99 protein-coding genes, 1 tRNA gene and 1 pseudogene are annotated in these 105114 nt (G+C 39.0%); 48 read left to right on the top strand and 53 right to left on the bottom strand.

The annotated features are described in order from the left end of the window. A pseudogene (locus F3G75_RS09290) lies at positions 1-519 on the bottom strand (GGDEF-domain containing protein); the annotation flags it as partial. 131 nt (positions 520-650) lie between these two features. Here F3G75_RS09290 and F3G75_RS03520 point away from each other — a divergent pair. Next, positions 651-1190, top strand: coding sequence for a hypothetical protein (locus tag F3G75_RS03520; protein WP_149716571.1), 540 nt, complete (start codon positions 651-653; stop codon positions 1188-1190). On the opposite strand, the gene F3G75_RS03515 is transcribed toward F3G75_RS03520, so the two are convergent. Both F3G75_RS03515 and ciaB read right to left on the bottom strand, forming a co-directional pair. Next, positions 1183-2865: a putative bifunctional diguanylate cyclase/phosphodiesterase gene (locus tag F3G75_RS03515; RefSeq protein WP_223154381.1), complete on the bottom strand. Its 1683-nt coding sequence runs from the start codon at positions 2863-2865 to the stop codon at positions 1183-1185. The two genes, F3G75_RS03520 and F3G75_RS03515, sit on opposite strands and share 8 nt — an antisense overlap. A gap of 654 nt (positions 2866-3519) precedes the next feature. Further along, positions 3520-5361 carry an invasion protein CiaB gene (gene ciaB, locus F3G75_RS03510; protein WP_149716569.1) on the bottom strand — a complete coding sequence of 614 codons (1842 nt, stop codon included), beginning with the start codon at positions 5359-5361 and terminating at the stop codon, positions 3520-3522. Between the two features lie 90 nt (positions 5362-5451). Here ciaB and F3G75_RS03505 point away from each other — a divergent pair, with 90 nt between their 5' ends. Continuing rightward, entirely contained in the window at positions 5452-5865 is a 414-nt protein-coding gene (locus F3G75_RS03505; protein WP_021091795.1) for an acyl-CoA thioesterase, read from the top strand. A gap of 148 nt (positions 5866-6013) precedes the next feature. Continuing rightward, positions 6014-6652 (top strand): Crp/Fnr family transcriptional regulator, encoded by a 639-nt coding sequence (locus F3G75_RS03500; protein WP_107696032.1) that lies wholly within the window; start codon positions 6014-6016, stop codon positions 6650-6652. A 94-nt stretch (positions 6653-6746) separates the two neighbouring features. On the opposite strand, the gene F3G75_RS03495 is transcribed toward F3G75_RS03500, so the two are convergent. The 11 genes from F3G75_RS03495 to F3G75_RS03445 all read right to left on the bottom strand — a co-directional run bounded on the left by F3G75_RS03495 (position 6747) and on the right by F3G75_RS03445 (position 17252). After that, a complete protein-coding gene (locus F3G75_RS03495) occupies positions 6747-7613 on the bottom strand; it encodes a formate/nitrite transporter family protein (RefSeq protein WP_149716568.1) in 867 nt (288 codons plus the stop codon). Between the two features lie 163 nt (positions 7614-7776). After that, positions 7777-8223, bottom strand: a complete 447-nt coding sequence (locus F3G75_RS03490; protein WP_021091859.1) for a hydrogenase 3 maturation endopeptidase HyCI — start codon at positions 8221-8223, stop codon at positions 7777-7779. Further along, positions 8223-8567 (bottom strand): formate hydrogenlyase maturation HycH family protein, encoded by a 345-nt coding sequence (locus tag F3G75_RS03485; RefSeq protein WP_021091884.1) that lies wholly within the window; start codon positions 8565-8567, stop codon positions 8223-8225. Before F3G75_RS03485 ends, F3G75_RS03490 begins: the two co-directional genes overlap by 1 nt. Then, a complete protein-coding gene (locus tag F3G75_RS03480) occupies positions 8564-9388 on the bottom strand; it encodes an NADH-quinone oxidoreductase subunit B family protein (protein WP_021091627.1) in 825 nt (274 codons plus the stop codon). The genes F3G75_RS03485 and F3G75_RS03480 overlap by 4 nt, the downstream gene beginning before the upstream one ends. Further along, a complete protein-coding gene (locus F3G75_RS03475) occupies positions 9385-9924 on the bottom strand; it encodes a formate hydrogenlyase complex iron-sulfur subunit (protein ID WP_087586107.1) in 540 nt (179 codons plus the stop codon). Before F3G75_RS03475 ends, F3G75_RS03480 begins: the two co-directional genes overlap by 4 nt. After that, a complete protein-coding gene (locus F3G75_RS03470; protein WP_149716567.1) occupies positions 9921-11657 on the bottom strand; it encodes a hydrogenase large subunit in 1737 nt (578 codons plus the stop codon). The genes F3G75_RS03475 and F3G75_RS03470 overlap by 4 nt, the downstream gene beginning before the upstream one ends. Then, a complete protein-coding gene (locus tag F3G75_RS03465) occupies positions 11654-13135 on the bottom strand; it encodes a hydrogenase 4 subunit F (RefSeq protein ID WP_087577837.1) in 1482 nt (493 codons plus the stop codon). The genes F3G75_RS03470 and F3G75_RS03465 overlap by 4 nt, the downstream gene beginning before the upstream one ends. 2 nt (positions 13136-13137) lie before the next feature. Beyond that, positions 13138-13782, bottom strand: a complete 645-nt coding sequence (gene hyfE, locus F3G75_RS03460; protein ID WP_072594544.1) for a hydrogenase 4 membrane subunit — start codon at positions 13780-13782, stop codon at positions 13138-13140. Position 13783: 1 nt separating this feature from the next. After that, a complete protein-coding gene (locus tag F3G75_RS03455) occupies positions 13784-14704 on the bottom strand; it encodes a respiratory chain complex I subunit 1 family protein (RefSeq protein ID WP_084041928.1) in 921 nt (306 codons plus the stop codon). Positions 14705-14713: 9 nt separating this feature from the next. Beyond that, positions 14714-16681 carry a proton-conducting transporter transmembrane domain-containing protein gene (locus tag F3G75_RS03450; protein ID WP_087580376.1) on the bottom strand — a complete coding sequence of 656 codons (1968 nt, stop codon included), beginning with the start codon at positions 16679-16681 and terminating at the stop codon, positions 14714-14716. A 1-nt stretch (position 16682) separates the two neighbouring features. Further along, positions 16683-17252 carry a 4Fe-4S dicluster domain-containing protein gene (locus F3G75_RS03445; protein WP_149716566.1) on the bottom strand — a complete coding sequence of 190 codons (570 nt, stop codon included), beginning with the start codon at positions 17250-17252 and terminating at the stop codon, positions 16683-16685. A gap of 413 nt (positions 17253-17665) precedes the next feature. Here F3G75_RS03445 and F3G75_RS03440 point away from each other — a divergent pair, with 413 nt between their 5' ends. After that, positions 17666-18751 (top strand): MBL fold metallo-hydrolase, encoded by a 1086-nt coding sequence (locus tag F3G75_RS03440; RefSeq protein ID WP_149716565.1) that lies wholly within the window; start codon positions 17666-17668, stop codon positions 18749-18751. A gap of 44 nt (positions 18752-18795) precedes the next feature. Further along, a complete protein-coding gene (locus F3G75_RS03435) occupies positions 18796-19083 on the top strand; it encodes a hypothetical protein (RefSeq protein WP_084109667.1) in 288 nt (95 codons plus the stop codon). Positions 19084-19838: 755 nt separating this feature from the next. Here the strand turns inward: F3G75_RS03435 and F3G75_RS03430 are convergent. The 4 genes from F3G75_RS03430 to mnmG all read right to left on the bottom strand — a co-directional run bounded on the left by F3G75_RS03430 (position 19839) and on the right by mnmG (position 24683). Continuing rightward, positions 19839-20882 (bottom strand): c-type cytochrome, encoded by a 1044-nt coding sequence (locus tag F3G75_RS03430; RefSeq protein ID WP_149716564.1) that lies wholly within the window; start codon positions 20880-20882, stop codon positions 19839-19841. Positions 20883-20884: 2 nt separating this feature from the next. Beyond that, positions 20885-22129: a cytochrome b gene (locus tag F3G75_RS03425; protein WP_084041924.1), complete on the bottom strand. Its 1245-nt coding sequence runs from the start codon at positions 22127-22129 to the stop codon at positions 20885-20887. A gap of 10 nt (positions 22130-22139) precedes the next feature. After that, a complete protein-coding gene (gene petA / locus F3G75_RS03420; RefSeq protein WP_021091707.1) occupies positions 22140-22643 on the bottom strand; it encodes a ubiquinol-cytochrome c reductase iron-sulfur subunit in 504 nt (167 codons plus the stop codon). Between the two features lie 174 nt (positions 22644-22817). Beyond that, entirely contained in the window at positions 22818-24683 is a 1866-nt protein-coding gene (gene mnmG, locus F3G75_RS03415; RefSeq protein ID WP_149716563.1) for a tRNA uridine-5-carboxymethylaminomethyl(34) synthesis enzyme MnmG, read from the bottom strand. Between the two features lie 168 nt (positions 24684-24851). Here mnmG and F3G75_RS03410 point away from each other — a divergent pair, with 168 nt between their 5' ends. The 5 genes from F3G75_RS03410 to F3G75_RS03385 all read left to right on the top strand — a co-directional run bounded on the left by F3G75_RS03410 (position 24852) and on the right by F3G75_RS03385 (position 31612). After that, positions 24852-28304 carry an acyl-[ACP]--phospholipid O-acyltransferase gene (locus F3G75_RS03410; protein WP_149716562.1) on the top strand — a complete coding sequence of 1151 codons (3453 nt, stop codon included), beginning with the start codon at positions 24852-24854 and terminating at the stop codon, positions 28302-28304. A 364-nt stretch (positions 28305-28668) separates the two neighbouring features. Continuing rightward, positions 28669-29421, top strand: a complete 753-nt coding sequence (locus tag F3G75_RS03400) for an amino acid ABC transporter substrate-binding protein (RefSeq protein ID WP_149716561.1) — start codon at positions 28669-28671, stop codon at positions 29419-29421. 9 nt (positions 29422-29430) lie between these two features. After that, positions 29431-30183 carry an amino acid ABC transporter substrate-binding protein gene (locus F3G75_RS03395; protein ID WP_087584179.1) on the top strand — a complete coding sequence of 251 codons (753 nt, stop codon included), beginning with the start codon at positions 29431-29433 and terminating at the stop codon, positions 30181-30183. A 23-nt stretch (positions 30184-30206) separates the two neighbouring features. Then, positions 30207-30875, top strand: a complete 669-nt coding sequence (locus F3G75_RS03390) for an amino acid ABC transporter permease (protein WP_021089366.1) — start codon at positions 30207-30209, stop codon at positions 30873-30875. Continuing rightward, positions 30875-31612 carry an amino acid ABC transporter ATP-binding protein gene (locus F3G75_RS03385; RefSeq protein WP_149716560.1) on the top strand — a complete coding sequence of 246 codons (738 nt, stop codon included), beginning with the start codon at positions 30875-30877 and terminating at the stop codon, positions 31610-31612. Before F3G75_RS03390 ends, F3G75_RS03385 begins: the two co-directional genes overlap by 1 nt. 33 nt (positions 31613-31645) lie before the next feature. Here the strand turns inward: F3G75_RS03385 and fldA are convergent, their stop codons facing one another. The 4 genes from fldA to F3G75_RS03365 all read right to left on the bottom strand — a co-directional run bounded on the left by fldA (position 31646) and on the right by F3G75_RS03365 (position 34473). Beyond that, positions 31646-32137: a flavodoxin FldA gene (gene fldA, locus F3G75_RS03380; RefSeq protein WP_072595412.1), complete on the bottom strand. Its 492-nt coding sequence runs from the start codon at positions 32135-32137 to the stop codon at positions 31646-31648. A gap of 11 nt (positions 32138-32148) precedes the next feature. Beyond that, on the bottom strand, positions 32149-32862 hold the full coding sequence (locus F3G75_RS03375; RefSeq protein ID WP_149716559.1) for a UDP-N-acetylmuramate--alanine ligase: 714 nt from the start codon (positions 32860-32862) through the stop codon (positions 32149-32151). A gap of 3 nt (positions 32863-32865) precedes the next feature. Further along, positions 32866-33177 (bottom strand): DUF2325 domain-containing protein, encoded by a 312-nt coding sequence (locus F3G75_RS03370; protein WP_002939277.1) that lies wholly within the window; start codon positions 33175-33177, stop codon positions 32866-32868. 132 nt (positions 33178-33309) lie between these two features. Next, positions 33310-34473, bottom strand: a complete 1164-nt coding sequence (locus tag F3G75_RS03365; protein ID WP_149716558.1) for a sugar transporter — start codon at positions 34471-34473, stop codon at positions 33310-33312. Between the two features lie 168 nt (positions 34474-34641). Between F3G75_RS03365 and nifJ the strand changes: the two genes are divergently transcribed. The 5 genes from nifJ (at position 34642) to F3G75_RS03340 (ending at position 43592) form a co-directional block, all read left to right on the top strand. After that, a complete protein-coding gene (nifJ, locus tag F3G75_RS03360) occupies positions 34642-38244 on the top strand; it encodes a pyruvate:ferredoxin (flavodoxin) oxidoreductase (protein WP_149716557.1) in 3603 nt (1200 codons plus the stop codon). Positions 38245-38378: 134 nt separating this feature from the next. Further along, positions 38379-38885: a DNA-deoxyinosine glycosylase gene (locus F3G75_RS03355; RefSeq protein ID WP_149716556.1), complete on the top strand. Its 507-nt coding sequence runs from the start codon at positions 38379-38381 to the stop codon at positions 38883-38885. A gap of 105 nt (positions 38886-38990) precedes the next feature. After that, the gene (locus tag F3G75_RS03350; RefSeq protein ID WP_149716555.1) at positions 38991-40136 is read left to right on the top strand and encodes a toxin-antitoxin system YwqK family antitoxin; all 1146 of its coding nucleotides are present in this window, start codon (positions 38991-38993) and stop codon (positions 40134-40136) included. 324 nt (positions 40137-40460) lie between these two features. Then, positions 40461-41855, top strand: coding sequence for a C4-dicarboxylate transporter DcuC (gene dcuC, locus F3G75_RS03345; protein WP_149716554.1), 1395 nt, complete (start codon positions 40461-40463; stop codon positions 41853-41855). A 9-nt stretch (positions 41856-41864) separates the two neighbouring features. Next, positions 41865-43592 carry a gluzincin family metallopeptidase gene (locus F3G75_RS03340; protein WP_149716553.1) on the top strand — a complete coding sequence of 576 codons (1728 nt, stop codon included), beginning with the start codon at positions 41865-41867 and terminating at the stop codon, positions 43590-43592. Between the two features lie 9 nt (positions 43593-43601). On the opposite strand, the gene F3G75_RS03335 is transcribed toward F3G75_RS03340, so the two are convergent. The 9 genes from F3G75_RS03335 to F3G75_RS03295 all read right to left on the bottom strand — a co-directional run bounded on the left by F3G75_RS03335 (position 43602) and on the right by F3G75_RS03295 (position 50874). Continuing rightward, positions 43602-44024 carry a threonylcarbamoyl-AMP synthase gene (locus tag F3G75_RS03335; RefSeq protein WP_021091590.1) on the bottom strand — a complete coding sequence of 141 codons (423 nt, stop codon included), beginning with the start codon at positions 44022-44024 and terminating at the stop codon, positions 43602-43604. After that, entirely contained in the window at positions 44021-44908 is an 888-nt protein-coding gene (locus F3G75_RS03330) for a DMT family transporter (protein WP_149716552.1), read from the bottom strand. Before F3G75_RS03330 ends, F3G75_RS03335 begins: the two co-directional genes overlap by 4 nt. Positions 44909-44913: 5 nt before the next feature. Beyond that, on the bottom strand, positions 44914-45591 hold the full coding sequence (locus tag F3G75_RS03325; RefSeq protein WP_149716551.1) for a DUF799 domain-containing protein: 678 nt from the start codon (positions 45589-45591) through the stop codon (positions 44914-44916). Continuing rightward, positions 45581-45985, bottom strand: a complete 405-nt coding sequence (locus F3G75_RS03320) for a DUF4810 domain-containing protein (protein ID WP_149716550.1) — start codon at positions 45983-45985, stop codon at positions 45581-45583. Before F3G75_RS03320 ends, F3G75_RS03325 begins: the two co-directional genes overlap by 11 nt. Beyond that, positions 45970-46638, bottom strand: a complete 669-nt coding sequence (locus F3G75_RS03315) for a CsgG/HfaB family protein (protein ID WP_149716549.1) — start codon at positions 46636-46638, stop codon at positions 45970-45972. Before F3G75_RS03315 ends, F3G75_RS03320 begins: the two co-directional genes overlap by 16 nt. A 47-nt stretch (positions 46639-46685) precedes the next feature. Continuing rightward, positions 46686-48044 (bottom strand): MATE family efflux transporter, encoded by a 1359-nt coding sequence (locus tag F3G75_RS03310; protein ID WP_149716548.1) that lies wholly within the window; start codon positions 48042-48044, stop codon positions 46686-46688. A gap of 78 nt (positions 48045-48122) precedes the next feature. Continuing rightward, a complete protein-coding gene (locus tag F3G75_RS03305; RefSeq protein ID WP_103638087.1) occupies positions 48123-49454 on the bottom strand; it encodes an acetyl-CoA carboxylase biotin carboxylase subunit in 1332 nt (443 codons plus the stop codon). Next, positions 49454-49906 carry an acetyl-CoA carboxylase biotin carboxyl carrier protein gene (gene accB / locus F3G75_RS03300; RefSeq protein WP_149716547.1) on the bottom strand — a complete coding sequence of 151 codons (453 nt, stop codon included), beginning with the start codon at positions 49904-49906 and terminating at the stop codon, positions 49454-49456. The genes F3G75_RS03305 and accB overlap by 1 nt, the downstream gene beginning before the upstream one ends. A gap of 125 nt (positions 49907-50031) precedes the next feature. Beyond that, on the bottom strand, positions 50032-50874 hold the full coding sequence (locus F3G75_RS03295; protein ID WP_149716546.1) for a DUF3737 family protein: 843 nt from the start codon (positions 50872-50874) through the stop codon (positions 50032-50034). Between the two features lie 119 nt (positions 50875-50993). Between F3G75_RS03295 and dcd the strand changes: the two genes are divergently transcribed. The 8 genes from dcd to F3G75_RS03255 all read left to right on the top strand — a co-directional run bounded on the left by dcd (position 50994) and on the right by F3G75_RS03255 (position 58925). Then, positions 50994-51554, top strand: a complete 561-nt coding sequence (gene dcd, locus F3G75_RS03290) for a dCTP deaminase (RefSeq protein ID WP_021091674.1) — start codon at positions 50994-50996, stop codon at positions 51552-51554. 217 nt (positions 51555-51771) lie between these two features. Beyond that, a complete protein-coding gene (gene pseB, locus F3G75_RS03285) occupies positions 51772-52767 on the top strand; it encodes a UDP-N-acetylglucosamine 4,6-dehydratase (inverting) (RefSeq protein ID WP_149716545.1) in 996 nt (331 codons plus the stop codon). Next, on the top strand, positions 52764-53876 hold the full coding sequence (gene pseC / locus F3G75_RS03280; RefSeq protein ID WP_149716544.1) for a UDP-4-amino-4,6-dideoxy-N-acetyl-beta-L-altrosamine transaminase: 1113 nt from the start codon (positions 52764-52766) through the stop codon (positions 53874-53876). Before pseB ends, pseC begins: the two co-directional genes overlap by 4 nt. 2 nt (positions 53877-53878) lie before the next feature. Then, a complete protein-coding gene (pseF, locus tag F3G75_RS03275) occupies positions 53879-54556 on the top strand; it encodes a pseudaminic acid cytidylyltransferase (protein WP_149716543.1) in 678 nt (225 codons plus the stop codon). Then, complete coding sequence (pseG, locus tag F3G75_RS03270; protein WP_149716542.1) at positions 54557-55429, top strand: UDP-2,4-diacetamido-2,4,6-trideoxy-beta-L-altropyranose hydrolase; 873 nt, start codon at positions 54557-54559, stop codon at positions 55427-55429. Further along, positions 55414-55872, top strand: coding sequence for a UDP-4-amino-4,6-dideoxy-N-acetyl-beta-L-altrosamine N-acetyltransferase (pseH, locus tag F3G75_RS03265; RefSeq protein ID WP_149716541.1), 459 nt, complete (start codon positions 55414-55416; stop codon positions 55870-55872). Before pseG ends, pseH begins: the two co-directional genes overlap by 16 nt. 3 nt (positions 55873-55875) lie before the next feature. Beyond that, a complete protein-coding gene (gene pseI / locus F3G75_RS03260; protein WP_149716540.1) occupies positions 55876-56907 on the top strand; it encodes a pseudaminic acid synthase in 1032 nt (343 codons plus the stop codon). Next, complete coding sequence (locus F3G75_RS03255; protein ID WP_149716539.1) at positions 56904-58925, top strand: motility associated factor glycosyltransferase family protein; 2022 nt, start codon at positions 56904-56906, stop codon at positions 58923-58925. Before pseI ends, F3G75_RS03255 begins: the two co-directional genes overlap by 4 nt. A gap of 292 nt (positions 58926-59217) precedes the next feature. Here the strand turns inward: F3G75_RS03255 and F3G75_RS03250 are convergent, their stop codons facing one another. Continuing rightward, positions 59218-60723 carry a flagellin B gene (locus F3G75_RS03250; protein ID WP_149716538.1) on the bottom strand — a complete coding sequence of 502 codons (1506 nt, stop codon included), beginning with the start codon at positions 60721-60723 and terminating at the stop codon, positions 59218-59220. 189 nt (positions 60724-60912) lie between these two features. Here F3G75_RS03250 and topA point away from each other — a divergent pair, with 189 nt between their 5' ends. The 3 genes from topA to crcB all read left to right on the top strand — a co-directional run bounded on the left by topA (position 60913) and on the right by crcB (position 64806). Further along, the gene (topA, locus tag F3G75_RS03245) at positions 60913-63030 is read left to right on the top strand and encodes a type I DNA topoisomerase (RefSeq protein ID WP_188115387.1); all 2118 of its coding nucleotides are present in this window, start codon (positions 60913-60915) and stop codon (positions 63028-63030) included. A gap of 583 nt (positions 63031-63613) precedes the next feature. Continuing rightward, on the top strand, positions 63614-64453 hold the full coding sequence (locus F3G75_RS03235) for a biotin synthase (protein ID WP_149716536.1): 840 nt from the start codon (positions 63614-63616) through the stop codon (positions 64451-64453). Further along, positions 64453-64806, top strand: a complete 354-nt coding sequence (gene crcB, locus F3G75_RS03230; protein ID WP_149716535.1) for a fluoride efflux transporter CrcB — start codon at positions 64453-64455, stop codon at positions 64804-64806. The genes F3G75_RS03235 and crcB overlap by 1 nt, the downstream gene beginning before the upstream one ends. A gap of 395 nt (positions 64807-65201) precedes the next feature. Here crcB and F3G75_RS03225 read toward each other — a convergent pair whose 3' ends face one another. After that, complete coding sequence (locus F3G75_RS03225; RefSeq protein ID WP_188115380.1) at positions 65202-65750, bottom strand: hypothetical protein; 549 nt, start codon at positions 65748-65750, stop codon at positions 65202-65204. 51 nt (positions 65751-65801) lie between these two features. Here F3G75_RS03225 and F3G75_RS03220 point away from each other — a divergent pair, with 51 nt between their 5' ends. From F3G75_RS03220 to F3G75_RS03210, 3 genes are read left to right on the top strand one after another with little or no spacing between them, the layout of a single operon-like run. Then, positions 65802-66965: a cation:proton antiporter gene (locus F3G75_RS03220; RefSeq protein ID WP_072595383.1), complete on the top strand. Its 1164-nt coding sequence runs from the start codon at positions 65802-65804 to the stop codon at positions 66963-66965. 2 nt (positions 66966-66967) lie between these two features. Further along, on the top strand, positions 66968-68245 hold the full coding sequence (locus tag F3G75_RS03215) for a citrate synthase (protein ID WP_084109619.1): 1278 nt from the start codon (positions 66968-66970) through the stop codon (positions 68243-68245). Further along, the gene (locus F3G75_RS03210) at positions 68242-69048 is read left to right on the top strand and encodes a 3'(2'),5'-bisphosphate nucleotidase CysQ family protein (RefSeq protein WP_149716534.1); all 807 of its coding nucleotides are present in this window, start codon (positions 68242-68244) and stop codon (positions 69046-69048) included. The genes F3G75_RS03215 and F3G75_RS03210 overlap by 4 nt, the downstream gene beginning before the upstream one ends. Positions 69049-69051: 3 nt before the next feature. Here F3G75_RS03210 and F3G75_RS03205 read toward each other — a convergent pair whose 3' ends face one another. Genes F3G75_RS03205 through F3G75_RS03175 form a run of 7 tightly spaced genes read right to left on the bottom strand, consistent with a single transcriptional unit; the run spans position 69052 to position 74620 of the window. Beyond that, positions 69052-70608, bottom strand: a complete 1557-nt coding sequence (locus tag F3G75_RS03205; RefSeq protein WP_149716533.1) for a class I SAM-dependent methyltransferase — start codon at positions 70606-70608, stop codon at positions 69052-69054. An 8-nt stretch (positions 70609-70616) separates the two neighbouring features. Continuing rightward, a complete protein-coding gene (locus F3G75_RS03200) occupies positions 70617-71114 on the bottom strand; it encodes a redoxin family protein (RefSeq protein ID WP_149716532.1) in 498 nt (165 codons plus the stop codon). A 47-nt stretch (positions 71115-71161) separates the two neighbouring features. Then, positions 71162-71839: a molybdate ABC transporter permease subunit gene (gene modB, locus F3G75_RS03195; protein WP_149707204.1), complete on the bottom strand. Its 678-nt coding sequence runs from the start codon at positions 71837-71839 to the stop codon at positions 71162-71164. Then, positions 71836-72693 carry a sulfate/molybdate ABC transporter ATP-binding protein gene (locus F3G75_RS03190; protein WP_149716531.1) on the bottom strand — a complete coding sequence of 286 codons (858 nt, stop codon included), beginning with the start codon at positions 72691-72693 and terminating at the stop codon, positions 71836-71838. The genes modB and F3G75_RS03190 overlap by 4 nt, the downstream gene beginning before the upstream one ends. Further along, a complete protein-coding gene (locus F3G75_RS03185) occupies positions 72690-73085 on the bottom strand; it encodes a TOBE domain-containing protein (RefSeq protein ID WP_149716530.1) in 396 nt (131 codons plus the stop codon). Before F3G75_RS03185 ends, F3G75_RS03190 begins: the two co-directional genes overlap by 4 nt. Beyond that, positions 73082-73837, bottom strand: coding sequence for a molybdate ABC transporter substrate-binding protein (gene modA, locus F3G75_RS03180; protein ID WP_149716529.1), 756 nt, complete (start codon positions 73835-73837; stop codon positions 73082-73084). The genes F3G75_RS03185 and modA overlap by 4 nt, the downstream gene beginning before the upstream one ends. Continuing rightward, the gene (locus tag F3G75_RS03175) at positions 73838-74620 is read right to left on the bottom strand and encodes a TOBE domain-containing protein (RefSeq protein WP_149716528.1); all 783 of its coding nucleotides are present in this window, start codon (positions 74618-74620) and stop codon (positions 73838-73840) included. Positions 74621-74784: 164 nt separating this feature from the next. Between F3G75_RS03175 and F3G75_RS03170 the strand changes: the two genes are divergently transcribed. The 3 genes from F3G75_RS03170 to F3G75_RS03160 are packed head-to-tail and all read left to right on the top strand — an operon-like array spanning position 74785 to position 78541. After that, a complete protein-coding gene (locus F3G75_RS03170; RefSeq protein ID WP_107696076.1) occupies positions 74785-75495 on the top strand; it encodes an MlaA family lipoprotein in 711 nt (236 codons plus the stop codon). A 2-nt stretch (positions 75496-75497) separates the two neighbouring features. Then, positions 75498-76100, top strand: a complete 603-nt coding sequence (locus F3G75_RS03165) for a Tgt2/MlaC family protein (RefSeq protein ID WP_149716527.1) — start codon at positions 75498-75500, stop codon at positions 76098-76100. Further along, positions 76100-78541 carry an efflux RND transporter permease subunit gene (locus F3G75_RS03160; RefSeq protein WP_149716526.1) on the top strand — a complete coding sequence of 814 codons (2442 nt, stop codon included), beginning with the start codon at positions 76100-76102 and terminating at the stop codon, positions 78539-78541. Before F3G75_RS03165 ends, F3G75_RS03160 begins: the two co-directional genes overlap by 1 nt. Before the next feature lie 5 nt (positions 78542-78546). Here the strand turns inward: F3G75_RS03160 and F3G75_RS03155 are convergent, their stop codons facing one another. Next, positions 78547-79122, bottom strand: a complete 576-nt coding sequence (locus tag F3G75_RS03155; protein WP_149716525.1) for a BON domain-containing protein — start codon at positions 79120-79122, stop codon at positions 78547-78549. 76 nt (positions 79123-79198) lie between these two features. On the opposite strand from F3G75_RS03155, the gene F3G75_RS03150 reads away from it, so the two are divergent. Further along, positions 79199-79296 (top strand) — tRNA-Sec (locus tag F3G75_RS03150). Positions 79297-79302: 6 nt separating this feature from the next. On the opposite strand, the gene F3G75_RS03145 is transcribed toward F3G75_RS03150, so the two are convergent. Together F3G75_RS03145 and F3G75_RS03140 are read right to left on the bottom strand one after the other, a co-directional pair. Continuing rightward, positions 79303-79962, bottom strand: a complete 660-nt coding sequence (locus tag F3G75_RS03145) for a molybdate ABC transporter permease subunit (RefSeq protein ID WP_149716524.1) — start codon at positions 79960-79962, stop codon at positions 79303-79305. Between the two features lie 64 nt (positions 79963-80026). Next, positions 80027-80668, bottom strand: a complete 642-nt coding sequence (locus F3G75_RS03140) for a molybdate ABC transporter substrate-binding protein (protein WP_223154380.1) — start codon at positions 80666-80668, stop codon at positions 80027-80029. A gap of 126 nt (positions 80669-80794) precedes the next feature. Here F3G75_RS03140 and F3G75_RS03135 point away from each other — a divergent pair, with 126 nt between their 5' ends. The 11 genes from F3G75_RS03135 (at position 80795) to F3G75_RS03085 (ending at position 89575) form a co-directional block, all read left to right on the top strand. Further along, positions 80795-81883, top strand: a complete 1089-nt coding sequence (locus F3G75_RS03135; protein WP_149716523.1) for a nicotinate phosphoribosyltransferase — start codon at positions 80795-80797, stop codon at positions 81881-81883. A gap of 29 nt (positions 81884-81912) precedes the next feature. Continuing rightward, positions 81913-82389 carry a hypothetical protein gene (locus F3G75_RS03130; RefSeq protein WP_223154428.1) on the top strand — a complete coding sequence of 159 codons (477 nt, stop codon included), beginning with the start codon at positions 81913-81915 and terminating at the stop codon, positions 82387-82389. Positions 82390-82501: 112 nt separating this feature from the next. Then, positions 82502-83317 carry a menaquinone biosynthesis family protein gene (locus tag F3G75_RS03125; RefSeq protein ID WP_410470369.1) on the top strand — a complete coding sequence of 272 codons (816 nt, stop codon included), beginning with the start codon at positions 82502-82504 and terminating at the stop codon, positions 83315-83317. Further along, positions 83314-83583, top strand: coding sequence for a flagellar biosynthesis protein FliQ (gene fliQ, locus F3G75_RS03120; RefSeq protein ID WP_223154231.1), 270 nt, complete (start codon positions 83314-83316; stop codon positions 83581-83583). The genes F3G75_RS03125 and fliQ overlap by 4 nt, the downstream gene beginning before the upstream one ends. After that, on the top strand, positions 83580-84377 hold the full coding sequence (locus F3G75_RS03115) for a UDP-N-acetylmuramate dehydrogenase (protein WP_149716520.1): 798 nt from the start codon (positions 83580-83582) through the stop codon (positions 84375-84377). The genes fliQ and F3G75_RS03115 overlap by 4 nt, the downstream gene beginning before the upstream one ends. Before the next feature lie 8 nt (positions 84378-84385). Further along, on the top strand, positions 84386-84874 hold the full coding sequence (locus F3G75_RS03110) for an addiction module antitoxin (RefSeq protein ID WP_149716519.1): 489 nt from the start codon (positions 84386-84388) through the stop codon (positions 84872-84874). A gap of 62 nt (positions 84875-84936) precedes the next feature. Further along, complete coding sequence (gene recA, locus F3G75_RS03105; RefSeq protein ID WP_107696086.1) at positions 84937-86034, top strand: recombinase RecA; 1098 nt, start codon at positions 84937-84939, stop codon at positions 86032-86034. Beyond that, positions 86034-87284: a phosphopyruvate hydratase gene (gene eno, locus F3G75_RS03100; protein ID WP_149716518.1), complete on the top strand. Its 1251-nt coding sequence runs from the start codon at positions 86034-86036 to the stop codon at positions 87282-87284. The genes recA and eno overlap by 1 nt, the downstream gene beginning before the upstream one ends. Next, positions 87281-87571 (top strand): septum formation initiator, encoded by a 291-nt coding sequence (locus tag F3G75_RS09405; protein WP_149716517.1) that lies wholly within the window; start codon positions 87281-87283, stop codon positions 87569-87571. Before eno ends, F3G75_RS09405 begins: the two co-directional genes overlap by 4 nt. 5 nt (positions 87572-87576) lie before the next feature. Further along, a complete protein-coding gene (locus F3G75_RS03090) occupies positions 87577-88437 on the top strand; it encodes an AMIN domain-containing protein (protein ID WP_149716516.1) in 861 nt (286 codons plus the stop codon). A 76-nt stretch (positions 88438-88513) separates the two neighbouring features. Beyond that, a complete protein-coding gene (locus F3G75_RS03085) occupies positions 88514-89575 on the top strand; it encodes a tyrosine-type recombinase/integrase (RefSeq protein WP_149716515.1) in 1062 nt (353 codons plus the stop codon). A 222-nt stretch (positions 89576-89797) separates the two neighbouring features. On the opposite strand, the gene F3G75_RS03080 is transcribed toward F3G75_RS03085, so the two are convergent. From F3G75_RS03080 to F3G75_RS03050, 7 genes are all read right to left on the bottom strand, one after another. Further along, the gene (locus F3G75_RS03080) at positions 89798-92788 is read right to left on the bottom strand and encodes a molybdopterin dinucleotide binding domain-containing protein (RefSeq protein WP_149716514.1); all 2991 of its coding nucleotides are present in this window, start codon (positions 92786-92788) and stop codon (positions 89798-89800) included. Positions 92789-92801: 13 nt separating this feature from the next. After that, positions 92802-93539 carry a 4Fe-4S dicluster domain-containing protein gene (locus tag F3G75_RS03075; RefSeq protein ID WP_149716513.1) on the bottom strand — a complete coding sequence of 246 codons (738 nt, stop codon included), beginning with the start codon at positions 93537-93539 and terminating at the stop codon, positions 92802-92804. Between the two features lie 186 nt (positions 93540-93725). After that, entirely contained in the window at positions 93726-94859 is a 1134-nt protein-coding gene (locus tag F3G75_RS03070; RefSeq protein WP_149716512.1) for a glycerate kinase family protein, read from the bottom strand. After that, positions 94856-96250: a GntP family permease gene (locus F3G75_RS03065; protein WP_149716511.1), complete on the bottom strand. Its 1395-nt coding sequence runs from the start codon at positions 96248-96250 to the stop codon at positions 94856-94858. The genes F3G75_RS03070 and F3G75_RS03065 overlap by 4 nt, the downstream gene beginning before the upstream one ends. Positions 96251-96416: 166 nt before the next feature. Next, entirely contained in the window at positions 96417-97382 is a 966-nt protein-coding gene (locus tag F3G75_RS03060) for a phospholipase A (RefSeq protein WP_149716641.1), read from the bottom strand. Next, on the bottom strand, positions 97375-97950 hold the full coding sequence (locus tag F3G75_RS03055; protein WP_149716510.1) for a molybdenum cofactor guanylyltransferase: 576 nt from the start codon (positions 97948-97950) through the stop codon (positions 97375-97377). Before F3G75_RS03055 ends, F3G75_RS03060 begins: the two co-directional genes overlap by 8 nt. A gap of 105 nt (positions 97951-98055) precedes the next feature. Beyond that, positions 98056-98544: a DUF7832 domain-containing protein gene (locus F3G75_RS03050; RefSeq protein ID WP_149716509.1), complete on the bottom strand. Its 489-nt coding sequence runs from the start codon at positions 98542-98544 to the stop codon at positions 98056-98058. A gap of 127 nt (positions 98545-98671) precedes the next feature. Here F3G75_RS03050 and F3G75_RS03045 point away from each other — a divergent pair, with 127 nt between their 5' ends. Next, positions 98672-98929, top strand: coding sequence for a SemiSWEET family transporter (locus F3G75_RS03045; RefSeq protein ID WP_021091682.1), 258 nt, complete (start codon positions 98672-98674; stop codon positions 98927-98929). Positions 98930-98994: 65 nt separating this feature from the next. On the opposite strand, the gene F3G75_RS03040 is transcribed toward F3G75_RS03045, so the two are convergent. The 3 genes from F3G75_RS03040 to F3G75_RS03030 form a co-directional block, all read right to left on the bottom strand. Further along, positions 98995-99462 (bottom strand): hypothetical protein, encoded by a 468-nt coding sequence (locus tag F3G75_RS03040; RefSeq protein WP_084109648.1) that lies wholly within the window; start codon positions 99460-99462, stop codon positions 98995-98997. 8 nt (positions 99463-99470) lie between these two features. After that, positions 99471-100736: a 3-isopropylmalate dehydratase large subunit gene (gene leuC, locus F3G75_RS03035; protein ID WP_149716508.1), complete on the bottom strand. Its 1266-nt coding sequence runs from the start codon at positions 100734-100736 to the stop codon at positions 99471-99473. Between the two features lie 83 nt (positions 100737-100819). Continuing rightward, on the bottom strand, positions 100820-102931 hold the full coding sequence (locus tag F3G75_RS03030) for a TonB-dependent siderophore receptor (RefSeq protein WP_149716507.1): 2112 nt from the start codon (positions 102929-102931) through the stop codon (positions 100820-100822). Between the two features lie 234 nt (positions 102932-103165). Here F3G75_RS03030 and F3G75_RS03025 point away from each other — a divergent pair, with 234 nt between their 5' ends. Genes F3G75_RS03025 through F3G75_RS09400 form a run of 3 tightly spaced genes read left to right on the top strand, consistent with a single transcriptional unit; the run spans position 103166 to position 105100 of the window. Then, a complete protein-coding gene (locus F3G75_RS03025) occupies positions 103166-104488 on the top strand; it encodes an NFACT RNA binding domain-containing protein (RefSeq protein ID WP_149716506.1) in 1323 nt (440 codons plus the stop codon). Positions 104489-104491: 3 nt separating this feature from the next. Then, a complete protein-coding gene (locus F3G75_RS03020; protein WP_087577910.1) occupies positions 104492-104836 on the top strand; it encodes a hypothetical protein in 345 nt (114 codons plus the stop codon). A 45-nt stretch (positions 104837-104881) separates the two neighbouring features. Beyond that, positions 104882-105100: an Rrf2 family transcriptional regulator gene (locus F3G75_RS09400; protein WP_223154385.1), complete on the top strand. Its 219-nt coding sequence runs from the start codon at positions 104882-104884 to the stop codon at positions 105098-105100. Positions 105101-105114: the final 14 nt, after the last annotated feature.

The following is a 105114-nucleotide window of genomic DNA, read 5'->3' as shown; positions in this document are numbered from 1 at the left end:
AGTAATAAAAAGTATAAGAAAATTTATGGCTACAATAGAGAGAAAAACAATATTTGATCTATTATTTATCATTGATGAAATATCTATTTCGTCAAAAATACCATATATTAAAATTACTATTAAAAAAAAGACACTTATGCTATCCATAATGATGGCCAATTTTTCTTGACTGGCTGCAAATTTTGAATACAAAAATATACTAACGCCAGCTAAAATAGATATCATCGGCAACATAAAAAACACATCAAGATATGCATAAGAACTATGAGCCCGCAATAGCACATCTTGATTTAACACCATTAATGCATCGCAAATAGACCATAAAAAAACACCAAAACATATTGCAAGCCAATGCGTTATTTTGGTTTTTACTTTATCCATTGAAGTATAAATGCCAAAAGTTATCATAAAGAAACCAAGCAAAATAGATATTTTTCCAATTAGATTATAGTCTAGTAAAGATGCTAATAGTGCAAATACGAATAGCGCTACAACTGCAACTAATATCCATTTTCGCATGCCAGTTATAGATGATTTTGATATTAAAAAAATAGTGTCCCTCTCCTAAGAAATAGTCCAAATTATACAAAAATTGACTTTGCTTTTGGTTATAATTTCCCAAAAAATTTTAAAATTCACAAAGGTATCTTATGAAGTGCAATATCGTCATAAATGGACAAAATTTAATAGATTATAAATCTTTTATCTTATTTTTCTCAAAGGCGGCAAGAAAGCAGTATTTTATAAACACTTTTATGATATTTACCGAAGCCATCATAGCTGGTTTTGTTGTAGATATGCTATTAAAAAGTAAAATTTTTACTGTTATCGGAGCTGTTTTTGCTATATTTTGGATCATTTTTTATCCTATTTTTTTAAAAAGAAGTCGCATAGCTGCATTAAAGAGAATTGAAATTTCAGATGTTCAAAAGCAAATGAATTTTGAAGTAAATGAGAATTTTCTGGCTTACTATGAAAACGAACCCAAAGAAAATGAAAAATTTGACCTAAATAAAGTTAGTGAAATTTATGAACTCAAAAATATCTTTATCATTTTTTTAGAAGAAAAAATTCATCTAATAATCCCAAAAGATGAAGCTAGCTCAAAAATGATAAATGAGCTGGCCAAACTTTGCCATAAAGATATTTTGAAATTTGAAAATTTTAGCGCAAAAAGCGTGCTTAAATAGCACTTATTATAAGCTTTTCAAAATCCTCTGCACTCATTGGCTTGCCCCAAAGATACCCTTGCACCTCATCGCATCCAAGCTCTCTTAAAATTTCAAGCTGGGTTTCATCTTCGACGCCTTCAGCAATAGTCTTTAGCTCCACATTTTTAGCCAAAGCTATAACGCTTTTTACCACGTCTTTATCTATATCATTTTTAGCAATATTGTCTATCAGCTCTTTAGCGATCTTTAGGCAACTCATAGGATATTTTTTGATATAACTCATCGATGAAAAGCCTGTGCCAAAATCATCTATTGAGATACAAATTCCTCTATTTGAAAGCTCAGATAACGCACTTTGCATCATCTCTTCGGCATTTACAAGGCTAGCCTCAGTGATCTCAACATCTACACAAGATGGATCGATGCCGTATCTATCTATATAGCTTAAAAATTTAGATGCAAAATTTATATTATCAATCTGTTTTGGTGAGATATTTATGCCTATTTTTAGGTTTGTATTATATTTCTCATTCCAAAAGGCCATTTGTTTTATAGCATTTTTTGCTACCCATTTTCCTATCGCATTGATAATAGAGCTTTGTTCGGCTATTGGGATAAATTTTGATTGATCTACCGGACCTTTTATAGGAGAGTTCCACCTAACAAGAGCCTCTGCTCCTACTATTTTTTTACCTTCTATTAGATACTGGGGCTGAAATTTTAGCTCAAATTCTTCATCAAAGCTTATGCTATTTAGCAATATTTCTATATAGTTTCTATCCTGAATCATGTTTTTTATATCACTATAAAAAACATACTTTTCAGATACATCTTTCTTTGCTGCTTCTAGTGCTGCTTCTGATTGCATGATAAAATCATCAGCCAAAATTTCACTAGTTTGTGTCGAGCTAATCCCTATTTTCGCATCAAGTACAATTTTATAATCATCTATAACGATTGGCTCTGAAATAGCTTTTAGTAGATAGCGTAAAAATTCCCTGCAATGTACATTTTCATTTTGCTTAAGAACAACGATAAAGTCATCTCCACCAGACCTTGCAAATAAGGAATCGTTTGGTGGCAATATTGACTCAATGTTTAAAGCAAACTTTGCTATTACATCATCACCGATATAGTGCCCATACGAGTCATTTATCGCTTTAAAATGGTTTATATCGATACTATAAATATCTATCTTCTCGCCAAGTGCCTTTGACTTTATCAACTCTTCAAGCTTTGCGATAAAATACTGGCGATTTAGAGCATTTGTCAAATAATCATATTTACTGATCCTTTGTAAGTGTCTATTTGTCTCTTCAAGCTCTTTTACTTTACTTTCTATCTGATTATTTAACACTTTTTTGATATGTATTTCACGTTTAATTAAAATGTCCATCTTTCTAACATTAGAAAATGTATAAGATAATGCTCCGTATGCAAGCAAAGTAACTAAAATAGAAAATAACCATGTCAAATTTATCTTCCAAGAGTACAAGATCATAATCGTCAAAAATACGGCGAAAACAAATAGCTTTTGTATTAAAATTTTATCAAAATCGTTTCTGAGTGCCCTAAATTTTAGATTTGCCTCGCCCTCTCTTAAATGAAGCGTAGCAACAAACAACATAAAAAATAAACTCTTAAATACAATGTCGTATCCAAAAAATGATATTTCATCTATCCAAAAATCCATTGTAGTGGTAAAAATATCATAAGTGCTTATTGCAATAAGCGCTATCAAGCATAAAAGTATAGATAGTCTTCTTTTTGAAAATTTAAGTGAAAAAAATGCAATAAATGAAGTACAAAACATAAACAAATCTATGGCGATGTAACTTAGATTAAAAAAATCTTTTTGGCTTAAAACTTGAGTTAAATTTCTATTAAAAATCATAAACCACATAAAGCTAAAATATATTGCAGAAATAGAAATTGAGTCCACAAATACTTGCATTAAAAATAAATTTTTCAAATTTTTGATCAAAATGTAAAAAGCGGAAAATGCAAACATAAAATATGAAACTACGTATGAGATTTGTATAAAATTGACTTTAGAAAGAAATTGTTTAAGAAAACCAACCTTATCATATAGCATCCACATAATGTCTGATGCTACCCAGCAAGTAAGGCCTAATAATATATATATCCAATATGTTTTTAAATTTCTTGTCTCTTTTAGCTTTAAAAAGATAAATAATGTGATCATAAAATCAAATAGGGTAGTAATTATGTCTTCATAAAAACCACTAGCAATAAAATAACTAACAACATATACACAAAAAAGTATCAACATAAATACAAAAGATACTTGATTTTCGTTGCTTATTTTACTTATCATGTTCCGTCTTTATATATCTTTCTCTGCCTTTTTGGCTAAACTTTGCCATCTTTGCCACTCGCCACTATCATCGACGTCGTTGCCGATAGCTTCGTATCTAGCGTAAAAATGCTCAACAAATTTCTTACACTCTTCATCTTTTGGCAAATAGCTTAGTTCATCTTTTTGGCAAAATTTCTCCAAAAATGTGCTCGCATCAACTTTTTTAGCGTATGTTTGCGCTAGATCGTAGTAGTTTTCTAAGCAAATTTCTTTAAATTTAGCGTAAGCTTGCTCGCTCATATCCACGCTTAGTTTGCCATCAAATTTAAGCACGCCAGCCCTAAAAAGCAAGCTAAGATGTATGAGTCCCTCGCAGTAATAAGCCCTCACCTCATCGACCTTTCGCCACGCGATAAGCCCAACAGCACGAGCTATTAGCTCATGAAAAACGGCCATTTTATACTCCGCCTCTTCGTGCAAGAAAAAATTTACTAACCCACCAGTCGTCGCCTTATACTCTTCTATAAATTTAAAGACGCCACTTTTATTCATCATCATCTCAGTATCAAGCCCGATAAAGAGGATGTGTCCAAACTCATGGCCGATCGTTGAAATTTCATAGACTTTTTTCCAAATTTTTGGCTTTAAAAATAAAATTTCCCTACCAAAATCTAAAAATTCTTTACTAAAAATTTCAGCCCCAAGCTTCATAAAAGGCTTTGCCTTTGCGCCCTCATAGACGTGATTTACAAAGGCAAAAATTTTCTTACCACATTTTGCGCTCACGCTCTCATCATTTGGCACGACCTGAGCGCTAAAAAGCCCGTTTAGCTCCGCGCCGTAATAGATCATCGGCACGCTTATATAAAGCTGCGTTCTAGCGATATTTTCGCTAACTGCCTTGTTTGTCTCGGCATTATCAAATTTGATCTTTTCGCAAACGCTTTTGTAAGTTTTTGTCACTTTTTCTTTAAATTTAAGCTCATCAATGCCCTCGCTATCAACCAGCCTGATATCCCACTCTAGCGCAACTGCGTGCGTGTAGGCATCCTCGTAGTACTCTAGTGGATGACCCGGCTGAAGCGCACCTTTTACATCCATCCACGCTATCTCAGCCTCTTGCCAAGCGTTTATCACCTTTGCATTATCTTCTTCACAAAAGGCATTTTGTAGCTTTTCAAGGTATTTTACGTAAGATTTTTGCTCGTCGTTTTTGGCTAAATTTCTTAAAATTTCAAGATTTTTAACAAAAACACTTTTAAGCTCTCTAACCTCATCTTTAAAAGCAAGTGCGTAAGGCAAAAAGCTAAATTTATCACCTTCCTTTACTACCGCGCCATACGTTCTATCAGCCCTTACGCCGTTACTATCACACTGAAATAAAGTATTTTTAGTGATAAACTCATTTGCATCGCTTAAATCTTTAAATTTAGCTTCAAACTCTTTATTTGTAGTGTCGATAATACGATCCTGCCATGAAATTTGCCACGAATTTAGGCTTAGACCAAGCTCATGCATCGCCTGCACAAAAGCTTGGTTAAACGGATCTAAAATTTTCTCTTCTTTGGCCTTTTCTAAAAGCTTGGCGTGCAGGTTTTCATATAAATTTCTAACGTAGCCATACATTAAATTTAGCACTCGTTTTTGCTCGTCTTCGCCTAAATTTAGCTTTTTTAGATCATTTTGAAGCGGATCAACTTTAAGATCTACTATCCTTCTTGCAAGGGCTAGTTTTTGGCTTGGTGTGCCAGCAAGACCACAAATTTTAACAGCCTCATTTATGATATCATCATCTAAATTTTTATAAATAGCATTTAGCTTGTTTTTTTGCTCTTTTGTAAGTTCATTTAATCTTTTAAAATCGTTCATTTTTTCATCCCCTGAAGTTGCAAGATTTTAGCATAAAGCCTTAAAATTTGCTACAATCAACCAAAAATTTTAACATCTAAAAGGCAAAAAATGGATATTTTAAAAGATTTTGGTGAGCCGCGCATAAAACAAGTTATGTTGCCAAAAGATACAAACTCAGCTGGAAATATTTTTGGTGGCTGGATAATGAGTCAGATCGACCTTGCAGGTGCACAAGCTGCAAGAGAAATTTCTCCTGAACGCGTTGTGACGATTTCTATGAAAGAGATCATTTTCAAGCAACCTGTCTTTGTTGGCGATGTGCTAAGCTGCTACGCTAAAATCATCTCTGTTGGTAAAACCTCAATAACAACGCAAATAGAAGTAACCGCCCTTAGGCTAAATCCGGGCGGATATAGAGAAACTATACACGTTACTAGCGCTACCGCAACTTACGTAAGCGTGACGAAAGATGGACTTAAAAAGCCAATCGATGAGAAGTTAAAACAACTTCATGGATTTTAAAAATTTGGTTGCGATTTATGCAACCAAATTAAAAAATTAATACTACTTTTAAAAATTATTGAAATTCATAAACTAAAAGCAATATTTTTCAACTTCTTTAAATGCTTTGTGAAGTAAAATCAGGCTCTAAACATTTTTTGGGAGAAAAATGAAAAAATCACGTTTAGGCCTTTTGCAAACACAAATTTTAGATATCCTAACTCAATCCGAGCTTGATAAATTTGAGTACAAAAACCTTCCAAAAACAAGCATCATCTACGCAGAAGAGATCAAAATCATCATTTTAAAAAGTGGCTGTGCAAAGCTTTCGTTTTTTGAAGATGGGGAAGAATTTATCCTTTACCGTTTGGAAGCAAACAACATTGCTGTTCTTGATGATAATTGTGCTTTTGAAATTTTAGAAGACGCAAAAATTTACTCCATAAACTTAAGCGAAATAAGTGAAATTTTATCAAATGTAAATGTTGTAGATGAAATTTTAAAAGCGGCATTAAACGCCATCATCGTACAACGCCAGATAATAAAATCTATACTTTTTGAAGATGCAAAGGGTAGGATTGCAAATTTTTTAATCGAACTTGCAAAGGAGCAGGATCTAAAGCAAAATGGATATCACTACATATTTTTACCATTTTCTCTAAAAGTACTCTCAAGCTTCGTAGGACTTAAAAGGCAAAGTGCTTCAACTGCATTTAATGAGCTTATAAAAAACGACATCATAAGAAAAATAACGCCACATGAATTTTTGATCATAGATTACGAAAAGCTTGAAAGTTACACAAACTAAAAATCAAAAATTTTTAATAGATACAGAGATGGCTACCTAGTAAAGGGTGGCTTTGAAGGATTAGTCTTTGCCAAGAAGCAAAGACTAAAAATTTTTAAGCTTTTTTCTTCATATCGAATTTATTAGCCATAAAGCCAACTAAACCAACAAAGAAAAGTCCGCCGCAGATATTACCAAGTGTAACTGGAACTAAGTTTTTACCGATGAAATTTCCCCAGTTTAAAACTTCTAGTTTTTCAGCCGTGATGCCATGTCCTAAAGCCGCAGCTGCAGCAGCGATATCTCCGCCGTTTGCCGCGATATAGTGAGCTTTTGAGATGATGGCTTCAGTGATTATGAACATATTTGCCACGCAGTGCTCCATTGAGCAAGCCACAAATGCGCCGATCATCCACATAATGGCAAAGAATTTACCAGATAGATTGCTCTCACTTGTCGCAGTCCAAATAGACATACAAACAAAGACGTTACAAAAAATTCCGCGGATAAATAGCTCATGAAATGGTGCTGTGATCTTGCCAATACCAGCTGGTATAAAGTGATGTAAGATGTAGCCATCATACTTTAGTGGCAAGCCTGAGTAGTAGTACATATAAGCGATCAATGCGCCACCAACGAAGTTAAATATCCAAACAATAGCCCAGTATCCGATAGTCTTACCTAGTTTTAGCTTGCCTTCATATGCGCTAACACCGCTTAAAACAGAGCTTGTAAAGAGGTGGCCGCCATAAAAGACAACCATCATAAGACCACAGCTAAATGTGATACCGCCGATAAAATTTGAAAGGCCAATAGACTGATTTTCAGCCATACCAACTGTTGAGTGAGCCCAGAAAATATCACCCATAGCAATAGCAGCTCCAGCCATGATGGCAAGAAAAATAATACTTGCAAGTGGCATATGAGCCTTATGCTCCATAGAGCTTGAGACCGCTTGAGCGGTTTCTGCCGGATTTAACATCACATTCTCCTTTTTATTTTCAATCTCGCAAATGAGCCAGGCTCATCTTGGCGATCAAAGTTTAACACTTTGCAAAATCACTAAAGTCAAATCACTGCTTGCGATTAAAAGCAAAATTTTGCCTTTAGCAACCAAAAAGACTAAATTTAGCTATTTGCTAAATTTAACCGACTAAATTTTTATCAATCTCTACAATTCTTAAAAAAGCTTTTCTTGCACTTTTTTTAGCCTGCTCGCTTAGTCCCTCTTCGAAATTTAAGACATTTTCGAGCAAGACGCTAATGCCAAGAAAAAGCGTCTTTGGACAAATTTTACGCAAATAGCTTAAAAGCACTGGCGTTGGGAGATTGTGAGTCGAGTAGATGTAGTCTCTATCGTCACTTAGGTCGAAAAACTCTATCTTATCCTCATCAAAGCCGCTCATCGCATCAACTACTATCAAGATATCAGGCGCAAATTCTCTAATGGCCGAGAATTCATTCTCAGGCACATCTTGCCCAAAAAAGACCTTCCACTCTTTTAGCTCGGCCTCTACGATGCGGCCTACTTCATTACCCACATCATCATCGCCACGCATAGGATTACCGATGCAAAGGATGGCCTTTTTCATCAAAAGTCCTTCCTAAGCACGATATATCCCTCTTTTAAATTTGCCAAAATTTCTTTAAGCTTACACTCACAAAGCTGCGGCAAGAGTTTAGCAATATGCTCGGCAAAAATTTCAACTTCAAAATATTTGCTTAAATTTCCGATCTTAAATTTCACGTATTCGCCTGAGTTTTTGATCATCTCGTCAAATTCCTCATCGCTTAGCTCTAAAATTTTCTCGCTAAAATCAATTGTGCCAACGCCATGTCCCACGCAAGTGGAGAAAATTTTTATCTCCTTTAGCTCGCGTGGAAGCTTGTCGTTGTCGTCCATATGCCTTTTTGTAAGCTTATAAACTTGTATCATCTCTTACTCCAAACCTCACTATCAACGTCTATCGCAAAGCTTTTATCAGCTTTTGCATATTTTAGATAGACATCATTATGCAAAAGCCCCATGCACTCAGCATATCTAGGATCTTCCTCTTTTTTGATAGCTGTAAGCACAGCCTCTCTTGAGATGCTTGGGTCATGGACATCTTTTGAACATTTGATAGCATTCATATATTTTTCAAAAAGGATTCTACCAAAGATATAGCTCATTAGCCTTCTGCTTTCAGCTTGCAAGTCGCGCTCAAATAAAATATCACCTATGACCGACTTCTCAACTGAAGGTGGCAATGTATTATCTTCTTCATAGCTTTTTTTATGAAGCTTTTGATCTATGATACCAAGAGCCATACCAAGGCCGTAAATAATGCTTGCTGGGTGTGGAGGACAGCCTGGGATATAGACATCAACTGGGATTATCTTATCGATGCCGCCCCAAACGCTATAAGCGTCGTGGAAAATTCCGCCACTGCTTCCGCATGCACCAAGAGCAACTACGATCTTAGGATCTGGGGTCGCCTCATAAGCACGAAGAAGTGGATAATACATCTGTCTTGTTACAGGACCAGTACAAAGCAAAATATCAGCGTGTCTTGGGTTTGCAACAAGTTTAAAACCAAAACGCTCAGGATCCCACATAGGTGTAATAGCTGCAAAAATTTCTATCTCACAGCCGTTACAGCTTCCGCAGTCGATCCTATAAACGCTAAAGCTTCTTTTGATATTTTTTAGATGCTCTAGCTTTGCAGTTAGATCATTTGCTGTTTTTATGTCCTCTGGGACTTGATATAGACTCATTTTATAGCCTCCTCAATGCCTTTTGTTAGCCTCTCAGCGGATTGATTTTTCTTGCACTCTGGGCAGATATAAAGGTAGTCTTTTGCTTCTTCAAGTCTGCCTGGGAGTAAATTTGCTGTGCCAAGCTTTTCAAGGGTGAAATTTATAAGCCTTTTTGGTGTAAATGGCTTGCCGCAGCATTTGCAAGTTTGCATCTCAAGCTCGCCTCTTTGTATAAGAGCACTCTTGTCAAATTTAACCGCAAGCTCAAAGCTATCGCTAAGTCTTACGGCTCCAGTTGGGCAAACCTCATCGCAGCGACCGCAAAATATGCAGCGCCCGCAGTCAAATTCCCAAACAAGCCTTGTTTGCTCATCGTTCATCTTAAGCTCTATCGCGTTACTAGGACAAGCGATACCGCAAGCTGCACAACCTATGCAAAGATCGTATGTATAGTTTGGCTGACCACGGAAATTTTCAGGAACAATATATGGCTCAAATGGATAGGCGTATGTCGCTTTTCCATATTTTTCTGTGATGTCAAATAACTTCATCATCTTAAATCCTTTTTACTAACCCCGCCATCTTGACAGAATTTTTTAAGGTCTTTCTCTGTTAAAATTTTGCTCTTTTTAGTCCTTACATCGACTAATGTAACACGCTCAGTGCATGAGTAGCAAGGGTCAAGTGAGCAAACGATAAGCGCAGCGTCACTTATGTTGTTTCCTCTGAATTGATATCTTAGGCTTGGCCAGTTGTTATAAGTAGCCGCTCTACATCTCCAGCGATATACTTTTTGAGCACTGCCTTGCATGATCCAGTGAACATTCTCGCCACGTGGTGCTTCATCATGACCAAGTGCAAAATTTTCAGGTTTGATCATAGTCACAGGATCGATCATGATCGGAGTTTGAGGCATTAGCTCAAAGCATTGGCGGATGATGTGGATAGAGCTTTTTAACTCTTTATATCTAACCATCTCACGAGCAAAAACGTCGCAACCATGCTCAACTGCTACTTCAAATTCTATCTGTTTAAAAAAGTCGTATGGGTGATCGTAGCGGTTATCGCGTTTAAAGCCAGAGCCTCTCATATTTGGACCAACTGGGCTAAAGTCACGTGCTATTTGGCGGTCTAAGATACCCACACCTTTCCAGCGTCCGATTTGGCGTTTATCCTCCATAACTGCGTCCCAAATTTCTGAAATTTGAACGTCAAGTTTATTTATGATCTCGATACCTTTTTTGATCTCTTGATTTGTCATGTCACGTCTTAAACCGCCCATAACGACGTTGCCATATGTTTTACGGCCGCCAGTTACTAATTGAGCTAGCTCCATAGAGTACTCACGAACCCTAAAGATGTGCATGAAAGCGTTGTAGTTACCAGTGACCTCACAAGCTAGACCGATATTTAAAAGGTGACTGTGAAGACGCTCGATCTCAAGACAGATGACGCGTATAGCTTGAGCTCTTAGTGGAATTTCAAGCTTGATAGCTTTTTCTGCTGCTTCGATACACGCAATGGCGTGAGCATAACCACAAATTCCACAAACACGCTCTGCAAGATAGCCCATTTGATCATAGTTCATTCTATTTTCAGCTAGCTTTTCCATACCGCGGTGTTGATAAAAGAGGCGGTAGTCAGCGTCGATGATCTCGTCGCCGTCACAGAAAAGTCTAAAGTGACCTGGCTCATCTGAAGTAATATGTAATGGTCCAAGTGGCACATCAACTACTGCATCACCTGTTGGGAACAAAAACTCAGAATCAGGCTCATCTCTATGATCAACTGGATCAGGGCGGTAGCGATAATCCATCGCATCTTTTCTAAGTGGGTGAAGTCCATCTGGCCAGTCATCACTTAAAACTAGACGCCTTTTATCAGGCAAACCTTCAGCTACAAGGCCAAACATATCATAAGCTTCTCTTTCATACCAAACACAAGCTGGCACTAGCGGAGTAACTGATGGAAATGTCGGATCGCTTCCTGGGATAAGGGTTTTAACAGTGATAAAGCACTTATCCTCAGCTGCAAAGTCGTCCACTTCAGTCATCTTGCTACCTTCCATTGAGATAGCGTAGTAAAGCGCATAGCTGCCATTTATCTGGCGCTCGTCATTTGGTATCATTGTGCTTATAAAGCCGCCGATATCATAGTAGAGCGTTTTAACAGCTAGTGGAAGATCGTTTCTATCAACCAAAACTGTGATCTGATCGTCTGCTTGACGAGTTACCTCTAAAATTTTTACCTTGGTTTTTAGGATTTCAACAAATTTATCGCCTCTCATTTTAAAGCTCCCATCATTATATTAACACCGTTATCTACTAGCGTATAAAAGCTATCTACATGCCATACGCCAAAGATTATGATAAGGGCACAAAGTGCTATAAGAGGTAAATTCTCTAACAAACTCATCTCTTTATTATGAACAACCACACCTTTTGGTTCGCCAAAGCTTGCCATGTTAAAGTGTGCAAAGTCAGCTATGAAAATAACTGCAAGTGCAATAGCAAATAGTGCAACTGCGATATATTGACCACTTGTGATAGCTCCTACAAAGACGTTATATTCGCTAACAAATATAGCAAACGCTGGAACACCAACAAGTGAGCAAACAGCCGCGCCAAACATTATAGTGGTGATCGGTGCGATCTTAACCATACCACCCATCTTGCTCATATCTTTGTGACCGTAAATTCTTGCGATATTGCCTGTTGAGCAAAATGCCAAAGCTTTCGTAAAGCTGTGAGCCAAGCAGTGAAATATCGCTGCAAATAGACCAAATTTACCGCCAACACCAAGTGCAAATGCGATAACACCCATGTGAACGATTGAGTGGTACGCAAACATTCTTTTTACGTTGTGTTGTCTGATTAGGAAAAATCCCGCTACAAAAAGAGTGATAGTTCCTGAAACGATCATTATGCCCTCAACAAAGCTAAAGCCAACAGCTTGAGCAGTGATAGCGTAGTATCTTAAAAGAGCTAGCATCGCACATTTTAAAAGTACACCTGAAAGCAATGCTGAGATAGGTGCTGGACCTTCAGCGTGAACATCTGGTAGCCAAGTGTGAGTTGGAGCAAGACCAGCTTTTGTACCAAAACCAATTAGAGCAAATACAAAGATAAGTTTTGCTGCGTCTGGGTTTAAATTTTTAGCATTTGCCATTATTCCAGAAAATAGCATAGAAGCTTCGCCATCTCCTAGAGTGCTAAATGTGGCTGAATATAAAAGAACAGTCGCATAAAGTGCAAATGCTAGGCCGATTGAGCAAAGAACGATGTATTTATAGCCACTTTCTGTTGATTTTTGATCTTTGTGGATAGCGACTAAGAATACTGAAGCAAGAGTTGTTGCCTCAATAGCTGCCCACATAAACGCAACGTTGTTGCAAATAACGCTTAAAGTCATTGTAAAGATAAATACATGGCTTAGTGCGTAGTATTTTTTAAGATCGCTTAAGTGGATGTGTCCGTCTTCAAGTTCCCATCTCATGTAGTGGATAGAGTAGAAATTTACTATAAATCCAGTTACAGCGATAAGCACCAAGAAAACACAGCCTAAGCTATCTAAAAACAAAAATTTATCAAAACTATAAAAAGTTCCGCTACTTAAGACTTTAAGAACATTGTTAAGTAAAGCCACCGATGTCGCAGCAGAAAACAAAACGTGAAGTCCGCTTAATACCGCATAATTTTTAGGACTCAAAAACAAGACCAAAGCACCAAGGAGCGGTAAGATAAGTATTAAAGCTAAACTATCCATCTCTAACCCCTTAAATTTGAAGCTTTAGAAGTATCTAAGCTATCATAAGCTTTATAAAATCTAATCGCTAAGACGCTCATGATGATAACGGCAAATATCGCATCTGTTAAAATTCCAAGCTCAACTAATTCATGTGAGTTATAAGCCATTAGAGCAAGGCTTAGGTGGATACCGTTTTCAAACAAGCAGTAAGCTAGAATTTGTTTTATAAATGAGTTTCTTAGCATGAAACCAAAAATTCCCATCATAAAGACCGTTCCAGCTGCGATTAGCATGATCTCTTCTTTGATAAGAGAGAATTTTAAAAATATAGGGTGGATGCTCATTGAAAGAGCTAGAGAAAATCCCATAGCAATAACAGGGCTTACAAAAAATCCACCAACTGGCTCATCTTCGCTAACTACACCAAGTTTTTTGATAAGCCAGAATAAAATTCCTGGCACAAGCAAAACTTTGGTAAAAAATGCAACGATTGCCCAAGTTTTGAGCTGCTCGGCGTTAAATTTCTCAGATAGCAAGAAAAATATACTAACTAAAAGTAGTGTTTCAATCGCATAAGCGATGATTGAGAGTTTTAAGCTTCTAAGACCAAAAACCGCAAGCGAAGTTACGATCATGCAAATGGCTAAAATATCAAGTGTTTGCATCTCACACTCCTACTACATAAAGTGTTAGTGCAACAAACGAGATAGCAAGTGCACCAAGCGCATTTTTGCGTAAAGATGAAGTCATTTTAAAGCGTGGACCAAAGTTGTCTATAAAGACAGCTGCCACGTAAAATACTCCAGTTTTTATCACAAAAACGATAATAGCTAAGAAAGGATTGCTAAAATTCCATGGCTCAAATATAGTTAGGAAAAGTCCGATCATAGCAAACTGTTTTAATATAAGTGATGCTTGAACTAAACCAAGGTCGCTACCTGCATACTCGCCAAGCAAGCCTTCTTGAAGCTCTTGCTCCGCTTCAGCTACGTCAAATGGTTTTCTGCCAGTCTCAACATACATGCACCATAAAAATGCGATAGAAGCTACGGCAAAGCTTGGGATTTGATATCCAATAACACCGGTTTTTACCATCTCTTGGATCTCAATTAAATTTGATGTTTTAGCTGCAAGCATAACTACGATTAGGCACATAATCATAACTGGCTCGACATATACGCCAAGCATTTGCTCCCTGCCGCCACCTGTTGCTGCAAATGGGTTGCCGCTATCCATTGAAGCTGCACCAAATACAAATCTAAGCAACGCGCCAAGATAAAGGATCACAAATATATCTGAATATGCTCCAAAAACAGTATCTTTGCTGTATGTTATAGGTATAGCAGCTAGAACTGCAGCTGAAGTTGCAAAAAGGAAAAATGGAGCCCATCTAAATACCCAGTGAGAGCACTCAGGGACGGTTCTTCCTCTTCTAAAGAGTTTTATAATATCACGATATGTTTGAAAGAAATCGCTACCTTGTTTTGATTGAAGTCTAGCTCTTAGTTTTCTTGCCATACCATCAAACAAAGGAGCTACCAAAACGATAACGACTACTTGAAATATCATTAAAAGTATAGTTTGCATTTTCGTCTCCTAAACTAAAAAGTAGCCCACAGCAAGTATGGCACAAAGATAAACTAGAATATAAAGTGTATATATGTTTGTATATCCGCTTTGAACGATGCCTAGTTTATCAGCAAATTTCATACACCATTTGATGACTGGCTCATAAAACATTCCCCACCAGATATCTTTTGGATGGTTGTGATACTCAACCGCATCAAAATAATTTCTAGTAACGATCTTTTTATCAGCTCTAAATAGCCATTGCATGATCTTTCTAAGATCGCCTGTAAATGGTCCACCTGTCATTTGCATACGTGAGCTATATTTAAAGCCACAAGCCCAAGGATCAGTCTCGCGTGGTTTATCTCTATTTGCTTTCATAACAGCAAGGATGATAAATGGCAAAATCATAGTCGCACATAAAACTAAAGCGATAAGTGGAGTTGAGATCATACTGCCTATAGGTGAAGTTACATTTATAGCACCAAGGCTAGCTTTATAGTCGCTTATAGCGATAGAATTTACAGCTTGCATGATGTAATCAACTATATAGTTTGCGCCAAGACCAAAGCCAACGCAGCCTATCATTAGGATGATCATACCAAGAACCATGCCTATTGGACTCTCTTTAGCATTTTCCCAAATTTTTTGATCTCTTGGAGTACCTGCAAAGATAACAGCGTAAAGTTTGAGGTGCATACCGACCAAAACGCCTGTTAGTGCAAGAGCTACGACACCAAGTGTAAATGCATATCTAACTAATGTTCCCTCGCCCATCGCACCTTGAAGCATACCTTGATATGTAAACCACTCTGAAACAAAGCCGTTTACTGGAGGCAAGGCTGCGATACCCATGATACCTATAAACATACCAAGGCTTGTCCATGGCATCTTTTTAGCAAGACCACCAAGGATGTCCATATTTTGTGTATGAGTAGCGTGGATAACTGAACCAGCGCAAAGGAAAAGCAGACCTTTAAATATAGCGTGATTGACTACGTGGTAGCAACCTGCTAGAAAACCTACTGCTGCAAGTGTTAAATTTCCAGCTGCAACGCCATAAATTCCTGTGCCAAGACCTAACAAGATGATGCCTATGTTCTCAACTGAGTGGTAAGCAAGCAAAGCTTTGAAGTCGTGTTGGCAAAGAGCGTATAAAACACCAAATAGTGAGCTAGCTGCACCAAGAGCGAGTATTGTAAGACCAAAGTATGTGCTAAGTGGTAGGTAAAGTGTAAATTTAACTAGTGTAAATAGAGCAACTTTAATCATAACGCCTGACATAAGGGCTGAAACGTTTGATGGTGCTGCTGGGTGAGCTTGCGGAAGCCAAACGTGAAATGGCCACATACCAGCTTTACTACCAAAGCCGACCAAAAATAGTGCAAATACAGCAGCAGAAGCGCCAAATGGCATCTTAACACCCATAAATGCGCTAAAGTCAAAGCTTCCTGCGTAGTAAGCTGTGATAAGCAAGCCACAGGTGATACAAAATGCACCGATTTGTGCGATGCCAAGATATACCATAACTGCTTTAAGTGTATTTTTACCATCATTGACGATGATAAGAAATGATGAGATAAGAGTCATAAGCTCCCATAAAACAACAAAGCAAAAAACATTATCAGCGCTAATTACTAGAAGCATTGAAAGGATGAATGTATTAAATAAACATGCAAACACGCCAACATTTGCTTTTTTGATGTACTCATCTGCATAGCTCATACCATAAACGCTGCTTGCAAATCCTATGAAAACAACTACGAAACTAAAGAAATTTCCAAGTGGATTTAGCGCAAATTTTGGCGAATACAAAAAGCCATCCATAAGAGCAAAGCTATCGCTTACTCCCATATTTGCAACAAAGTGGCACATCGCGTAAAAACAGCTTAAAGCACTTAGACCAAAACCAACCTTTACAGCGGCCTTTGGAGCACAATAAAGCAAGATGCTAACGACGGCACTTACAAGAAATAGCATATAAACCGTAGTCATCTTATGCTCCTTGTCCGTTTAAAATTTTAGTAGCAAATTTATTCGCTGCTTCATAATCTATCCTCTTGCCAAGTTTATGTTTACCCTCTTCTGGATCAATCATAACAAGAGCACTCGTTGGACAGACATCAACGCAAGCTGGTCCATTTTCACGACCAAAGCACATATCGCATTTAACAGCGATATTTTTTGCGCCTGATTGTGACTCTATCTCAAGGTTGTACTTTGGCTCGACAGAGTAATTTACTGAAGGCATAAGCTCTGCACTTGAGCTTATCGCACCGTAAGGACAAGCGATCGTGCACATCTTACAGCCTATACAAATTTCCTCGTGAAGCTCGATGCAATTATCATTAAATCGCAATGCTCCAGTTGGACACACATTCGCACAAGGACCATCGTCGCATTGTCTGCACTGAGTTGGCATAACGCCAGTAGCTTCTCTTAGCACACTTAGCCTTGCACGTGACAGCTTGCCGCGTTCATAAGCGCTCTTAAAACATGCAGCCATGCAGGTTGCACATCCTATACAGCGTTTATAATCGGCAATCACAAATTTATGTTTTTTCATAAATTCCTCCCATTAAACAAGGCTAAACTGCCCTGCTCACTTTTAAAGTGATGGTTAGTCACCAAAATAGAGATAGTTAAATTTTTATTTAACATCTCAAACGCTCCTTCCTAATTTTTGTAATAATTCTATAACTTACAATGAATAAATTCCGTCATCTATCTGACAAATTTTGTATTTTTAGAATTAAATTTTTATTTTATATATCTTTAAGATTATCTACTTAATATCGATTTTTAGGTATGTTTATTTGCTAAAGGATAATATTTATTAATAAAATTTTCCTATAAAGAGTAAAAATATCTTAATTAACTTTAAATTTATAAGTTAGTTATTTAAGCTCGGGTTAATTAAATAAAACTGAAATTTAAAAATCTAAAATATAATCCGACCTTTAAATTTAAAGGCTTTTTATGGAAATTTTTATAGTTATAGTTTTGCTTATTGTTGCAGTTTTTATTTTTATGAAATTTGTCCCTGTTTTTTGTGGCGCGCCAGATATTAAAAGCCAAAAGCTGATAAAGGCTTCGCCAAATTTTAATGGTAAAGTTTTTATAAATTTAGAGCCAACGATTGATATGGTAAAAAATAATCCGCAAGCATCTATGCTAAATTTTGTCCGCCAAGCACTTTTTCCACCAAAAGGTAAGCTACCAACTAAGCCTTTACCAAATTTAAAATTTGACGCAAATGCGCTCAAAAATGGCGAGTTTATCTGGCTTGGGCACGTTAGCCTCATATGCAAGCTTGATGACAAAACCATCATCACTGACCCAGTTTTGCACCGAGCATTTCCACTGCCAATTGGCGGTAAGCCCTTTATCTACGAGCATGCTATCACCGCTAGTGACTACCCAGATGTGATCGATATCGCCCTCATCTCGCACGATCACTACGATCATCTTGATCATAAAACGATCCTTGAGCTAAAGGATAGAATTTGCAAATTTCTAGTGCCACTTGGCGTAAAAGCTCACCTTGTAAAATGGGGCGTTGATGAGTCTAAAATTTATGAGTTTGACTGGTTTGGTGATCTAAAAATAGGAAATTTAAACTTCACATTTTGTCCTTCAAGGCACTTTAGTGGGCGCACATTTAAAAGAAATACGACGCTTTGGGGTGGCTGGGCGGTTAAAGAGGCTGGCTTTAGCTTTTATTTTAGCGGAGATGGCGGATATGGCAAGCACTTTAAGATGATAAATGAGAAATTTGGCGCCTTTGATCTAGTTTTTATAGAAAATGGCGCTTACGGCGATGGCTGGCCTTACGTGCATATGAAGCCAGAGGAGTCAGCGCAAGTACTAAAAGATCTTGGAGCTAAGCTTGGTATGCCGATGCACTGGGGCAAGTTTGATCTATCTTATCACGCTTGGGATGAGCCAATCAAGCGTTTTGAAAAGGCAGCGACAAAACTTGAGCTAAACTACGCGACGCCGATGATCGGAGAAGTTTTCACCGCACAAAATCTACCTAGAAAAAAGTGGTGGGAGAAAATTTAGGAATAAATTTTGCTCTAAATTTTAAAATCCAAAAGGAAATGCTGATGAAAATTTCTGAAAATTTAGCAAATCTAAAAAATGTCATCGATAAAGCTGCAAAAAATGACCTTGATATGAGCGCAACTGGAAACTTTTTACAAAATTTAGAAAAAGCAAATAAAGAAACTGAAAAAATTTATAAACAGCTAGAAAAAGAGTTAAAAAGCGATGCGCAAATGTTTAAACAATTTGACTTCATGCAGATGATAACAAAGCTTCAATACGGCAACCTAAAGCCAAATGAACGTGAAAAACTGCTCAATAAAATGAGCAAGATCGCCAAGGAAATTTAGTTTTAAATAGGCTTGATGCGGAGCTAAATTTTACTACTTCTGTGGAATTTGGTGGGTTTTGGTGAGTGATTTGCTTAAAATAAATTTATTTAAATAGCAACCGTTAAAACTCAGATATATTTCTATTTTATGCCGAAACGCTTATATATTCATAGCTCACATAGTAGCATAGACATACTACTGCTTTAGGTTTTTAGGCAAATTTTTAAAATTTCATAAACGAGTAATTTAGGCTCCGATTTTAGTGGCAAGCCTTGCTAAACCCAGATCAGTAGTCAATTCTTGCAAGTGAGTGAAAGTTTTAAAATTTGTAAAATAGTAAATTTCTATTTTTAAAAATATAGACTTTAAATTTAAAAACTTTATTCAAAAGGGAGACCAGGGAACACAAGTTACGAAGCCGTCCCCTTATCCCCTCTTTTTAAATCCCCTGTCTGCTTGCAGTTACGAGACGAAGTCGAAATAAAAACCCCCTCGCACGTTAGAGAGCATGCGATAGCGCTTTGCGCCGCATGCATTTTACATCAAGCAAGTGTCAGGTAAATTTTAAAATTTATGAGCGAGCATATCATGCTTCCAAATTCAGTGGCAAGTGATAACGAGACCTGAATTTGGTAAGTTGCTAATGAGAGTGAGTAAGATTTTAAAATTTGTAAGAGTATTTGATCAAATTTACAAAAACGAATTTAAAGAATACCTATTTATATATGTAAATTTACCAGAGAGGATTTAAGAGCCAAAGAGGCTCTTAAATTTTAGTGTAGTTCGCTCCAAACTTTGCGTTTCCAAAGCCAAGCAAAAATTCCTAATATAAAGAAGTAGATCATGACATAAAGCCCTGTGCTCTCGCGCTCAGCCTTCTTCTTGTCACCTACTTTTTGGATATAAGCTACTACATCGTCTTCAGCGGCTTTATTTAAACCAACTCTTGGCATTGCAGTACCTGGTAGCATCTTTTGAGTATCGTTTATAAATTTATGTAAATACTCATCACCTTTTGAACGAATCATCATCGATAGATCAGGTGGGTTTGAACCCATATAAGCAGCAAGGCTTACTTTATTGCTAAATGCATATTTTTTGTCATATTTTATATCATGACATCTTTGACATGCATCAGCGAAAACCTTTTCTTCAGTGATCTTATTATTTGCCTTTTCATAATCAGCAGATACCTTTTTCAAATAAGCTACTATATCGGCAGTCTCAGCATTTATATCACCACCAGCACCCATAAATGCGGTCATCGGAAATGGATGCTCGTCGTTAAATTTATGAGTTAGCTTTAAAGCCATATTTGGATTTTTAATGAGTGCAGCTAAGAATTTATCGTCATAAATTTTACCAGCAGTACTAAGATCTGGTGGCACTACACCAAAGCTTTGACTAGCTGTCTCAGCATCCATACCAGCTGGCATACCTGCTGCCTCTATACCGTGGCATCCTGTACATCCAGCTGCTACAAAAGTATCAGCACCCTTTGTAGCGTCACCTTTTGCAAGATCAATAGAGTTAATGTCATTCCAAAATGCTGTATAGTCATCAAGAATTTTTTGTGCTACTTCTACATCTTTTGTAGCCGCATCTATACTTGCCTTATTTCCACTAGCCTTAGCAGTCTCAAGTGCTGTCTTTTTTTGCTCTAAAAAGTGCTTTGCATAGTCAGTATCTTCTTTTGAAAAGTTATACTCAGCATTTGCAGTATGAGGGTGAAGCTTTGTGTGAGCATAAGGCTCGATACCCCAATATAAAACACCTGAAAGAATAACAACAATGGCAAAAATTTTAAGCTCTTTCATGATTAGCCCCTCTTTCTTTCAAGTATTGTTATAACTGGCAATGCAATTATAAATAAGAACAAGAATAGCAACGATGAGTAAAAACCTATCCAGTCATTATAACCACCTGTTGGGAGCTTGCCATATATAGATAAAACGATAAGATCGACAACTAAGACCCAAAACCATATAAAAAATAGTGGTCTTTTGTGAGCTGGAGCTACAAGGTCGCTTCTATCAAGAAGAGGTATAAGCATGAATGCAACACCCGCAAACGCAAACGCGATAAGACCAATGTTATAAGCAGAAATTCCGGCTATATCAAAGAAAAAGCCACGTAAAATTTCATATTGCCACAAGAAATACCACTCTGGATAGATGTGTGGTGGGGTTTTTAGTGGATTTGCTGGCTCAAAGTTGATAGGATCCATTGCAAAGTTGAAGTGATAGCAAACAAGATAGATGACAAATATCATAAAGAATGATACATACATAAAGTCTTTTGCCAAAAATCCTGGCCAAAATGGTATAACTTTAGATTTTGCTCTATCGCCGTGTAGATACTCTTGTGCCTCTACTTCAAAGTCGATATCTTCGCTTGTTAGGTTATTTACGTGCGGAACTCTTAAAGAGTAGAAGTGAATAACCAAAACAGCTATCGTTACAAGTGGCAATAAACAAACATGAAGCATAAAAAATCTAGTAAGTGTTGAGTCGCCAACTGCGTAATCACCTCTAATCCACTCAACTAAAGCATCGCCAATAACTGGCACACCACCAAAAAGCTGAGTGATAACAGTCGCTGCCCAGTAGCTCATCTGTCCCCATGGGAGCATATAACCACTAAATGCCTCTGCTGAAAAACAGATAAATAGCACCATACCACTTATCCAAATGACTTCTCTGCCTCTTTTGTATGAACCATAGTAAAGTCCAGTAAGTAGGTGAATATACATGATAAGAAATATTGTAGAAGCTGAAACTGCGTGAATGTGACGCCAAAGCCAGCCATACTCGACCTCTTGCATGATAGTATAATTTACACTATCAAATGCCAAATTTACATCTGGTTTGTAATACATTAGAAGTAAAAAACCAGTAACAATTAAGAGCATAAAAAGCGTTGTTAAAATAACGCCCATTGCCCAAAGGAAATTTATATTTTTTGGAATCCAGTATTCGCTAACTAGAACCTTCATAAGTTTTGTAAAAGCTAGGCGTTGATCAAGCCAGTCAATAACGCCAGTTGATTTATGAGCTAAAGACATTGCTATCCTCCTAAGCTTTTGCTACTAATTTTTCGTATTCTGGGCTTGTTTCGCCTAGAACTAGCTTGGTTCCATCAATCTTAAATGGTGGTATATCAAGTGGTCTTGGAGGAGGTCCGTATGTTTGCATTCCGTCGGCATTAAATTCGCCGCCATGACAGGCACATACAAACATTTGTTTACTTGCTTTATACTCAGGTATACAACCAAGATGCGTGCAAAGTCCGATAAGAACTACGTATCTAGCATCCCCTACGACAACATCTCTTTTGTCATTTTTAGCCATATCAGGACTTTTTTTGAGTATGAAAATAGGCTTTTTACGCCATTCAACCTGCCTCATTTCTCCATCTTTGATCGGACTTAGATCAACTGTTGTGAAACCAGCAGCTTTTACGCTTGGAAGCGGATCCCAAGTCTTTTTAACAGCCACTAGTGACATAGCGCCGCCGACAGCTGCCACAGCACCAAACGCAAGGCCGATAAAGCTACGTCTTTCTTGCTTTACTGACATTAAATTCCTTTCTATAAATAAATTCTTAACGATTATACTCTCAAAAAATTAAAAAAGTATAATTTCTAAATATAATCTGCAAAAATAATGTTAATTTTAGCTTAAACGTAAATCTTGATTTTAAGATAAAAATTTTAAGCTTTATGGCTTTTTGAACTAAATCTAAAATCAAAATTAGCTAAGCCTTTTCTCATTCATCTTTATATAAATATGTAAGATATCAATCGCAGCTGGCGTGATACCTGAAATTTCACTCGCAGCAAAGAGTGTCGGCGGAGCAAATTTCTCAAGCTTTTCGACCACTTCATTACTAAGACCACTCACACTTCTAAAGTCAAAATTTTCAGGAATTTTCACATCCATCATATCTTTCATTTTTTCTATTTGATTTTTTTGCTCATTTATGTAGTGCTGATATTTACACTCGGTTAAAATTTGATCCACACTCGCATCATCTAAATTTGAAAATTTCTGATCAAGCTTTCTTAGTTTCTCAGCCGTAAAGCTTTTGCGTGCGACAATCTTTTGAAGGCTCACATTTTGACTGATCGGCTCTTCATCAAGGCTAGCTAAAAGCTCTAAATTTTGCTTGCTTGGCGTAATTTGAGTATTGTTAAGGTAAGCAAGCCCATCTTTTAAATTTTGCCTGATAGCTTCAATTTCATTAAAAGTCTCATTATCAAGAAGTCCAAGCTCATGTCCATATCCGCCAAGCCTTAAAATGGCATTTTCCTCACGTAAAAGCAAGCGATACTCCGCCCTACTCGTAAACATCCTATATGGCTCTTTTGTCCCTTTTGTGACAAGATCATCGATCAAAACGCCGATATACGCCTCATCACGGCGCAAGACAAGTGGCTCTTTATTATCAAGTGAAAGCGCTGCATTTATACCAGCCATTAGCCCCTGAGCACCAGCCTCCTCGTATCCAGTCGTACCGTTTATCTGTCCAGCCAAGTATAGCCCTTTTACCTTTTTGGTCTCAAGGCTATGTTTTAGCTGTGTTGGCTCGACGTAATCGTACTCGATGGCGTATCCATGCCTTACGATTTTGGCATTTTCAAAACCCTTTACAGAGCGGAGCATCTGCACTTGCACTTCATAAGGCAGGCTCGTTGAAAAGCCATTCATGTAGTACTCTGTCGCTTCAAGGGTCTGAGGCTCGACAAAAAGGTGGTGTCTGTCTCGGTCGCCAAAGCGGTTTATCTTATCCTCGATACTTGGGCAGTATCTTGGTCCTATACCCTCGATCTGGCCTGTAAAAAGTGGTGCTTTGTCAAAATTTGAGCGGATTATCTCATGCGTGGTTTCATTTGTATAAGCGATGTAGCATGGCAGCTGTGTTGGAGAGAAATTTTTAGTTCTAAAGCTAAATGCAACTGGCTTTTCATCGCCATCTTGCTTTTCTAAAATTTCAAAATTTATCGTTTTTGCATCGATCCTTGGACATGTTCCAGTCTTTAGCCTGCCTAAATTTAGCCCAAGCTCCCTTAGACTGCCGCTTAGATCCTTTGCGCTTAGTTCACCAACACGGCCGGCTTCAAGTTTATTAAACCCAACGTGTATTAAGCCGTTTAAAAACGTGCCAGTGGTAATTATCACCTTTTTTGCGTTATATGTGTTATTTAGGTGGGTTTTAACGCCACTTACTTCGCCATTTTCGCTTAAAATTTCAGTAGCAATCTCTTGAGAAATTTCTAAATTTGGCGTATTTAAAAGCAAATTTCTCATATAAACGCGGTATCTATCCATATCGATCTGAGCACGGCTACCACGCACTGCTGGACCTTTACTCTCATTTAGCACGCGAAACTGGATACCAACAGCGTCAGTTGTAAGCCCCATTTGACCGCCAAGCGCGTCGATCTCTTTTACAAGATGTCCTTTTGCAAGACCTCCGATGGCTGGGTTACAGCTTGCAGCGCCTATTTGCTCGGCTAAGATCGTGATAAGTAAAGTTTGCTTGCCCATTCTAGCAGCCGCTAGACTTGCCTCAATGCCTGCATGTCCGCCGCCAACGACGATGATTTCATAGTTCATGATAAATTTTTCCTATTTTTTGATTGCGTGATTTTATCCAAAAGCATATAAAATTTAAATTTCTTAAAAAATTTATTATTGAATTTAAATATAGAGTTTTTTATTAATAATATTTTAAATATTTTGCTGTTAGATTTACAAAATTTTTAAAATCACAAAGGACTTTCTATGATGAGTTTATTAAAAGTTGCTGGCTTTTTGCCTTACCTTGCGATCGCATTTTTAAATGCAAGTGTCGATCTAGCACACAAAATAACCATACAAAACGTTCTTTTAAAAACATACGATGGCGATATACTTTTTATCCTAACAGCCGTCATAAACGCAATGATCTTGCTGCCATTTATATTTTTATTTTCGCCCTCAAGCTTTATAAATGATAAATTCTCAAAGACAAAAGTCATAAGAATTTGTGCTATTTTTGGCCTTGTCATTAGTGTCGCGGTACTTTTTAGCTATCTTGCAGGTGCTTTTGGCGTAGCCTTTGCTTTAACGCTCATACTAGCCGCTCAAAGTGCGATCTACTCACCGGCAAAATACGGCATCATCAAAGCTTTAGTTGGCCCTGAGCGCCTTGGCACAGCAAATGGCATCATCCAAGCGCTCACCATCGTTGCGATACTTTTTAGCTCATTTTTATTTTCATTTATATTTGAAAATTTATATATCCAAGGCGAAAATTCAGAAGAAATTTTAAAAAGCGTCTATCCTATCGGCATCTTTTTGGTTGTATTTAGCGCACTTGAAGCATTTTTTGCCTACAAGCTACCTTATATCAGCGAAACAAACGAACAAAGCGGAGAATTTGAGCTTAAAAAATACATCAGCCTTAGCTATTTAAGAGAAAATTTAAAAGAAGTAAGGTCAGATAAAAATATCTGGCTAAGCATCGCTGGACTTAGTATATTTTGGGGAATTTCTCAGATCATCATCGCAGCTTTTCCAGCTCATTACAAAGCCGTCTTTAACAACGATAGCTCACTAGCGGTGCAGGCGATCCTTGCAGCAAGCGCCATAGGCATCGCATTTGGCTCATACGTGGCTGGCTCTATGTCAAAGCTTCACATTGAACTTGGTATCGTGCCGATGGGTGCCATGGGCATATTTTTCTCGCTTTTATTTTTCGCATTTGGCTCAAGCATCGGCGTAGTGAGCCTTAGCTCATTCGCTTTTGGCTTTTTTGGAGGCGTATTTATAGTACCGCTAAATGCAATGATCCAGTACTTTGCCCCGCAAAAGACTACAGGCAAAATAATGGCGGCAAACAACTTCTTGCAAAACGTCTCAATGCTGCTATTTCTAGCCATTGGCATAGGATTAGTATATTTTGAAATTTCAACCACTGGGCTCTTTGTATTTACAGCGCTTGTTTGCTTAATCGGCAGTTTTTACGCCATTTTACAGCTTCCACACCTTTTTACAAGGCTACTTTTACTGCCATTTTTAAAGACAAAGTACCGCTTTTTTGTAGAAGGGCTTCAAAATTTACCACAAAGTGGTGGCGCGCTACTTCTTGGCAATCACATCAGCTGGATCGACTGGCTCGTGCTTCAAGCCGCAAGCCCAAGGGGCATAAGATTTGTCATGTATAGAACGATCTATAACAAATGGTATCTAAAACAAATTTTTAAATTTTTCAAAGTGATCCCAATAGGCGCAGGGGCAAGCAAAGAGTCGATCGAGCTTGTACGTGAGTGCCTAAAAAATGGCGAAGTGGTCGCACTTTTCCCAGAGGGCCACATCAGCTACAACGGCCAGATAAATGAGTTTCAAAAGGGCTTTGAGCTTATCATCAGAGATCTAGAAGAAATTTGCATCGTGCCATTTTATCTTCGTGGCCTTTGGGGCTCGAGCTTTTCAAGGGCTAGTAAATTTTACAAAGACCTCACTTCTAAAAACGGCAGACGTGACATCATCGTCGCTTTTGGCAAACCAATAACCACATTTATAAACGCTGCAAAAATGAAGCAAAAGGTGCTTGAGCTTAGCTTTTCATCGTGGGAGAGCTTTATCTCAAGGCAAAAACCACTAACCGAGGAGTGGCTAAGCAACGCAAAAGAAGAGAAATTTAAAGAGTGCGTAAGCGACAGCACTGGGCTAAATTTAAGCAACTTAAAATTTATAACAGCTGTTTTAGTCTTTATAAAAATTTTTAAACGCGAGCTAAAAGATGAGAAAAATATAGGCATATTACTGCCTAGCTCAAGCATCGCAGCAATAGTAAATATGGCTCTTCTTGCCATGGGCAAAGTGAGCGTAAATTTAAACTACACACTAAACCAGACCTCGCTAAATCACGCCCTAAGAAAGGCAAACATAAGCACAGTTATCACATCTAGCAAATTTCTTGAAAAGCTCGCACTTAAGGGATTTGATCTAAAAGATGCGATGAGTGACAAGGCTAAATTTGCAGAAGATCTCTCAGCTAGCGTCTCAAAAAAAGAGAAATTTTTAGCGCTTTTAACTGCATTTTTTGCCCCAACTTGGCTCATCAAACTTTGCTATTTTAAGCCAGTGAGCTTAGAAGATACGGCTACTATTTTATTTAGTAGTGGCAGCGAAGGTGAGCCAAAAGGCATCGAGCTAAGCCATAAAAATTTACTAGCTAACATTAAGCAAATAAGCGAACTTCTAAATTTCAAAAAAGATGACGTGATCTTAAACTCACTCCCTGTTTTTCACTCATTTGGACTAACGGTCACCACGCTCATGCCACTTTGCGAGGGCATAAAAATGGTAAGTGTGCCTGATCCAACAGATGGAGCGACTATCGGCAAAATGGCGGCAAGACACAGCGCTAGCATCATCTTTGGCACCTCGACCTTCTTTAGGCTCTACACCAGAAACAAAAAGCTTCATCCGCTAATGTTTCAAAGTGCCAGAATGGTCGTAGCTGGGGCTGAAAAGCTAAAACCTGAGATAAAAGATGAGTTTAGGCTCAAATTTGGCATAGAAATTTATGAAGGTTATGGCGCGACCGAAACAGCGCCGGTAGCTGCTGTAAATATGCCAAATATCCTAGAAAAAGAGAGCCTAAAAGAGCTTACATTTAATAGACCTGGCAGCGTTGGCATGCCTCTGCCTGGCACTATCATCAAGATAATCGACCCAGAGACGCTAGAAGAGCTAGAAACTGGCACCGACGGCCTCATCGTGATCGGCGGATCGCAGGTGATGAAGGGCTATCTAAACGACGAGGCCAAAACAAGCGATGTCATCACACACATTGACGGCGTAAGATACTATAAAACCGGCGATAAAGGTCACATAGACGAAAACGGCTTTGTTTTTATCGTAGACAGATACTCAAGATTTGCCAAGATAGGCGGCGAGATGATAAGCCTTGGAAGCGTAGAAGAAGAGCTTGCAAAGGTGCTCGGAAGCGACGTTGTCTTTAGTAGTGCAAACGTGCCAGATAGTAAAAAAGGTGAAGCGATCGCGCTTTTAGTAAAAAGTGGGACAGAGCCTGAAAATATCGAGCGAATTTTAAAAGAGAGCAACCTAGCTCCTATAATGATGCCAAGCTATATATTTATCGTTGATGATATCCCAACACTTGCAAGCGGCAAGGTTGATTTTAAGGGAGTAAAAGCTCTAGCGGTCTCACTTCTAGCGGAGTGAGGCACCGCCCTCTTTCTTTGTGAAAAAATAGCGCCAAAATATCACATAGGTCGTAGTTGCGACTGACATTTGCATAAATCTTAAAAATTTTCTACAAAGAGTTTTGTATAAAAATTTCTATTGCTTTTTAAATTTGGTGCAATTCGTGCGATTGTTTGCTAAATTCTACCTTTATAAAATTTTACTAGCAAGCATAAAAGATGATGCCATACAAATAGCGAATAAATGGGCTATAAAGTAAAAAAGTAACAAAGAGTTGCTAATTAAGATAAATTTTGCCCTAAATGAGCTTAACAAAGAAGGAGCTTTAAGTGAAATTTCGCTTAAATACTTCGGCAAAGATATTTTTAAATAAGGAGAATCAATGAATTTTAAGCCCATTTTTGGCTTGATCGCAGGTGCTTTTTTAGCTTTAAATTTAAATGCTTCAACTATCAAAAAAGGCGAACTTACCGTCGCGACTGAAGGCACTTACTCGCCTTACTCATTTTACGATGAAAAGGGCGAGCTAGTAGGATATGACATAGATATCGTAAGAGCAGTAGCGCAAAAGCTAAATTTAAAAGTTGAGTTTCTAACAGCTCCTTGGGATGCGATGCTTGCGGCTTTTGATGCTGGTAAGGCCGATGTTGTATTTAATCAAGTAAGTATAAACGAAGATAGAAAGAAAAAGTATGGTATGAGCATGCCTTACACTATGCCATATCCGGTAATTGTCGTGCATAAAGACAATAACGACATCAAAAGTTTTGCTGATCTAAAAGGCAAAAAGAGTGTGCACTCTGCGACTAGCAATTGGGCGGCGATAGCCGAGAAAAACGGTGCAACAGTGGTTGTGGCTGATGGCTTTAGCAAAGGCGTGGAGCTTATCATCTCAAAAAGAGCTGATGATACGATAAACGATAACGTCACTTTTTATGACTATATCAAACAACGCCCAAATGCGCCACTAAAAATCGCATACACAAGCAACGAGCCGATGCCAACAGCTGCAATAGTTAAAAAAGGCAACACTGAGCTACTAGAAGCGATAAACAAAGCACTTGATGAGTTAAAAGCTGAGGGCAAGATAAGCGAAATTTCGATGAAATATTTTGGAAAAGATATTTCAAAATAAAGGATCAAAATGAAATTTACAAATTTATTAAAAGTAGTAGCTGTGCTTGCAATGGCTCTAAATTTACAAGCAAAAACTATAAAAGATGGCGTGCTAACAGTAGCAACAGAAGGTACTTACGCGCCTTTTACATTTTATAATGACAAAAATGAGCTAGTAGGATACGATGTAGATATCGCAAGAGCAGTAGCACAAAAGTTAAATTTAAAAGTTGAGTTTCTAACAGCTCCTTGGGATGCGATGCTAGCAGCATTTGACGCTGGTAAAGCAGACGTTGTGTTTAACCAAGTAAGTATAACTGACGAGAGAAAGAAAAAGTATGCTTTTTCAGTGCCTTATACTGTGACATTTGGCGCTATCATCACCAGAAAAGATAATAACGACATAAAAAGTTTTGCTGATCTAAAAGGCAAAAGAAATGCTGACTCAGCTACGAGCAACTGGGCGAAAGTCGCCGTAAAATACGGCGCTGAACACGTCGTAACAGATAGTTTTGCTAAAAGTATGGAGCTTCTTATATCAAGGCGTGTAGATGCTGTCGTAAGAGACAACATCGTATTTTACGACTTCATAAAAGAGCGTCCAAACGCACCTGTAAAGATAGCTGCCTCACTTGATGAGAAAGACTACACAGCAGCAGCTGTTAAAAAAGACAACGCCGAACTTGCAGAGCAAATTTCAAATGCACTAAACGAACTTTCAAAAGAAGGAAAACTAGAAGCTATCTCAAAAAGCTACTTTGGCAAAGACGTCTCAAAATAAATTTATAAACCAACAAGGCAAAAATGGAAAATTTAGATAGAGTGATCGAGCTTGTTTCAAGCTCGACGCTACCGATGATCATTGCACTTTTAAAGGTGACGATCCCGCTTACATTGCTCTCGTTTTCGCTAGGGCTTGTCATCGCCATTATCACAGCAGTAGCGAGGCTTTCAAATATAAAAATTTTAAAATTTATATTTGCCACCTACGTTTGGATATTTCGCGGCACGCCACTTCTTGTGCAGCTTTTTATTGTATTTTACGGACTTCCTAGCATCGGTGTCACGCTTGATACTTGGAGTGCGGCGACTATCGCATTTAGCCTAAATGTTGGCGCTTATGCCTCTGAGTCTGTAAGGGCTGCCATTCTTTCTGTGCCAAAAGGTCAGTGGGAAGCTGCCACATCGCTTGGTATGACGCACTATCAAATTTTAAAGCGTATCATCGCACCTCAAGCAGTAAGGATCTCGCTGCCGCCACTTTCAAACACATTTATAGGCCTTGTTAAAGACACTTCACTAGCAGCTTCTATAACGATGGTTGATATGTTTATGGTCGCTCAAAGGATTGCAGCAAGGACCTTTGAGCCACTCATCCTCTACATTCTAGCAGCGCTCATCTATCTAGTGGTTTGCACACTCTTAACCTATCTTCAATCAAGGCTTGAAAAAGCTGTCTCAAGGTATGTCTAATGGCTATAAATTTTAAAAATATAAACAAATCTTACGGCGATCATTTGGTGCTAGATAGCATAAACACAAGCTTTAAAGAGGGGCAAACAACTGTGATAGTTGGCTCATCTGGTTGTGGCAAATCAACACTTCTTAGATGTATAAATTTACTTGAGATCCCACAAAGTGGCACTTTAGAGATAGATGATAGGAGTGTAAATTTTAAAGAGAAGCTTAGCTCAAAAGAGCTTTTAGAAATTCGCAAAAAAACAGGCATGGTCTTTCAAAGTTTCAACCTCTTCCCGCACCTAACAGCGCTTCAAAATGTCACTGAAGCTCCGATCTACGTTCAAAAAAAAGATAAAAACGAAGCGATAAAAGAGGCAAAAGAGCTTTTAACTAAAGTGGGGCTTAGTCACAAAGAAGATACCTATCCAAACAGGCTCTCTGGCGGTCAAGCACAGCGTGTAGCCATCGCTAGAGCCCTAGCTGTAAATCCATACTTTTTGCTACTTGACGAGCCTACAAGCGCGCTTGATCCAGAGCTTGAGGCTGAAGTTTTAAAAGTCATCTTATCTCTTGCAAAAGAGAAAAAGTCTATGATCATTGTCACACATAATATGAATTTTGCTAGAAAGATAGCTGATAGAATTTTATTTTTAGATAAAGGTGTGATCGCATTTGATGGCTTGGTAGATGAGTTTTTTAATAGCCAAAACGAAAGAATAAAAAGCTTCATCTCGGCTATGGATATATGAAAATTTTAGCTAGAAAATCTAGCTAAAATTACATTAAGCAAAGTGAGGCTTTATCTGCTCTATCCAAGCTGAAATTCTACCCTCAGTTTTGTCACTTTGGTTATCAGCATCAAGCGCTAGGCCTACAAATTTTCCATTTCTTACAGCATCAGAGCCATCAAATGTATAGCCATCAGTGCTAACCTCACCAACTACCTTTGCGCCAGCTTTTACGACCTCATCGTAAAGCTTTGCCATGCCGTTACAGTATTCATCAGAGTAGCTCTCGCTATCACCCATGCCAAAAACAGCGACTGTTTTTCCGCTTAGATTTAATGCTTTAAAGTCAAACGCGTCCCAGTCATCTTGAAGATCGCCACTACCCCAGGTTGATGTACCAAGGATGAGCTTATCAAAGCTATTTAGTTTTGCTGCGTCTACATCAGCAACGTTTAAAAGCTCATTTTCAAGGCCTAAACCCTCACTTATAAGTTTTGCTGCATCTTCGGTATTTCCCATGCTGCTTCCATAAACTATACCTATCATTTTTATCCTTTTTAAAAAATTTTACTAATAATCGTATAAGGCACAAGCTTGATCAAACCTCTCGCACAACAGTGCCTAACCTCAACGTGTCGCCTAAATTCCTCATTTCTAGGAAAAACGATATAAACCATCTCATACTCGTGACCAAGCACACCGACAGCTCTATCTATATCGTCGTTTAAATTTCTCATATCATCAAAGCTCACTTTTTTAAAGCTTGGCATGACGCTGAGCAAATTTTTACCATCTTTTTTGACCGAGATGACACCACCATTTAGCACGACCTCTTTGTCTTGATGGCGGAGGCGTATTTTATCATAAACAAATTGACAAAACATCTGTGCCGCATCGATACAAAACTCAAATTTCCCACTTACATAAAGCATTTTTATCATCTTTGCAGCTGCCATTTTTGGCTCTTTTGCTATAAATTTTATCTTTGAAAAGTCACCTTTTAAATAAGCATTTATGATGATATTTGATGAAATACAAAAGCGATCTGCTGGCTTAAAATTTAGACATTTCTCACGAAGTAGGAAATTTATCCTAGCATCAAAAATTTCTTTAAAATTTAGAAATTTAGCGTAAGAAAGCGGAATTTTTAGCTCACCTTCTACGCCTACATTATAAAGTGCGATGAAAATTTTTGCACGTGAAAGCTTGTCAAGCTTTGCAAAAATACTTGGAGTTATTTCGCCAATATCTGATAAAAGTCCGAATTTCATTGATTATTCTTTGCATCCAAATTCCTTATCTAGCCCAAAGACCTTGCAGTACTCGCAAAATACGCAACTAACGCTTCTTTTTGCACAAACAATTGGAATATTTCTCTTTTTTGCTTGAGTTTTAATAGTCTTCATCGTGTTGTGGTTTAAAAAACTAGTTAGCATCACCACACACTCGGTATCTTGAGGGATTGGCTTGCGATTTACGCGGTTTTCATTTCTAGCATCCCAGTGTTCTATCTTCTCAGCTCCCAAATCATGTAAAACTGCCTTGATAGGCGTTATCTCATCTGCACCGATAACTAAAACTGACATAATAAGCTCCTAAAATTTATTCATTTTCTGATAATGATTATAAGGAAGCTTAACTAAAATTTTTCTTAGTTATGATATTTATTATCACTTATATGTAGAAATTTGTAACGTTTTACTTAGATATTTAAATATCTAAACTCTTTTAATCTTAGATACTGCAAACAAAAATATAATAAGTCCGCTTGCGGCAAAAAAACTACCAATATTACCGATATTTTGCTCGCCTAAATAAACTATCGTCTGATGCCCTATTAATGCCCCTGCTCCGATGCCTATGTTATAAATAGCCGAAAATATCGCCATTGCAGCATCAGTTGCATTTGAGGCTAAATTTAGCACTTTTATTTGAAAGCTCATATTTACACCAGCTATGCCAAGCCCCCAAATAAAGGCCAAGACTAGCATTAAAACTTCATTTTTAGCAATAAAATTTAACACAAGCAAACAACATAAAATAAGCATAATAGAAATTGCAGAAAATGCATTTGGAATAAGCTTATAAAATTTAGAGAAAAGCAGGCTTGCGACTACACCAGCGACACCAAATATAAGCAAGAATATTGTGATAAATTTCCCATCAAAGCCACTGATATCTTTTGCAAATGGCTCAATGTAGCTATAGGTGCTAAAATGCGCGCTTATGATAATTGCAGTTAGTAAAAATACGACCATCAAAAGGCCATTTCTTGCAAGCTCTGGCAAGCTTTTAAGCGAGCCTGAGTTTTTACTTGGCAGAAGTGGCAAAATTTTATATAGCCAAACTCCAACACCAACAGCAAAAATTCCAATCAATCCAAAGGTCACACGCCAACCAAGTGCATCACCCAAAATTCTTCCAAGTGGCAGACCAAGTATCATCGCTAGTGATGTACCAAGAGCTAGCAATCCAAGAGCTTGCGAGCTTTTATTTATCGGAGCTAGCCTAACAGCAAGTGAAGCAGTGATAGCCCAAAAAATGGCATGAGCAATAGCTATCATCAACCGAGCAATAATTAAAATTTTAAAATTCCAAGCAAAGGCACAAAGAGTATGAGCTACAACAAATACGATAAAAACCTTTAAAAGAAGAGATCTTCGTTCTAAATTTGCAGTCAAAAGCATAAGCGGTAAAGAGAGTATAGTGACGCTCCACGCATAAATCGTGATGATAAGACCGGTATCAGCCGTGCTCATATCAAAGTCTTTTGCAATATCACTTAAAAGTGGCACTGGAACAAACTCAGTAGTGTTAAATATAAAAGCACAAAAAGCAAGAGCTATAACCCTTAAATAGGCTACCCTATGAACACTTATCAAATTTTATCCTTAATTTTTTCATTACGGTAATGGAATTTTGCTTAAAGTTAGTAATTCAAAAGACAAAATTCTCAGAATTTATTAATGACATAGATTAATAGTAGATTTTGGAAACTAGCTCTATAATAAAAGATTTTTAAAAAACATAAGAAAATTTAAGGCGGAAAAATGGCTAAAATAATGAAAACTATGGACGGAAACGAGGCTGCGGCGCACGCGGCTTATGCATTTACGGAGGTTGCGGGCATCTACCCGATCACTCCTAGCTCGCCGATGGCTGATTACACCGATATGTGGGCGGCTCAGGGCAAGAAAAATCTATTCGGCATGCCCGTTAAAGTCGTCGAAATGCAAAGCGAAGGCGGAGCTGCGGGCACCGTGCACGGCTCGCTGCAAGTGGGCGCGCTAACTACGACATACACGGCTTCGCAAGGTCTACTTCTAAAAATCCCAAATATGTACAAGATCGCAGGCCAGCTGCTTCCCGGCGTCATACACGTGAGTGCGCGCTCTATCGCGGCTCAGGCGCTTTCTATCTTTGGCGATCATCAGGACATTTATGCCTGTCGGCAAACGGGATTTGCGATGCTAGCAAGCGGCTCTGTGCAAGAGGTCATGGATATCGCCGGCGTCGCGCATCTAGCTGCGATCAAGGGTCGCGTGCCATTTTTGCACTTTTTTGACGGATTTCGTACGAGCCACGAGATACAAAAGATCGAGGTTCTTGACTACGCGCACTTTGATAGGCTGCTAGACCGCGAGGCGCTGCAAAAATTTAGAGACGAGGCGTTAAGCCCAGAAAGCCCGAAGACTCGCGGTACGGCGCAAAACGACGATATTTATTTCCAGACGCGCGAGCTAGCTAACCGCTACTACGACGCGATTCCTGATATCGTAGCGGACTATCTAAAAGAAATTTCAAAAATCACTGGACGCGACTATAAACCGTTTAACTACTACGGCGATCCGCATGCTACGCGCGTCGTGATCGCGATGGGCTCTGTCACGCAAACTCTAGAAGAGGTCGTCGATCACCTGCGTGCAAAGGGCGAAAAAGTGGGCGTGCTAAAGGTGCATCTATACCGTCCGTTTAGCCTAAAATACCTCTTTGACGTGATGCCTGAAACGGTAGAAAAGATCGCCGTGCTAGACCGCACGAAAGAGCCTGGAAGCCTCGGCGAGCCGCTATATCTGGACGTCAAGGCGGCATTTTACGGACGCAAAAATCAGCCCGTGATCGTGGGCGGCCGCTACGGCCTAAGCTCAAAAGACGTCGATCCTGCGCAAATACTAGCCGTCTTTGAAAATCTAAATTTAAGTGAGCCAAAAAACGGCTTTACCGTCGGAATCGAGGACGACGTGACCTTCACCTCGCTAAAAGTCGGCGAGAAAATTTCGCTAAGCGACGCAAGCGTGAAAGAGTGCCTATTTTACGGCCTTGGCGCGGACGGTACCGTTGGGGCGAATAAAAACTCCATCAAAATCATCGGCGATAAAACTGAGCTTTACGCGCAGGCGTATTTTGCCTACGACAGCAAAAAATCGGGCGGCTACACGCGCTCGCATCTGCGTTTCGGTAAAAACCCGATCCGCTCGACCTACCTCGTCTCAAATCCTCACTTCGTAGCCTGCTCGGTCGCGGCGTATCTTGAAATTTACGATGTCATAGACGGTATCCGCGAGGGCGGGACGTTCCTGCTAAACTCGATCTGGGACGCCGAGCAGACGGTCGCTAAACTGCCGAATAAAGTAAAGAAAATTTTGGCCGAGAAAAGAGTAAATTTCTACATCATCAACGCCACCAAGCTAGCTCGCGAGATCGGGCTGAAAAACCGCACGAACACCATTATACAGTCGGCGTTTTTTAAGCTAGCTGACATCATCCCGTTTGCCGACGCGCAAAAATACATGAAAGAGTACGCGCACAAAGCCTACGCCAAAAAGGGCGAAGCGATCGTAGAGATGAACTACAAGGCCATCGATATGGGCGCGGATGGGCTGGTTAAGGTTGCGGTTGATCCTAGCTGGGCAAATTTAACGGATGACGCGAGTGCGGAGGAAAAATACGTCGGCGACGAATTTATAGAAAAAATCGTCAAGCCTATAAACGCCGCCAGGGGCGATAGCTTGCCCGTTTCGGCATTTGTGGGCTTTGAAGACGGACACTTTAAATCAGGCACCACGGCCTACGAAAAACGCGGCATCGGCGTAATGGTGCCAAAGTGGATCGAGAGCAACTGCATCCAGTGCAACCAGTGTGCCTTCGTCTGCCCGCACGCGGTCATTAGGCCATTTCTCATCGACGAAAACGAGCTCGCCGCCGCGCCGCAAACCGTGCAAGATCGCGTCCTAGACGCCAAAGGCAAAGAGACAAAAGGACTAAAATACAAAATCCAAGTTAGCCCGCTTGACTGCACGGGCTGCGAGCTGTGCGCTCAAATTTGTCCGAGCAAGGAAAAATCACTCGTCATGGTGCCGCTAGCCGAGGAAATGGAGCGACACGAGCAGGAAAACGCCGATTATTTATTTAAAAAAGTAACCTACAAAGACGACCTGATGAGCAAAGATAGCGTCAAGGGCGTGGGATTTGCGCAGCCGTTATTTGAGTTTCACGGTGCATGCCCGGGTTGCGGCGAGACGCCTTATATCGGGCTTGTGACGAGACTGTTCGGCGACCGTATGATCGTGGCAAACGCCACCGGATGTAGCTCGATCTACGGCGGCAGCGCGCCTTCGACGCCTTATACGACGAACAAAGACGGCAAGGGCGTAGCGTGGGCAAACTCGCTGTTTGAGGATAACGCGGAGTTTGGTATGGGTATGAACGTCGCGGTAGAGACGCTTCGCCACCGTATCGAAGACGTCATGCTACGCACTAAAGACGCCGCGCCAAATGCACTAGCTGCGCTATACTCCGACTGGATCGCGCATAAAAACGACGGCGAGAAAACGACGCAAATCGCTAAAATTTTAACGCCGATTTTGGAGCAAAATTTAAGTGTAGAGGGCGTAAAAGAAATTTTAGAGCTAAAAAGATATCTCGTCAAAAAATCACAATGGATCATCGGCGGCGACGGCTGGGCGTACGACATCGGCTTTGGCGGTCTTGACCACGTACTAGCTAGCGGCGAGAACGTAAACGTGCTCGTGCTTGACACCGAGGTCTACTCAAACACCGGCGGCCAAAGCTCAAAATCAAGCCGCGCTGGCTCTATAGCACAGTTTACCGCTAGCGGCAAGCCGATGCAGAAAAAAGATCTTGGCTACATCGCGATGACCTACGGAAATATCTTCGTCGCGCAGATCAACTCAAATGCGAGCCAGGCAAACACGATAAAAGCCATCGCCGCAGCCGAAGTCTACGACGGACCTAGCCTCGTGATCGCGTATTCGCCGTGTATCGCGCACGGTATAAAAGGCGGCATGGCCTACTCCGGCGGTCAAGGCGAGCTAGCGACTAAGTGCGGCTACTGGCCGACCTACATCTATGATCCGCGCCTAATCAAAGAGGGCAAAAATCCGCTCAAAATGACCTCAAAAGAGCCGGATTGGTCGCTTTACGAGGAGTTTTTGCTAAACGAGGTTCGCTACAACTCGCTTAAGAAAACCAACCCGCAGCACGCAGACGAGCTGCTGGCTAAAAACAAGGCCGACGCGCAAAGACGCTACCGCCAGCTAAAACGCCTAAGCTTGGCTGATTTTAGCGACGAGATCGAGTCTGGCATGCCTGAAAGCGCCGAGGATGCCTCTGTTGGTACCACAGCCGAGTAAGGCGCAAATTTCCCTCGCTCAAATTTGACGGGCTATGGAAAATATCTGTAAATTTAGCCGCTCGTTTGGGCGGTTAAATTTGCTTTCAAATTTGAAAATTTTAAATTTAACGCGGCAAATTTAAAAGGCGCAAAATGAGCCAAACCCATCCTTTTAAACCTATTTTCGATAAAAACTCTAAAATTTTAATCCTCGGCTCCTTCCCTTCCGTCGTTTCTCGTAAATTTGGCTTTTACTACGTAAATCCGCAAAATCGCTTTTGGCGGGTGCTGGCCGGGATTTTAAACGTTCCGCCGCCTGTTAGCACGGATGAGAAGATAAAATTCCTGCTCGCTCACCGCATCGCTATCTACGACGCTGCGATCTCGTGCGAGATAAAGGGCTCGAGCGATGCTAAAATGACCGCCGTCGAGCCCGCAAATTTAGAGCCGATTTTTAGCGGCGCGCGCATAGCACAAGTTTACGCAAACGGCGGTAAGGCGCACGAAATCTGCGAAAAATACCTAAAAAATCAAATTTTAAATGCAACGGGTAAATCGCCTGTCAAGCTACCGTCCACGAGCCCAGCAAACGCAAATTTTAGCTTTGAAAGGCTAGCGCGAGAGTGGAAGGTTGTCGCGGAGGCGCTAAAAGACGGCTAAATTTGACGCGAGCCTTTAGTCTAACTCATCCGAAATAATCGTGCCTTCACCTTAAATTTAGTTTCGAATTTTAAAATTACCCAAATCAAACAAAGTAGGATAACCGTGAAAATCCTAAAATTTCTATTTTTACTTCCGCTTTTAGCCATCGGTGCGCAGGCCTTGGAGCCAAAAATCGTAATGAAGCCCGAAGCGAGCCTAAAAAACGGGCTTTACTACGTAAAAGGCAAGCTCTACGACGGCACGCTTAAGATGCTTCGATACAGCGCCGAAGACCTATACGGCGTAAATGCGATGGGCATGGTCTATCCGAGGCTAAAACCGCTACCGCCCACGCTTATACGCGAGATAGACGTGCAGGGCGGCACGGCGGTGCGATATCGAGACTATTTTGACGGCAGAGACAAACCCTCAAACGAATACCCCCTAAAAAACGGCGTCCGCGAGGGCACGGCTAAGCACTACCACGCAGATAGCGGCGCTCTGATGGGCGAGAGCGAATACAAAAATGACGTCCGCGACGGGCGCTACCGCCGCTACTACTTTGACGAGGGCGGCGCGTTAAAGCAGGAGGGCGTTTTTAAAGCGGACAAGCGAGAGGGCGTATTTACCGACTATTACGTTAGCGGTGAGGTTAGCGCGCGCAGTCCCTACGCGGGCGGGCTGCGAAACGGCGAGGACGTAGACTACTACAAAAGCGGTAAAATTCGAGGCGTGCGAACCTACAAAGATGGCAAGCGAGAAGGCACGGAAAAATGGTACTACGAAAGCGGCGCCATGGAGGAGACGGGCGAATACAAAAATGACCGGAAACAAGGCGTTTGGAAGCGATTTTACGAAAATGGTAAAACGCGCGTGGTAGAAAATTACAAAGACGGCGAAAAGGACGGCGTCGCGCGCGAATACTACCCAAGCGGCAAGCTACGAGGCGAATACGAGTACAAAGACGGCCGCCAAACGGGTGCGGGGCTAGACTACTATGAGAGCGGGGCGCCGGCCGCAAAGGTAATGTTTAAAAACGGGCGCTATGACGGACTATACGAGGAGTATCACAAAAACGGCGCGCTAAAGGCCAGAGTGATGTTTGAGGACGGGCTGGAGGTCGGCACCGCAAAACACTACTACGCAAACGGAACGCTCGAAGCCGAGGGGGAGTTTGAGCGCGGTAGGCTCATCCGAGCTAAAAAATACGACGAATCGGGTAAGCTAATCAGCGATAAGTCTGATAGAAACGGACTGCCGAGGGAGTAAATACTAAAATAAGTTACTACTGGCATCATTTGAATATTTACCAAATCAAATATTTACGTCCTTTTGTATTTTGCATATTTTAATTAGCTTTAAATCACACTACAATAGTCGCACTTAATATTAAAATTTTTATATTTATCTTTTGCATCTTAGTCATAAAAGTAGCAATCTAATCTATAAAATTAATAATATTTTTATAAATAAAAGCGAAATTTCAATATAACAAGTAGTATAATTGCAAGCATATAAATATTATTTTTTATATTTTAAGTGTATTTTTGATTTTTGTATTCTGGTTTTTAAATATCTTAATAAGGAGCAAAAATGCATACTCTTGGTCTAATCATAGCTCTACTTACGCTTTTTGTTGTAGGCTGGGCGATTTTAAAAGGCAAATACGCCACTTTCGTTCTTTTACTATCTGGTGTTATCATGCTTGTCTCTTCAGTCATTCTTGATACGGGAGAATTTTTACCAGAAAAGGTAAAGAGCACTGGAAATTCCTTACTGGATGTAGTTGAGTTTATCCACTATATGCTCTCAAATAATTTTTCACAACTTGGACTTTTAATCATGTTAATGGTCGGTTTTGCAAGTTATATGACCCATATCGGAGCAAATCAAGCCTTTGTGGGCATCGCCACAAAAAGGTTTAAAGCCATAAAAAGCCCATATTTTATGATATTCATAGCTTTTTGCGTAGCAAAACTTATAAGCATGGTCATAACCAGTGCGGTTGGACTTGGCGTGCTTTGTCTTGCACTTCTTGGACCAGTTCTTATATCACTAGGACTAAATAAACTAAGCGTTGGTAGTATTTGTGCGATGAGCGGAGCTAGCTCAATGGTACTTCTTGGCTCATCGACAGCTGCTGCTGCAAAAGCAACTGAACTCGAGGTGCTTGATTATGTTTTTATCTATAAAATTCCAGCAGCTCTTCCAACTGTGCTCGTGATCGGCATTGCATTAGTTCTTTGGAATAGATACTTAGACAAAAAAGAAGGTTGGGTTTGTAGCGAGCATGTAGGAGAGAGTATTAGTTTTGACGATAAGGTGGATGTTCCAAAAGAGCAAGCACCTATGATCTATGCTCTTTTACCATTTTTACCGATGATTTTAGTAGTAGTTTTTTCGCCATATTGTTTAAAAACTATAAAACTAAACATATCAAGCGTCATAATCCTTTCTATGATAATTGCTATGGTTTTTGAAGCATTTAGACATAAATTTAGCTTTGAAAAGCTTGGTGAAGGGCTAAAAGTATTTTTTAATGCCATGGCAAAAAGCTTGAGCGGTGTTGTTATGCTAGTTGTAGCAGCTGGTATATTTGCTGAAGGTTTTAAGGCTCTTGGCATGCTTGATGCTATTGTAAATTTGGCAAAAAGCATAGGCTTTGGAGGGCTTGGCATGTCTATACTTTTTGTATTTATAACAACTATTGTTACAATCATAGCTGGCTCAAATGGTGCAAGTTTTTATCCACTTTTAAACATGGTGCCAAATATAGCTAAGAGCTTAAACATCAACTCTGTTATGCTCGTGCTTCCTATGCATCAAGCCTCCACAATAGCTAGACCACTTTCACCTGTCTCTGGCGTAGTGGTAGCCATTTCAGGAATGCTTCACATTAGCCCGCTTTCTCTAATTAAAAGATGTAGCGTGCCAGCTATTTTAGGTCTTATAAGCCACCATATATTTGTTTTTTTACTATCATTTTAAGGAGAAAATATGAGATGGAGCTTTGATGATTCTTACGTAGATTTTGATAACGAAATTTTTACCTCATCGTTTGAAAATCTAAAAGCACAAAATGAAAATTTGGTTAAATTTTTAAACAATAGCGAGCTTACCAAAGCTATCATCTCATACGAAGAAGCATACAAAGAAGCAGCTAGCCTACTCGCATTTTGTCGTTGCAAAAGTAGCGATAATACAAAAGATGAGCTAGCTAGTAAATTTGAGCTAAAAATAAAAGAGCAAAAAGCTAAACTTGATACGGCAAAGGAGCTACTTTTTGATAAATTTGATAGCCTAAAAAGTGATGATAAAATTTTTCAAAGCGCTCAATTTAAACATATAAAATTTCTATATTTAGAGCATAAAAATAGTAAGAGTAAAATACGAAAAAAGAGTGAAAGAGATTTTTTTGCAAATTTAGCGCTCACAAATTTTTTCCCACTTTTTACAAATTTTAGACATCTAAATAATTTAATAAATATCTCTGCTGCCAATAAAAATGCAAAAACACAAAGCTATAATCTTGCAAAATGTATGGGTATATTAAAAGGATCAGATGATGAAATTTTACGCAAAAATGTGTTTGATGCTCTGAGTTCTCACTATGATAAATTTTCCGATCTTTATCTTGATATCTTAAATATGCTTCATGGATTTAGACTGGCTAAATTTAAGGCAGCAAAAGTTGATTTTTTAACTCCAAGCCTTGAAGAAAATAAAATGAGCCTTGACACTTTAAACGCCATGCAAGAAGCCATTAGCAAAAGAGTGGAAAAAATAAGAGAATGCGTAAGAGTAAGAGCTAGCTTTTTAGGTGGTAAAAGTATGAGAAGTTGCGATCTTTTGGCACCTTATCCACTTAGTAAGCACAGTGAAATTTCTCATGACGAGGCTATTAAAATCATCAAAAAAGCATTAAAACCACTGGGCGAAGATAGTTTTATAAAGCTTATGATAGACAAACACTGGATAGAAAGCGATGTGCGAGAAAATAAAGCTGGCGGAGCATTTTTTGTAAGTTTGCCAAAATTTAAGCAACCAAGAATTTTTACCACCTACATGAATACTCTTTCACACTTAATCCAGCAAGCACATGAGCTTGGGCATGCTTGGCACTACTATTTGATGCGTGATCTTCCTGTTTTAAGCGCAAATTTTCCAATGAGCTTAGCTGAGAGTGCAAGTACATTTAATGAGACTCTTTTACGAAATGAGCTAAAAAAAGATGACTCACTTAGGGTAGAAATTTTATGGCAGGAGCTAAAAAGTGCTGCAAATTTTTTACTACACATAAGCGTTAGATACGAGTTTGAAACTGGTTTTTTAAAACTGCGACAAAAAGGTCAAGTAAGTAAAAAAGATGCAAATGATCTTTTAAAACAAGCTTGGGATAAATTTTATAAAGATAGCACAAGCGATGTTGAAGAATTTTTGCCATATTTTAAGCCACATTTTTATAAAACAGATAACTACATTTACAACTATCCTTATAGCGTTGGCTATCTGCTATCACAATTTTTTCTAAGTGAGTTTAAAAAAGATGAAGCAAAATTTTGCAAAATTTATAAACAATTTTTAATAGAGTGTGGCACAAAAAGCGTGGAAGAGCTAATGAAAAAACACTTTAAAAAAGATACAACAAAGTGCGAATTTTGGCTGATTGGCATAGATGAAGCGCTAAAAAATTTAGATGAGTTTAAAAAGGTAGTGGCCGTATAAATTTACTAGTTATCTTAAACGTTTTATTTTTTTTCGAGAAATTTTATAAATTTTTGATGGAGCATCTTCAAAAAAATGATCATCTACTATTTCATCAGCCACGCTCATAGCCCAAGCTTCATTAAAATTTTGTCCATTTTTGTTCGCACTACTTGAATAAAGCCAGTCAAATTTAGCTAAAAATTTTTCGTGCTCGCACTCTTTTACGACTCTAATAGCCTTTAAATTTGGATACAAAAATGTGGCTTTCCTTGAACGGCGTATAAAATTTTTATATTTTTTTGGCACTCTAACAAGCTCATTTAAAACGCTAAATTTCGCTGTCGTGATAAGGCAAGGTTTATTCTCATCACGCATTTTCGCCTTATTTATCTCTTTATAATCTTTACTCAAAAAGCCAGCTGTCGTATCGGTTTGTGCTAGAAATATCATAATTTTTCTCTTTTTGATAGTAAAAATATACAAGAGATTATTAGAGCAAATCCTAAAAAATCCCAAAACACAAATTTTGTCCCAAGCCAAAAATAGCCAAAGAAGGCCGCACTTAGTGGCTCTATGCAAGCTAATAAACTAGCTTTTGCTGCTCCTATGAGCTTAACACCTATCATATAAAAGCTAAATGCAAAAATGGTGCCAAGCGTAATAACAGCAATAAATGCCAGCCATTGATTTATACCATTAAGCCCAGCAAAATCCCAAACTCTCATATAGCAAGCAAGCACTACCCCGCCCATAACCATACCCCAGCCAAGCGTGAGAGTGACTGAATATTTCGTATTTAGCCTTGCTGGAGCTAGGTTATAAACGCAGACGCAAACGGCGCTAACTAAGCACCAAAATAGCGCTTTTGGCGAAATGACAAGAGATGAAATTTGCGCATGTGTGCTCAGGAAAAATACGCCAAGCATTGCTAAAAACAGAGCTAAAATTTCAAGTGGTCTTGGTGCTCGCTTCTCTTTTAGGCAGATGACGGCTAGGATGAGAACTGGCGCGGTGTATTGAATAACAGTCGCTACTGCGGCATTTGAAAGCTCAATGGAGTAAAAGTAGGCATACTGCGTCATCATAAGCCCAAGCAAAGCATAGACTAAAAACTCACCAAGAAGCTTTATATCTTTAATCGGAGCAAAAACGGTACTTGGTTCTTTAAAAGCATAAAAAATTACAATAACAATGCCAGCTAGCATCAGTCTATATGGCACTAAAAAATCAGAATTTATACCAAGTGAAAATAGATATTGCCCACAAACCCCACTAAATCCCCAAAGGATACCGCCAACTAAAGTAAGGAGTATCCCAAGACGATGAGTATTCATTAAATTTATCTATCTTTATGAAGCTGTGCATCTTTGCCATAATACGGCGAATATGGTCCATAAAGTATGCAGTTATGGCAATCTCTTGAAAATAAATAAGCATCTGCCATTACTGCTAGATCGTATGATCTATCTGAGATGGTATTTGCCACCTGTGAGATGACGGCTGAGACTAACATGCCAAGTAGGCTACTTTGGCCACTACTGCTATCTTCTGCTGCCATAGCACTGCCTTGCCAAAGAGTAGCGCCGCTTTTTATATCAATAAGCTTTGCTTCAAGGACAACCTTTGTTGAGCTTGAGATAACCGCATAGCTCGTACCATAATCTTTTATGTTTATGTAAAGCACACTATCAGCATGGAAAATTTTATCAAGCTTATTTAGTGGCACGGCTGCGATCTCGCTTGGCTCGGTTATACCATTTAGCTTAAAGGTATCATTTACAAGAGCCACTGGAAATACATAGTATCCTGCCTCACTTAGTGGCGCGACTGCATTTGCTAAAACTGCTGCTGGGCCTGAAATTTCTGTACTATCATTTGTTGGCATAAGCACTAAGATAGAGTGAGGTCTTTTTTGTAAAAATTCTGAGTAGTCGTACGGCTCAGGCTCTTTTATAGAGCAGCCCGTAAAAAAAACTACCAAAAATATAGCGGCCATAAATTTAAGGCTATTTTTCATTATTTGCCCCCTCTTTTTGCTCTGCTTTTTTTGGAGCTAAATTTTTAGAGCCTTTGATGAAATTTATATACTCCCTTGACTCTGGGAAATTTTGTGCCTCTTTGTCAAAATTTGCATTTGCAGCGCCTAGATTTCCGTTATTTAAGTATAAAAGTCCAAGGTGTGCGTATACGCCAGGAGCGATCTTGTAACCCTTTTGTATTGATATCTGCACCAAATTTTCTAAGCGTGAAATTTGCTCGTTTGTATCGCCCTCTTCATTTAGGTAGCTATATAGCGAGCTACTATATGATCCGTCCCAATAATAAAGTGATCTTGGGCCGTTTGAATGACCGCAACCCGCTAAAAATAGCACAAAAAGCCCAAGGCTTGCAAGCCCTATTTTACTTGCCATGCTCCGCTTTCTATGCCATTTACTAGATTATTTACCGCTTCAATAATAGCAAGGCTTAGTACTTTGCCATTTAGCGTAGAGTCGTATCCTGCTGTACCGCCAAAACCGATGATCTCTCTGTTTGAAAGGGTGTATTCGCCAGCTCCGCTAACCGAATAAACTACCTCTGCAGTCTTTGTATCAACAACGTTTAAATTTACCTTTGAGTACGCGGTTTGTTGTTTGCCTTTGCCAAGTATGCCAAATAACTGATGATCACCTGTTGTCTTACGACCAAATTCTGTCACATCACCAGTGATCACATATCGTGAGCCTTTTAAATTTTGAGCCTCTTTACTTAGCTCGCTCTCTTGTTTGATCACTTTCATATTTGATCTATCAAGCACCAAAAATCTACCACTTTGCTGTAAATTTGTGATCAAAATACTTTGGGCTTGGTTACCAAGCCTATCCTCGCCATCAGCAAATACACCATTTTGGTAAGCTGATTGATTATTAAATCGACCTATCGAAACTGAAATTTTTTGGCCATTGTAAACTGTGCCGTAGCTTGCTACTTTTGGAGTCTCGACAACTCTTGAGCTCTCACTCGCACATCCAGCAAAAAGAGCTGCCGTAAGCAAAACTGCACCAAATTTAAATACATTTTTCATTTTTTATCCTTTGCGACAAAATCGCTTGTATATTACTAAATTTCTTTTTAAATAGCTTTAAATTTCATCCATGTGCCTTTTAAGTATCTAATCGTAAAAAGCACCGCCTTTACGGTCCAGTCAGCAAACATTGCAAACCAAGTACCTATCATGCCAAGATCAAATGTGAGCGCAAAGACATAGGCCAAGATGACTCTACAAGCAAACATACAAACTAAATTTACAATCATCGGATATTTAGCATCCCCTGCAGCACGAAAAACGGTCGGATATGTGTAGGCAAGTGGCCAAATAAGACACATAGCGATACCGTGATACCAGACGATCTGCCTTGTTAAATTTATGGCTTCGCTTGAGAGATTATAAACCCTAAGCAGTGGCTCAAGAAGTAGTAAAATCACAGCTGTGCTAAAAAGCTGGACAATATAGATGCTTATCATCGATTTTCTTACGTAAAATTTAGCCTGAGCAAAGTCGTTTGCGCCAACGCACCTTGAGATAACTACACTAAGTCCTGTGCCTATCGCCATGCCAGGGAGTACTTGAAACATCACGATTGTCCCGCCCACGGCATTTGCAGCGATACTTGCTGTGCCAAAGAGTGAAATAAGGCTCAAAACGATGATGCGACCCACATAGAACATCGAATTTTCAAAGCCATAAGGCACACCGATATTTAAAATTTTCTTGATGATCTCGTAGTCAAATTTATAGATAAAGCTCTTTCTTATGTGAAGTTTTAGCCTTATATCAAGAAGCAAATAGACTATGACAAAGCAAGCAAGCATCTTGGCTATAAGCGTGCTAATGGCGATACCTAAAATGCCAGTATGAAATGTATAAATACTAATGGCAGTTAGAAGTACATTTAATAAATTTGCAGCCGCCATAATATACATAGGAAGCTTCGCGTTTGACATCGTACGAAAGATCGCCGCAGCTGCTGCATAGACAGCCAAAAATGGCGCGGAAATGGCAGAGAAAACAAGATAGTGACTAGCATCATGCCTTACTTGCTCACCAATATCGCCAAAGACATAATCTAGGATAATATCTTTTAAAACTATGATGACCGCTGCGATAAAAAGGGCAAAGATAAAACTAAACCAAACGAGCTGATTTGCTGTGATTTTGGCGTTGCCACTTTGTTTATTGCCTAGATACTGGCTAGCAGCCACTGAGCCGCCAGTAGCGATAGCTGTAAAAATGCTAATAAATAGCGCCATGACAAATTCCACAAGACTAATCGCACTTACAGCGCTTTCACTAACACTTGCTGCCATTAGCGAGTTTGCAAGCCCTAGGCTATACTCTAAAAACTGCTCAACCGCAATAGGGAAAAATAGCTTTGCAAGGTCGGCATTTGAGAAAAATTTTGTATTTTGATCTTTGATTTTGTTTACCATGCTTCCCCTAAGATAAACTTAAAAATTTTAATATATTTAAGCCAAGATCTGCTTTTTGCAAATCCTGACTTAAAAATTTTAGTGTCTTGAAAGATAGTTTGTATCGTAGTTGTTGCTTAAAAAGTCTTTGTTTTCCATCATGGCGATGTGAAAATCTTTTGTTGTTTTGATGCCGCTTATTATGAGCTGATCAAGAGCAACTTTCATCTTGTGAATGGCTCTGTTTCTATTAGTGTCCCAAACAACAAGCTTTCCGATCATACTGTCATAATACGGCGGTATAGAGTAGTCTTGGTAGATGTGGCTATCCATTCTCACGTTGCGGCCGCCTGGGCAGACATATTTTGTGATCTTGCCAGGGCACGGAGTGAAGGTATTTGGATCCTCAGCCGTGATCCTGCACTCGATCGCATGGCCTTTTAGCTCGATGCTCTTTTGTGACGGTAGCTTTTCGCCCTCGGCCACTTTTATCATAAGCTCGATGATATCAAGCCCACTTACCATTTCGCTAACTGTGTGCTCGACCTGAAGCCTTGTGTTCATCTCGATGAAGTAAAAGTCTAAATTTTTATCAACCAAAAACTCAAACGTACCAGCTCCCTCGTAGCCGATCGCTTTTGCTGCTTTTATGGCAGTTTCATGTAGCCTCTCCCTTGTTTTTTCATCAAGCAAGATAGCTGGGCTCTCTTCGATCAGCTTTTGGTGGCGACGCTGCATAGAGCAGTCGCGCTCGCCTATGTGAAGCACGTTGCCGTGGCTATCGCCGATGATTTGAACCTCGATGTGACGTGGATTTAGGATATATTTTTCCATATACATTGTGCCATCGCCAAATGCACTCATCGCCTCGCTCTCAGCAGACCAAAACGCTTTTTCTAAATCAGCCTCTTTTTCAACCACGCGCATACCACGTCCGCCGCCGCCTGCCGCAGCTTTTAAGATGACAGGATAGCCGATCTTTTTGGCTAACTCTTTTGCAGCTTTTGTATCAGCCACAGCGCCGTCTGAGCCAGGGATGACTGGCACGCCAGCTCTTTGCATGACCTGTTTTGCCTTGCTCTTGTCGCTCATCAAAGCCATCGCAGCAACGCTTGGTCCTATAAATTTGATCTTGTGGTGTGAGCAAATTTCAACAAAATTTTGATTTTCACTTAGAAAGCCATAACCTGGAAAGATAGCGTCTGCTTCGCTGATCTCAGCTGCGCTTATGATAGCTGGGATATTTAGGTAGCTGTCGCTTGAGCGCTCTTTACCGATACAAATAGCCACGTCAGCGTATTTTACGTAGAGTGCGTCTTTGTCGGCAGTTGAGTAGACTACAACGGCCTCTTTACCCATCTCCTTTATCGTTCGCAAAGCACGAAGAGCGATCTCGCCGCGGTTTGCGATTAAAATTCTTTTTAATTCCATTAATTTTTCTCCACGCCAAATAACGGCAATCCAAACTCAACTGGCTGTCCGTCAGAGACTAGCATCTCAGTGATCTGGCAGTCAAACTCAGCCTCGATCTCGTTCATGATCTTCATAGCTTCGATGATGCCCACTACATCGCCCTTTCTCACTCTTTGGCCTGCTTTTACAAATGGTGCAGCGCCTGGGCTTGGAGCAGCGTAGAAAGTACCTACCATAGGAGATTTTATGCTATCTTTTGGCGAATTTGCAGCTGGTTTTACCTCTGAGCTAACGACAACATTTACAGGTGTTGGTGCTGGAGCTGCTGCTTGTACTGCCGGCTTAGTAGGTGCACAATAATCTGCGAATTTCTCTAGCTCAACTTCAAAATCACCGCTTTTTATCTTGATATGATTCATCTCCATATCATTAAAAAATTCGATAAGCTCTTTTATGTCTTCTTTTTTCATAGAAATTTCTCCTAATTTTTTATATAAGCGTCTAATTGTAGCGAAAAATAGATAAAAAAAATTTTTATAAACAAAAACAAGAGTTCAAGATCGCTCTTTTAGCTCAGCTAGTTTAAAAATATTTTTTATTTTTGTGCGGTAATTATCTTGATATTTTTAGTATCAACTAAACTTTCATCGATAATTATTTCATCTATTTGTTTTGCTATTATCAGGCCGCTTTTAGGATTTTTTATACTTTTTATCGCTCCGTTTATGCTCACATCAACACTTGAATACTCAAACGCAAGACTTGTATCCATAAAAATGCAATCTTTTACGACCAAATTTTCCACGTAACAAAGGGCTTGTAAGCTCTTTATCATGCAGTTTATAAGCGTCACATTTTTTGAGTTCCAAGCTAGATATTCACCTGAGATGAGGCAGTTTTGTGCGGTCACATTTTCACAGTTCCAAAAAGCATCTTTTGAGATGAGTTTTGAGTTTGTGATGCGAAGGTTTTTGCAGCTATCAAAGCAGTAGTTTCCGTCTAAATTTAGCCCATCGATCTCTAAATTTTCGCTATTTGCTCCGAAGTAATCGCCCCTGGCAAAGACATTTTTTATCTTCACATCCGTGCATCCCCAAAGTGTTTCACTAGCATCTGAAAAATTTATATTTTCTAGCGAAATTTGCGAGCTTTTTCTAAAGCTTTTTGGGGCGTTGACGACGGCGTCCTTGAAGCTTAAATTTGTACTGTACCACATGCCAGCCCTTGCTAGAGGCTCCAAGTATCCGCCATTTAGCGTGATACAATTTGCGTACCAAAGTGGATATTTGTAGGCAAAAACGCACTCATTTAGCTTTAAATTTGAGCTGTGTTTTAGCGGCGACTCGCCATCTTCAAAGATGCAGTTTGTAAAATTTACACTTTTTGCCCCAAACATCGCACGCTCGCCAGTAAAAATTTCTGCATTTTTCTCTTGCATTTTTGTCCTTTATTAATTTTTACTGTTAAAATTATACTAATTTTCATCTAATTTATTCGCTTTATTAAATTTACTTTAAAGACGCAAAGCGTTATAATCTCCGTCAAAAAGGAACAAAAATGGGCTTAAAATCAGACTCTTGGATAAGAAAAATGTCGGTTGAGAAAAATATGATAGTGCCATTTGCCGAGGAGCAAGTGGGTCGTGGCGTCGTTAGCTACGGCGTTTCTAGCTACGGCTACGATATCCGCGTTGGTGATGAGTTTAAAATTTTTACAAACATCGGCGGAACCGTGGTCGATCCGAAAAATTTCGACGAGAAAAACGTAGTCGATTTTAAGGGCGATGTCTGCATCGTGCCGCCAAATTCATTCGCTCTAGCGCGCACTATCGAGTACTTTAACATGCCTGATAACGTGCTAGCGATCTGCCTTGGCAAAAGCACCTACGCTCGCTGCGGGATCATCGTAAACGTCACGCCTTTTGAACCTGGATTTAAGGGGCATATCACGATAGAAATTTCAAACACGACGCCACTTCCTGCAAAAATTTATGCGAATGAAGGCATCGCGCAGGTGCTGTTTATCGAGGGCGATGAACCTTGCGAGGTAACTTATGCTGATAAAAATGGCAAATACCAAGCTCAAGAAGGCATCACACTACCAAGAATTTTGAAGTAATTTTTTAGCCTTTGCGACCTTGCAAAGGCTAAATTTAAACACTGCTTTTATAATTTCCTCTAAACATTAATTAAAATTTGACGAAATAGAATCTAGAAAGATAAAAATTTTTTTAATAAATTTTAAAAATTTGGCATAGCTTTTGCTTAAATTTTTATAAAATACAATTTAGATTTAGCTATTTATACCCCAAAAATAGTTAGTAAAGGGCGCAATAATGTTTAATGATAAATCAATACTAATCACCGGCGGAACAGGAAGTTTTGGTAAAAAATACACCGAAATTTTGTTAAAAAAATACAAGCCAAGAAGGCTAGTTATCTACTCACGCGACGAGTTAAAGCAATACGAAATGGCTCAAGTCTTTAAAGATAAAGCGATGCGTTTTTTCATTGGCGATGTGAGGGACTATAAGCGCTTAAGAACTGCGATGAACGGCATAGACTACGTCATCCACGCAGCTGCGATGAAACACGTACCAATCGCAGAATATAACCCAATGGAGTGCATCAAAACAAACATTGACGGCGCTCAAAACGTCATCGACGCCTCTTTGGAGTGTGGCGTTAGTAAGGTCATCGCTCTCTCAACCGATAAAGCTTGCAATCCTGTAAATTTGTATGGAGCCACAAAGCTAGCAAGCGATAAGCTCTTTGTTGCTGCAAATAATATTGTTGGGGATAAAAAGACAAGATTTAGCGTCGTAAGATATGGAAATGTCGTTGGCTCTCGTGGATCAGTCGTACCGCTCTTTAAAAAACTGATCGCACAAGGTGAAAAAGAGCTTCCTATCACGCATGAGAAGATGACTAGGTTTTGGATCACACTTGAGCAAGGTGTAAATTTCGTCCTTAAAAATTTTGAGAGGATGAAAGGCGGTGAAATTTTCATACCAAAGATCCCATCGATGACGATGGTGGATCTCGCAAAAGCTCTTGCACCAGATATTGGCGTCAAGATCATAGGCATTCGCCCAGGTGAAAAGATGCATGAGATGATGATCTCAAGAGATGATGCGCATCTTACATACGAATTTGATGATTACTACGTTATTAGTCCGTCTATTCAGTTTTTAACAGCACAGGACTTCTCGACAAATGCCCTTCATCAAAAGGGCAAACCAGTGAGCGAAGACTTTGAATATAGCTCAAATACAAATAAAATTTGGCTCGATAGAGCAGGTCTTCTTGAGATGATAGGAGATGCTAAATGATCCCTTATAGCCGTCAGCAGATCACAGAAGAGGACATAAAGGCGGTCACTGATGCCTTAAAAGATGACATCTTAACAGGTGGCCAAAAGGTCAGTAAATTTGAAGAGGAGCTGGCAAAGTATGTTGGAGTGAAGCACGTGATCGCTATGAACTCAGCCACTTCGGCCCTTCACGTAGCCTATCTTAGCCTTGGCGTAAAGGCTGGCGATGAAGTGATCACGACACCTATCACCTTTGCAGCCACTGCAAATGCAGCTTTGATGGCAGGAGCGCAGGTCAAATTTTGCGATATAAAAGCAAATGGCAACATCAATGAAGAAAAAATTCCAACTCTAATCACTCCAAAAACAAAGGCAATAACTGCGGTTGATTACGGTGGCAATCCAGTGGAGCTAGATAAGATCATAAATTTAGCCAAAAAGCATGGCATAAAAGTGATAGACGACGCCTCTCACGCCCTTGGCAGCGTGCAAAAAGGCGTAAAAGTGGGCGTTAAGGCTGATATTAGCATATTTAGCTTCCACCCGGTAAAGCCTATCACCACGCTTGAGGGCGGTGCACTTGCTACAAACGACGATGAGCTAGCAAGGCTAGCAAGACTATATAGAAGCCACGGCATCGCTAAAACAAAGCTTTGGGATAGCGACATGAGCCTACTTGGATATAACTACAGGATAACAGACGTAGCCTGCGCTTTGGGGCTTAACCAGCTAAAAAGGCTAGACGACTTTATCGCTAAAAGAAACGAGATAGCTAAATTTTATGATGAGAAATTTAGCGAGTGTGAATATTTTAAAATCATAAAAATTCCAGCAAATACAACTAGCTCAAGACACCTATATCCAGTGCTTTTGGATGAGAAATTTTGGGATAAAAAAGAGCAAATTTTTGAAGCACTCTTGCAAAAAGACGTTGGCGTGCAGGTGCATTATAAGCCAACATATAAATTTAGCTTTTATAAAGCTCTACTTGGCGAAATTTCACTGCCAAATGCGGAGAAATTTTATAGCGCCGAGCTTAGCATACCTTGCCACCACGGAATGAGTGTGGATGATGCTAAATTTGTCGCAAGCACGCTTTTTGACGTGCTAAAAAGCTTTAGCGAGTAAAAATGATCTGCATCATACCAGCAAGAGGCGGCAGTAAGAGAATACCTGGCAAAAACATAAAAGACTTTTTAGGCAAGCCTTTAATCGCTTATAGTATCGAGGCTGCGCTAAATTCTAAAGTTTTTAGCGAAGTGATCGTAAGCACTGATGACGAAGCGATCGCAAATGTGGCTATGGAGTTTGGGGCTAGCGTGCCATTTTTTAGAGAGGCGAGCCTAAGCGACGACTACGCAACTAGCACCTACGTGATAAAAGATGCGATAAGGCGTGTAAATTCTAGCTTTGACGTCTGCTGCCTTTATGCTACAGCACCGCTTATAAGGGCTGAAATTTTAAAAGAGGCCGCAGGAGAGTTTAAAAAGCAGGAGTGTAAATTTTTATTTTCAGCGACTGAGTTTGATTTTCCTATACAAAGGGCGATAAAGCTTGACGAAAACGCTAGAGTTAGCATGTTTTATCCGCAGTTTGAAAAGACGCGCTCACAAGATCTTGAGCCTGCGTTTCATGACGCTGGGGCCTTTTACTTTGGTAAAAAAGAGGCTTGGTTGGAGTGCAGCGCTATCTTTGCGCCACATTCAAAGGCATATTTACTGCCACGAAATTTAGTCTGCGACATCGATACGCTAGAGGATTTTGAGTTTGCTAAAAAGCTTTATTTGATAAATAATGGAAAGATTTGATTGAAAGAATTTAAAGGACTTCCCCTGCTAAAAACGCTCGTGCGCGCTGATAGTAGCAGCAAGATAGGACATGGGCACATCAGGCGAGACCTTTTGCTTGCTAAAAAATTTAACGACATCTCATTTGCGTCTTTGAGGCTAGATGGTGACATTTTTGATGAGATAAACTACCCTAAATTTACCCTAAGAAGTAGCGATATAGATGAGCTTTGCGAGCTTATAAATGATAATAAATTTGAACTTTTCATCATCGATCACTACGGTTTTAGCTTTAAAGACGAAAGAGCTATAAAAGAAAAAACTGGCGTTAAAATTTTATCGTTTGATGATACTTATGAAAAACATTTTGCAGACTATATTTTAAACGTAAATTTATATGCGCAAAAGGCAAGATATGAGGAGCTGGTAGAAAAAGGCTGCGAGGTATTTTGCGGAAGCGAGTTTTTGCTAGTTAGAGATGAGTTTTATAAAGAAGCGCAGGTAAAAAGGGAGAAAATTTACGACTACGCTATCATTCTTGGAGGCACTGATATTTCAGGTCTTGGCACTAAAATTTCAGAAAAACTGCTCTTAAAAGGGCTAAAAACAGCCGTCATAACAACTAGCGGAAATAAAAACTTAAGCGCCCTAAAAGAGCTATCAAGTAAGAGCGAAAATTTTAGCCTTTTTGTAGATAGTAAAAACGTAGCAAGGCTGATGAACGAGGCCAAAATGCTCATCATAACAGCAAGCTCGCTTGTAAATGAAGCTTACGTTTTGGGAGCTAAATTTAAAGCCATTTGCGTAGCTGATAATCAAAAAGAGATCTTTGCTTGGCTAAAAGAAAACGGATATGAAGCTTACTGGGGAGATGAAATTTGCTCGAGCTTATAAATTTTACCTCACTTAGTGGCGAGCAAAAGCTGATGATCTTAAAGTGGCGAAACGACGAGCGTATAGCCAAATTTATGAAAAACAAAAGCGTTGGCAAAGAGGAGCATTTTGCTTTTTTAGAGAGATTAAAGAGCATTCAAGATAAGATCTATTTTTTAGTAAAAGATGAGAGCGAATTTATCGGAGTGGTGAGCTTTGTTGATATAACGAAAGAGAGTTGCGAATTTGGCGTTTATAAAAACCCAGAGCTAAAAGGAGTGGGCAAAAAGCTACTTGATCTCATAAAATACTATGCGTTTTTTACATTAAAAGTTGGCTCGCTAAAGGCAAAAGCTTATAATAACAACGAAAAAGCGCTCGCACTTTATGAAAATTTCGGCTTTAGTATCTACGCAAAAGATGACGAGTTTAGTTACCTTGAGCTTAAAAATAAAACGGACTAACGGATGAAAATAGGAAATTTTGATACAGACAAAAAGGTCTTTATAATAGCAGAGCTTTCTGCTAATCACAGTGGTAGCCTAAAAACGGCGGTAGATACGATAAAGGCGGCTAAGCGCGCTGGAGCTGACGCGATAAAGCTTCAGACATATACGCCTGATAGTTTGACTCTAAATTCGCACCTGGACGACTTTGTCATTAAGGGCGGACTTTGGGACAAGAGAAATTTATACGAGCTTTATCAAGAGGCGCTAACGCCAAAAGAGTGGCACGCCGAGCTTTTTAAAGTAGCAAAAGAAGAAGGACTTGTCTGCTTTTCAAGCCCATTTTGCAAGGATGACGCCAACTTTTTAGAGCAGTTTAATCCGCCAGCTTATAAGATAGCAAGCTTTGAGGTGACGGACTATGATTTTGTAGAGTTTGTGGCCAAAAAAGGTAGGCCCATCATCATCTCAACTGGTATAGCCTATGAAGAGGAGATAAGAGATGTGGTACAAATTTGCAAAAACGTAGGCAATAACGATATCGCCCTTTTAAAATGTACTTCAAGCTACCCAGCGCCGCTAAATGGTATGAATTTACAAACGATAGCCAATATGAGAGAGAAATTTGGCGTAGAGGTCGGCTTTTCTGATCACACATTAGGCGTGACAGCTCCAGTTGTTGCGGTTAGTTTGGGTGCTAGAATAATTGAAAAGCATTTTATACTTGATAAAAGCGTAAAAAGCGTTGATAGCGCATTTAGCCTTGATGAGAGCGAATTTGCCCTTATGACAAAATGCGTTAGAGAGGCTGAGGAGCTTTTGGGTGTGGTAAACTACGAGCTAGACGAAAAAGCAGCTTTAAACAGGAGATTTTCACGCTCACTTTATGCAAGCGCAGATATAAAAAAGGGTGAAAATTTTAGCGAGCAAAATATAAGGAGCGTGCGTCCAGGGTACGGCCTGCACCCTAAATTTTTAAAAGAGCTGATCGGCAAAAAAGCAAAAAGAGATATAAAATTTAGCGAGAGATTAACAAAGGAGGATTTGATATGAATAACAAAAACGATAAGGCATCTAATAAAAAAGCGAAACCATCTAAAGACAATGTATCAAATATACAAAATCCTATCTTTCAAAAAAATCTTCAAGCACTATTTCAGCAAGATGAAATTCTAGCAGCTAGACTTTGGTCTATTGCTGGAAATGAAGATTATGAAATTTTTATAGGGAAAGACCCAATTGATATAAATTTAATAAACAAGCATACTTTTAAATATATCTATGAAAATCCTGGAGCAGATATTTTAAAGCTACTTGAAGATATAGAAAGTGACTATAAACGTTATCCGATACTATTTTTTTATGGACTAGGCAATGGCGTACTCTATAAAGCACTAGCAAAAAATGAAACACACCAAAAAATCGTAGTCATAGAGCCAGAGATCGAGATCATATATCTTGTTTTAAACGTCATTGATCTATCAAATGAACTAGAAAGTGGACAGGTAATACTTTTTTATTCAAAATTTGCAACCTATACGCATTTTTATTATCTGGTTACAGAAGCAAAACTAAACTCATATGCAAAAACCTATGATAATCTTATGATTCATATGCCTTTTTATGATCAATTTGAAGAAGACTACATAAGAATAAATAAAGAGATTACAAGAGCATTTTCTCAAATAGTAGTTGCTCACGGCAATAGCATAGACGATCTTTTATTAGGCACAAGACAAAATTGCGAAAACTTGGTACCGATGATTAGCAATTACTGCTACACAAGTCTTGTTAAAAAAAGATATGGTCTTATGGATACAGCTATAATTGTATCAACTGGCCCAAGCCTAGATAAACAGCTTAATACGCTTAAAAAATTTGCTCCATATGTTAGCATTATAAGTGTTGATGCCTCTTATCCAATCCTTGCAAGGCATGATATCAAGCCTGATTATGTAATGTCGATTGAAAGAATAGAACCAACCTCTAGTTTTTTTGAAAAAAAACATCCAAATATTGATGACAATATACACTTTATTGTTGCCTCAGTTACACACAAGCAAACCATTAAAAATATCTTGCCAAGAAAACTAGTACTAACCATGAGACCTCAACAAGAGGAGTATATGTTTGGCCTAAAAAGATATGGATATTTGGGTGTGGGACATAGTTGTGCAAACATGGCCTACCAGCTAGCCTATGTCTTAGGACATAAAAATATCGTTTTCATAGGACAGGATCTAGCATTTAGTAAAGATGGGGCGAGCCATGCAAAAGGTCACGCTTTTGCACAAGCGGATGAAAATATACATGTTAAAGCTTATGGCGGAGAGGGAGAGGTTAAAACAACATATGTTTGGACTCTATTTAAAAACCAGTTTGAAAATGACATCGCCCAATCAAGCTTAGAGAATATAAAATCATATAACTGTACCGAAGGTGGTGCTAGAATAGAAGGCACTATAGAAAAGCCGTTTTTAGAAGTAATGCATGAGCTTTGCAAAGGCAAAGAGATTAAAAAACTGCCTAATATAAAAAAAGATAGTGAAACGACGGTAAATAAAAACCTTTTAAAAGCTTATAAAGTCATACTTGCAAAAATAAAAGCTCAAAGTGAAGTCAAGCAACAAATAGAAAAAGTCTTTTTAGAAGTAGTGCCTAGTATAGACAAATTACTTGAGCTTAATAAAGAAAATAGAATAGAAAAAAAGCACTTTAATGAGCTTCTTAAAATAACAAAAAAGATAGATAAGCTAAAAGATGTAATAGCAAAACGTAATTACCAAAAATATGTAGATAATATATTGCAAATTTCAGTCTACTATCAAGAACTTGAGCTTGCAAAAATTTCTGTAGCGCCAAGTGACACAACTATCCAAAAAACCAACAAGCTTCTTATGTGGGTAAATATGCACAAATACTGGATGTTCTCTGCAGCTGGGGGTCTAAATGCTGATATTGAAGTTACTAAAAAAGCTTCGAAAGCACTTGTTGCTGAGCTTAAAAAAAGAAAACTAATAACTAAAAATGAGATAGGAAGTGCAAAAGAAAATTTTATACTGAGTATGTAAACCAACTTGTAAAGTAAAATTATTTTACTTACGGTCTTTTTACTTGGCTTACTAGTTTTAGTAAGCCTCTATCATGTTTAAAACCCTAGATCAAAGAAGATAAAATAGATACATGAATTATATTATTTTAGTATATAAAACCCCAAAGCTAAGCTTTGGGGCGTGGGTTTGCGTATTGTAAAAGCATTAACACTCTTAAGGCTTTGTACTACAACAAAGCCTCTACTTAAAACCTTAATTAACTACTGTAGTAGCTTCATTACGTTTTCAAGGAAACTTCACTCAGCTCCTACTATTGTAGAAGCTTCATTACGTTTTGTTGAACGCTGTTTGCTTGGCTCATAGCATAAGCACCTGACTGAGCTAGGATATTATGTTTTGAGAAGTTAGCAGACTCGCTAGCAAAATCTACGTCTCTAATTTGAGATTCTGCTGATTTTACGTTAACTTGAGTTACAGTAATGTTATTAACTGTAGCTTGAAGTTGGTTTTGAACTGAACCAAGGTCTGAACGAACTTGATCAAGTGTTTTTTGAGCTGACTCAGCGATACTCATAACAGCCATCGCACCACGAAGTGTCATAACACCAGCAGATTGAGCTACTGATAAAGCTCCACTCATTCTTTGGAAGCCCATAGCAGTTGCTAGGTTTTTATCTATTTGGCCTCTTATGTCTCTTAGTGATACTGATTGTTGAGCACCACCATTGGCAGAGAATGCTAACGATAGTTTAGCAACGCCACCAGCATTTAACTTAATATCTCTACCATCAAGGCGAACTAGGTTTAGTCTACCTACGAAACCGGTTAAAGATGTACCTTTACCAGCATTACCTTTACCACCAAGACCTTTTGAGATATCTTTACCACTTGCTACGATAGCACGGCCATCGCGGCTTGTTAGTACCATTTTGCCTGTTTCAGCATCAACAGAAGCTTCAACGCCAGTTTGATCTTTTACAGAGTTGATAGCATTTACAAGCGCACCGTTTGCATCATTTGCTTTAACTTCCAAGTCGCCGATTTTAACACCGTTGATTGTTAAAGATTGTATCAAACCACCAGCGATAGCGGCACTAGCTTTCCAAGTAACGTCAGCTGTAGCTCTAACGCCAGTTCTATCAGCAACTTTGTTGATATTCTCAGCTAAAGAACCAAGTCCTTTACCTATACCTGTTGAGATAGTAGCAGCTGTAACGCCAACATCATTTACACCATCAACGTTTAAGAATTTAAGATTTACTACACCCATAGCTGTAAGTAGTCTTGAGCTCTCAAAACGTGTAAGGCCTATCTTATCAGACGTAGTCGCACCAATACTTGCTTTAACAGTTTGGTTTGAGTAAGCACCTATTTGGAATTCTTTATTAGAGAATGTTCCGTTTAGTAGTTGCTGACCGTTAAATGAAGTAGTGTTACCGATATTGTCAAGCTCTTCCATTAGACGAACGATATCAGCTTGCAATGCTTGGCGTGATTGAGTTGTTTGGCCGTCTTGAGCTGATTGAGTAGCTTTTGTCTTGATAGTATCAAGAATTTTTAGCTGCTCGTCCATAGCTTTATCGGCAACTTGAATGATACCAATAGCATCATTACCATTTGCAATAGCTTGACCTAAAGCTGAAGCTTGACTTCTTAAACTATCTGCAATAGATAGACCTGAAGCATCGTCTGCAGCTGTTTGAATCCTAAGACCTGAGCTAAGTTTGTTAAGTGACTTAGATAGGTCAGTGTTGTTGCTAACTGCGTTAGCATGTGTGTTAAGTGCGTTTACGTTTGTGTTAATACGAAAACTCATTGTAAATCCTTTTAATTTTTTAGTTACGACTTCTTGTCGCACAAAAACTATATCGTGAAATTTTCTAAAAACTTTATAGGCATGAATGAAAAAATTTTTAAAATAATGAAGACGGATTTGATTTTTTATGCCTTGATACTTTAAAAATTATTTTTGCTACAATTACGCCAAAAAAATTAAAGGCTATATATAATGAAAAGCTTAATCATCGTGGAATCTCCCGCAAAAGCAAAGACTATCAAAAATTTCTTAGATAAAAGCTACAACGTCATCGCCTCAAAGGGCCACATCAGAGACCTGCCAAAAACGAGCTTTGGCATCAAGATAGAAGATGATAAATTTACCCCAGAATACCGCGTCAGCAGCGATCACTCCGCCATCGTAAAAGAGATAAAAGAGCTTGCCAAAGCTGCAGATGAAATTTACCTCGCGACCGATGAGGATAGAGAGGGTGAGGCGATCGCGTTTCACATCGCAAATGCCATCGGCAAAGAGCCAACAAGCCTGCCTCGCATCGTATTTCACGAGATCACTAAAAGCGCCATACAAAACGCTCTAAAAAGCCCAAGACACGTCGATATGAACAGCGTCAATGCCCAGCAAACAAGGCGTTTGCTCGACCGCATCGTTGGCTACAAGCTAAGCCCACTTTTAAATTTAAAGATACAAAAAGGGCTAAGCGCTGGCCGTGTGCAAAGTGCAGCTCTAAAAATAATAGTCGACCGCGAGCGTGAGATACAGGCATTTAAGCCTGTCGAATACTACACGATCGATACATTTTTCAAAAAAGACTTGGACGCTGAACTAGTTAAATTTGAAAATCAAAAGATCGAAAAACTAACTATCCAAAATCCAGACCGCGCAAAATACATCATTGAAAATTTACAAAATGAGAAATTTAGCGTCCGTGAGATTGAGAGTAAAGATAGAAAGATACAGCCAAGCCCACCATTTATGACCTCAACTCTTCAGCAAAGTGCGAGCAACCGTCTTGGTTTTAGCCCTAAAAAAACGATGATGATCGCGCAAAGTCTCTATGAGGGCGTGCAAACAAACGATGGCTTCATGGGTGCGATCACCTATATGAGAACGGATAGCTTAAATTTAGCCAAAGAGGCTGTCGCGGCCGCTAGGGAGCATATATTGCAAAACTACGGTAAAGAGTATCTGCCAGCCAAAGCGATAAGCTACACGACAAGCTCAAAAGGCGCGCAAGAAGCCCACGAAGCGATCCGTCCTACAAATTTAAACTTCACACCGCAAATCGCGGCTAAATTTTTAGAAAAAGACGCACTCAAACTCTACACGCTCATCTACAATAGATTTTTAGCATGTCAAATGAGCGCATGTGTGAGCCAAACGCAAAACGTCTATGTCGCGAGCAAAAAAGGCGAGTTTAAGATAAGTGGCAGAAAGGTGCTATTTGACGGCTTTTACAAGGTTTATGGCGAGCTTGATAAGGATAAAATTTTGCCAAATTTAAAAAAGGGCGACGAGATGAGTTTGCAAAGCATAAAAAGCACGCAAAACTTCACCGAGCCACCAGCCAGGTACTCTGAGGCTGGCCTTGTTAAAAAGCTAGAAAGCCTAGGCATCGGTCGCCCAAGCACCTACGCACCGACCATCTCGCTGCTAACATCAAGAGACTACGTAAGGATCGAGAAAAAGCAGCTCATACCAAACGAGATCGCATTTAGCATGATAGGCGTTTTGGAGGAGCACTTTAGCAACATCGTCGATAGCGAATTTACATCACATCTTGAAGAAAAGCTCGATGAGATAGCGCTTGACAAGGCTGACTGGCAAAAGGTGCTAAGCGACTTTTACTATCCATTTATGGAGAAAATAAGCGCTGGCAAAACTGGCATAAAAAGCCTAAAAACAGCCACTCCGATCGGCGAGAAGTGCCCAGAGTGCGGAAGCGAGCTAGTGCTTAGAAAGGGCAGATACGGCGAATTTATCGCTTGTTCAAATTTCCCAAAATGCAAATATTCAAGAAATGTCGCAAAAGATAGCGAAAAGAGTACCGAGCTGGGTGTGACAACGGCAGCCAAGCCAAAACGCGAGCTTAAAAAGCTTGACGTGCCATGTCCAAAATGCGGCGGCGAGATCGTCGAGAGATTTAGTAGGCGCGGTAAATTTTATGGTTGTGCCAACTATCCAAAGTGCGACTTCATTTCAAGCTATGAGCCAGTAGCTCAAAAGTGTGACGAGTGTGGCAGAGGTATGATCAAAAAAGAGCTTAAAAAAGGCACATTTATAGAGTGCACAAAATGTAAGAAAAAGACCCTTATCTCTGAAAACTAAAAATTTCTAGCCAAATCTGAGCCCTTGAGCCTAAATTTGGCTTTTATAAATTTGGACTTTAAATGCCTGAAACCATTGTAGAAGTTAGCCAGTACAAAGGGTAAAAGAGCCTCGTCATAAACTGCACTCAGTTAGAGGGCAGCTTCACATCGTAGTATCCACCTTTTGGACTTTTTGGCGAGCTTAGCGCTTTACCAAATTTAAAAACAGATCTTTTAAAAGAGAGAGCGGAAATTTATAAAAGAAAGTAATGTCATAAAATTTAAGCTTTTCGCATAGCTTTTAATAAATTTATATCTTGGAGAAATTTTAAAATTTATAGATATACGAACACATGCAGTGCAAAATCGCTATCACATGCACTTCTAACGTGCGAAGGATTTAGAGGATAGGGGGATAAGGGGACGGCTCTTTGCTTCGCTAGCTCGCAGCTGCAAGCAGACCGTAACTCAAGCCCATTTATCTCCCTTTGAATAAAAATAAATTTATACATTTCATCAAACTATTTTTGCAAATTTATAAACCATCCTACTTAAATTTTAAACCTATCAAAGCTATAATACGCCCCAAAAAAGGATGAAAAATGAAAACAATTATGCTCTGTGCGATATGCTCAGTCACTCAAGGAAACTGCGCCGAGGACTGCGCTTACTGCACACAAAGTGCCAAAGCTGGTGCCGATATCTCAAAATTTAAAGAAAAAAGTGTGCAGCAGGTGGTGGATGAGGCAAAAATGGCTTATAAAAACCACGCTCTTGGCTTTTGTTTAGTCACAAGTGGTGCTAGGCTGAATGACAAAAAGACCGACTACATCGCATCTTTAGCAAGAGCCGTGAGCAAAGAAGTACCAAATTTGATGCTCATCGCATGTAACGGCATGGCAACTTACGAGCAGCTTATCGAGCTTAAAAAGGCTGGCGTTTTTAGCTACAACCACAACCTTGAAACAAGCCGAGAATTTTTCCCAAAAATTTGTAAAACTCACACTTGGGACGAGAGATATCAGACAAATTTAGATGCAAAAAGAGCTGGGCTTATGCTTTGCACCGGTGGTATTTACGGCGTTGGTGAGAGTGAGGCTGACAGAGTGAGCTTTAGAGCTAGTCTAAAAGAGCTTGAGCCGTTTTCATCACCAATAAATTTTTTCATTAAAAATGAAGCATTGAGTCTTGATCTGCCTCCTCTTAGTGCGGATGAAGCCCTAAAAATAGTGCGCGACACCAAAAGCGCCCTACCAGAAACTAGAGTCATGATAGCTGGTGGTAGAGAGAAAATTTTAGGCGATAGACAATACGAGATCTTTGAAAATGGCGCCGATGCGATCGTGATAGGCGACTACCTCACCGCAAAAGGCGAGAAAGCTAGCAAGGATATCGATGAGCTTACAAAGCGCGGTTTTGGCTTCGCAAGTATCTGCCACTAATGCTCGTAAATTTGCTTTTTGCAGGACTTGGAGGCTTTATCGGAGCTGGTTTTAGGTTTTTGGCTGGCGAGCTCCTAAAATTTAGTCACTTTCCGCTCGCAACACTTGGCGTAAATGTGCTTGGCAGCTTCATTATCGGCGTTTTGTTTTGTCTAAATTTAAGCCAAAGCGTGAGGGTGTTCTTGATCATTGGCATACTTGGCGGATTTACGACATTTTCAAGCTTTAGCCTTGATAGTGTGAAATTTTTACTGGAAGGCGAACTGATAAAAGGCTTTTTAAATATCTTTTTAAACCTTGTCCTTTGTCTGTTTGCAAGCTATCTTGGAATTTTGCTTGGCAAGAGCCTATAAGAGCAAGTAATAAAATAGCCTTATTTGTAAATTTAAAACTTTACTCACTTGCCCTAGCAGACTACTAGATTTGGGCTTCACTTCGTTTAGCACTAAATTTAGAGCCGTGATATGCTCGCTCATAAATTTTAATTTTTTAGAGCTTCTTTAGAACAAACCTGATGCGGCACGATAGTCCTATTTCGTGCACTTTGAGCGTGTTAAGGGATTGGGGGATATAAAGTGGGATAAGGGGGCGACTTACGCAATTCAAGCCCCTTTGTCCCCCTTTAAGTAAAAATTTCATCAATCTATGTGCAAATTTTAAATTTCATTCACTCACAAGAATTGGCTACTAAAATTTGATGAAATTTAACAAAACCACATGCAGTGCAAAACATGCCACATCCACCTTTCTACCTAGCTTCTACCTTTGGCATCTGAAGCATAAAATTTTTAGCTTCACTTAAAAGTACAGGCTTAAGCCCATCTACCAGAGTTTTTGGATCATAAATTCTCTCATATGAAAGTATTAAGACTCCATCATTTCTAAGTAAAAAGTGGATTATTTCTATATTTTTACTACTTATCTCATCTTTTATGAGAGCTAAAATTTGATCATTTTCTTCACTATAAAGCACCTCTTTAGCCTCTTTTATCTTTCTTTTTAGCTCAGTAAGCATACTTTCACTTTTTATATTTTTGTCAAATTTTACTCTAAAGCCTACGAAATGCTCATCAAAATTTTCATTTTTTAAAAAGTAAAAACTCTCATCTTTGGCTGTATTTTTCTTATAAAAAACGCTTCCATCAAATTTAAAACTTTGAACCAAATTTAGCTCGTCTGTAAAGCCAAAAATTCCAAAAAACATCAAGACAAAAAATAGAAATTTACGCATAAATTTGCACTCCAAATTTTTAGAAATTTGTCGCCATTTTGCCCAAAGATCGCTTAGCTTAATCAAAAAATAACAAAGCTTTTTATACAATCAAACATTTTTATTTTAAGGATCTTTTTGCAGTTACATCAAGCTAGCGAGCTTAGTATTCTTGTCGTTTTGGCATTTATCGTCTTTGCTTCGCCTTATATTTCTAAAATTTTACGCATTCCTGTCGCTCCTGCTGAGATAATACTTGGAGCACTAGCTAGCTACATCGGACTTGTCGGCGAAAATGAGATGTTTAAGCTAATTAGCGAAGTTGGCTTTTTCTTTTTGATGTTTCTAGCTGGCATGGAGATCGATCTTAGAATGCTTATAAATATTGACCGCAAAATTTTACGTCTGGGGCTTATCTATCTTGCGCTCATTTACTCGCTAGCAACTGCACTTACATTTAGTTTTGATCTTAGTTTGCTTTATATTATCATTATACCGATAATGGCCGTTGGCATGATATTTACGCTGTTTAAAGAGTATGGTAGAGATGTAAAATGGCTAAATTTAAGCATGCTTATTGCAACTATTGGTGAGCTTATAAGCATTACACTTTTGACATTTATAGCAGCCTATTTGCAGTTTGGAGCTAGTATAAATTTATGGCTAACGATTGGCTATTTGATCTTATTTTTGGCCATCAGCGTACTTAGCTTTAAAATTTTAGATGTGCTTTTTTGGTGGTATCCGGGGCTTAAAGTGATCCTTATGCCACACTACGACAAGGACGAAAAAGATATTAGGCTAAGCATTGCAGTATTTTTTTCGATGATTGCACTTATGCTTTATTTAAATTTAGAGGTCGCCTTTGGCGCGTTTATCGCGGGTATGTTTATAGCGACATTTTTTGATCATAAAAAAGACTTACCGCACAAGCTTTCAAGTTTTGGATTTGGTTTTTTGGTACCGATATTTTTTATACACATAGGCTCAACCTTCAAGCTCTCAAGCCTAAGCTCAAATGAAGTGATAAAAGATGCTATTTTTATATTTTGTGCGATGCTTGCCACAAGGCTTTTTTCAAGTGTATTATTTGTAGGAAAATTAGGCTTTAAGGGGATATTTTTGTTTTCTCTCTCACAATCCATGCCACTAACTCTTCTAGTAGCAGTTGCTACTATCGCACACAGATCAGGTGAGATAAGTGACTATTCTTACTCATCTTTTATCCTAGCAAGCCTAGCTCAAGCTATAATAGGGACAATAATTATAAAATTTCTAATGCAATCAAGAAGTAAGGAGTAAAAATGTCATCAAATACAGCTACGCTAACTGATAACAGAACCGGCAAGAGTTACGAGTTTCCTATACTAAAAGGCACTATGGGGCCTGATGTGATAGACATCTCGACATTTTTTAGTGATACTGGAATGTTTACTTTTGATAGAGGCTATACTTCAACTGCGATGTGTCGCTCGGCGATAACTTATATAGACGGCTTAAAAGGCGAGCTAATGTATAGAGGTTATGATATCGCGTATTTGGCCGAAAATAAGACATTTTTAGACGTGGCATATTTACTCTTAAACAAAGAGCTTCCAACAAATGATCAGTATATAAATTTTAAAACCGAGCTTAAAAAAAGAAGCTTTATACATGAAGGCATGATGAAGCTATTTGACGCATTTCCAGACAAGGCGCACCCTATGGCGATCTTGCAAGCAGCGGTCTCAGCCCTAAGTGCCTTTTACTCAGATCATCTAAATATGGATAAACCTGAAGAGTATCACGAGATGGCTATGCGTATAATCGCTAAAATTCCAACGATCGCGGCCTTTAGCTACCGCTACTCACGCGGTCTTCCTATCATATATCCAAATTTAGATCGTGGCTTTACTGAAAATTTCCTTTATATGATGAGAGGCTATCCGTACGAGCACGTCGATCTTAAGCCAATCGAGATAAAAGCACTTGACACGGTCTTTATGCTGCACGCAGATCACGAGCAAAACGCTTCAACAACGACCGTTAGAACCGTTGGCTCAACGCACGCTCACCCATACGCATGTATAAGTGCAGGTATTGGAGCACTTTGGGGCTGGGCTCATGGCGGCGCAAACGAGGGCGTTATACGTCAGCTTGAAGAGATAGGCTCGGTAGCAAACGTTGATAGATACATAGCAAGAGCAAAGGACAAGAACGATCCATTTAGGCTAATGGGCTTTGGCCACAGGGTCTATAAAAACTTCGATCCTCGCGCAAAAGTGCTTAAGAAGATGAGAGATCAGCTTATGGATGAGATAGGCATCAATTCAGAGCTTATCAAGATCGCCAACCGCATTGAGGAGATCGCGCTAAATGATGACTACTTTGTTAGCAGAAATTTATATCCAAACGTTGATTTTCACTCAGGGCTCATCCTAAAGGCACTTGGCATACCAAATAATATGTTTGCCGTCATCTTCGTCATCGGCAGGACTCCAGGCTGGATCAGTCAGTGGATCGAGCTAAAAGAGCAAGATACGATAAAGATCGTCCGCCCAAGACAGCTTTATGTTGGAGAGACAAACAGAACACCAAAATGAGTGAGCTTCTAAATTTAGCTAAAAAAGCAGCCGTTAATGCTGGAGCGCAAATAATGAAATTTTACTCTGCAGATAATACGGCTCTTAAAGTCTGCCTAAAAGATGACAGCTCACCACTAACTAGCGCTGATCTAGCTGCAAATGAAGTGATACTAAAAGAGCTAAGCAAGAGCGGGATAAAAATTTGCTCCGAAGAGAGCATCTTGCAAGAAAGCGACAAAGATGAGTTTTGGCTCGTAGATCCACTTGATGGCACTAAAGAATTTCTAGCTAGAAACGGCGAATTTTGCGTTTGCATAGCGCTTATAAAAAAAGCTAGACCGGTGCTTGGCGTGATATTTATCCCGGTTAGCAAAGAGCTTTTTTATGCTGATGAAAATGGCGCTTTTAAAGAAATTTTAGATGACAATGATGAAATCATAAAGAGAGTTGATCTAAACAAAAAAGATAAAAATTTAGACAATCTAATCTTTTCAAGCAGAAGAGGCGATGCCAAGGAGATAGAACTTATAGGGCAGAGCTTAAATTTTGAGCAAAGGTGCATCGGTTCAGCCATAAAATTTTGCCGTTTGGTTGAATTTGGCGGAGCTTATTTGAGATTTGCCCCAAGCTACCTTTGGGACAATGCAGCAGGAGAAGCGCTCGTAAATTTTTGTGGTGGAAAAGTATTTGACGCTAATAGCAGCAAAGAGATGAGCTACGAGCTTGCTAATTTAAAAAGCCCATTTTTCATAGCTCTCTCAAAAAACACACTAAATCTAAAAGATAAAATCACACAACTATATAAACAAAGTAAAACTTAAACCTTAAATTTCTTCTAGTAGATAAAGCAGACTAGCTATTTTTGCTGTGCCTAGTACGTAGCTCATTATGTTTGCTACGACTTTATCTTTTTTAAGCACTTTGCCATTTATGTCAAATATATCTTCGTTGTTCTCTTTGATAAATTTTAAGGTTTTTGCTGCGACATCTTCTAAGCTATTTTTACCATCAAGTAATAAAAGTATGTAATAATCGATATTGTTAAGCTTCCTTGAGATACTAAATTTATTAGCAAAAACAATATCGGCATTATTTTTATGATTTAAAAAATATCTGACATAATTTACTAAATTTTGACTAAGCCTTGAGTAGCCGGGCTTATACTCGATATTTTTTTGCTCATCTTTTAAAATCATTGCATCAGACGAGTTTGTTAAAATTCTTACAAAAGCGCTATAAACCATGAGCTTATCTTCTGGCAAAATTTCTAAAATCTGAGAAAGGTTTATGCTAGCTGGATACATCTTATAAAAGACCTCGCAAAGCCATGATATATCTTGTGGCATAGCACCATAACTATCTTGCCACTGGTTATCTTTCTTTATAAAATCTGCCACAACGTGAATTTTATTAATATCGCTTGGGCCTATTTGTTTATTGGCTATGCTCTCATAAGTCTTGCTATGGACTATTAGGCTTTGTCTAAATACTTTGTTGCTAATCATATCCATGAATTGCTCTAGATCGATTCTGTCCTTAAACTTGTTATTTTTGTATTCATCTACTACGGCTGTGCCAACATCTGGGGTAAAAATATCATCAAGCGTATATTCACAAAGATAAGTAAGATCATTTTTAGCGAGCATGGCATTAAAATCTTTAAAATAAAACGGATCATTTGTATATTCTAAAAACTCATGAGCTATGTAAAAGTCATCTTTTGAGAGCACATGTTCTGTTACAAAAAGAAGCATCTTAAGGGGTATTTTTCCCTCATAAATTTCTTCATTTCTTGTTAGTAAATATTCTTTATAGACTAAAAGTGCTTCTTTGGCTGCTTTTAACCTCTCTTGCATGCTCTCTTTATCTTTTGCGGCAAGTAGCATTATATCTCTTACGATATCTTTTACTTTCCAGCCAGGATAAACATTATAAGAGATAAACGCCACGCCATTTGCACTTAAATTCTCTCTTACGACTTTCAATATAGCTTCTTTTACAAAGTCAGGCACCCAGCTAAAAACGCCATGAGCGATAATGTAGTCAAATTTCTCATCACTTTTAAATTCGCAAATGTCACCATGTATAAGCTCTAAATTTGTAAGCCCCATTTCTTTAACGATCTCTTGCCCTCGCCTTATCTGCTCGCCGCTAAGATCTATGCCAACTACTTTTGCATTTTTGTTATTTACTGCAAATGGGATCAAATTTCCGCCAAAGCTACATCCTATCTCTAAAACTCTTGCATTTTCGCATGGCGGTGGAGTTATGCCAAGAATTGTCGCACAAGCTTCAAGCCTATATGGCGATGATTGGGCAAAGGCTATTGATTTATAAGTTAGCTCATCATAAGACTTCTCAATTTTGCTATTTTGGCTCATTTTAGCTCCTAGTAGTCTTTTTCTTTGATTTTTTCTAGCATATTTTTAGCATCATTCTCAGGATCATCCACTATATATGCGCGCCTTATCTTGCCATCTTTTATGATGAGTGTTTGTCTAAAGTAAAATTTATGGCCATTTGATGCAGAAAAAACCGGAAGTTCAAGTGCTCTCTCAAGCATAAACTCACTATCATTTAAAAACATAACTCCAGCTGAAGTCTCTTCTTGAAATTTCTTTTGAGCTGCGATATCTTGGGAGCCAATAGCCACTACCATGAAACCAAGATCGTTAAAATCTTTTAAAAATTTCTTGTAGTTTATTGCTTGTTTGGTGCAGCCCTTCATACCTGCAGTATTTTGCAATTGCTCGCTTAAAAGACCAAAGTCCTCGCCTATCTTTGGATAGATGAAAATAACGCAGTCGTGTGTCCTTACAAAGGCGGAAAAATCAAATTCCTTACCGTCTAAGGTATTTAAATATATACTTGTAGGCACTTTTATCATACTTTATCCTTTAAAATTTTTACTATTATATCTTTATAAGCTTTGTCTTAAGCTTTTTTAGAATTTAAAAGATAAACTACGAAAAGGACAAAAAAGCTAATTATTAACATCAAAAGTGCATAGACATGAGCCTTGGTGTAATCAAGCATTTCAACTGCTTCAAATATCGCAATACTTGCAACCTTGCTCTCTCCAGCTACACTACCGCCTATCATTAAAACAACACCAAACTCGCCCATAGTGTGAGCAAAGCTAACGACAGTAGCTGTTAATAAATTTGATCTGATGCTTGGCAAAATTACTCTAAAAATAGTCGTGAGCTTATTTTTACCAAGACTATAGCTCGCTTCAAAAAGGCTCTTTTTTAGGCTATTTAGCCCGGCATAAATCGGACCAAACATAAATGGCAATGAATAGATACAACTTGCCACAACAAGACCTGTGAAGTTAAAAACAAGCCTAACTCCAAAAATTTCCTCGATAAATTTACCAAAGGCCGAATATGGCGAAAGAAAAATGAGTAGATAAAAGCCAAGAACACTTGGCGGCAAAACCAAAGGCAGTGAGATTACCGACTCTAAAAACGACTTGCCAAAAAATTTCTTTTGAGACATAAAATAGGCAAGTGCGATGCAGACAAAAAATAAAATAAAAGTTGTTATGAAAGATAATTTTAGTGATAGCCAAAATGGCTCGTAATCGATACTTTTTAACTCGTCTATCATGCTTTTTCCAAATTTACACTAAATGCTTTTGTGCTAACTACTACCATATCGCCTGCTTTTAAATTGATTGCTTCGCTGCTACTTAGCACCACTTCACAAATTTGGCGGTTTATTAATACATTTGCCACGTAAATAGCATCACGTTTTTTTATCTCTAAAATTTTAGCGTTAAAGGCAAATTTCTGTGATCCTGCACTCTTTAAAAATATCTCACTTGCACTACCTGATCTTGAAATTTTTCCACTTTCAAGGACAAAGACTTTATTGCAAAGCTTATAAATTTCAGCGATATCATGGCTTACTAAAATAATGCTCATCTTAAACTCATCATGAAGTGCTAGTAAATAGTCTTGAAGTTTCTCACGCATGGCGTTATCAAGCGCACTTAACGGCTCATCAAGCAGTAAAATTTCAGGCTTTCTCATAACCGCACGAGCTAAAGCAACACGTTGTTTTTGGCCGCCAGAAAGAGTGCTAATTTTTGCATTTTTTAGGCTGGTTAGACCGCAGATATCAAGAAGTTTATTTGCTAGAGCTAGATCATTTTTTGCAAAGAGTAAATTTTTAAAGACATTCATATTTTCAAAAAGTGCGTAGTCTTGAAATAAAAAGCCGATATTTCGCTTTTGTGGAGCTAAATTTCTCTTTTCATCAAAGAAGATTTTATCCCCAACTCTTATAAAGCCACTTTGTGGTGCTTCAAAACCAGCGATCAAGCGTAAAATGGTGGTCTTTCCGCCACCGCTTGCTCCATAAAGTGCGACAAAATCGCCACTTTCAAAGCTAAGATCAGCCTCAAGTAAAAATTTTCCGCCACCGCCATTTAGCTCTTTTTTACAAGAAATTTCTATCATTTTTGTGTACTTATGTGAATGCTTGTAGATTTTATATAGGCAAAGACTTCATCGTTTTCACCTACGTTCATGGTTTTTAATGCGTGATTTGAGATAATAGCTTCAAAGTAAATTTCGCCACACTTTAAGCTAATAACACTTAAAATTTCACCAAAATTTATAGCTTCAATCACGCACTTTAGCTCGTTTTCAAGCGAGCTAGCGTCAAGTTTGTCTTTTGCCAAGATAACATCGGAGCTTTTAAAACCTAAGTCAATCTCATCATTTAAGGCGAATTTGCTAGCCTCATTCAAGACTAGCATAAATAAATTTGCCTCTAAATTTAGACCCTTTAGCTCAAATAAGCTAACGTCATCTTTAGTTAAAATCCCAACGATCTTTGCTCTTATCATTTAGCTGGAACGTTGTAACCAAATTTCTTGAAAATTTCTCTTGATTTATCACCTAAGATAAACTCATAAAATGCTTTTGCATCATCATTTTTTTCAGCATGTTTTAGAAGAACTATGCCTTGATCGATCGGAGTGTATAGCTCTTGTGGAACAAGGATGTAATTAACGCCCTCTTTGTATTTTGCCATTTTCTCATCAAAAAGTGCACTAGCTGCGATAAAGCCTACATCAGAAGCACTTAATGCTTGAGATAGAGTTTCAGAAATTTTTTGAGCATAGACGATATTTTTTTCTACTTCGTCATAAAGTTTTGCATTTTTAAGAGCCTCTATACTAGCTTTGCCGTATGGTGCAGTTTGTGGATTTGCGATAGAGATCGCTTTTAGGCCACGAACAACTTCGATACCTTTTTTGAAATCAACATTTCTAATAGAAAAAAGAGCAATAGCACCTTGTGCATAAACTTTTGGAGCAGCTACTGCAAATCCTGTGTCATAAGCTTTTTGAGCAAAGCCCATATCAGCAGCCATGAATATATCGGCCGGAGCTGAGTTTTGTATCTGAGTAACAAGACCGCCACTTGCACCGAGTGTTAAATTGATCTTGGCATTTGGATGAAGCTTATTAAACTCTTTTATAAGCTCTGGAAATGCGTATGTTGTGTTTGCTGCAGCATATACATTTACTTCTGAGCCAAATGCGTTTATGGCAAGTAAAGCTGCCACACATAAAAATTTAAAAACTTTTCTCATTTATACTCCTATAATGATTTGAGATGATTTTACTATCGCTAAAAGTGTATCGCCAACACCTATTTTCATCTGGATAGCACTATCTTTTGTGATGATGGCAGTTAAAGTCTGCTCATCGCTTAGTTTTAAAGTGATTTCGGCATTTACAGCACCTATCTTTGCTTCGATCACTTCGCCTTTTAATTGATTTTTTGTGCTTATTTTTATATCTAGATCCTTAGTCAAAATAACAGCTGGAGCTTTAAAAATATAAATAACTTTTTGTCCAACTTTTAGGCCTAAATTTTTCTCACTTTCAACCGTGATGTTTGACTCAAGCGTGCAGCCATTACTTAGTTTTGCAATTATTTGAGAATTTACCGCCCCGCGGTTTATGCCAATAATCTCACATGAGAGCTGATTTCTAGCACTTAAGTTCATATTCATTCTTTGAAGATTTATAATATCTACATCCTCAAAATCTACTTTTTGACAAATTTTTTGCAAAAAGTCTTTTTGGGTCTCAAGAATGGCATCATAAATTTTTATCAGTTTATTGGCATACTCACTTAGTTCAGAGCCACTATTTTTTTTATTTCCATCAGCTCTAATAATAAGCGGCTTACTACTTTTGTTATTTATCGTATCAAGGCAGTCCCAAGCATTTTTATATGATATACCAACCAATTCTGCTGCTTTTGTGATACTTTTTGTCTCTTTTATGGCCTTTAATAATGTAATATGTTTAGCTAAAACCTGTGTATCTTCGCCTAAAAATAGTTCTAAATTTATATCTGCTTTCAAAATTTTACCTTTACTATATTAGAGAATAATTTGTGAAGTATATCTAATTATATTAATCCTTAAGCTTAAAGATTTAAGCCAATTTATAAATTTCTCTTAATTTCTTGTAAAGTTTTTAAAAGATAAAATCAAGCTACATTTTATAAATAAAAATAAGGCTTAGTATGAAATTTTTGCTTTCTATCTTTTTTAGTTTGCTTTTAGCCTGTGCTAATACGGACATAAATGCAAATAGCGAAAGTGATGAATTTGATGTTGAATTTGAAGCAAGAAAAGATGTTTTTGACCCACTTAGTGGCTACAATAGAATGATGACACATGCAAATGACTTTATCTATGTAAATATGCTAACTCCGGTGGCAAAAGGCTATGCCTATGTTGTGCCAAAAACAGCTAGAACAATGGTTTCAAATTTCTTTGATAATCTGCTTTTCCCAGTTCGCTTTGTAAACAACTTACTTCAGTTTAAATTTCAAAATGCTGGTGAAGAGACATTAAGATTTTTAGCAAATACGATAATAGGCTTTGGCGGACTAACAGACGGAGCAAAATACTACAATCTCAAAGCTCACGATGAAGATTTTGGACAAACGCTTGGATATTGGGGGCTTGGCGGTGGTTTTCATATCGTTTGGCCACTTATTGGACCATCAAATTTAAGAGATACTGGTGGCATGGTCGGAGATTATTTTGCTGATCCTATTAGCTACGTTGATCCTATACTTTTATCCACTGGTATCAAGTCATATAGAGCGTTTAATAGCTTTTCACAAGATCCAACTGCTTATGAAAAACTAAGAAAAGATGCTATTGATCTTTATCCATTTTTACGCGATGCTTACGAGCAAAGACGCGATAAGCTTATCAAGGAGTAAATATGAAAATTTTAAAAATTCTAACTATGATTCTACTTTTTACAACTAGCCTTTTTGCTATTTCAAAAGAGCAGATCAAGCCTGAAGTAGAGATGAAAACAACAAAGGTTATTGAAATTTTAAAAGATACAAATTTAGACAATAATGCAAAGACAAAAGAAATTTTTGCTCTTCTTGATCCATTTTTTGACTATAAACAAATGGCAAAGATAAGCCTTGGCAAACGTTACAACAGCCTAAGCAGCGATGAGCAAGCCAAATTTGACGCAGCATTTGAGCAAAAATTGAAAAGCTCATACATAGATAAACTTTTAGGGTATAAAGATCAAGAGATACATATAACTGGCGAGAGTGAACCTCAAAAAAATAGATACTGGCTCACATCTGAGCTTCTAAATGACGGCAAAAACTATGAATTTGTCTATAAATTTTACGATGCAAAAGAGCGTGGCTGGCTCATTTACGACCTTGATATCGTTGGTGTGAGCATCATTCAAACATACAGAAGTCAGTTTGGTGATGTGCTAAATAATGCTGATTTCAATACTCTTTTACAAAAGCTAAATGAAGCTGTTTTGCCTGATCAAAATAAAACCAACCCTTAATGCGACAAATTTTTAAATTTATCATTGCTAAAAACAAGCTTATTATTGCTCTAATTTTAGCTTTAAGCGTAGTTTTTAGCTATCTTAGTACCAAGCTTAGCGTCGATGCATCAGCTGAAACGCTACTGCTTGAGCATGACCCTGACTTAAAAGCTTATAGAGAGATAGCCAAACGCTACGACTCACCTGGATTTTTAGTGGTTGCTTTTACTCCAAAAGATGATCTTTTTTCACCTAAAAATTTGGAACTTATCAAAAATTTAGGCGATGAACTAGCTAAAAACGATATGGTAAATAGCGTCATCTCTATAATAAATATTCCGCTTTTAAATAGTGTAAAAGGCGGGATTACTGGTATCTTAGATCATACTCCAACGCTGCAAGATAAAGATATAAATATTTCAAAAGCAAAGCTTGAGTTTGCCAAAAGTCAGATTTACAGCGGAAATTTGATAAGCAAAGATCTAAAAACTACAGCGATTGCTCTAAATTTAAAACAAGATGAGAAATTTAATGAACTTGTAAATGAGCGAAATTTATTTAGTCAAAAAGAGTCAAACGGCACTATCACACAAGCTGAGCGACTTAAGCTAGAGGCTCTTGCCTATGAGTTTAAAGCCTACCGAGATGAGCTTAGAAAGAGCGATCACGAAAACCTTGAGGCTATAAAAGCAACCATAGCTAAATTTAACGCAAATGACGAGCTATTCTTAGGCGGCGCAAATATGATCGCTGATGATATGATAGGTTTTATAAAAGGCGATCTTTTGATCTATGGCCTAAGCGTTCTTGCGCTTCTTAGCTTTAGTTTATGGTTATTTTTTAGACAGTTAAGATGGATTATTTTACCGATGTTTATCTGCGCGGTAAGTGCCATTTTTACGACCGGAATTTTTGGCATGTTTGGCTGGGAAGTTACGGTTATTAGCTCAAACTACATCGCTTTGCAGCTTATTATCACTATTTCAACAGTGATTCATCTTGTTGTTAGCTACCGAGAATTTTACGCAAAACATCCAAAATACAGCCAAAATCAGCTCATCTACCTGACGCTACGTGATAAATTTTCTCCATCTTTTTGGGCGATATTTACAACAGTTATTGGCTTTAGCTCACTCATGAGTGCCGATATAAAACCAGTTATCATGCTTGGCGTTATGATGAGCGCTGGTATTAGCGTTTCGCTTGTGCTTGCATTTTTGCTATTTGGTGCAATCAATGTAAATTTAAAAAAGCTTGCCCCTGTTAGAACATTTGAAAATAGCTTTAAATTTACAAGACACTGTGCAAATTTGGCACTAAGCTCAAGAAAGCTTATCTACACAGTTTGTGTGTTGGTGGTTGCGTTTGGAGTTTATGGTATAAGTAAGATAAAGGTTGAAAATAGCTTTATTGGCTATTTTAAAGAGAGTACTGAAATTCGCAAAGGCATGCAAGTTATCGATACTAAGCTTGGCGGTACTATACCAGTTGACGTGATAGTAAAATTTAAAGAGCAAAAAGAAGATAAAAATGCCGAACAAGATGAGTTTGAAAACGAATTTGAAAGCAGCGCAAAAGATGCGAAATACTGGTTTAATAGCTATCACACAAGGGTTGCTGAGAAAATTCATGACTATTTAAAAGAGCAAAAATTCGTTGGACACGTAAGCTCGCTAGCAACTCTGATCAAAGCCATAAAAGAGCTAAACAACGGTGCTAGCGATGACTTTTTACTTGCCGCTATGTACGAGAAACTTCCGCAAGAGTATAGAAGTATCTTACTAAGTCCTTATGTGAGTATCGAAAATGATGAGCTTAGATTTAGTCTAAGAGTCGTTGATAGCGATGAAAAACTTAGAAGAAATGAGTTTTTAAAAGAGCTAAGAGCTGGACTTGATGAGCTGGGCAAAAATGATAATGTTAGTATTGAAGTGGCTGGCATGATGGTGCTTTATAATAATATGCTTCAAAATTTACTTAGCTCACAGGTCGATACCTTTGGGCTAACTGTTGCTATACTTTTTGTCATATTTTGCTTCGTTTTTAGAAGTATCAAACTAGCAATCATTGCAATAGTTTCAAATTTAATCCCGCTTTGCACGCTCTTTGGCGTGATGGGATTTTTTGGTATTCCGCTTGATGTGATGAGTATCACAATCGCGGCTATTAGTATTGGTATCGGTGTTGATGATATTATCCATTACATCCACCGTTTTAAAGAAGAGTTGCTCACAAAAAGCGTTTTTGAGAGCATTAAAGCTGCTCATGCTAGTATCGGATATGCGATGTATTACACTTCATTTACCATCTTTCTTGGCTTTAGTGTGATGGTAACAAGCAACTTTATTCCAACTATTTATTTTGGTTTTCTAACTGATCTGGTTATGATTTTTATGTTGCTTGGTGCGCTTATTATTCTGCCAAGCCTCATTGCAAGCTTTCTAAAAAAGAGTAAATAGAAATTTTATTTTATAACTTTCATAAATGAGTAGACATCGGCTACGCCATTAATATGTTTAGCATACCAAATGGCGTGCTTTTCTTGCTCTATACTATCGACCACACCACTAAAAACAACATCGCAACCAACGATACTAACACGTACGTTTGTTCCTTCGACTATACTATCTTTGAAAAGGTTTTGTTTTAAATTTGCAAGAATTTTTAGACTATCGCATGGATATTCTGGCTTTTTTATGCGAAGATAGGTGTAAATTTCTCGTACACCATCTGTATTTTTGGCTAGTTCTACTAGCTTACCTTCAAGCTCTTTGCTATCAACCAGCCCTATAAGGTAGACATCGCCGTAAAAACACTCGATCTCAATATCTAGATTGCTAAGACCTTTTGAAAATAATATTTTACTTTGTATTTTGCTTTGGATAAATTTGTCGCGAGTGATAGAGTAAATACCACGTTTGTCACGCGAAATAGAGTATGCATCATATACATTTAGTGGTGCAGTTACTGGAGAAAGAACCGAGGAACAAGCGCAAAAAAATAAAACCGAAAATGTGAAAATGCCTAATTTTAAAATCATAGATCCTTTTTGTAATTAAAAAAAGTTTATAGAAAATGGGCTAAAATTTATATAAATCTGCTAGAATAACGTGCACGGAGGATAAAGTAATCTGGTGATGCTCACGGGCTTCAAACCCGATGACTGGGCGGTTGACCGTCTGGTGGGGAGTTCGATTCTCTCATCCTCTCGCCACTCACTTTAAATTTTACCTTTATCAAGCAAATTTATAATCCCAAATAAAATAAAGCTTAATACAACCAAAACAAGGCTTAAAACTAGTGCTTCATCGCTTTTACCATCGTATACGGCATTATAAATGGCAAGCGAGATAGTGTCGGTTTTTCCTATTATATTTCCGCCAAGTATAAGTGTTATGCCAACCTCGCCAAGCCCACGCGAGATCGCTAAAATAAAAGCCGCTGCTACGCTTTTTGCAACACATGGAAAAAGCATAAAAATAGCTGTTTGAAATTTATCTTTTCCAAGGCTGTATGCTGCTTCACTTAGGCTCTTTGAAAGTGAGCCAAGAGCAGAAGCGACAGGCTTTACAAATAGCGGCAGCGAGGCTATAAAAGCAGCTAACACAAGAGCCTTAAAACTAAAAATAATTTCCAAATTTAAAGCCTTACCGACGATGCCATTTTTGCCAAGCAGATAAAGCAGTAAAAATCCAGTCGCAATAGGTGGAAAGATGAGAGGAAAAGTTACGATCATCTCCAAAATGGCTCTAAGTTTACCTTTATAAAAGGCCAAAAGATAGGCTAAAGCTAGCCCAAAAACGACGAGCAAAGCCCCTTGACACAAAATAACTTTTATGCTTAAAACCAGAGGATCAAACACCCATGCGAGCTCTTGCAAGCTTAGCCTTATCTTATGCCAAATTTAGTGTAAATTTCTTTTGATCTCTCACTTTTTAGCTCATTTAAAAATTTCTCACAATCAGCCTTTTATCGCATCCTTCAAGCTTCGCAGCTACAATATTTGCTGGAGCGTAAAGCGATTTGTCTATCAAGACAAAACTACCAAATTCATCTTTGTGTGCATTTAGTTCAGTTTGGTTGATGAATCCAGCATCAACTTCGCCGTTTAATATATATGTAACGACCTGTGGCACACCAGCAACTGCTAAAATTTTATCCTTTAGCTCGCTGCTTAAATTTGCTTTTTGCATAAATTCATTCGCTCTTTTGCCATAAACTGTCTTTACAGCATCTGGCATAGCGATATTGGAAAGTGCTTTTAGCTCATCAACTTTTTCTATTTTCACGCCCTTTTTAGTAGCTAATACCAAGGCGCCTGAGCCTAAATTTACATACTCGACGATCTTTAGATCAGACTTTTTCAAAAAGTCTTCATCACCCACGATCACGTCAGTTTTGCCCTCTTTTGCCTGAGCCATGATAGCTGTGATGTTTGCAAAAGAAGTGTCGATATTTACACCATCTTTTTTGAGGTTTTGTGCGACTGCTTCGACTATCTTTTTATATCCGCCACCCACACTAACTAGCAAATTTTCATTGCCAAATGTAAAAATTGCAACCATTAAAAGTAGGAACTTTTTCATATTTTTCCTTTAAAAGTAAAATTTCAAGATTTTATAAAATATACTCTTATATACATTCTTAAAATATATTTTTATAATTTTCACTTTTCTACCAAAATGCTATAATCACGATAAAAAAGGACAGACATGAACGAACTTGAGCTAAAGATGCAAGGCAAGATAGATAGGCTAACAGACAAGACCTTTAAGCTAGATCCAAGGATCGGCGAGGGCTATTTTACTGCGAAATATTTTCTAAAAGTAAATGAGATAATTAAGCAAAACCTACCAGATCAGCACGTGACGATGCAGTTCTTTCAAAGGCGTGATGATATCGTGCTTTGCGGTATCGACGAGGTTTTAGCTATTATCAATAAATTTGCCAAAAACCCAAGCGAGCTTGAAATTTACGCACTTGATGATGGCGATATCATAAATGCAAACGAGCCAGTTTTAAAGATAAGCGGCAAGTATGAAAATTTTGGCTTTTTAGAAAATGTGATCGACGCGACGCTTACTAGAAGAAGCTGTGTAGCGACAAACTCAAGAGATGTGATAAGAGCGGCAAATGGCAAGGACGTTTTCAGCATGGCAGACAGGCAAGATGACATCTGCACGCAACCAGGCGACGGCTATGCATCATTTGTAGGCGGCATCAAAAAGGTCGCCACAGATGCTCAAGGCGAGCTTACTGGGCTAAAAGGTGGTGGCACCATGCCTCATGCGCTTATTCAAATGTGCGGTGGAGATATAGTAAAAGCCTCAGAAATTTATGCTAAAACCTTTGAAAATGAGAAGATCACGGCATTGGTGGACTATAACAACGACGTGATCACAGATGCATTAAAGGCTGCAAACGCATTAAAAGAGAGGCTTGGCGCGGTTAGAGTGGATACTAGTAAAAATTTGATAGATAAATATTTTGATAATAAGGATACTAGCGGGTTTGACCCACACGGTGTTTGCAAGGAACTTATATTTGCTCTAAGAGAGGCGCTTGATAAAGCTGGTTTTAAATACGTTAAAATCGTCGTTAGCTCAGGCTTTAGCCCTAAAATTATAAAAGAATTTGAAGCTTATAATACGCCAGTTGATACTTATGGCGTGGGAAGCTATCTTGTTAAAAATGACATTTGTGGCTTTACTGGCGATTTAGTCGAGCTAAACGGTAAAGATGAGGCTAAATTTGGTAGGAAAAATTTTGCTTCAGATAGGCTAAAGAGAGTGAAATTTTAAGAGAAAAGATGAAATTTATAAAAATTTTAATGTTTCTGTCACTTTTGCTGACTGCTTGCACTGCCGCAAACTACGCTAATGCCTTTGAAAAAGTGGGCATCCTTGAAGACGGAGTTTATCGTTTTAGCAAAAATGGACTCGGAGCGAACAAAGATCTGCTTGTAAAGGTGATATCTGTGCAAAACGCGGACAGCTCCCGCAAGAAGATCATCTCCATGCTAAATATCCCTAAAAATTCTAAAATTACGGACTTTAAAACAAGCGACGCTGGTGTGATAGTCTGGCCATTTTACGAGTTTGAGGGCAAATTTATAACGACAATAATCGTTGAAAATATAAAAAAAGAAGATAGCGATCAAAAGTTACTTAAGATGCTTGAACTTAAGCATCCGTTTTACTCGACGATCCTCGTACGAAGAAAAGGTGCTAAAGACGCCATAGACGTGAAATACGTGCTAAATTTCAAAGAGGCAAAGCTGGTAAAATCGTTTCAAAGCCGCCCTTAAAACTTTATTTTAAATAAATTTCATTAAAATGGCGTAATCAAAAAAAGGATCATCTTTGCATAATCTAAAAACTATAAATGTCGCCCACTCGCCTGATGCTGATGATATTTTCATGTATGCCGCGGTCAAATTTGGCTGGGTTAGCAGTAAAAATTTAGCCTTCACATCAAAGGCGCTTGATATAGAAACGCTAAACGAAGAGGCGCTAAAAGGCACTTATGAGGCAACAGCGATCAGCTTTGCTTTGTATCCAAAAATTTGCGACGAGTATGCACTTTTACGCTGCGCAGTGAGCTTTGGCAAAGGATATGGCCCAAAGCTTATCAAGCTAAAAGGCAAGCAGCTAAAGCGAAATTTTAAGGTCGCACTCTCTGGTAAAAATACGACAAACGCCCTGCTCTTTCGCATAGCCTACCCAGAGGCAAGGATCGTTTATAAAAATTTCTTAGAGATCGAAAATGCCGTGCTTAGCGGCGAAGTCGATGCTGGCGTGCTTATACATGAAAGTATCTTAAATTTCTCAGACCAGCTCTGCGTAGAGCGCGAAATTTGGGATATCTGGAGCGAGCTAAACGGCGAAAATTTACCGCTTCCACTTGGCGGCATGGCGCTTAGACGAAGTCTGCCGATAACTGATGCAATCGAGTGCGAGAGAGTGCTTAGCGAGGCCGTTAGGATCGCCACTTCGCACAAGCCATTTTTATCTCACATGCTAATGGAGCGAAACCTCATCAGAGTTGGCAAAGATGAGCTTAAAACGTATCTAAATTTATACGCAAATGACGAGTCAATAAGCATGAACGAAACGCAGCTAAAAGCGCTAAATAAGCTCTATCAAATAGGCTATGACAAAGGCTTTTTCGAAAAGCCAATCGACGTAAACGACTATTTAATTCCAACTGAATACAACGAAGTAAGGTTTAGCTGATGCAAAGTACGCTTGTCTCGCTTGGAGTTGAAACCTTTAAGATCGCCCTTTACATCAGCCTTCCGATGCTGCTAAGCGGCCTAATCGCAGGTCTTATCATCTCCATTTTTCAAGCGACCACGCAGATAAACGAAACTACGCTAAGCTTCGTGCCAAAAATTTTACTAGTCGTCGTTGTCATCATATTTTTGATGCCTTGGATGATCTCGATGATGGTTGAATTTACCACTCGCATGCTTGATTTTATACCGGAATTTATCCAGTGACGAGGCTTGTTGATTTTTCTAAATTTACCTCAGTTAGGATAGGCGGCGTGCATGAAATTTTTGAGGTAAATAGCCTTGAAGACCTAAACTCACCTCACTTTTTAGGCGCTGTGATGATAGGCGGAGGCAACAACCTTCTTATCTCGCCAAATCCCCCAAAAATGGCGATACTTGGCAAGAGCTTTGACTATATAAATTTAGAATGCTTCGGCGATAAAATTTGCCTTGAGATAGGAGCTGCGACAAAATCTGCCAAAATTTATAACTTCTGCAAACAAAACAATATCGCGAACCTTGAGTTTTTAAAAAATATCCCAGGCACACTTGGCGGACTTATCAAGATGAACGCTGGGCTGCTTAAATTTAGCATAAGCGACAACCTCACGCATGTGCGTATGGCTCGTGGCTGGGTGAGCAAGGATGAGATAAACTTTAGCTACCGCCACAGCGGCATAGATGAGGTCATTTTGGGGGCTAAATTTAAGCTTCAAAGTGGCTTTGATGCGAGCATTTCTGAAGCTATAAGCGCAAAAAGGGCAAATCAACCAAAAGGAGCTAGCTTTGGTAGCTGCTTTGTAAATCCTGATGGTCACTTTGCAGGGGCGTTGCTCGAGGCGGTTGGGCTAAAAGGATACGCTATCGGCGGAGCGAAATTTAGCGAGGAGCACGCAAATTTTTTGATAAATTTTAACCACGCAAGCTTTGAGGATGCCACTAGCCTTATAAATTTGGCAAAGGTTAGGGTTTTAGAGAAATTTAGCGTAGAGCTTAAGACTGAAGTTTGCATTTTATAAGGATGATGATGAGTGAGTTTTTGAGCGAAGTTTTTACCCTTTCACTTTTGTTTATAGCTATTGGTCTTTACGCCGTTTATAGGGCTAAAAAGGCACAAAGCGAGCATGAGAAAAATGTGGCTAGTTATGATAAAAATCTACTAAATTTTGCCAAAATTTTAGGTGTAAAAGATCACATCGACCTAGTTAAATTTGATGAAATTTTGGCTGAGGCCTTAAAAGAAAAACTAATTTTTAAATTTAATAAATCTACCTCGCAAGAGGAATTTATCTCTTTTATAAAAGATGAAAATTTCAAAACTAAACCCCAAATTTCACAAAATAGTATCGATGAAGCTTTTTTAAACCTTTGCGCAAGCTCGCTCGTAGAGCCGCTAAATCTTGCGATACTAAAAAACGAAGATCAAATTTATGGATTTTTGTTTGAAAAAGAGCAGCTTTTTGCTCTTATTGATAGCGCTGCACTGCTTGGCGAAAATATTATAATTTGCGAGTAAATCAAGTAAAATTCATCTCTTTTTAGATAAAATCAAGCCAAATTTCAACTATAAGGTAAAAAATGGCAAAAGAAAAAGATAGTGACAAAAAGATAGCTATCCCAGAGAGCGAAGCGGACAAGAAAAAGGCGCTTGAGCTTGCACTAAAGCAGATCGATAAAGCTTTTGGCAAAGGCACGCTTTTAAGACTTGGCGACAAAGAGGTTGAGGCTATCGAGTCGATACCGACTGGCTCGCTAGGGCTTGATCTGGCTCTTGGCATAGGCGGCGTTCCAAAAGGCAGGATCATCGAGATATACGGACCAGAAAGCTCTGGTAAGACTACTCTCACACTTCACATCATCGCTGAAGCGCAAAAAGCTGGCGGAATTTGTGCATTTGTCGATGCAGAGCACGCACTAGACGTAAAATACGCTTCAAATTTAGGCGTAAATACCGATAACCTTTACGTCTCGCAGCCAGACTTTGGCGAGCAGGCACTTGAGATCGTTGAGACGCTTGCAAGAAGCGGTGCTATCGATCTTATCGTAGTTGATAGCGTGGCCGCACTTACTCCAAAGAGCGAGATAGACGGCGACATGGGCGATCAGCACGTGGGCCTTCAGGCAAGGCTTATGAGTCAGGCGCTTAGAAAGCTAACTGGAATTTTAAGCAAGATGAAGACAACTGTTATCTTCATCAACCAAATTCGTATGAAGATCGGTATGATGGGATATGGCACGCCAGAGACCACAACTGGCGGTAATGCACTTAAATTTTACTCATCTGTAAGGATCGATGTAAGAAAGATAGCCACACTTAAACAAAACGACGAGCCTATCGGCAACCGCACAAAGGCAAAAGTCGTTAAAAACAAGGTAGCACCTCCATTTAAAGTGGCTGAATTTGACATCATGTTTGGCGAGGGTGTGAGTAAAGAGGGCGAGATCATCGACTATGGCGTAAAACTCGACATCATCGACAAATCAGGCGCGTGGTTTAGCTACAAGGCCGAAAAACTAGGTCAAGGCAGAGAAAACGCCAAAGCCTACTTAAAAGAGCATCCAGAAATTTCTGACGAGATAGTAGCGGCGATAAAAGGCTCAATGGGCATAGACCACCTAATAAGCAGCGGCGCAAAAGACGAAGAAGACGACACAAACGAAGCAGGAGATGAATAATGGTATTTATTGAAGATGTAGAAGCTCACGAGGTTTTAGACAGCAGAGGCAACCCAACAGTTCGTGCGACAGTTAGACTAAGCGACGGCACCGAGGCAAGTGCGATCGTACCAAGCGGCGCAAGCACTGGCAAGCGTGAGGCGCTCGAGCTTCGTGACAAAGACGAGAGATATGCTGGCAAAGGCGTTTTAAAGGCTGTTTCAAACGTAAATGAAAAGATAGCCGAGGCTATCATCGGCCTTGATGCCTACAACCAAAAAGCAGTCGATGAAGAGATGCTTGAGCTTGATGGCACGCACAATTACTCACATTTAGGCGCAAACGCGGTTCTTGGCGTATCTATGGCGGTAGCTCGCGCAGCTGCAAAGAGCCTAAATATCCCACTCTACCGCTACCTTGGCGGTGCAAACGCTAGCATATTGCCAGTGCCGATGTTTAACATCATAAATGGCGGCGCACACGCAAATAATAGCGTTGATTTTCAAGAATTTATGATCATGCCATTTGGCTTTAGCACATTTAGCGAGGCGCTAAGAGCTGCAACTGAAATTTATCATAAGCTAAAATCTATCCTAAACGCAGCTGGCCACAGCACGGCTGTCGGCGACGAGGGCGGCTTTGCTCCAAATTTAAAAGACAACGAAGAGCCACTAAAGCTTATCTCTCAGGCTGTAAAAGAGGCTGGATATGAGCTAGGCAGCCAGATAAAACTTGCCCTTGACGTCGCTTCAAGCGAGCTTTATAAAAACGGCAAATACGAGCTTGAGGGCAAGAAATTTAGCAGCGACGAGCTCATTAGCTACTACGAAAAATTTTGCGAAAAATATCCGATATTCTCTATCGAAGATGGCCTTAGCGAGGACGACTGGAGCGGTTGGGCTGAGCTTACAAAAAGGCTTGGAGGCAAAGTTCAGCTAGTAGGTGACGATCTTTTTGTCACAAATGAGAAAATTTTACGCGAAGGTATCGAGAAAAACATCGCAAACGCTATCTTAATCAAGCCAAATCAAATAGGCTCAGTCACACAAACTATGCAAACTGTCCGCCTTGCTCAAAGAAACGGATATCGCTGCATAATGAGCCATAGAAGCGGCGAGAGCGAAGATGCGTTCATCGCTGACTTTGCAGTCGCACTAAACACTGGCGAGATAAAGACAGGTGCTACTTCAAGAAGCGAGCGTAACGCAAAATACAACCGCTTACTTGAGATCGAGCTTGAGGCTGGAGAGTTTTTGGGGGATAATATTTGAGCGAAATTTTAGACGAATATGGCAACACTGATGGCATATTTCATAAAATTTTAAAATACATTAGACCGACATTACGCTACGTCATAGCCACCATTTGTGTGGCTATGTTTGCTTTTTATGTAGGCAATATGATGTTTGGCAAACGCTCACTTGATGTTATGTTAAGCCTTCAGAGCAAAAAAGAGAGGCTTAGCGAAGACGTGGAAATTTTAAAAAAAATAAACGCGCGTCTGCAAAAAGATTATTTTGAATTACAAGGCCTTGAGCCAGACTTTAATAAAAAGTAGGAATGATGAAAAAAATTTGGTTAGTTTTATCTATATTTGCAGCAAGTATGTTTGCTAGAGAGAACCCATTTATGCCTATTAGCGAGCTAAATACAAGCGTTATGACAACAAATATCATAGAAAAATTTGATAGCTTTGATTCTCTTTCGTTTAAATTTCCAAGCGATGCGGCACTTTTACTAGATGTCACCATAAGATATAGAGCAAATGACGGTACTATAAAGGAAAAAAGACTGGCTGATATAAATAAAACTATCGATTACAGCGATGAATTTGCTTTAAATAAGGTAAAAAATCCAGAACCAGTCGTGGCAAAAAAGCTAGATGTTTCGGTCACAATGGCAAATATGCCTAGCCAAAAAGTAAGCACTCCTGTGATAATAGAAAAAAATGAAACTAAAATTTCAAATAAAGATAGAAACAAAACCTCAGATATGCCAACTCCAAGTGTTGTAGTGATCGATCTTAGCACAGATAAAGCAAAAGAAACTAACATAAAGCCTGAACAAAAGGTAGTCAAGATAAAGATTGAGCCTAGTACAAAACCAGTTGATAGTGTCAAAAATGGAAAAGATGTTAAATTTCTAGGTTTTATAAGCTTTCTAGCCAACGACAAAGAGCTAAAAATCGCTACAAAAGCTAAAAATTTAAAGCATTTTGCTTATGAGAAAAATAAGATCGTTCTTGACTTTGCAAGGCCGCCAAGAAGCTTTAAAACTAAGAGTTTAAAACTTGAAAATGAATATTTTAAAAATGTGATCATAGGCTGGCATGATAGATATTTCAGAGTGGTTTTAGAGCTTGATAAGATGCATAAATATAAGCTCGAAGCCGCCGAAAATGGATATGTGCTTAAGCTTTTATAATTGAATTTTAAAAAGAGTAGTTTTTATAAAATTTCAAATATAATACTTTTCAAAATAAAAATTTAAGGTTATTGGTTTGAAATATCCGCTTGATTGTAAAGATAATTTTGAAAACTCATTTATATTTTGGCTCACTCGCTATGTCAAATTTAAACTTAGCTCACTTTCAAATAAAGAGCTTAGGGATCCAAAGGCACTTGCAAGTGTAAATTTCGCTCTCAGCCGCGAGGTAAAAAACATTGATCAGCTTGATGGCTTGGTAAAAAGCGCGAGAAATGCAGGGCTTACTGGCATAAATACCTACTTTAATCCACTTAAAAAAATATATGAAACGATGAAATTTTACGAGCTTAGCAGCCTAAAGCAGATCGATGAGGAGTTGCTAAGCGAAATACTAGCTAGCACGACTGGCGGACTAAGCGACGCTAGTAAGAAAAATTACCGCATCTCAGTGATAAATTTCTTTGCGTTTTTAGACAAACAAAACGAAGAGGATGGCAAGGCCCATGTTTTTGATATAAATTTAAAAAACTGGGGCGGAGTGAGCGGTAACAAAGGGCAAAAGTTGCCTGAGTTTATGGGCGAAGATGAGGTCAAAAAATTTCTTGATGCGATCGAGGAGAGCGACTTTAAGCAAAACTCAAATCGCAATAAGCTCATAATAAAAACGATAATTTTTACTGGCATTCGTGTGAGTGAGGCTCTAAATTTAAAGCGAAAGGACATCACTGAAGATGGCGATCTTTTTATCATTAGGGTCCGTGGCAAAGGCAACAAATACCGCATTGTTATGATAAAACGTCATCTAATAGAAGCTCATCTAAATGCGATCGCAATAAATTATATCAATAAAGAAGGCTATCTTTTTATCAATAAAAAAGGTACCAGGCTCACACAGGCTTATGTTAGCCGCATAGTTGAGCAGATCCTTTTTAAGGCTGGTATCAGAAAAGAGAAAAATGGTGCTCACATGCTGCGCCACACCTTTGCAACGATGCTTTATAAAAAGCAAAAAGATCTTGTTTTGGTGCAGGAAGCTTTAGGGCATGCGAGCTTAAATACTTCAAGAATTTACACCCACTTTGATAGTGACAAGCTAAAACTAGCTGCAAAAGTGGCTGAGGATCTAGCAAACTAGGGCGCTTAAAACCAAAGCAAACTAGCAATACTAAATTTAACTCATGCAAAATTTAAAATATTATTTAACTATGAAACCCTATAAATATATGAGGAAAATTTAGCTTGCAAGCAGCCTAAAAGCTTGCTCTGTATCTAAATTTACAATCCACCAGTCAAAAGCTCTTACAAAAAGTGAAATTTGGCAAGCAAATTTTACTCTGCTCGCCAAATTTATATCAAACTAGCCGATCTTTCTTATATTTGCAGGAAGTGCTTGTCTAGCGCAAGTACCAACCAACCAGTCATTTAAACTAAATTCGCCATTTCTTTTTGGATCAAGAAGCCCAAGCTTGTTGTGATTGACCCCTTTTTCTAAATTTGCTATCCCAAAGGCTGGCTTTCCATCGACGAGGTGTGTTCTTATACCAAACTCATCATGACCAAACCCATGTTCGATACTAATAACACCTCTAGCAACGCCATCGGTCACAAATGCCTCGCCCACTTGCGCGCCGTAAGGCGTAGTCACTTTGACCTTGTCACCTGAGACTATGCCTTGCTCTTTAGCCACGTCTGTTGCGATCCTGATGAAGTTTTTAGGATGAACAGCTCTAAGTCTTGGGCTAACAAATGTATAGAAGTGCTGGATATTTGACTTTCTTGAGCTAACAGTGTATTTCCACTCAGAGCGTGGGAAAAATTTCTCAAGTGGCGTGCCATCACTTGCAACTGGAAGCATTAGAGTTGGCACTCCTGGCATATATTCGCCTGTTATTGAGTGTCTGTGTCCGCCAAGTGGCTCGTAGTAGATGGAGGCTGGCGTAGGCGCTGGCACTTTTACGGTTGCTTTATCGCCATTATATGCGCTCTCGTAGCTATCGTATCTGCCGCCTTTTGCTAGTATGTGCGCTACTTTTGGCTTCTCTTCGTCTTTTAGATAAGGATCTAGTTTTGTCATCACTCTTGATATCTTACTAAGCTTTTTGTCCTCGTCGCTTATATCTTTCACGCCCTCGCCGTCAAAGGCCAAATTTGCTAGTGCAGCCGCGTAATACTGCTCTTTTACGTCAAAGTCCATGAAATTTCCGTCTTTGTCTTTGAAGGCATTTTTGCCAAAGCCTTTTAGTCCAAGCCTCTTTGCCACGGCTATATAAAATGCCTCAACGTCGATCGTGCCGCCGTTTTTATCCTTTGCCTGCTTTGAGCTAACGGCTGGATAGCGCACGACTGAAGTTTTAGCGATCGTTCCCCAAAGAGAGTTTGGAAGTGCCCAGTTTTCTAAATTTACCCCATCTGGCACGATGTAGTCAGCATAGGCGTTTGTCTCGTTCATAAAGGCGTCGATGCCCACAAAAAGTGGTAAATTTTTACTATCTTTTAGCACGTCTAAGACCGCTCTTTCAAGTCCTGCTTGTCCGTAAAGTACGTTTGTCATGTAGTTTATGAAAACTTTTACTTTGTATGGATAGCTGGCCTTGTGACTTGTAAGCGTTTCGTTTACAAGTGGCATAGAGATAGGATACCATGGCTGAGTTGATGGATAGCCGCTGCCGCCAGCTGCTACTTTGCGCTTATACTCGGAGCTTGTTTCGTAGTATTTGCCTGATCTTGATAAATTTAGACCATTTGGCTTATAAGCGCCCTCAAAGCTCTCAAGGTCATATCTGCCCTTTAAAAACTCGTGTGTGCCGGCACTTGCATTGACGTTACCGCCTTTGTAGCCGTAAGTGCCCATTAGTGTGTTTAGACAAAGTATCGCAAAAGTAGTCATACCAGCTTGCGTATGCATCATACCGCCATGCACGTTTGTGCTCACCTGTCTGCCATTTTTGGTGAAATTTTCACAAAGCCAGATGATATCTTCAACACTCACACCGCAAATTTTTGAGTACTCATCTAGGCTGTGTTTGTAGGCCGACTCTTTTAAAAGCTGCATAGAGCTTTTAACCTCGACTTTTTTGCCGTCTATTAAAATTTTGCCTTTATAGTAGAGCTTGGCTGGTTCATTTACCTTGTAGCTTTGTATCTTGCCATCTTGCAAGCAGACCTGCCACTCGTTATTGATAAGTGCAAATTTGCCGTAGTCTTTGTGACCTTTTTCGGTGATGACTAGGTGAGTGGCGTTGCACCAGTGTATCTCGCCTGCAAGTTTTGCTTGGTCTAAATTTGGCTGGATAAGGTAGTTTGTGGCGTATTTTTCATTTTCTATGATCCAGCGTATCATCGCCATGGCTAGAGCTGAGTCGGTGCCTGGCTTTATCGCTATCCAGCAGCCTTTGTCTGAAGAGGTGTATTTTATAGCGTTTGTAACACTTGGGTCGACCACTGCGTAGCTAAAGTCATCTCTAGTGCCTCTTGCGTAAGAGAGCATTTTTGCCTGTTTTTGGAAAGGGTTGCCACCATTTGACGGCGAAGTGCCCCAGTAGATAACAAATTTAGAGTTTTCATAGTCTGGTTTTGTGTGTGCAAAGCCCTTTGCGTTGTGCGTGATCTTACCACCAACCCTAAAGCCACCACCGCAAATTCCGCCGTGCGAGTAGTGATTTATAGTGCCAAATGACTTTTTGACAAAGCGATCGACGATATCAGATCGTCCGTCATATAGGTAAAAGCTTAAAAATTGATTACGCTTGGTGCCGTACTCTGGGTTTTCGCTGTCTATTAGCTCGTCGCTATATATCGCTCTTAGCCCGTCTACGTGCCCCTCGCCAAAGAGATCTCCGCCCTCTACGACCTCTTCTACTAGCTGTTCAAAGCTTATGCTCTTCCACTTGCCTTCGCCTCTTTTGCCAACTCTTTTTAGCGGAGTTAGTATCCTTGCAGGCGAGTCTATCATCTCAGGCAATATCGCTCCTCTAGCGCAAACTGTGGCTCGCTTTTCATCTTCGCCACTTAGTGTTGTAGCAAGAAGTGCGTCGTTTATCGATGTGTCAAAATTTGCCCAGTGTACATTTGAGAGTGGGTGGTATGGGTTGCCGCTACATCTTAAAACGCGGTCGTTTTTGTCATCTACGTGAAGTCTTATGCCACACTTCGTTGTACAGCCGTGGCACATAGAAAAGACAACACTATGTCCGTCGTTAAGTGAAATTTTGCCGTCTTTTACGCTAAATTCAGGCTCTAGTGAGTTTGACTGCGGTTTGTAGTCGTCTTTTTCGCCATCTGCTAGCACAGCGCTTGCAGTTAGTGTTGAGAGTACAGCTGATCTTTTTAAAAATTCTCTTCTTTGCATTACCTATCTCCTTTTACTGTGCTATCTCTTCACTCCAGCTGATAACCTTTTGATATCCATTATCAAGCTCGAGTTTCTTATCGTTTTTAGCCAAAATTTCGCTAACGCCGTGGTAGAACACCTGTGGATTTGTATTTTTAGGGCTATCTATGACCATAGTCTCGTGTGTGGCTAGAAATTTTCTTATATTTGAGTTAGGATCGTTAAGATCGCCTATTATACGGCTACCACCCACACAGCTCTCTACGCATGCTGGCTGAAGTCCCGCTCTTAGTCTATGGTCGCAGAAGGTGCATTTATCGGCCTTGTAGGTATGCAAGCTAAGATATCTTGCGTGATATGGACAGGCCTCCACGCAAAGCGCACAGCCTATGCACTCTTTTGTGTCGATCTTTACGATGCCGTTGCTTCTTTGATAGCTTGCTCCTGTTGGACAAACGTCGATACAGGCTGGTTTGTTGCAGTGGTTGCAAAGTCTTGGAAGTGACGCAATGACCGCCATTTTACCGCTTTTATCCTTTGCCTCGTACTCAGAGACGATGGTCCTAAAAGCACCTGGCTGAACGTCATTTTCCAACATACAGCTCATAGTACATGACTGACAGCCAACACATCTTGTTAGATCTATCGCCATGCCGTAGCGAACGCCACTACCACTAAAGTCCTTTGGTGCTGCCTTTAGCGCAGTCGTAGCGAAAAACAGTCCTGCAGCCACAATAAAACTGCGACGAGAGTTTAGGGTCTGTTGCATAAGAAATTCTCCTTTCTTTTTAGAAGTTTTTCTTATTCTAACATAGTAAATTTTTTTTCTAAAGTTTATTTTATATTTTTGCAAAATGTATTAAATTTTGAGAATTTTTGTAGCACTTTGTAGGTAAAATTTGAAGTTAAATTTAAAGAGAAAAAGATAGAAATTTAGCTTCTATCTTTTTTAAATTTATGATTTGTGGTTTAGCATATAAAGGCGGATGACTTGCTCGGCAGTCATCTTTAAATTTCTAAGGGCATTATCTTTTCGCATAGCTTCTTCAAGACTCATTGGCTCATTTAGTATGCAAAAATACGCATCTATGCCGTGTTTATGGCAGTCTTTGGCACATTTTTGCACGCTTCCAGCAAATGCGATCACTGGCTTATGATACTTTTTTGCTAGTTTTGCAACCCCAGTTGGTGTCTTACCCATTGAGCTTTGAAAGTCCATACGGCCTTCACCAGTGATGACTAGATCAGCCTTTTTGATCTCATCTTCAAGTGCAATAGTCTGTGTAATGATCTCAATACCTGGGCGAAGTTTCGCTCCTAAAAATGCCACGAATGCAAAACCAAGTCCGCCAGCTGCGCCAGCACCTTTTTGTGTGTGAAATTTACTATTAGTCTTTTCCTTTACAAGAGTTGCAAAGTGTTTTAGCCCATCATCAAGCTCTTTTATCATGCGGCCATTTGCACCCTTTTGAGGGGCATAAACATGGGCTGCTCCATTCATGCCATAAAGCGGATTATCTACATCGCAAGCGATTAAAAATTCGCACTCCTTTAGCTCTTTTAAAGCATCTTCATCTGTAAACTCATAAATTTTGGCTAAATTTTCGCCTTTTCCTTCAAGTAAAGCACCATCTTTATCATAAAATTTAAAGCCAAGTGCGCTAAGCATGCCTGTACCAGCGTCATTTGTCGCACTTCCGCCGATGCCAATGATAAATTTTCTAGCGCCTTTAGCAATGGCATCTTTTATCATCTGACCAAAACCAAATGTGCTAGTCTTTAGTGGATTTCTCTCGTCTGGGTTTATGAGCGTAAGGCCAGAAGCGCTTGACATCTCAAGTATGGCAAGGTCATCTTTTAGTGCATATCTAGCTAAAATTTCAATTCCAAGTGGATTTTTAACTATCGTATCTATAAATTTCGCACCAAGTGCATCAGCCATCGCCTCTACACTACCCTCGCCACCATCTGCGATAGGCTTGACAACGACCTCACAGCCAATCTCTTCTAATCCTTCTTTTACAGCAAGGCCCGCCTCAAGCGAGCTAAGCGAGCCTTTTAATGAATCAATCGCAACTAAAATTCTCATAAAAGCACCAAAGATAAGATATAAACGCTAATTATGCCAACGATACCCATTATAAACGTCATAGCTGTTTGTGTGCGATATCCTTGTTCTGCACTCATCTTGCTAAAATTTGTCACAACCCAGAAGTAGCTGTCATTTGCGTGAGATACGCACATCGCACCAGATGCTATCGCCATGACGCAAAGTGCAGCCGAAAGCTCGGTCGTAAAGCCAAGTGTATGCATGAGTGAGTTATCAGCACTAAACGCACCCATGATAGATGCTGTCGTGATGATAGCCACGGTCGAGCTTCCTTGAGCGGTTTTTAGTATGGCCGAGATAATGAATGGGAAGAAAATTCCTATCGCTTTTATGGCGGTTGCGTTTTCTTTTATGAAATTTACAAAGCCGGCCTCAGTGATGACATTACCCAAAACACCGCCAGCTGCTGTGATAAAGAGTATCGGTCCAGCGATCTTTAAAGACTCGTTCGTGATATGGTCAAATTCTCTTATCTTTCTGGCTTCTACTAATAAAAACACGCAAAAGATCACGCCAATTGCAAGAGCAATGATAGGATTTCCTAAAAATAAAAGTATCTTTGGCAAGAGAGCCGTTTTATCAAACATGCCTTGTTTTGCTAAAACATCGACAATAGAGCCGATCGCCATAAAAATGATAGGCATGATGATAGGTGCAAGGCTCAAAAATCCACTAGGTAGCGTGCCAAATTTCTTCAAAAGCTCTTCGTAGGTAGCTGTGATAGTAGCGTCAGCATCTTTGTCGCTGATAGTCACACTTTTGCCAACACTCTTTGAAAAGAAATAAACAGCTATCAAAACAGGCACTGAAACGACTGTTCCCATAATGATGACAAGGAGTAAATTTCCGCCAAGACCAAGTGTTCCTGCAGCTGCTATTGGGCCAGGAGTTGGCGGGATGAAGACGTGAGATGCGTATAGACCGCCACTAAGTGCGACTGACATAGCGACTGGGCTTGCTGAAATTTTCTTATAAAGTGCCTCGCGAATAGAGTTTAAAACGACAAATCCACTATCACAAAATACCGGAATGCCAACAACCCAGCCCATGATGAGCATAGCAAGCTCTGGACGCTTTTGTCCGACTAGCTTTACGACCATATCAGCTAGCTTTAGTGCAGCTCCAGTTTTTTCAAGCACGGTGCCGATGATCGTTCCAAAGATAATAACGATACCGATGCTCTTAAATGTGCCACTAAAGCCGACACCTATCATCGCTGGGATCTTGGACAGATCAATGCCTGCGACGATCGCAAGAACCAAAGAAATGCTCATAAGTGCCAAAAATGGATGCACTTTTAGCTTAGAGATCATAACAATCATAAGTATGATGGCTACAATAAAACAGACAATTAGTGAGATTCCGCTCATAAAAACTCCTTTGTTCTGAGATTTTGCTTAAGATTTTAGCAAAATTTGCTTGTATTTTTTCTAATATTTTTAAGTTTTTTGATTAATTAAATTTTTTTGACATATTTGAGTAAATTTATGACTATTTGCCTAAATTTAGCCATTTTATAAGCTTAAAATTTTTAGCTTATTTTAAAATAACAAAACCAAGACCAAATTTATCAGTATGCCTATTATAATCAATCAAACTCTCGCCATATCCCGTAAAATACTGCAAATAGCCATAAACTCCGGTTGAGAAGATAGGAAACATATATGAAATTTCAGCGGCACCTTTATTTGTTTTATCAAAATGTAAGTTATTTCTTAGCATTAGGCTAAAAATGTGTTCATTAAGATTGTAGCTAAGCCTTACATCGCCATGCCCGATGTATTTTAATATATCTTTATTATCGCCCTTATTGCCCACTACCATCCAAGCTCTTGGCGAAATGCTAAGCTTGCCAAAAACAAAATCACTTTGCACATAAGCTCTATTCCAGCTTCTTGAATTGCTACCATCTCGTCCATTTGACTCATGCAAAAGTCCAAATTTTAGGTTTTTTATACCTATTTGATCCAAATATTTTGGCGAAGCAAAATTTAGAAAAATTTCTGGCTGATAGTTCGTCTCACGAAATGGCGCTGAAGTTCTTGTTATCTGCCACCAAGATGTCTGCGTGTAGGCTGCCACAAGGCTCTCTCTAAGTCCAAACATGTCATAAAACAACGGCTTTGCAAGGCTTATTTGAAACTTAGTTTCAACGCTTTTTCGCTCATCGTTTGGCACATTTTTAGCATAAGTTACTGGCAAAAGGTAGTTAAATTTATAAAGCTCAATGCCAAGTGCATTTTGTAAATTTTTACCACTTTTATCTTCTCTTAAAAGATCGGCTTGCTTTAGCTTCGCCTCTCTTGGCGCTGGCTCGCTTGCTTGCAAATTTTGTATCGCGCTTTGCTCGTTTAAAGAGCTTTTGGCTAGCTCTTTATAAATTTGCATCGCAGCTTTTATATCACCGCTTTGCTCCAGCTCTTGTGCTCTTTTAAAATCATCCAGCCCACTTGCTATCAAAAAACTAAGGGCAAGGCTTAAAAACAATAAAATTTTACTCATCATCTATCTTCTTTTCTTGGATTTTCTTTGCCATTTCGTATTCGTCAGGGAAATTTACGTTAAAAAACTGCTCACTATCTTTAAAATTTACGACTTTGCATTTACAGCTTTTTCTCAAAAGTCCGATTTTATGCTCATTTTTTAAATAAAACTCATGAGCCAAAGTGGCAAGCCCTGGGCTAAAAAAACCACAAAGCGAATGAATGTGCTCATTATCACTAGCCACAACCATGTCAAATTCATCTTTAAATTTAGCAAGCTCTTCTAAGCTTTTAATATCAAAAAATGGCATGTCAGCTGGTATCACAAAAATGCTATGATCAAAATTTTTAAGAATGGAGTAAAGTGCGAGCATTGGCGAATAGTTATCGCTATTTTCATCTTTTATAAGCTTTAGTGGCGGGCTAAATTTCTCAAATTTTGAGCTTACATAAACTTCGTCAAAAACTTTGCTAAATTTCGCAACCTCATAATGAGTAAGCGTCTTAAAACCACCAAATGGCAAAAGTGTCTTATCTTGCCCCATACGCGAGCTTTTGCCACCTGCTAAAATCACGCAAGTTTGCATCTTTTCCCTTAAGAAAGTTATGAGACTAAATTTAGCTAAAAGCGGCTTTGATCTACCAAAAATATGTGATAAAAACTTATTTTTGTTTATGCTACTTGTGAAATTTTAAGCCTGCTTTGCCCTTTTCATTGTTAAAAATTCCTCGTAGCGACGATCAATGATAGCTTTGATCAAGGCATAGTTTTCTTGTGAGTTTTCTATATAAAAATAGGCGTTATCAAAGTATTTTTCACCAAATTTTTTCGAAACAAAATCCGTATAATCCTGCAAATACCAACCATACATTTTGGCAAATTTTGTCCGATCAGTCGTATAGTAGGCTTTTGCAAAGGCTTTACCAGCAGTATTTAGCTCCACACTTCCAAGTACGCCGTCCATAGCGTCAAAAAGATAGTGACGATAGTTAAAATTTTCGTCCATCTGTGCTATATCGTCCGCAAAATCTGCCGCAAATTCCTTTGAATAAAATTTATGTTCCATGCACCAGCGAAAGAAAAATGCAATGTGTGTCGCACCGTTTTCATGCGGTATATCAGTCGGCGCATCTTTCGCACCCCAATGCCATTTTGCTTTGTCATATACTATATCTGGCATTTTTATCCTTTTAAAATGCTCAATTTTACTAAAACCATCTTAATCGTAGTAAAAATCATGGCTATTTTATCCATTTGCTTGCTATGATTAAAAAAGATATAATGGCGCTTTTATTTAAGGAGAAGCAATGAGTGAAAAAAATCTACAAATTTTAGGCTGGATCGGCACATGCCTATCAGTTGTTATGTACTTTTCATACATCCCACAAATAATGGGCAACCTTGACGGCAACAAGACACCTTTTATACAGCCACTAGCGGCTGCGCTAAACTGCACAATCTGGACAAGCTACGGTCTATTAAAAGCTAAAAAAGACTATCCACTTTCTGCTGCAAACTTCCCAGGCATAATCTTTGGTCTTTTGGCAACTATAACAGCGTTTTAATACACCATTTAGTTGTTGTGGCGATTATACAATAAAACATTATTTGCTTCGCCGAAACAACTAATTTATAGTGTTTGCGCTATTTTGGCTAACTTTTCTTTAATTATATTGCCTTTTGAACTTAGCGAAAAGATCATTTGCACTAGCTCCTCAGTTGTTGCCTCTATTCTTTTGTCATCACTATCTAAAGTTCTGAATTTGTTTAGGATAAGCGGACCGAATTCTTGATATGTAGACATAAAATCCTTATAGTCCTCTTGCAGTTCTGGTGCGTAAAAACTGATAAGCGAGTGTAATTTACCAATTTCAAATTTTGGATTTTCTATATTTAAATTTGGATTTATTAATAAAGCTACTTTGTAATGTATTCCCCCTAAAATATCCCCAACTATAATAAACGCTTCCTCTAGCTTTTGTCGCCTGAGTTTATTTTTCTCTTTTTTCGTGTTTAGATTAGCATACACCCATTGCGCACACATTGTTAGGACTGCACCAAGTACAATTTTCAATAAGTCAGATATCAAACTATCCATATTATTTTTTATAAGTCCCTTGGATCGGCGATTTTACCTGCTATGGCTGAGGCCGCTACAACTGCTGAGTTGGCTAGATAAATTTCACTCGTTCTATCGCCCATACGTCCGACAAAATTTCTATTCGTCGTCGAGATACAGCGCTCATTTGCACCTAAAATTCCCATATATCCGCCAAGGCAAGCTCCACATGTTGGGTTACTCACAACTGCTCCTGCTTCGATGAAAATGTCGATTAAGCCCTCTTTCTCGGCAGCTCTTGCGATCTTTTGCGTCGCTGGAGTGATGATGAGCCTTGTTTTGCGAGCTACTTTTTTGCCTTTTAGGATCTGCGCTGCTATGCGAAGGTCACTTAGACGGCCATTTGTGCATGAACCGATAAATGCTTGATCGATAGCTAAATCGTCACGAACCGCTTGTCTTACGCTCTTGCCGTTACTTGGCAAAAATGGATATGCGATGACTGGATCAAGGTTTGTAACATCGATCTCTAAAATTTTGTCATATTTTGCGCCCTCGTCTGAGTAGAAGAATTTTGGTTTATCGCGTAAATTTTTATCTTTTAAAAACTCTTTTGTGATCTCATCAATCGCGATGATACCGCTCTTTGCGCCAGCTTCGATCGCCATGTTGCACATTGAAAATCTGTCATCCATGCTAAGGCTATCTATCACCTCGCCGCTAAACTCAAGCGCCTTGTAAAGTGCGCCATCAACGCCTATTTGGCGGATGATCTCAAGGATGAGATCCTTTCCATAAACGTGCTTATCAAGCTTGCCTTTAAAGACGACTTTGATGCTCTCAGGCACTTTAAACCAGTTTTTGCCAGTGATCATCGCATAAGCTAGGTCGGTGCTGCCCATGCCGGTGCTAAATGCTCCAAGAGCGCCGTGCGTACAGGTGTGACTGTCTGCGCCGATGATGACGTCGCCTGGGATGACTAGCCCTTTTTCAGGCAAAAGCGCATGCTCGATGCCCATATCTTTTTCGTCAAAATAGTTTTTAAGGTCGTGTTTGTAGGCAAATTCGCGTGAAATTTTGGCTTGATTTGCGCTTAGGATGTCCTTTGTCGGGATGTAGTGGTCCATCACGATGGCAAAGCCGTCTGGGTTAGCTAGCTTTTTAGCGCCACTTCTCTCAAACTGCTTGATCGAGATAGGCGTCGTGATGTCGTTACCTATGATCATATCGATCTTGCTCTCGATGATCTCTCCAGCGCTTACCTCTTTGCCAACGTGATCTGAAAATATTTTCTCGGTAATAGTTTGTTTCATAAATTTCCTTTAAATTTTGAGGCGATTTTAACGAAAATTGCTAAATTTAAAGAAAATTTACTAAGCCAAAAGGCCTAGTAAATTTAGAATTTAACGCTAGCGGTCAGCATAAACTGCCTCGCATACCCCGGCTGTATCGGTATGATATTAGCCTGCGTACCGGTCGACGAGGACGTATAGTAGAGCTTGTCGGTCAAGTTTTTGACGTTAAACGAGAAATTTGTCTCGTAGCCCGCGATCTTGGTATCGTAGCTGATAAATGCGTCGTAAACGACCGCGTCATCCATCTTAAAGCCCGTTCCTGCTGGCACGGCCGGTAGATTTTTATTCATGTAGTAGGTGTACCATGAGCCAAAATACCTTGCTCCACCGCCGATCCTTAGACCTTTTGCTCCTAGGTGGCTAAAGTCGTAGTTAGCAAACAAGCTGGCTTGATGCTTAGGCGTTGCTTCTAGCGGTTTGCCCACTAGCACGGCAAACGCTCCGCTATCCTTTCGTACCTCAGTCTTTGTGAATGCGTAGCTAGCGCCCACGCTTAGCCCTTGCGTCACGCGGCCGTTAAAATCAAACTCAAATCCTCTAGAGCGTGCCTCGCCCACTGGCGTACTCACGCCACTTACGGTACGCATGATGTTTTTCTTATTGATATTAAAAACCGCCGCACTAGCCGTTATGCTATCGTTTTGAAATTTAGTTCCCAGCTCGACACTTTTACCCTCTTCAGGCTTTATATCGCCGATATCGCCTTTCATAGCCATTTGCGGATTGAAACTTTGTGCGTAATTGGTATAGACCGACCACTGAGGCGTTAGTAGATATAAAAGCCCAGTTTGCCACGTAAATTTGCCATCTTGTTGATCTGTGCTATTTGGTCCACTAGTTGTGCCGCGAGCTACTTGGTCGTAGTATTCATACCTAGCTCCTAAAGAGTAGATTAAGTTTTCAGTTAAATTTATGCTATCTTGTGCATAAAATCCGATAGTTTTTAGCTTTTGATACTGGATGCTTGACTCTCTGGCAGTTGGTAGTCCTACTCTTCCATAGATAGGATGATATATGTTTATGCTTAAGTGGTTACCCGTATCTTTTAGGCCACCTGGTCTATAGCGGTAGTATTCCTTTGCGTCGATGCCAAAGAGTAAATTATGCTCTATCTCGCCAGTTTTAACGTAGCCGTTTAAATTTAATGATCCAGCATGCGTGCGGTGGATAAATCCGTCGTAATATTCGTTTCGCCTAGTCGCCGTGCCATTATTTAATACATTCATTAGCCTGATGTGGCCATACTCGTGCTTTGAACGAGAAAATGCATAAGCACCCTTTAGCAGCCAGTTTTCGCCGAGATTTTTCTCAAAATTTACATCTAGCGTGTCAAGCTTTGTTTTTAGCTTATTAAATGGCTCGTCAAGGCGTCTTTTCTTATCTATGGGTAGTAGTTTGCCGGTGCTTGGAACGAGATACATGCCTCGGTCAATCGGATCGGTCGAGCGTGTGTGCGCATAAGCCAAATTTATGCGGTAATCATCGCCTTTATACGAAAGTGAGGGTGCAAAGAGAACATTTTTATATTCGCCAAACTCTCTCCAGTAGTCCTTTTGCATCGTATCAAATATAAATCTATACGCAAATCCACTCTCTGCAATGGGTCCTGTGGCATCAAAGCCTGTATTCCAGTAGTTGCGGTTGCCGATACCAGCCCAAATTTCGTTTGTGAAGTCGTATTTTGGCTTTTTAGTGACCATATTTATGATGCCGCCTGGCTCTTGTGCGCCGTAGAGCAAGCTAGAGGGGCCTTTTAGCACCTCGACGCTTTCTACGGTTTTGTTAAAGCTATGCATGACGCTAGCGGGCACCCCGTTTCGCATGATCGAGCCGTCGCGTCCGCCACCAAATCCTCTTTTTATGATCGAGTCAAAGATGCCGCCCGTGGTGTTTCCGTAGCTAACGCCGCTCACATTTTGAAGACTCTCGGCTAGAGTTTCTGGCTTTTTATCTTTTAGTTGCTGCTGGGTTACGACGTTTACTGTCTGTGGTATCTCAAGAATTGGCGTATTTGTCTTGCCCACCTCACTCGTTGTGGCTCTATAACCATCGTCTGCGCTATCTTCAATGCTAATTCCATCCAAGCTTACATCAGTAGCATTTAAAGCAGAAATAGCAAAACAAAGCACCGCACTAATGCGAAATTTATTCATTTATCATCCCTTAAAAAATTTTTAATATTATAAAAATAGTTATCATTATATAAAAATATATTTTAAATTTTTATGAAAAAAATTTACGAAAAATTTATATTTTAATAACATTACAAATAAAACATTTCAAAAAATTAAACATAGATCAGAAAACAGATTTTTACTATTTTTATCATAGCTAGTGATAAAGCTTTTATTAAAACATTTTTGCAACATTTCTGATATAATCCTCACATGAAGTACGCACATTTAGTTCAAATAGCAAGTTATTTGTCAAATTTTACAAAGATAAACCAAGCAAAACGCATTAATGATATGGCTATTTTAATCGAATTTAATGGTGAGAAGATCATCTTTGATCTAAACAAATCAAACTCTGCTATCTACAAAGATGACGAGCTAAAAGAAGCAAAAATTTATCAGGCACCTTTTGATAATGTGCTAAAAAAGCGCTTTAATGCCTCACATATAAAAAGCGTTGAATGCTTAAAAGATAATAGAATTTTAAAATTTATCTGCACACAAAGCGGCTCATATAAAAGTGAAAATTTTATTCTCTATCTTGAATTTACTGGGCGTTTTACAAATGCTGTAATAACTGATGAAAATAACGTAATAATCGAGGCGTTAAGACATATCGATAATAGCTACCGCAAAATAGAAACTGGCGAAGTTTTAAGAGAGCTTCCAGCTATCGCTATCAAAGAAAAACCGTGCGAGCCCATAACTGACTTTGAGGCGTTTTTTAGGAGCGAAGCGGTCAGAGTAAATGAGTCTAGGATAGCTAGTTTAAAAGAGGCAAAGCTTACAAGCGTGCAAAAAAAGATAGATAGCATGAGCGAAATTTTAAACTCACTTGAAGATAAAGATGAGCTAATAAGAAAGAGTGAAGAAGCTGCGAATTTAGGATCGCTTTTGCTTGCAAATTTGGGAAATTTTAGGGGCTATGAGAGAGAAATTTGCCTGAAAGATTTTGATGGCAACGAGATAAAATTAACCCTTAGCGATACACCAAAAAATAGTGCAAATGAATTTTACACAAGATCAAAAAAGTTTCGAGCAAAGGCCCTTGGCGTGGAGATAGAAAAGAGAAATTTAAGCGAAAAGATTGAGTTTTTTGAAGGATTAAAATCCCTCTTAAAAGAAGCGAATAGTCTTTATGAGCTTGAAATTTTAAGCCCAAAAAACAAGGCAAAACAAAAAGAACGTCATGTAAAAGATGTGAGTGAAAATGCTGAAATTTTTTACGTTAGAGAGTTTAAGATTTTAGTTGGTAGAAACGAAAAAGGCAATATAAATTTGCTTGACCTTGCCAAAAAAGACGATATATGGTTACATCTAAAGGATACCCCAAGCGCTCATGTCATTATTAAAACAAACAAGAGCAAGGTACCCGAAGATGTGCTAAAAATGGCAGCTATATTCTGCGTGGAATTTAGTGTAAAGGGAGCTGGCAGGTACGAGGTAGACTACACTAAGCGTGAAAATTTAAAACGTGAAAACGGTGCAAATGTCACTTATACGAACTATAAAACTATCATCATAAATAAAGGCTAAAAAATGGCTGTAACACCTTTAGGAAATAGTAACTTTATAAATCAAAACGCACCAGTAGTGTCGCAAGTGCATGCAAATCAACAAGCTAGATTTGATATGCAGTCTTTGATGGCAGCTGAGCTTGCCTCGCAACAAAGTGAAGAGATCAAAGAGGTGCGTCCGATGGAAGAGTCTTATAAAATAGACCCTGAAAAGGAACATGAACGCCAAAAAAATGAAGAAGAGGCAAGTGAGTTTGAGAGTGAAAAACAAAATTCAAGAGATAGTGACGAAGAAAATTTGGACGATATAGCAGATAATGAGGAAATAGTACCTAGCGAACATCACATGCTTGACATAACTATTTGATGCCTAAACACCCCAGCCCCACAAACACCACGTCTCAAGCCAGCAATACTCCCCCAACACCTAACCCTCCTTCAAATTTTTAACGCAGTAAATGATAAAGAAAAACTTTTTAAGATCCACTCTGACTCACCTAAGGCCTGCCCACTTGGTAGCAAGATCGAGGGACTTTTAACTGGTCACCTCCTAAAAGCACAAGAAGCTTTAGAAAGTGAACTAAGAAGCATTACTTTACAAGATCTATTAGATGAGCTTATTAATTTATAAAATTTAAAAAGTAG

This window comes from Campylobacter concisus (genome assembly GCF_902460705.1).
In the GTDB taxonomy this organism is placed as follows: domain Bacteria; phylum Campylobacterota; class Campylobacteria; order Campylobacterales; family Campylobacteraceae; genus Campylobacter_A; species Campylobacter_A concisus_Z.
Note: the sequence above shows the minus strand (reverse complement) of the source record. Positions and strands in the feature narration are given on the sequence as shown.

Excerpts from the sequence above, each read along its gene's own strand:
- F3G75_RS03520 (WP_149716571.1), top strand. The coding sequence starts at position 651 with ATGAAGTGCAATATCGTCATAAATGGACAAAATTTAATAGATTATAAA.
- F3G75_RS03515 (WP_223154381.1), bottom strand. The coding sequence starts at position 2,865 with ATGGATTTTTGGATAGATGAAATATCATTTTTTGGATACGACATTGTA.
- ciaB (WP_149716569.1), bottom strand. The coding sequence starts at position 5,361 with ATGAACGATTTTAAAAGATTAAATGAACTTACAAAAGAGCAAAAAAAC.
- F3G75_RS03505 (WP_021091795.1), top strand. The coding sequence starts at position 5,452 with ATGGATATTTTAAAAGATTTTGGTGAGCCGCGCATAAAACAAGTTATG.
- F3G75_RS03500 (WP_107696032.1), top strand. The coding sequence starts at position 6,014 with ATGAAAAAATCACGTTTAGGCCTTTTGCAAACACAAATTTTAGATATC.
- F3G75_RS03495 (WP_149716568.1), bottom strand. The coding sequence starts at position 7,613 with ATGTTAAATCCGGCAGAAACCGCTCAAGCGGTCTCAAGCTCTATGGAG.
- F3G75_RS03490 (WP_021091859.1), bottom strand. The coding sequence starts at position 8,223 with ATGAAAAAGGCCATCCTTTGCATCGGTAATCCTATGCGTGGCGATGAT.
- F3G75_RS03485 (WP_021091884.1), bottom strand. The coding sequence starts at position 8,567 with ATGATACAAGTTTATAAGCTTACAAAAAGGCATATGGACGACAACGAC.
- F3G75_RS03480 (WP_021091627.1), bottom strand. The coding sequence starts at position 9,388 with ATGAGTCTATATCAAGTCCCAGAGGACATAAAAACAGCAAATGATCTA.
- F3G75_RS03475 (WP_087586107.1), bottom strand. The coding sequence starts at position 9,924 with ATGATGAAGTTATTTGACATCACAGAAAAATATGGAAAAGCGACATAC.
- F3G75_RS03470 (WP_149716567.1), bottom strand. The coding sequence starts at position 11,657 with ATGAGAGGCGATAAATTTGTTGAAATCCTAAAAACCAAGGTAAAAATT.
- F3G75_RS03465 (WP_087577837.1), bottom strand. The coding sequence starts at position 13,135 with ATGGATAGTTTAGCTTTAATACTTATCTTACCGCTCCTTGGTGCTTTG.
- hyfE (WP_072594544.1), bottom strand. The coding sequence starts at position 13,782 with ATGCAAACACTTGATATTTTAGCCATTTGCATGATCGTAACTTCGCTT.
- F3G75_RS03455 (WP_084041928.1), bottom strand. The coding sequence starts at position 14,704 with ATGCAAACTATACTTTTAATGATATTTCAAGTAGTCGTTATCGTTTTG.
- F3G75_RS03450 (WP_087580376.1), bottom strand. The coding sequence starts at position 16,681 with ATGACTACGGTTTATATGCTATTTCTTGTAAGTGCCGTCGTTAGCATC.
- F3G75_RS03445 (WP_149716566.1), bottom strand. The coding sequence starts at position 17,252 with ATGAAAAAACATAAATTTGTGATTGCCGATTATAAACGCTGTATAGGA.
- F3G75_RS03440 (WP_149716565.1), top strand. The coding sequence starts at position 17,666 with ATGGAAATTTTTATAGTTATAGTTTTGCTTATTGTTGCAGTTTTTATT.
- F3G75_RS03435 (WP_084109667.1), top strand. The coding sequence starts at position 18,796 with ATGAAAATTTCTGAAAATTTAGCAAATCTAAAAAATGTCATCGATAAA.
- F3G75_RS03430 (WP_149716564.1), bottom strand. The coding sequence starts at position 20,882 with ATGAAAGAGCTTAAAATTTTTGCCATTGTTGTTATTCTTTCAGGTGTT.
- F3G75_RS03425 (WP_084041924.1), bottom strand. The coding sequence starts at position 22,129 with ATGTCTTTAGCTCATAAATCAACTGGCGTTATTGACTGGCTTGATCAA.
- petA (WP_021091707.1), bottom strand. The coding sequence starts at position 22,643 with ATGTCAGTAAAGCAAGAAAGACGTAGCTTTATCGGCCTTGCGTTTGGT.
- mnmG (WP_149716563.1), bottom strand. The coding sequence starts at position 24,683 with ATGAACTATGAAATCATCGTCGTTGGCGGCGGACATGCAGGCATTGAG.
- F3G75_RS03410 (WP_149716562.1), top strand. The coding sequence starts at position 24,852 with ATGATGAGTTTATTAAAAGTTGCTGGCTTTTTGCCTTACCTTGCGATC.
- F3G75_RS03400 (WP_149716561.1), top strand. The coding sequence starts at position 28,669 with ATGAATTTTAAGCCCATTTTTGGCTTGATCGCAGGTGCTTTTTTAGCT.
- F3G75_RS03395 (WP_087584179.1), top strand. The coding sequence starts at position 29,431 with ATGAAATTTACAAATTTATTAAAAGTAGTAGCTGTGCTTGCAATGGCT.
- F3G75_RS03390 (WP_021089366.1), top strand. The coding sequence starts at position 30,207 with ATGGAAAATTTAGATAGAGTGATCGAGCTTGTTTCAAGCTCGACGCTA.
- F3G75_RS03385 (WP_149716560.1), top strand. The coding sequence starts at position 30,875 with ATGGCTATAAATTTTAAAAATATAAACAAATCTTACGGCGATCATTTG.
- fldA (WP_072595412.1), bottom strand. The coding sequence starts at position 32,137 with ATGATAGGTATAGTTTATGGAAGCAGCATGGGAAATACCGAAGATGCA.
- F3G75_RS03375 (WP_149716559.1), bottom strand. The coding sequence starts at position 32,862 with ATGAAATTCGGACTTTTATCAGATATTGGCGAAATAACTCCAAGTATT.
- F3G75_RS03370 (WP_002939277.1), bottom strand. The coding sequence starts at position 33,177 with ATGTCAGTTTTAGTTATCGGTGCAGATGAGATAACGCCTATCAAGGCA.
- nifJ (WP_149716557.1), top strand. The coding sequence starts at position 34,642 with ATGGCTAAAATAATGAAAACTATGGACGGAAACGAGGCTGCGGCGCAC.
- F3G75_RS03355 (WP_149716556.1), top strand. The coding sequence starts at position 38,379 with ATGAGCCAAACCCATCCTTTTAAACCTATTTTCGATAAAAACTCTAAA.
- dcuC (WP_149716554.1), top strand. The coding sequence starts at position 40,461 with ATGCATACTCTTGGTCTAATCATAGCTCTACTTACGCTTTTTGTTGTA.
- F3G75_RS03340 (WP_149716553.1), top strand. The coding sequence starts at position 41,865 with ATGAGATGGAGCTTTGATGATTCTTACGTAGATTTTGATAACGAAATT.
- F3G75_RS03335 (WP_021091590.1), bottom strand. The coding sequence starts at position 44,024 with ATGATATTTCTAGCACAAACCGATACGACAGCTGGCTTTTTGAGTAAA.
- F3G75_RS03330 (WP_149716552.1), bottom strand. The coding sequence starts at position 44,908 with ATGAATACTCATCGTCTTGGGATACTCCTTACTTTAGTTGGCGGTATC.
- F3G75_RS03325 (WP_149716551.1), bottom strand. The coding sequence starts at position 45,591 with ATGAAAAATAGCCTTAAATTTATGGCCGCTATATTTTTGGTAGTTTTT.
- F3G75_RS03320 (WP_149716550.1), bottom strand. The coding sequence starts at position 45,985 with ATGGCAAGTAAAATAGGGCTTGCAAGCCTTGGGCTTTTTGTGCTATTT.
- F3G75_RS03315 (WP_149716549.1), bottom strand. The coding sequence starts at position 46,638 with ATGAAAAATGTATTTAAATTTGGTGCAGTTTTGCTTACGGCAGCTCTT.
- F3G75_RS03310 (WP_149716548.1), bottom strand. The coding sequence starts at position 48,044 with ATGGTAAACAAAATCAAAGATCAAAATACAAAATTTTTCTCAAATGCC.
- F3G75_RS03305 (WP_103638087.1), bottom strand. The coding sequence starts at position 49,454 with ATGGAATTAAAAAGAATTTTAATCGCAAACCGCGGCGAGATCGCTCTT.
- accB (WP_149716547.1), bottom strand. The coding sequence starts at position 49,906 with ATGAAAAAAGAAGACATAAAAGAGCTTATCGAATTTTTTAATGATATG.
- F3G75_RS03295 (WP_149716546.1), bottom strand. The coding sequence starts at position 50,874 with ATGCAAGAGAAAAATGCAGAAATTTTTACTGGCGAGCGTGCGATGTTT.
- dcd (WP_021091674.1), top strand. The coding sequence starts at position 50,994 with ATGGGCTTAAAATCAGACTCTTGGATAAGAAAAATGTCGGTTGAGAAA.
- pseB (WP_149716545.1), top strand. The coding sequence starts at position 51,772 with ATGTTTAATGATAAATCAATACTAATCACCGGCGGAACAGGAAGTTTT.
- pseC (WP_149716544.1), top strand. The coding sequence starts at position 52,764 with ATGATCCCTTATAGCCGTCAGCAGATCACAGAAGAGGACATAAAGGCG.
- pseF (WP_149716543.1), top strand. The coding sequence starts at position 53,879 with ATGATCTGCATCATACCAGCAAGAGGCGGCAGTAAGAGAATACCTGGC.
- pseI (WP_149716540.1), top strand. The coding sequence starts at position 55,876 with ATGAAAATAGGAAATTTTGATACAGACAAAAAGGTCTTTATAATAGCA.
- F3G75_RS03255 (WP_149716539.1), top strand. The coding sequence starts at position 56,904 with ATGAATAACAAAAACGATAAGGCATCTAATAAAAAAGCGAAACCATCT.
- F3G75_RS03250 (WP_149716538.1), bottom strand. The coding sequence starts at position 60,723 with ATGAGTTTTCGTATTAACACAAACGTAAACGCACTTAACACACATGCT.
- F3G75_RS03235 (WP_149716536.1), top strand. The coding sequence starts at position 63,614 with ATGAAAACAATTATGCTCTGTGCGATATGCTCAGTCACTCAAGGAAAC.
- crcB (WP_149716535.1), top strand. The coding sequence starts at position 64,453 with ATGCTCGTAAATTTGCTTTTTGCAGGACTTGGAGGCTTTATCGGAGCT.
- F3G75_RS03215 (WP_084109619.1), top strand. The coding sequence starts at position 66,968 with ATGTCATCAAATACAGCTACGCTAACTGATAACAGAACCGGCAAGAGT.
- F3G75_RS03210 (WP_149716534.1), top strand. The coding sequence starts at position 68,242 with ATGAGTGAGCTTCTAAATTTAGCTAAAAAAGCAGCCGTTAATGCTGGA.
- F3G75_RS03205 (WP_149716533.1), bottom strand. The coding sequence starts at position 70,608 with ATGAGCCAAAATAGCAAAATTGAGAAGTCTTATGATGAGCTAACTTAT.
- F3G75_RS03200 (WP_149716532.1), bottom strand. The coding sequence starts at position 71,114 with ATGATAAAAGTGCCTACAAGTATATATTTAAATACCTTAGACGGTAAG.
- modB (WP_149707204.1), bottom strand. The coding sequence starts at position 71,839 with ATGATAGACGAGTTAAAAAGTATCGATTACGAGCCATTTTGGCTATCA.
- F3G75_RS03190 (WP_149716531.1), bottom strand. The coding sequence starts at position 72,693 with ATGATAGAAATTTCTTGTAAAAAAGAGCTAAATGGCGGTGGCGGAAAA.
- F3G75_RS03185 (WP_149716530.1), bottom strand. The coding sequence starts at position 73,085 with ATGATAAGAGCAAAGATCGTTGGGATTTTAACTAAAGATGACGTTAGC.
- modA (WP_149716529.1), bottom strand. The coding sequence starts at position 73,837 with ATGAGAAAAGTTTTTAAATTTTTATGTGTGGCAGCTTTACTTGCCATA.
- F3G75_RS03170 (WP_107696076.1), top strand. The coding sequence starts at position 74,785 with ATGAAATTTTTGCTTTCTATCTTTTTTAGTTTGCTTTTAGCCTGTGCT.
- F3G75_RS03165 (WP_149716527.1), top strand. The coding sequence starts at position 75,498 with ATGAAAATTTTAAAAATTCTAACTATGATTCTACTTTTTACAACTAGC.
- F3G75_RS03160 (WP_149716526.1), top strand. The coding sequence starts at position 76,100 with ATGCGACAAATTTTTAAATTTATCATTGCTAAAAACAAGCTTATTATT.
- F3G75_RS03155 (WP_149716525.1), bottom strand. The coding sequence starts at position 79,122 with ATGATTTTAAAATTAGGCATTTTCACATTTTCGGTTTTATTTTTTTGC.
- F3G75_RS03140 (WP_223154380.1), bottom strand. The coding sequence starts at position 80,668 with ATGAAAAAGTTCCTACTTTTAATGGTTGCAATTTTTACATTTGGCAAT.
- F3G75_RS03135 (WP_149716523.1), top strand. The coding sequence starts at position 80,795 with ATGAACGAACTTGAGCTAAAGATGCAAGGCAAGATAGATAGGCTAACA.
- F3G75_RS03130 (WP_223154428.1), top strand. The coding sequence starts at position 81,913 with ATGTTTCTGTCACTTTTGCTGACTGCTTGCACTGCCGCAAACTACGCT.
- F3G75_RS03125 (WP_410470369.1), top strand. The coding sequence starts at position 82,502 with ATGTATGCCGCGGTCAAATTTGGCTGGGTTAGCAGTAAAAATTTAGCC.
- F3G75_RS03110 (WP_149716519.1), top strand. The coding sequence starts at position 84,386 with ATGAGTGAGTTTTTGAGCGAAGTTTTTACCCTTTCACTTTTGTTTATA.
- recA (WP_107696086.1), top strand. The coding sequence starts at position 84,937 with ATGGCAAAAGAAAAAGATAGTGACAAAAAGATAGCTATCCCAGAGAGC.
- eno (WP_149716518.1), top strand. The coding sequence starts at position 86,034 with ATGGTATTTATTGAAGATGTAGAAGCTCACGAGGTTTTAGACAGCAGA.
- F3G75_RS03090 (WP_149716516.1), top strand. The coding sequence starts at position 87,577 with ATGAAAAAAATTTGGTTAGTTTTATCTATATTTGCAGCAAGTATGTTT.
- F3G75_RS03080 (WP_149716514.1), bottom strand. The coding sequence starts at position 92,788 with ATGCAAAGAAGAGAATTTTTAAAAAGATCAGCTGTACTCTCAACACTA.
- F3G75_RS03075 (WP_149716513.1), bottom strand. The coding sequence starts at position 93,539 with ATGCAACAGACCCTAAACTCTCGTCGCAGTTTTATTGTGGCTGCAGGA.
- F3G75_RS03070 (WP_149716512.1), bottom strand. The coding sequence starts at position 94,859 with ATGAGAATTTTAGTTGCGATTGATTCATTAAAAGGCTCGCTTAGCTCG.
- F3G75_RS03065 (WP_149716511.1), bottom strand. The coding sequence starts at position 96,250 with ATGAGCGGAATCTCACTAATTGTCTGTTTTATTGTAGCCATCATACTT.
- F3G75_RS03060 (WP_149716641.1), bottom strand. The coding sequence starts at position 97,382 with ATGAGTAAAATTTTATTGTTTTTAAGCCTTGCCCTTAGTTTTTTGATA.
- F3G75_RS03055 (WP_149716510.1), bottom strand. The coding sequence starts at position 97,950 with ATGCAAACTTGCGTGATTTTAGCAGGTGGCAAAAGCTCGCGTATGGGG.
- F3G75_RS03050 (WP_149716509.1), bottom strand. The coding sequence starts at position 98,544 with ATGCCAGATATAGTATATGACAAAGCAAAATGGCATTGGGGTGCGAAA.
- F3G75_RS03045 (WP_021091682.1), top strand. The coding sequence starts at position 98,672 with ATGAGTGAAAAAAATCTACAAATTTTAGGCTGGATCGGCACATGCCTA.
- F3G75_RS03040 (WP_084109648.1), bottom strand. The coding sequence starts at position 99,462 with ATGGATAGTTTGATATCTGACTTATTGAAAATTGTACTTGGTGCAGTC.
- leuC (WP_149716508.1), bottom strand. The coding sequence starts at position 100,736 with ATGAAACAAACTATTACCGAGAAAATATTTTCAGATCACGTTGGCAAA.
- F3G75_RS03030 (WP_149716507.1), bottom strand. The coding sequence starts at position 102,931 with ATGAATAAATTTCGCATTAGTGCGGTGCTTTGTTTTGCTATTTCTGCT.
- F3G75_RS03025 (WP_149716506.1), top strand. The coding sequence starts at position 103,166 with ATGAAGTACGCACATTTAGTTCAAATAGCAAGTTATTTGTCAAATTTT.
- F3G75_RS03020 (WP_087577910.1), top strand. The coding sequence starts at position 104,492 with ATGGCTGTAACACCTTTAGGAAATAGTAACTTTATAAATCAAAACGCA.